At 64.2% G+C, this 83,346-nt stretch carries 67 protein-coding genes; 33 read left to right on the top strand and 34 right to left on the bottom strand.

Annotation, left to right across the window (positions count from 1 at the left end; all coding sequences use genetic code 11):
- Positions 1-130: 130 nt before the first annotated feature.
- The 4 genes from IT350_18945 to IT350_18960 all read right to left on the bottom strand — a co-directional run bounded on the left by IT350_18945 (position 131) and on the right by IT350_18960 (position 6,689).
- Positions 131-2,362, bottom strand: a complete 2,232-nt coding sequence (locus tag IT350_18945) for an LPS-assembly protein LptD (protein MCC6160136.1) — start codon at positions 2,360-2,362, stop codon at positions 131-133.
- A complete protein-coding gene (locus tag IT350_18950) occupies positions 2,359-3,636 on the bottom strand; it encodes a bifunctional folylpolyglutamate synthase/dihydrofolate synthase (GenBank protein MCC6160137.1) in 1,278 nt (425 codons plus the stop codon). The genes IT350_18945 and IT350_18950 overlap by 4 nt, the downstream gene beginning before the upstream one ends.
- A 412-nt stretch (positions 3,637-4,048) precedes the next feature.
- A complete protein-coding gene (locus tag IT350_18955; protein MCC6160138.1) occupies positions 4,049-4,834 on the bottom strand; it encodes an NYN domain-containing protein in 786 nt (261 codons plus the stop codon).
- A gap of 43 nt (positions 4,835-4,877) precedes the next feature.
- On the bottom strand, positions 4,878-6,689 hold the full coding sequence (locus IT350_18960) for an acyl-CoA dehydrogenase (GenBank protein MCC6160139.1): 1,812 nt from the start codon (positions 6,687-6,689) through the stop codon (positions 4,878-4,880).
- Positions 6,690-6,983: 294 nt separating this feature from the next.
- Between IT350_18960 and IT350_18965 the strand changes: the two genes are divergently transcribed.
- Positions 6,984-7,685, top strand: coding sequence for an Ig-like domain-containing protein (locus IT350_18965; protein MCC6160140.1), 702 nt, complete (start codon positions 6,984-6,986; stop codon positions 7,683-7,685).
- Between the two features lie 97 nt (positions 7,686-7,782).
- Entirely contained in the window at positions 7,783-8,565 is a 783-nt protein-coding gene (locus IT350_18970; protein MCC6160141.1) for an ion transporter, read from the top strand.
- A 27-nt stretch (positions 8,566-8,592) separates the two neighbouring features.
- On the opposite strand, the gene IT350_18975 is transcribed toward IT350_18970, so the two are convergent.
- Positions 8,593-9,618, bottom strand: coding sequence for a hypothetical protein (locus tag IT350_18975; protein ID MCC6160142.1), 1,026 nt, complete (start codon positions 9,616-9,618; stop codon positions 8,593-8,595).
- Between the two features lie 105 nt (positions 9,619-9,723).
- Here IT350_18975 and IT350_18980 point away from each other — a divergent pair, with 105 nt between their 5' ends.
- The 10 genes from IT350_18980 to IT350_19025 all read left to right on the top strand — a co-directional run bounded on the left by IT350_18980 (position 9,724) and on the right by IT350_19025 (position 19,894).
- Entirely contained in the window at positions 9,724-11,088 is a 1,365-nt protein-coding gene (locus IT350_18980) for a TolC family protein (protein ID MCC6160143.1), read from the top strand.
- Between the two features lie 79 nt (positions 11,089-11,167).
- Positions 11,168-12,067: a decarboxylating 6-phosphogluconate dehydrogenase gene (gene gnd, locus IT350_18985; protein MCC6160144.1), complete on the top strand. Its 900-nt coding sequence runs from the start codon at positions 11,168-11,170 to the stop codon at positions 12,065-12,067.
- Positions 12,068-12,077: 10 nt separating this feature from the next.
- A complete protein-coding gene (gene zwf, locus IT350_18990) occupies positions 12,078-13,622 on the top strand; it encodes a glucose-6-phosphate dehydrogenase (GenBank protein MCC6160145.1) in 1,545 nt (514 codons plus the stop codon).
- Positions 13,607-14,356: a 6-phosphogluconolactonase gene (gene pgl, locus IT350_18995; protein ID MCC6160146.1), complete on the top strand. Its 750-nt coding sequence runs from the start codon at positions 13,607-13,609 to the stop codon at positions 14,354-14,356. Before zwf ends, pgl begins: the two co-directional genes overlap by 16 nt.
- 143 nt (positions 14,357-14,499) lie before the next feature.
- Positions 14,500-15,408: a hypothetical protein gene (locus IT350_19000; GenBank protein MCC6160147.1), complete on the top strand. Its 909-nt coding sequence runs from the start codon at positions 14,500-14,502 to the stop codon at positions 15,406-15,408.
- A gap of 55 nt (positions 15,409-15,463) precedes the next feature.
- Positions 15,464-16,489 (top strand): DUF2804 domain-containing protein, encoded by a 1,026-nt coding sequence (locus tag IT350_19005; GenBank protein MCC6160148.1) that lies wholly within the window; start codon positions 15,464-15,466, stop codon positions 16,487-16,489.
- Positions 16,490-16,838: 349 nt separating this feature from the next.
- Positions 16,839-17,549: a hypothetical protein gene (locus IT350_19010; protein MCC6160149.1), complete on the top strand. Its 711-nt coding sequence runs from the start codon at positions 16,839-16,841 to the stop codon at positions 17,547-17,549.
- A 299-nt stretch (positions 17,550-17,848) separates the two neighbouring features.
- A complete protein-coding gene (locus IT350_19015; GenBank protein MCC6160150.1) occupies positions 17,849-18,517 on the top strand; it encodes a TIGR00266 family protein in 669 nt (222 codons plus the stop codon).
- Positions 18,518-18,529: 12 nt separating this feature from the next.
- On the top strand, positions 18,530-19,213 hold the full coding sequence (locus IT350_19020) for a TIGR00266 family protein (GenBank protein MCC6160151.1): 684 nt from the start codon (positions 18,530-18,532) through the stop codon (positions 19,211-19,213).
- 9 nt (positions 19,214-19,222) lie between these two features.
- Positions 19,223-19,894 carry a TIGR00266 family protein gene (locus tag IT350_19025; protein MCC6160152.1) on the top strand — a complete coding sequence of 224 codons (672 nt, stop codon included), beginning with the start codon at positions 19,223-19,225 and terminating at the stop codon, positions 19,892-19,894.
- Positions 19,895-20,260: 366 nt separating this feature from the next.
- Here IT350_19025 and IT350_19030 read toward each other — a convergent pair whose 3' ends face one another.
- Positions 20,261-21,484, bottom strand: a complete 1,224-nt coding sequence (locus IT350_19030) for a TerC/Alx family metal homeostasis membrane protein (protein MCC6160153.1) — start codon at positions 21,482-21,484, stop codon at positions 20,261-20,263.
- Between the two features lie 248 nt (positions 21,485-21,732).
- On the opposite strand from IT350_19030, the gene IT350_19035 reads away from it, so the two are divergent.
- Complete coding sequence (locus IT350_19035) at positions 21,733-22,008, top strand: NifU family protein (protein ID MCC6160154.1); 276 nt, start codon at positions 21,733-21,735, stop codon at positions 22,006-22,008.
- Between the two features lie 19 nt (positions 22,009-22,027).
- On the opposite strand, the gene IT350_19040 is transcribed toward IT350_19035, so the two are convergent.
- Positions 22,028-24,202 carry a glycoside hydrolase family 31 protein gene (locus IT350_19040; GenBank protein MCC6160155.1) on the bottom strand — a complete coding sequence of 725 codons (2,175 nt, stop codon included), beginning with the start codon at positions 24,200-24,202 and terminating at the stop codon, positions 22,028-22,030.
- 119 nt (positions 24,203-24,321) lie between these two features.
- On the opposite strand from IT350_19040, the gene IT350_19045 reads away from it, so the two are divergent.
- The 3 genes from IT350_19045 to IT350_19055 all read left to right on the top strand — a co-directional run bounded on the left by IT350_19045 (position 24,322) and on the right by IT350_19055 (position 27,804).
- The gene (locus tag IT350_19045; GenBank protein ID MCC6160156.1) at positions 24,322-25,230 is read left to right on the top strand and encodes a PIG-L family deacetylase; all 909 of its coding nucleotides are present in this window, start codon (positions 24,322-24,324) and stop codon (positions 25,228-25,230) included.
- A gap of 107 nt (positions 25,231-25,337) precedes the next feature.
- On the top strand, positions 25,338-25,652 hold the full coding sequence (locus IT350_19050) for a septum formation initiator family protein (GenBank protein ID MCC6160157.1): 315 nt from the start codon (positions 25,338-25,340) through the stop codon (positions 25,650-25,652).
- Positions 25,653-25,671: 19 nt separating this feature from the next.
- The gene (locus IT350_19055; GenBank protein ID MCC6160158.1) at positions 25,672-27,804 is read left to right on the top strand and encodes a diguanylate cyclase; all 2,133 of its coding nucleotides are present in this window, start codon (positions 25,672-25,674) and stop codon (positions 27,802-27,804) included.
- A 1-nt stretch (position 27,805) separates the two neighbouring features.
- Here the strand turns inward: IT350_19055 and IT350_19060 are convergent, their stop codons facing one another.
- From IT350_19060 to IT350_19070, 3 genes are read right to left on the bottom strand one after another with little or no spacing between them, the layout of a single operon-like run.
- Complete coding sequence (locus IT350_19060) at positions 27,806-29,170, bottom strand: FAD-binding protein (GenBank protein ID MCC6160159.1); 1,365 nt, start codon at positions 29,168-29,170, stop codon at positions 27,806-27,808.
- Entirely contained in the window at positions 29,160-29,930 is a 771-nt protein-coding gene (locus tag IT350_19065; protein MCC6160160.1) for an alpha/beta fold hydrolase, read from the bottom strand. The genes IT350_19060 and IT350_19065 overlap by 11 nt, the downstream gene beginning before the upstream one ends.
- Complete coding sequence (locus IT350_19070; protein ID MCC6160161.1) at positions 29,927-31,765, bottom strand: beta-galactosidase; 1,839 nt, start codon at positions 31,763-31,765, stop codon at positions 29,927-29,929. The genes IT350_19065 and IT350_19070 overlap by 4 nt, the downstream gene beginning before the upstream one ends.
- Before the next feature lie 106 nt (positions 31,766-31,871).
- On the opposite strand from IT350_19070, the gene lgt reads away from it, so the two are divergent.
- Positions 31,872-32,948 carry a prolipoprotein diacylglyceryl transferase gene (gene lgt, locus IT350_19075; protein ID MCC6160162.1) on the top strand — a complete coding sequence of 359 codons (1,077 nt, stop codon included), beginning with the start codon at positions 31,872-31,874 and terminating at the stop codon, positions 32,946-32,948.
- Here lgt and IT350_19080 read toward each other — a convergent pair.
- From IT350_19080 to IT350_19090, 3 genes are read right to left on the bottom strand one after another with little or no spacing between them, the layout of a single operon-like run.
- Entirely contained in the window at positions 32,938-33,765 is an 828-nt protein-coding gene (locus IT350_19080; GenBank protein ID MCC6160163.1) for a thermonuclease family protein, read from the bottom strand. The genes lgt and IT350_19080 overlap by 11 nt on opposite strands.
- A 16-nt stretch (positions 33,766-33,781) precedes the next feature.
- Positions 33,782-36,466, bottom strand: coding sequence for a DNA polymerase I (polA, locus tag IT350_19085; protein MCC6160164.1), 2,685 nt, complete (start codon positions 36,464-36,466; stop codon positions 33,782-33,784).
- Between the two features lie 25 nt (positions 36,467-36,491).
- A complete protein-coding gene (locus tag IT350_19090; protein ID MCC6160165.1) occupies positions 36,492-37,922 on the bottom strand; it encodes a HAMP domain-containing histidine kinase in 1,431 nt (476 codons plus the stop codon).
- Positions 37,923-38,191: 269 nt separating this feature from the next.
- On the opposite strand from IT350_19090, the gene IT350_19095 reads away from it, so the two are divergent.
- The 4 genes from IT350_19095 (at position 38,192) to IT350_19110 (ending at position 40,853) form a co-directional block, all read left to right on the top strand.
- Positions 38,192-39,433 carry a DegT/DnrJ/EryC1/StrS family aminotransferase gene (locus IT350_19095; GenBank protein MCC6160166.1) on the top strand — a complete coding sequence of 414 codons (1,242 nt, stop codon included), beginning with the start codon at positions 38,192-38,194 and terminating at the stop codon, positions 39,431-39,433.
- Between the two features lie 99 nt (positions 39,434-39,532).
- On the top strand, positions 39,533-40,321 hold the full coding sequence (locus IT350_19100) for a GTP cyclohydrolase I FolE2 (protein MCC6160167.1): 789 nt from the start codon (positions 39,533-39,535) through the stop codon (positions 40,319-40,321).
- 53 nt (positions 40,322-40,374) lie between these two features.
- Positions 40,375-40,602, top strand: a complete 228-nt coding sequence (locus tag IT350_19105) for a hypothetical protein (protein ID MCC6160168.1) — start codon at positions 40,375-40,377, stop codon at positions 40,600-40,602.
- Positions 40,599-40,853, top strand: coding sequence for a type II toxin-antitoxin system RelE/ParE family toxin (locus tag IT350_19110; protein ID MCC6160169.1), 255 nt, complete (start codon positions 40,599-40,601; stop codon positions 40,851-40,853). The genes IT350_19105 and IT350_19110 overlap by 4 nt, the downstream gene beginning before the upstream one ends.
- A gap of 28 nt (positions 40,854-40,881) precedes the next feature.
- Here the strand turns inward: IT350_19110 and IT350_19115 are convergent, their stop codons facing one another.
- The 5 genes from IT350_19115 to IT350_19135 all read right to left on the bottom strand — a co-directional run bounded on the left by IT350_19115 (position 40,882) and on the right by IT350_19135 (position 48,935).
- Complete coding sequence (locus IT350_19115) at positions 40,882-44,040, bottom strand: response regulator (protein MCC6160170.1); 3,159 nt, start codon at positions 44,038-44,040, stop codon at positions 40,882-40,884.
- Positions 44,041-44,332: 292 nt separating this feature from the next.
- Positions 44,333-45,043 carry a cytidylate kinase-like family protein gene (locus IT350_19120; protein MCC6160171.1) on the bottom strand — a complete coding sequence of 237 codons (711 nt, stop codon included), beginning with the start codon at positions 45,041-45,043 and terminating at the stop codon, positions 44,333-44,335.
- A 157-nt stretch (positions 45,044-45,200) separates the two neighbouring features.
- The gene (locus IT350_19125) at positions 45,201-45,920 is read right to left on the bottom strand and encodes a redoxin domain-containing protein (protein ID MCC6160172.1); all 720 of its coding nucleotides are present in this window, start codon (positions 45,918-45,920) and stop codon (positions 45,201-45,203) included.
- Between the two features lie 130 nt (positions 45,921-46,050).
- Positions 46,051-47,109: a zinc ABC transporter substrate-binding protein gene (locus tag IT350_19130; GenBank protein MCC6160173.1), complete on the bottom strand. Its 1,059-nt coding sequence runs from the start codon at positions 47,107-47,109 to the stop codon at positions 46,051-46,053.
- 68 nt (positions 47,110-47,177) lie between these two features.
- Positions 47,178-48,935 carry a hypothetical protein gene (locus tag IT350_19135; protein ID MCC6160174.1) on the bottom strand — a complete coding sequence of 586 codons (1,758 nt, stop codon included), beginning with the start codon at positions 48,933-48,935 and terminating at the stop codon, positions 47,178-47,180.
- Positions 48,936-49,086: 151 nt separating this feature from the next.
- On the opposite strand from IT350_19135, the gene IT350_19140 reads away from it, so the two are divergent.
- Positions 49,087-50,463 carry a DUF805 domain-containing protein gene (locus IT350_19140; GenBank protein ID MCC6160175.1) on the top strand — a complete coding sequence of 459 codons (1,377 nt, stop codon included), beginning with the start codon at positions 49,087-49,089 and terminating at the stop codon, positions 50,461-50,463.
- A 3-nt stretch (positions 50,464-50,466) separates the two neighbouring features.
- On the opposite strand, the gene IT350_19145 is transcribed toward IT350_19140, so the two are convergent.
- From IT350_19145 to IT350_19175, 7 genes are all read right to left on the bottom strand, one after another.
- The gene (locus tag IT350_19145) at positions 50,467-51,306 is read right to left on the bottom strand and encodes a hypothetical protein (protein MCC6160176.1); all 840 of its coding nucleotides are present in this window, start codon (positions 51,304-51,306) and stop codon (positions 50,467-50,469) included.
- Between the two features lie 46 nt (positions 51,307-51,352).
- On the bottom strand, positions 51,353-51,976 hold the full coding sequence (locus IT350_19150; GenBank protein ID MCC6160177.1) for a TPM domain-containing protein: 624 nt from the start codon (positions 51,974-51,976) through the stop codon (positions 51,353-51,355).
- Positions 51,976-52,680, bottom strand: coding sequence for a YgcG family protein (locus IT350_19155; protein ID MCC6160178.1), 705 nt, complete (start codon positions 52,678-52,680; stop codon positions 51,976-51,978). The genes IT350_19150 and IT350_19155 overlap by 1 nt, the downstream gene beginning before the upstream one ends.
- A gap of 55 nt (positions 52,681-52,735) precedes the next feature.
- The gene (locus IT350_19160) at positions 52,736-53,323 is read right to left on the bottom strand and encodes a LemA family protein (GenBank protein ID MCC6160179.1); all 588 of its coding nucleotides are present in this window, start codon (positions 53,321-53,323) and stop codon (positions 52,736-52,738) included.
- A 103-nt stretch (positions 53,324-53,426) separates the two neighbouring features.
- A complete protein-coding gene (locus IT350_19165; protein ID MCC6160180.1) occupies positions 53,427-54,389 on the bottom strand; it encodes a hypothetical protein in 963 nt (320 codons plus the stop codon).
- A complete protein-coding gene (locus tag IT350_19170) occupies positions 54,386-55,135 on the bottom strand; it encodes a glycosyltransferase family 2 protein (GenBank protein ID MCC6160181.1) in 750 nt (249 codons plus the stop codon). The genes IT350_19165 and IT350_19170 overlap by 4 nt, the downstream gene beginning before the upstream one ends.
- A complete protein-coding gene (locus IT350_19175) occupies positions 55,132-56,457 on the bottom strand; it encodes a hypothetical protein (GenBank protein MCC6160182.1) in 1,326 nt (441 codons plus the stop codon). Before IT350_19175 ends, IT350_19170 begins: the two co-directional genes overlap by 4 nt.
- Positions 56,458-56,557: 100 nt before the next feature.
- On the opposite strand from IT350_19175, the gene IT350_19180 reads away from it, so the two are divergent.
- Positions 56,558-58,078: a hypothetical protein gene (locus tag IT350_19180; protein ID MCC6160183.1), complete on the top strand. Its 1,521-nt coding sequence runs from the start codon at positions 56,558-56,560 to the stop codon at positions 58,076-58,078.
- A 134-nt stretch (positions 58,079-58,212) separates the two neighbouring features.
- Here IT350_19180 and IT350_19185 read toward each other — a convergent pair whose 3' ends face one another.
- A complete protein-coding gene (locus IT350_19185; protein ID MCC6160184.1) occupies positions 58,213-58,629 on the bottom strand; it encodes a hypothetical protein in 417 nt (138 codons plus the stop codon).
- Positions 58,630-59,131: 502 nt separating this feature from the next.
- Here IT350_19185 and gltB point away from each other — a divergent pair.
- Genes gltB through IT350_19200 form a run of 3 tightly spaced genes read left to right on the top strand, consistent with a single transcriptional unit; the run spans position 59,132 to position 66,122 of the window.
- On the top strand, positions 59,132-63,721 hold the full coding sequence (gltB, locus tag IT350_19190) for a glutamate synthase large subunit (GenBank protein MCC6160185.1): 4,590 nt from the start codon (positions 59,132-59,134) through the stop codon (positions 63,719-63,721).
- Between the two features lie 24 nt (positions 63,722-63,745).
- Positions 63,746-65,086, top strand: a complete 1,341-nt coding sequence (locus IT350_19195; GenBank protein ID MCC6160186.1) for an NAD(P)-dependent oxidoreductase — start codon at positions 63,746-63,748, stop codon at positions 65,084-65,086.
- A gap of 10 nt (positions 65,087-65,096) precedes the next feature.
- Positions 65,097-66,122, top strand: a complete 1,026-nt coding sequence (locus IT350_19200) for an alpha/beta hydrolase (protein ID MCC6160187.1) — start codon at positions 65,097-65,099, stop codon at positions 66,120-66,122.
- Here IT350_19200 and IT350_19205 read toward each other — a convergent pair.
- The 7 genes from IT350_19205 to IT350_19235 form a co-directional block, all read right to left on the bottom strand.
- On the bottom strand, positions 66,074-67,846 hold the full coding sequence (locus tag IT350_19205) for a hypothetical protein (protein ID MCC6160188.1): 1,773 nt from the start codon (positions 67,844-67,846) through the stop codon (positions 66,074-66,076). The genes IT350_19200 and IT350_19205 overlap by 49 nt on opposite strands.
- A gap of 180 nt (positions 67,847-68,026) precedes the next feature.
- Positions 68,027-69,289, bottom strand: a complete 1,263-nt coding sequence (locus tag IT350_19210; protein MCC6160189.1) for an argininosuccinate synthase — start codon at positions 69,287-69,289, stop codon at positions 68,027-68,029.
- Positions 69,282-69,731, bottom strand: coding sequence for an arginine repressor (locus tag IT350_19215; protein ID MCC6160190.1), 450 nt, complete (start codon positions 69,729-69,731; stop codon positions 69,282-69,284). The genes IT350_19210 and IT350_19215 overlap by 8 nt, the downstream gene beginning before the upstream one ends.
- Positions 69,728-70,795: a M20/M25/M40 family metallo-hydrolase gene (locus tag IT350_19220; protein ID MCC6160191.1), complete on the bottom strand. Its 1,068-nt coding sequence runs from the start codon at positions 70,793-70,795 to the stop codon at positions 69,728-69,730. The genes IT350_19215 and IT350_19220 overlap by 4 nt, the downstream gene beginning before the upstream one ends.
- Before the next feature lie 2 nt (positions 70,796-70,797).
- A complete protein-coding gene (gene argB, locus IT350_19225) occupies positions 70,798-71,724 on the bottom strand; it encodes an acetylglutamate kinase (protein ID MCC6160192.1) in 927 nt (308 codons plus the stop codon).
- 23 nt (positions 71,725-71,747) lie between these two features.
- On the bottom strand, positions 71,748-72,776 hold the full coding sequence (gene argC / locus IT350_19230; GenBank protein MCC6160193.1) for an N-acetyl-gamma-glutamyl-phosphate reductase: 1,029 nt from the start codon (positions 72,774-72,776) through the stop codon (positions 71,748-71,750).
- The gene (locus tag IT350_19235; protein MCC6160194.1) at positions 72,773-73,837 is read right to left on the bottom strand and encodes a hypothetical protein; all 1,065 of its coding nucleotides are present in this window, start codon (positions 73,835-73,837) and stop codon (positions 72,773-72,775) included. Before IT350_19235 ends, argC begins: the two co-directional genes overlap by 4 nt.
- A gap of 300 nt (positions 73,838-74,137) precedes the next feature.
- Here IT350_19235 and pdhA point away from each other — a divergent pair, with 300 nt between their 5' ends.
- The 7 genes from pdhA to IT350_19270 all read left to right on the top strand — a co-directional run bounded on the left by pdhA (position 74,138) and on the right by IT350_19270 (position 82,757).
- Positions 74,138-75,232 (top strand): pyruvate dehydrogenase (acetyl-transferring) E1 component subunit alpha, encoded by a 1,095-nt coding sequence (gene pdhA, locus IT350_19240; protein ID MCC6160195.1) that lies wholly within the window; start codon positions 74,138-74,140, stop codon positions 75,230-75,232.
- Positions 75,225-76,205: an alpha-ketoacid dehydrogenase subunit beta gene (locus tag IT350_19245; protein ID MCC6160196.1), complete on the top strand. Its 981-nt coding sequence runs from the start codon at positions 75,225-75,227 to the stop codon at positions 76,203-76,205. The genes pdhA and IT350_19245 overlap by 8 nt, the downstream gene beginning before the upstream one ends.
- Before the next feature lie 11 nt (positions 76,206-76,216).
- A complete protein-coding gene (locus tag IT350_19250; protein ID MCC6160197.1) occupies positions 76,217-77,518 on the top strand; it encodes a 2-oxo acid dehydrogenase subunit E2 in 1,302 nt (433 codons plus the stop codon).
- Between the two features lie 166 nt (positions 77,519-77,684).
- Positions 77,685-78,788 carry a hypothetical protein gene (locus IT350_19255; GenBank protein MCC6160198.1) on the top strand — a complete coding sequence of 368 codons (1,104 nt, stop codon included), beginning with the start codon at positions 77,685-77,687 and terminating at the stop codon, positions 78,786-78,788.
- Positions 78,772-79,767 (top strand): MoxR family ATPase, encoded by a 996-nt coding sequence (locus IT350_19260; GenBank protein MCC6160199.1) that lies wholly within the window; start codon positions 78,772-78,774, stop codon positions 79,765-79,767. The genes IT350_19255 and IT350_19260 overlap by 17 nt, the downstream gene beginning before the upstream one ends.
- A gap of 12 nt (positions 79,768-79,779) precedes the next feature.
- Positions 79,780-80,664, top strand: a complete 885-nt coding sequence (locus tag IT350_19265; protein MCC6160200.1) for a DUF58 domain-containing protein — start codon at positions 79,780-79,782, stop codon at positions 80,662-80,664.
- Positions 80,665-80,774: 110 nt separating this feature from the next.
- Positions 80,775-82,757 carry a hypothetical protein gene (locus IT350_19270; protein MCC6160201.1) on the top strand — a complete coding sequence of 661 codons (1,983 nt, stop codon included), beginning with the start codon at positions 80,775-80,777 and terminating at the stop codon, positions 82,755-82,757.
- A gap of 233 nt (positions 82,758-82,990) precedes the next feature.
- Here the strand turns inward: IT350_19270 and IT350_19275 are convergent.
- Positions 82,991-83,346, bottom strand: a 356-nt coding sequence (locus tag IT350_19275) for a hypothetical protein (GenBank protein MCC6160202.1), incomplete at its 5' end; no start/stop codon positions are given.

Raw genomic sequence — 83,346 nt, forward strand, 5'->3', positions numbered from 1 at the left:
GTCGAGATCAAGGGCACGCGGGATGGGGAGGACGTGGGCGGCGCGGGGTTCGTGGAGCTGTCGGGTTACGCGGGGCGGCCGGCGTTCTGGTGGCTTTTTCCCGACATGTGGGACTGAAACCGGCGCCTCGTCAGAACGCCGTGCCCGCCTGAACGAGACCGGTCATGTCGAGCGTGATGCGGTACACGTCTTCCGGTTCGGGGATCTCGCGTTTTTCGAGCTGCAAGCCGAGGCTCCAACAGTTTTGCAGGCTGTTGAACTGAATGCCATAGATGCGCTCGATGAACGTGTCGTCGAGAAAACTGTAGCGGCCCAGATACGAAAACGTCAGGAAGTCGAGCAGCGTGTATCGGCCGATCGCCGAAAGGTAGTCGATGTTCACGAACTGCAGGTTGAATTCCTCGTCGTCCTCGAGCTGATAGCGGTACTCGACGCCGATCGTGTCGTCGTTGACCGAACCCAGCGCGCCCAGCACATTGAAATTCGAAACACGATCCGAATACGTGTCGTAGTCGAGGCGCGAACGCACCACGACTTTGTTCAGCCACATGCCGAAGGTGGCCGTCGATTCCAGATCGCCGCGGATCGGCCCGAAGGGCTCGCGGTCCTCGTTCTCCGGCATCGTCTCGCGCTGCGATTCGTAAATGTCGAAACTCTGCGAGATGCGCAGGTCCGCGAGTTTGACCGTCATACGGTTCTTGCCGCGCCACGGCAGAACGCGCAGCCACGCGCGGTTGGCGAGGTAGTACGTGACGGAGTTTTCGCGGGAGATGCGGTCCTCTCCATCGATGATCGGCAGCTCGTCCTGTTCCGCGGGCGGCGTGTAAGCGTACTCAACGCCCGGCTCGAGCGTATGCTTGAATCCCTTGAGGATCGGCCGGACGATCGGCCAGACGCGCTCCGTCCGGGTGAACAGGTGCGCGCGCGCGGTGTAGAGGTGCCGCGCCTCGTAGCGCTCCTCGCGCGGTCGGTCGGGCAGTTCGTAAAACGTCTCGCGCCACTCGACGGACGGCGTGAGAAACGCGTACCGGTCGAAGCTGATCGGCACGAAGACCTCGGGAAGAACGTCCAGGCGTTTCGCGGCGGTGCCGTACCAAAACGAGCGCGTCAGATCCGCCTCGGTCTCGATCTCGCGCTCCGCGGGCAGCACCTTCGGACGATAGAAGTTCGTGAGCAGCGTGCCCGCGCGAAATCCGACCGGCAGCGGACCGATACGCCGCGAGAGAGCGTCGAATCCGACCTCGGGCAGTTTCTGCCACGTGTAGCTGTTGTCCTCGTTGTCGAGGCTGTCGAAGTACTCGAAATTCAGGTTCGCGCTGTAGTTCTGCCACAGGTTGTTGAAGATCGTGTTGCTGCGCAGGAAGCGGTCGTAGCGCGCGGTGATGTCGGTCGGGAAGTCGATCACGTAGTCCTTGTCCGAGACGAGGTTCGTGTTGTTGCGCAGGTAGAGCCGCCGGGCCACGTTCTGGTTGTGCTCGTACGCGATCGCCCATCGGTCGTCGCCGTACTTCTGGTCGTCGATGAAATCGAGATCGAACTGCCCCTGGGTTGAGCGCGAGAGCGCGTAACGGTACTCGAAGCCCTCCTTGACGCCGCGTTTTTCGTAAACGTCCGTGTAGAACGTCGCATCCATGTTGTCGCTGATCGCCCAGAAAAACGGCACGCCGAAGTGGTAGCCGTCGTCGCTCGACCATCCGAAGCGCGGCGACAAAAATCCCGTCTGCCGCGTGATCTTCGCCGGCACGACACCGAATGGCACGTAGGCCACCGGAAGCCCCGCGGTATAGACGCGCCCGCGCCGCACCAGCGCGTAGCCGTCGAGCGTCACGTCGATCTGGTCGGCCTCGATGAACCAGTCGGCCTCGTCATTGCCGCAGTCGCAGGTCGAATACCACCCGTTCGTGATGAGAAAGTGGTTGGGGCCGACCTTCTCGATCTTCTCGCCGCGCAGGTAGTAGTTCACCTCCCCCACGCGGGCCACGAGATCGCCCTGAACGATCACGCCGCGCTGCGTGTTGAAGTTGATGTGAATCGTCGGCGAGCGGATCTCACCCTCGCGGTTGCCGAGCGACACGTCGCCGTCGGCCGACAGCGACATTTCCTTCATGTCCACCAGCAGCCGCTCGGCGCGCAGAAACATCTCGCCCTGCCGCAACTCGACGCGTCCTTCGGCGCGGTACGCGTCGCGATCGGCGTCGTAGGTGACCTTGTCGGCCGTCAGAACGACGGGCTCTTCGCTTCCGAGAAATCGGTCGAGATAGGGAGTTTGGGCCCGGCCCCGGGTCGCCCCGACCGTCAGAAGGATCGCGACGAGAACCGGTACGGTCGCGGCGTGCGCCGCGCCCGTCGGGCGGCGGCTCATGCGTCGGGTCCGAGGACCGCCTCTCGTATGGCGCCCACGAGGTAGAGCGACCCGGTGACGACGACTGTTCCGGTCTTTCCGGCCAGCCGGCGAGCCAGTCCGAGGGCTTCCAGGGGATCGGGCACCGCGTGAATCCTCGTGAATTTGTCCTTGGCGAGCCCCGCAAGTTCGGTGGCGTCCATCGAACGGTCGTTGGGCACGTTCGTCACCACGATCGTGTCGGAACACGGGGCGACCACGTCGAGAAATCCGTTGATGTCCTTGTCCGACATGATCGCGACCACCGGAATGATCGGGGTGGCGACGCGCAGGCGCTTGAGCGTATCGACCAGCGCCGCGCCGGCGGACGGGTTGTGCGCGCCGTCGAGGATCACGCGCGGGTTGCGGGCGATCGTCTCGAATCGGCCGGGCCACTTGACCTTGCCCAGACCGCGACGGATGGCGTCGGCCGAAATCCGGAAACCGCAGTCGCGAAGTTCAAGACTCGACACGGCGGCGAGCGCCGCGTTGCGGATCTGGTGGCGGCCCGGCAGCGGCGAACGCAGTCCCCAAAGCCCCGTGCCGTACCACGACAGGTCAAAGGTCCGTCCGTCGGGATGGATCTTCGCAATGTCCTCGATGATCGTCAGCGGAGCCCCGACGCGGCCGGCCACGCGACGCAGCGACTCGAGCACCTCGCCCGGGCCATCGAGCGCGATGCCGGGCACGCCTTCGCGGAAGATTCCGGCTTTTTCGCGGGCGATCTCTTCGAGCGATTTGCCCAGATGCTGGTCGTGATCGTGGTCGATCTGCGTGACGACCGACAGTACGGGTTCGATCACGTTCGTGGCGTCGAGGCGGCCGCCCATGCCGACTTCCATCACCACGACCTCGCAGTTGTTCTCGGCGAAGTGCAGGCACGCAAGAGCGGTCGCAAACTCGAAGAACGTCACCGGCATGCCCTGCGCGCTGTCGCCGCCGGATTGGATCGTCTCGAGTTCGCGCCAGATGCGGTCCGAATGCCGGAGCAGGTCCTTTTGCGGAATCTCCGCGCCGTTCACGCGGATGCGTTCGGTGAAACGAATCAGGTGCGGCGAGGTGAACGTGCCGACCCGGTGCTCGCTCTCCTGCAGGATCGCGGAGAGGCTGGCCGTGACAATGCCCTTGCCATTGGTGCCGGCCACGAGAACCGTCTCGAAATTCTCCTGCGGGTTCCCCAGGCGGGAAAGCAGGCGACGGATATTCGAAAGGCCTAGCTTGACGCCGAAGAGCTGCAGATCATAGATCCGGCGCATGGCCTCGTTATATGCAGCGGATTTCCGTCCCACGGTGCGTCCTCTCAATCCTCAAATCAGGCAAATGGCATTCCCGATCGCGCCGTTCGATGCCGAAAGACACGACCCCCGTCCGGCGACCAAATGCGCTGCGCCGGCTGTTAAAGACCGCGAGATCGCCCCCGAGGTTCCAAGGGCGGCCGCGGACGGCCTCGCTCTCGTTGATTCGATCCGCCGTCAGCCAATCCCCCGAGGACTCTTGCGAGTCCTCGGAAATCCCCCGGATTGGCCGCGGAAATATACGGTAGGCCAGCGAATTATTCAAGAAAAATTTTCATGTTTTCGGGGCGTTCCGCGTCTCCGGGGGGCGAAACGTGGAAACGTAATTTCCATTACGCAGTTAAAAGGGCGAATGGACCCGCGAATCCGACGGTCAACCCTTCGCCGCAGCCGCCTTCCGGGCTTTATCGTCGCCGTAGCCGGTCACCACGTAAGTGCCGCTTCGGGCGTCTTTCGTGATGTTGATGAGGTGGTCCTTCGCCGCGTCTTCCAGAAGCTCCGAAAACGACCCGAAACCGTGGTAACTCTCGGAAAACTGGGGGCGTTTTCGTTTCATCGTCTGCTTGACGAGACTCGCCCACAGGATTTCCTTGTCCTCTCGCAGCAGCGCCTCGATCGCCTCGAGCAGAAGCTCATAAGCCTCGCGGCGCGTGCTGGGGACTTGCCGTTCGATCGTGGGGACGTGTTTCGTCCGCTCCAGGTCCTCGTAATAAATGAACTCGTCGCAGTTGCGCACGAGCAGCTCGCTCGTCGAGTCCTTGAGCCCCATCCCGATGACGTGCTTGCCGTTCTCCTTCAGCTTCGAGATCAGCGGCGAGAAGTCGGAATCGCCCGACAGGATGACGAACGTGTCAATGTGCTCCTTCGAATAGCTCAGATCCATCGCGTCCACGACCATACGGATATCCGCCGAGTTCTTCCCGGTCATGGCCCGTTTCGGGATCTCGACCAGTTCGATCGCGCGCTCGTGCAGTTCCCGTTTGTAGTCGGCGTAACGTGCCCAGTCGGCGTACGACTTCTTGACGATGATCTTGCCTTTTTCGACGAGCCGGTCGAGCACGAGCGAGATCTCGAAACGCTTTTTGATGTCCTTGATGCCCAGCGCGATATTCTCGAAGTCGATGAATACCGCGATCGTGTGGTCGGGTGTTGTCGTCAATTCCTCTCTCCCGCGTCCCGTTTGGGCGCGCGCCTCGCGCCGGTTAGAAAATGTCGTCCATCGCGGCGTGGTGGTCCGCCTCGATCGCCCGTGCCCGGGCGTGCGTCTCGACGAGAACCTGCGTCGCGAAAAATCCCGCGACCGCGGTCTTGCCTGTCAGATAGCGTCCGTGTTCGTCGGCGCGCGCCTGGGGCGTCATCGCCGCGAGTCGGTCCTGCGCGATCTTCGCCTGATTCACGAGCAGATGCGCGACGCACACCTGCCCCATCATGAACAGCACGTCGCCCGCGTGCAACAACGGTCTGTATCCCCGCTCCGCCTCCGTCCGGCCGAGCGATTCCACCGTGGAGACGAGCGCCCGGCGCGCATCTTCGACGAGACGGGCAAATTCGCCGAGGGTTTCGTGCGTCGCCAGCGAGCTCATGTCGGACTGGATGCGTTCCATGTATCCCGCGAAGATCTTTCCGCCCGCGAGCGGCACCTTGCGCGTCACGAAGTCGTTGGCCTGAATCGCGTTGGTGCCTTCGTAGATCGAGGCGATCTTGGCGTCGCGGCAGTGCTGTTCGGCGTCGTATTCCGACGTGTAGCCGTATCCGCCGAGGCACTGGATCGCTTCGACGGTGCACGCGAATCCGCGATCCGATCCGTAGGCTTTGCAGACCGGCGTGAGCAGCTCGACGAAACCGCCGTACAGGACGCGCTCGGCGTCGCTCATCGCGGCATACGACATGTCGGTGAAGTACGAAGACGTGAGCAGCAGGGCGCGCAGACCTTCGACGTGCGCGCGCTGCCACATCAGGCTGCGGCGGACATCGGGGTGCTCGATGATCGGCACGTTCGGCGCGTCCTTGTCCTTGAGCCGCGCCCAGTTGGGGCTTTGCACGCGCTCCTTCGTGTAGTCGAGCGCGTACAGGTACGCCGCCGACGCGAGCGACAAACCCTGCGTTCCGACCGCGATGCGCTCCTCGTTCATCATGCGGAACATGTAAACGAGTCCCTTGTTCTCCTCGCCCACGAGGATGCCCTCGCATGATCCGTTGTCGCCGAACGTGAGCTGGCTGGTGGCGCTCGCCTTGATGCCCATCTTGTGCTCGATGCGCGTGCAATGGACATCGTTGTGCGCGCCCATCGAGCCGTCGCCGTTCACGCGGAACTTGGGAACGACGAACAGGCTGATGCCCCGCGTCCCGGACGGCGCCCCCGGGGTCTTGGCGAGCACGAGGTGGATGATGTTTTCCGTCAGGTCGTGATCGCCCATCGTGATGAAGATCTTTTCGCCGGTGATGTGGTACCGGTCCTTCGTGCCTTCGATCTTCACCGCGGTCGAGCGGATCGAACCGAGCGCAGATCCCGCGCCGGGCTCGGTCAGGCACATCGTGGCACCCCACTGGCCCGAGTAAATCTTTTCGAGGAACAGCGCGCGCGACTCGTCCGAACCGTGATGCTCGATGACGCCGGCGGCCGCGGACGAGAGCCCCCCGGTGAGCCACAGGGCCGTATTGGCCGAGAAGAACAGGTCGTCCACGGCGACCTTGAGCGTGATCGGCAGCGCCTGCCCGCCCCACGCCGTTCCGCCGACCAGTCCGCACCAACCGCCTTCGGAGATCTTTCGCCACGCCTCGACGCACCCCGGCGGCATCGTCACCGCGCCGTCGGCATGGCGCGCGCCGACCTCGTCGCCGATCTTGTTGATCGGCGCGAGAACCCCGGCGGCGAACTTGTCGGCCTCGGCGAGGATCATCTTCGCCAGATCGGCGGAAAAGTCGGCGTAGCGGTCCGTGGCGGTGAGACTCGCGAGATCGAGCTGCTCGAACAGGACGAATTCGACATCACGCAGGTAGGTGCGAAACGGCATCGGGCTTCTCCCCAAAGATTCGCCGGCCCGGCGAAAACCATCACATGATACGCGCGATACCGCGCGAAGGCGGCACACTCAAACACGAAAAGCCGCCACGATTCAAGGCCAGGGCGGACCGCCGGAACCCTCCCCGTGGGCTTGGACGGGGGAATCGCCGGACCCCGGGGCCGAGTGGGCGCACGTCAGTCGGGTTTTGCTTTTTCTCCGCGATTCGGTTAGCGTGCGTGTGATTTCCGCGAATAGTTGTTTGACGGACCGTCCAGTCGAATCCAACCGCACAGGAGGAGAGCGATGAGAGTCATGAAGTACGTCGTTTTGGCGATTTTGGCCGCCGCGTTGCTGGTGGGCTGCGGAGCGAAACCCGCGAGCATCGATGTCGAGCCCGGTTCGGTGACGCTCAAGTCGGCCGGGGCGACGCACACCCTGACGGCAACCGTGAAGGACGCGAAGGGGCAGGCGATCGAGAAGCACGAGCCGATCGTGTGGTCCAGTTCGGACGCCGAGGTGGCCGAAGTCAGTGCGACCGGCGTGGTGAAGGCGAAGTCGTCGGGCAAGGCGGATGTGACCGCCGCGGCCGGCGAGGTGACCGCCACGATCAACGTGACCGTTCGCATCATCGCCGAGGTCGACGTGCACCCCGGCAAGGCAATCCTCGAAGTGGGCGATTCCAAGAACTTCGACGCGACGGTGAAAGACGACAAGGGCAAGGTCATCACCGGCGAAAAGGTGAAGTGGTCGATCGGCGACGGTTCCGTCGCGTCGGTCAACGACAGCGGCGTCGTCAAGGGCAAGTCCAAGGGTGACACCACCGTTCGCGCGTCGGTCGAATCCGTTTCGGGCAAGGCCGAAGTGACCGTGAAGGACAAGGACGCCAAGACGATCGAGCTGAAGGATGACGTCAAGGACAAGAAGCTCGACAAGGGCGGCAAGGACAAGAAAGAGCTCAAGCCGAAGCTGAAGGAAGGCGCCGGCGACAAGAAGCTCAAGAAGTAACTCGTCCGCGAATCGAACTTGAAACGGGAGGGCCTCCGGCTCTCCCGTTTTTTTGTACGCTGACCGAAGATGGCTCGACTCATCGCGGAGGTTTCGCATGGGCAACCGAACGCGCGTGTGGGAAATTGTCGAAGTGTCCGGTGAGCGCGACAGCACGGCGCGAATCTTCGACGCGGCGATTCTGTCGCTCATCCTCCTGAATATCACCGCCGTGATTCTTGAAACCGTCGAGTCCGTTTACAGCGTTTCCCCGCGCTTTTTTCGGATCTTTGAGTGGGTTTCCGTTCTCGCTTTTACGATCGAGTATCTCGCCCGGCTTTGGTCTTGTACGGCAGATCCCCGATTCGCGACCCCTGTCACCGGTCGATTGCGTTTCATGTTTCGCCCCATGATGATCGTGGATCTGGTCGCGATCGTCCCGTTTTTCCTGGCGTCGTACGGCTACCTGCGCGTCGTTCGCGTGTTTCGCCTGCTTCGGCTTTTCCGAATTCTCAAAGTCGCCCGCTATTCGCTTGCGGTCCGAACAATGGGACGCGTTGTCCGGGCCAAACGGGAAGAATTGCTCGTCGCAGTATTCGTTTTGACCATGCTGCTCGTTGTGGCGGCTGCGTTGATCTACACAACGGAGCACGAAGCTCAACCCATTGCTTTTTCCAGCATTCCCGACGCCATGTGGTGGGCGGTCGCAACGCTCACGACGATCGGGTATGGAGACGTTCGGCCAGTGACGGCTGCCGGGAAGCTGATCGCCTCGTTCGTCGCCATTATGGGGATCGCCCTCTTTGCACTTCCCGCCGGGATCCTTGCTTCTGGATTCATGGAAGAGATGGCCTCAAAGAAGACCGTCATCTGTCCGCATTGCGGGAAAGAACATTCATGAGTCGAACCTCGGATCCGGCAACAAAGCCTATTTCGGCAAGACGATCGCTTCACGCAGTCGCTCGACCTCGGCGGTGAATTCACTCGCCCATTGAACCTCGCGCGACGCAAGGGCGGCCGGGTCGATGTCGCCGTAGCTGCGCGCGAGCAACCACGGCAGCCGTCGCGAGGCGGTTTCGAGCGCCGTGAACAAGCGTTCGAGCGCGCTCGAATCGACGGCGGAAATGTCGAGCAACGATGTTCCCAGAAGTCCCGATGGATCGTTGTCGCGAAGTTCCCGGCGTTGCTCACGCACGAGCATTCCGTCGGCCAGGGCGATGAGACGTTCGTGCAGTTCGACCCGCGTCCGAAGCCGTCCGTCCTCGCGTCTCACGCGGATCGCGGCGACCTCGACGATGAACGCGTAATCCACATCGAAATTGCGGCGGACCCGAAGAAGGTCGAGGGTGTGGCAAACCGTCGCCGTGTCGTTTCCCCGGGGTGTCGGGGTGAAAAGCGTCCGCGAATCGGGTTCGACACGCCTGGGTAAACCCTTGCGCGCGACGACCGGTCGCGTCGGTTCGTCGAGGTAACGCAGCCCGCTCAGCGACTCCATCTCGTGCCACGGCTTCTCGATCCGGTCCTGCTCGGCCAGGCAGTCGGCCAGATCTCGCTCCGCGAGATACTCGCCGCCCGGTGCGGATGCGTGCAGGCGCAACTTGGGTTCGAGTGCGCGCCAGCCCTCCAGCACGTTGCGCGCCAGTTGCAATTCGAACGCGTGCGGCCAGCGGATGGGAACGGATTCGCCCTCGACGTTGTCTTCCACCCCGTTGGTATCGACACGCTCATGGGTGACACTGTCGGGAAGCAGAACCATGATGACGCTGCGTTCGGCTTCGCGAAAAGCCAGCAGGTGCCGCTCGGTGTCGAACTCCACGATGGTGACGCAGCCGGTGAGCCCAATCACGCACCCGACCGCGAGGACGAGGCACGACGCGAAACCAGCGAGTCGCGACGAATGGCACGCGGCGCTGGGGGATCGCGAGTTCGTCCCATGAAATGCGATATCGGGCATATTCTCCCCGCGGGGCGGACCCCGCTCGACGTTGCCTCCCGCCGGAGCTTGTGACATTTTAGCCTGCGCCGGGCGCAGGTCCACACGTCTTTCCCCGAGGTCGCCATGACACGGAAAAAACTTTTCGGCATCGTCGTTCTTGCCGCACTGTTCGCCCTTTCCTCTCCGGTCGCCGCCGAGATGCTCACCCTGGAAAGCGCTGTCTCGATCGCGCTTGAAAATAACCGCTCGCTCGCCGCCGCGGGTCTGGAGGCGCAGGGGGCGGGCTATGGTCAGGCGAAGAGCATCAGCGGCTATCTGCCGAAAGTCTACTTCAATTCGTCGGTCACACGGATGGACCCCGACACCTTCGACCGAATGGAGCAGTCCGACGAACGGCAGCGTCAGTTCTTCGAGTCGATGGGCATCGACACGTCGCAGATGGAGCCGAGCGTCTTTGAGACGACTTATCAATCCTCGGTTCAGGTGCGTCAGCCGATCTTCAACGGCGGTAAGGAGATTGTCGGGATCCAGTCGGCGACCGTGCAGAAACGCCAGAAACGTTTCGCCGAGGAGGACGTGCACGCGTCGACCGCCAACGACGTGAAGAAGGCGTTTTTCGAGGCGCAGAAGGCCGCCGCGCTCGAGCGCACGCAGCAGGAAGCGGTGGCCCTCGCCCAGGAAACGCTCAAGCTCACCAAGGCGCGTTTCGAGGTGGGACAGGTGAGCCGCGCCGAGGTGCTGCGTTGGGAGAGTCAGGCGGCCTCCGCCGAGGGAGGGCTGATTCAGGCCAAAAACGGGGTGCGTCTCGCGCGACTGAACCTGAATGGGGTGATGGGCGTGGAACTCGACCGCGCTTGGGAGTATCCGGAAATCGTGATGGAACTCGACGCCGCGTCTCTGGCAAAGGGTCAGGAGATCGGCGCGATGCCGCCGGCAAAATCCGAGGACATCGCGGCGCACCCCAGCATGAAAAACGTCGATGCGTCGCTGGACCTGTCGAAGACCGCACGCAACTACGAGGTGACGAACGTCCTGCCGAACCTGAACTTCATCTACAACTACGCGTGGGAGGACAACGACACGCTCGAACTCGACGGCGACGACGGCTGGACGGCGACGGTCGCGCTCGAACTCCCGCTCTTCCAGAGCCTCGGCGGCGCGTTCGGCATCGCGCAGGCGCATAGGAACCTGCTGGCGGCCCAAAAACGGCAGGACGACGCACGGCGCGGATTCATCCAGCGCATGAACGCGGCGCAGCTCAACATGGCGTCGGCGATTCAGCGTGTTGAAGCCGCGCGAAAGAATCTGAGCTTCGCCGAGGAGACGTACAAGATTGTGCAGTCGCGGCTCGAACTCGGCGCGGCGTCGAATATCGACCTGCTCGACGCGCAGGCCAACTACATCAGCGCCAAAAGCGGTTTGGTGGATGCCGTGGCCGATTTCCGCATCGCCGAATCGGAGTGGGATTACCTGACGGCCCCGCAATGACCTTCCGCGTGCCGTCCGTCATGGGCACCGGATCGGGACTGGTCTAGAATCGATCCGTCATCGAAATCGCGAGGTGCGCGTGGACGTCGGATTTATCGGTCTCGGCAAGATGGGCCTCAACATGGTGCGTCGCCTTCGGCGGGACGAGCACCGCATCGTCGCGTTCGATCGCAGCGCGGAGGCGACGCACGCCGCGACCGAGGCCGGCGCGACCGCCGCGTCATCGGTCGCCGACGTGGTTACGAAACTCGACGCGCCGCGCGCGGTGTGGCTCATGCTCCCCGCGGGCGAGATCACGCAGGCGGTCATCGACGAGGTCTCGACGCACCTCGCACCCGGCGACATCCTGATCGACGGCGGCAACACGCGCTTTCACGACACGATCGCCCGTTACGAGGCGGCGAAAACGCGCGGCATCCGTTTCGTGGACGTCGGCACCAGCGGAGGCATCTGGGGGCTGCGCGAGGGTTACTGCCTCATGGTCGGCGGCGATCGCGACGCCTTCGACCACATCGAACCGCTCCTGCGCACGCTCGCGCCGCCCGAGGGCTGTTTGTATTGCGGCGCCGCGGGCGCGGGGCACTACGTGAAGATGGTGCACAACGGCATCGAATACGGGATGCTGCAGGCCTACGCCGAGGGCTTCGAGATTCTCGAGGCGTCACGATACGATCTCGATCTTCGCGCGGTTTCGGCGCTGTGGAATCGCGGCAGCGTGGTGCGTTCGTGGCTGCTGGAGATGTGCGAACGCGCGTTCGAGAGTGACCCGCATCTCGAGGCGATCGGCGATCACGTCGCCGACTCGGGCGAAGGGCGATGGACCGTGCAGGAGGCGATGGATCTCGACGTTCCCGCGCCGGTCATCACGCTCTCGCTGCTCGCGCGGTTCCGGTCACGGCAGGACGAATCCTTCGGCGCGAAGGTGATCGCCGCGTTGCGCAACGAATTCGGCGGTCACGCCACCCGAAAGAAAGCATGAGGACGGACGCATGAGCGCGAACCTCGGCCGTGTGTACAGCGTCCCCTCGCCGACGGGCCAAGGCACCGTCAGCGCGCGCCCCGTCGTTTTCGTCATCCTCGGCGGTACGGGCGATCTGGCGCGGCGCAAGCTCGTCCCCGCGATCTTCGAGATCGTGCGTCAGGGGCTGATCCCGCAGCCGGTTCACATCGTCGGCGCGGCGGGGTCGGATCTCACGCACGAGGAGTTTCGCGGTCGCGTGGCCGAGGCCGTGCGCGAGTTCGCGCGCGTCAAACCCGGGTCCGACGCGGAACTCGTCGAGTTCCTCTCCCACGTATTCTATCAATCTGTGAAGTTTCAGGACGCCGGGTCATTTCGTGAACTGAAGTTGCTGCTCGACGAACTCGAACGGGGCGGCGCGTCGCCGCACCGCATTTTCTACCTGGCCACGCCGCCGAGCGCATACGGCCCCATCGTTCAAAATCTTCAGGCCGTCGGTCTGGCCGACCGGCGGGACGATCTCTGGCCGCGCGTGGTGATCGAAAAACCGTTCGGCCGCGATCTGCCGTCGGCGCTCGAACTCAATCAGGTCGTCCTGTCGGTCTTCGACGAACATCAGGTCTACCGAATCGACCACTATCTCGGGAAAGAGACCGTTCAGAACATCATGGTGTTTCGCTTTGCGAACGGCATCTTTGAGCCGACGTGGAATCGGCGATACATCGATCACGTGCAGATCACCGTCGCCGAGGAAATCGGCATCGGTTCGCGCGGACGGTATTACGAAGAAGCCGGCGTGATCCGCGACATGGTGCAGAACCACATGCTCCAGATCCTGTCGATGATCGCGATGGAGCCGCCCACCTCGTTCCACGCCGACAGCATCCGCGACGAGCGCGTCAAGGTGCTCAAGTGCATCCGGCCCATCCCCGTCTCCGCGATCAACGAGCACGTCGTTCGCGCGCAGTACGGGTCGGGCCTCGCGAAGGGCTCGAAGGTGTGGGCCTATCGCGAGGAAGACAACGTCGCGGCCGAATCGATGACCGAAACCTACATCGCCATCAAGCTGTTCATCGAAAACTGGCGCTGGGCGGGCGTGCCGTTCTACCTGCGTTCGGGAAAGTATTTGCCCAAGCGCGTCACCGAGGTCGCAATTCAGTACCGCGGCGTGCCGCATATGCTGTTTCGCGATGTGTTGACCGACCCGCTGGAGCCCAGCGCGCTCATCCTGCGCATCCAACCCGACGAGGGCATCAGCCTCACGTTTTCGACCAAGCATCCCGGCATGTTGATGGACATCCGAAACCAGGCGATGGACTTCAATTACTACGAGGCGTATGGCGACAAGGCTCCCGACGCGTACGAGCGGTTGCTGCTCGACGTGGTCGTCGGAGACGGCACGCTCTTTCCGCGCACCGACGCGGTGGTGGCGTCCTGGAAATTCGTGGACCAGATCGTCGAGGGTTGGCGCGCGAGCCGCGTGCGCAACCTCCCGCAGTACGAACCCGGCTCGTGGGGACCGGTCGAGGCCGTCGAAATGATGGCGGCGGATCAACGCAAATGGCGTCGCCCGTAGAACTCGTGATCGGCGGACGATCGGCGCGCGTGTTCGAATCGTCCACCGTTCTCTCCGAGGCCGCCGCGAGGAGAATCGTCGACGTCGCGCGTGCGTGCGTCTCCGCGCGCGGACGATTCTGGTGGGCGCTCGCGGGGGGAACCACGCCGCGCGCGGTTTACGAGCGTCTCGCGCAGCCGCCCTTCGTATCCGACATGCCGTGGGCGGGCACCTTTGTGTTCTTCGGCGATGAGCGCGCCGTGCCCCTCGATCATCCCGACAGCAACTTCCGCATGGCGCGCGAGGCGATGCTCAGCCACGTTCCGATCCCCGCGGAGAACGTGTTTTCGGTCGTCAATCCGCACTTCGATGCCGACCGCGCGGCGGCGGATTACGAAGCGCGGATTCGCGCGGCGTGGGGCGATCGCGACGTTCCGGTCTTCGACCTCGTCCTCCTCGGGATTGGCGAGGACGGGCACACGGCGTCGTTGTTTCCGGAAACTGAGGCACTTTTGGAAACTCAACGACTCGTCATTCAGGGGCGAAAAGGAAACTCTCCGAGAGTTACATTTACATTTCCTCTCATCAACCAAGCGGCTCGGGTTTGGTTTTTCGTGACCGGCGAGTCGAAAGCCCCCGTAATCACGAGAATTTTTGCCGAAGAGCCGCCTGAACTGCCGGCGGCACGCGTTCGACCGACCTCCGGGGAGTGCCTTTGGTGGCTCGACCACGCCGCCGCCTCGACCATCAAATAACCTTACGTTCCGTTAGGGCAACATCTTTTTTCGATTGTGATCCGCAACCCGTTGCGACACGCGATTTCCTTGTCCCAAAATACGCCCCGTCAGCGTCTCATCGCCCCTTTCCGGCCGGATTTCTTTCAAGAACGGAGCGCACGGTGACCCGAAAATCAAGCCGAAAGTCACGTGAATCGACAGGGCAGCTTCGTCTTCCGTTCCCGGGCGAGACGACGAATGTCGCGCCGGGAAAACGAGGGCGCGCCGCCGCGCCGCGCAAGACTCCGACTCCGCGTGTCGCCGAAATGCTCGAGCCCGCGTCGAGCGATGCGCCCGATCTGGATCGCTTCTTTCGCCGCATCCTCGGTCGTCCCGTGACGATGACTTACACGCGCAACCGCCGCCAGCTCATTTCATTCCGCGACGAACGCGGGGGAACGCGCCGCGTACGCATCTCGGACGTCTTCGAAAAGGCCGGCCCCGACGTCTGGCGCGAGATCGCGTTCTGGATGCTCGACACGCATGCGCACAAAATGTTTTCGCCGGGCAGCCCCAGCAAGCGCTACCTCGATCGCGCCGAGGTGATTCGCACGTTGCAGGCGAGGCGACCGCGCCACACCGAACCGCCCGTCAAGGGCGCGTTCATCGACCTCCGGAAGATTTTCGACGATCTGAACTCGCGGTATTTCGACGATCGGTGCAACAGCCGCATCGGCTGGAAACGCGTCGCGGCGCGAAAGGGCACGCGCAGCGTCCAGCTCGGCACCTTTCACGCCGACGACAACACCATCCTGATTCATCCCGTGCTCGATACGAATCAGATCCCGCGCTACGTCGTCGAGGACACGGTCTATCACGAGATGGTGCACTGGAAGTTGCGCGGCCGGCACGACGCCGCGGGACGCCGCGAGATCCACTCACCCGCGTTCCACGAAGAGATGCGGCGATACCCCAAGCATATCGAGGCCGAGGTGTGGGTCGCCGAAAACATCCGCATGCTCATCCGCGCCAAGAATCGCATGATCGAGGAGCGGCGCAAGGCTCGACGAGCTCGCGAACAATCGCGATGATGGGCCGGGCCCTGCGCCCATGCTCATCTTCCGTACTCATCCAATGGGGTTCGCGATGTTCGGTCCTGCTCCCGAGCGCCTGATCGGCGACGACGGCGTTCCGTCCTTCGGCGTTTTCGGCGAAGCCATCCGCCACATCAATCTGAACGACTTCGATTACCGCCGCGTCGCGCCGTTTCCGTTCTCGCTCACGCCCGCGAGCGCGCGAATCGCCGTCAAGCGCTGGCAGTACCTCGGCGTTATCACGGACGACATCGCCGCCGGCCTCGCCGTGGCGGATGTCGGTTACGCGGCGAACGCCTTCGCCTACGTCGCCCTGCGCGGCGAGGCAAAGGTCCGAGAGTTCAGCTTTCTCGATCCCGCCGGCCGATGCAGCCGGTATTCGGCGTCGTCGGTCGAGGGCGTCACCGAGTACCTGCGTGGCAACGTCGAGATCCGGCTCGACAACCGCCTCGTCGACGGGCCGCGAAAGGCGGTACTGCGCGTACCGGGAGTGGAGCTCGACGCCGAGTTCGACGAGCGCGCCATCACACCGCTGTGCGCGGTGACGCAAAACGGCCTGCGGGGATTCAACTACTGCCACAAGGCCGCGGCGCTGCCTGTCTCAGGGCGGCTGCGCGTCGATGGGCGCGAGTTCGACCTGGGCGAGCGACGTGCGCTGGGCGTGATCGACTGGACCGCCGGCTGCGCGGCGCACTACACCTTTTGGAACTGGGCGTGTGGCTCGGGTTACCTGCCCGACGGACGTACGGTCGGCTGCAACTTCGTCTCCGGCATCAACGAGCGGGGTTTCACCGAAAACGTCTTCTGGGTCGGCGGAAAACCCGTCAAGGTCGATACCATGTTTTTCCAGTACGACCCCGCCGACGTGCTCAAGCCCTGGCGCATCACCAGCTCCGACGCCAGGGTCGACCTCGAGTTCATCCCCGAAAACGAGCGCGCCGAAAACCTGAACCTCGGCGTGATGATGTCGCGCTTCCACCAGCCATTCGGCGAGTTCCGGGGGACGTTCGTCATCGACGGCGCGAAGGCGCCCGTCACGATGCGCGGCTACGTGGAAGAGCACGAGGCGAAATGGTAGGGGCGCGATTCATCACGCCCCGCGCCCGAAATTTCAGGGCGTGATTCGTCACGCCTTGCGACGCACGCGCCGATCAGTCCTGCGACCACTCGCCCAGCGAATACGTGAACGCAATGACGGCGCCGAAGAGGCCGGCCACCACGGGCCGGCAGAGGATCCCTCAGGTGGAACCGGCTGCCTGCGCGAGAAAACTGACGCCGACGCCGATGGCGGCGCCGACAAGGACCTTCAGGGCGATCTTGAACACGACGGGACTCCGAACGAGGATGGCCGACCACTTGTCGGCTTGCACGCAGCCGCTATGCTGCGTCGGGACACGCAAATCATCTTAGGGAAGAAGGAGGCCGTCGTGAAGCGCGCAGCCGTGGCATTGGTCATGATCCTCGGGTGTTTTCTCGCTTCGAACGCCCTCGCGCAGGAAACCGCGCCGACATCGACCTCGGCCTTGCCCCCCTGGTGCGTGCTGGCGGTCCGCCCCGCGATGGGCGGCGGTGCGGGCTCCATGACGACCGAGTGGGACGTTTACGACGGCACGTTCAATTTCGAGGAGGCGGTGGAGATCGCTGGCGTGAGCCACGCCGCGCTCATCCCCGAGGTGTTCTTCATGCCGACCGCCGGGCGCGGTTTCACCATTTCCGCATCGTTGCCCTTCGGCGGAGGCAGCGGCACGGCGACCAGCGACAACATCTTTCTCGATTACGATTTCGCGTACCGTTTCGCCTTCCTCAACCTCGGCCTCGGTTACCAGTTCTATTTCGGCGCCGAGAAGCGGGCGAATCTGGCTCTCATGTCGCACCTGGGTTTCGGGCGAACGCAGTTCACCGTCGACTTCCCCGGCGACACGGCGACGTCGAAAGCCCTCGGCGGAGGCGACTTCGACATCTCGGTCGGCTCTTGGTATCGCTTTCGAAGCGGATTCACGCTTGGCGGATCGCTCGACTATTGGGTGATCACCTTCAGCGGCGACGCCGGCGACGAGGGCCCGATCGCGACCACCGTGAGCAACGGCGGCATGGGCGGCGTGCGCCTCAATGCTCTGATCGGCTACGGATTCGAATAGGACGCGATCCTTGCGATCGCATGGCCGCCGGCGAACCGTGGGGCTACGAGATCGGCCGCAAGGTTGCCGCGAAAATGCAGCAGGAAGGATACGAAATCGAATAGGTTCGGCGTTCGCGACGACAACTCCCGCGAGCCGCGGTCGCATCGTACCGAGTGCGCCGACTTCCGTCGCCCAGCCCCCTTTTTCGTTGACCCGCGCCGAAGCCGCGTGATAGACAACGGGCGGGTTCCCGAAATTTTCCAATCATCCGTTTCCAAGTTCGCCGGCGTTCGCGCCGCGCAAAGGAGGTCTTCGCCGTGAAACACGAAGTGCGTCACGGACCGTCCTTCTCGAGCCTGTTTCTGACGCTCGAAGGGGGGGAGCAGGTCCGCACCGAGGCCGGGGCCATGGTGGGGATGTCGCCGAATTTCGACATTTCCACGAAGGCCTACGGCGGATTCTTCAAGGCGCTGATCCGCCGGCTGCTGGGCGGAGAAAGCGTATTCCAGAACACGTACACCGCGAAGGATGCGGGCAGCGAACTCATCCTCTCCCCCACGGTGCCCGGCGAGATCCTGCACCGCAAGATCGAGAAGGGCAAATCGTTCGTGATGCAGGGCTCGGCGTTTCTCGCGAGTTCGCCGTCGGTGGAACTCAAGACGAAATACGGCGGCGTGTCGTCGATGATGTCGGGCGAGGGGCTCTTCCTGCTCGAAATCAAGGGCGAAGGCGACCTGTGGTACAACAGCTACGGCAAGATCATCGAGATCGACGTGCAGGGCGGCTACGTGGTCGATACGGGCCACATCGTCGCGTTCGAGGACACACTGAAATTCAAGGTCAAGCGCGTGGGCGGGCTCAAGTCCACGCTGCTGTCGGGTGAGGGCTTCGTCGCCGAATTCTCCGGCAACGGCAAGCTCTACATCCAAAGTCGAACCGTCTCCTCGCTCATCGGCTGGCTCACGCCGATGCTGCCGATGCGATAAGGGAGGGCGATCATGAATATCGAAATCCTGTCCCGCCCCTCTTACGCCATGGCGAAGGTCGAACTCGCCGCGGGCGAGTGCGTGCGCAGCGAGGGCGGCGCGATGGTGTCCATGAGCCCGGGCCTTACGGTCACCACCGACACGTTCTCCAAGGGCGGCGCGGGCGGCCTGCTCCAGGCGGCCAAGCGGCTGCTCGCCGGAGAGAGCGTGTTCATCAACAAGTTCACGGCGAACCAAGCCGGTCACGTGTGCTTCGCGCCCACGCTGGTCGGCGACATCGAGCACCTGAAACTCGATGGCACGAAAAACATGATCGTGCAGTCTTCGAGCTTCCTCGCCTGCTCGGACGGGATGACCATGGACACGCAGTTCGGCGGCATGAAGGGCTTCTTCTCCGGCGAATCGGTGTTCTGGATCAAGTTCGGCGGCACGGGGAGCCTGCTCATCAACAGCTTCGGCGGCATCTTTCACAAGGACATCGACGGCACGTTCATCTGCGACACCGGCCACATCGCGGCGTACGAAGACACGTTGCAATTCAAGGTCCGCAAGGTCGGCGGCTGGAAGGCCACGCTGCTGTCGGGAGAAGGTCTCGTCTGCGAGTTCACCGGCAAGGGCCGGCTTTACATGCAGACGCACAACGCACCGGCGTTCGGGCAGTTCATCGGCCCGAAACTGCCGCCGCGCAAGCAGTGAGGTGAGACCATGAAATACGAAATTGTCGGCAAGCCCGATTTCTCCATCGTGCGTCTGGCGCTCGACGCGAACGAAAAGGCGACGGCGGAAACCGGCGCGATGGTCGCGATGAGCACGAACATGAAGATCGAGACCAAGTCGAAGGGCGGCCTGCTCGGCGGCCTGAAGCGCATGGTCGGCGGCGAGAGCTTCTTCACCAACGACTACCACCCCGAAGGCGGGCCCGGCTCGATCGAGTTCGCACCGTCGGCGCCGGGCGATGTGGACGTGTTGGAGCTGAAGGGCAACGCCTGGTTCGTGCAGCGGGGCGCGTACCTGTGCCACACCGGCGACATCACGACCGAGACGAAGTTCGGCGGCATGCAGAGCTTCTTCTCCGGTGAGGGCCTGTTCATGCTGCGCGTATCGGGCACGGGTCATGTGTTCTTCAATAGCTATGGCGGCTTGCAAAAGGTGTCCGTGAACGGCGAGTACATCGTCGACACCACGCACATCGTCGCCTTCCCCGAGGGCATGACATACAACGTCGAGGCGGTCGGCGGACTCAAGGCCACGTTCCTGTCCGGCGAGGGCCTCGTCTGCCGCTACCGGGGCACGGGCGATCTGTACATCCAGACGCGCTCCGCGCCACCCTTCGCGTCGTGGCTCAATCCGTTCCGCAGGGTGGAATCGAAGAAGTAGTTCCGCACCCGGCATACGAAAAACCGAAAAGCCCGGCCGAAATGTCGGGCTTTTTCTATCCCCGAATTCCCCTCGATGCCCCCGTGGATTTGCGCGGCGGAATCAGAAATCTGAGGCAGGTCGCGGAAATTCGTGGCGAAAAACTCGTGGTGTTATTCACGTGTTGCGTTGCCGCGTCGGAAAATTCACCACTTAGGCGGGGTTGAGCCCTTGGCACAGGGATTGCTTTTGAATCCCCACGCAGTTGCCCCGAAACCAACCCGTTTTGCGGCAGGGCAAATCTCCTCTCGCGGTACCGGCTTTGCCCCTCCGGTATCGCCTTTTTTTTCTGCAAAATGACGTACCGAACGGATGGTGAATGCGCGATCACTTCACCGAGGACTTGGCCTTCTCGGACAGCGCGGCGACGTGGCGGCGGATGTGGCGGGTCACCACGGCGGCCCAGGTGAACTCGGTCGCGAGGACGGCGAATCCGCCCGCGAGTGCGAACAGGCCGGGGCCGGGCAACACGAGCATGGCGAGCCCCACGAGGATCAGCGTGCCGCCGGAGGCCGCGATCCAGATCTTGCGCAGGGTCTTTTCGGTGAGGCGATCGCCGAGGGGAATTCGCGCGCCGGTTTCGGTGCGCCGGGGCGATTCTTCCAGATAGGACGCGATGACGGAGAACACGATGCCGATGGTCAGCGCCGCGCCGATCACGCCCATCGAGATCGCCGTGGAAATGTGCACGAGGTGCGAGAGCAGCATCTTCACGCCGATGAACCCCAGCACGAAGACGAGGCTCGCCTTGAGGTAGCGGAACTTGTTCATCACCGCCGCGAGCGCGAAATACAGCGAACGCAGTCCCAGAATCGCGAACACGTTGGAGGTGAAGACGAGGAAAGGGTCGTGCGTGACGGCGATGACCGCGGGGATGGAATCGACGGCGAAGACGACGTCGGTGCTCTCGACGACGACCAGCGCGAGCAGCAGCGGCGTGGCGGCGAGCCGTCCGTTTTCGCGTACAAAAAACCTGTGCCCCTCGAACCGCGTGACGACGGGAAACCAGCGACGCACGAGACGCAGCAGGGGATTTTTTTCGGGATCGACCTCTTCGTCGCCCGATGTCGCCATCTTGATCGCCGTGAGGACGAGAATGCCGCCGAAGACGTAGATCATCCACGTGAATTTTTGGATGAGGACGACGCCCGCGCCGATCATCACGCCGCGCAGTACGAGAGCGCCCACAATGCCCCAAAAGAGGACGCGGTGCTGGTATTTCAGGGGAATCGCGAAGTACGAGAAGATCAGGGCCATGACGAAGATGTTGTCGAGCGACAGCGATTTTTCGACGACGTAGGCCGTGAAAAAGAGCATGGCGGCCTGCGGGCCGTCCGACGGGTAGCGCGGATCGAGACCGAGTCCCATCCAGTGGTGCTTGTAGAAGAAGCAGAGAACGGCGTTGAAGACAAGGGCGAGGCTGATCCAAAAAATCGTCCAGCCGAACGCCTCGCGGATGCCGATCTCGTGGTCCTTGCGGTTGAAGACGCCCAGATCGAGCGCGAGCAGCAAGAAGACCAGAGCGAGAAATCCGACCCACAGCGCCAGCATCGGCGTCACTTCCCCCTGCGCACCAACGGCGCGCCCGATGCCGCGGAGCGGCGATCGGGTCCGCGCATCTTGCACGGGCGTGTCGGAAAATCAATGCGCGCGAGGGTGTGAGCGGACACGTGTAAAGGGGGCCAGGTGGTCGCGCGCGCGGCGCATACGCCGACGTTCGCCTCGGCCGATTCGTTTGACACGCAATCCCCGGCGGGCGTACCTTGGCGGTCGGACTTCTCCGTGCATGGAGCGTCGCCATGGCGTCCATTGACGACACCCGCAATGACCGGATCCGCGCCCTGTTTTCCGATCGCATCAATCCCGCGCTCGCCGACCACGGCGGCTGGGCGGAGTTCGTGGATCTGCGCGGCGACCAACTCGTCATTCGTCTCGGCGGCGGCTGTCAGGGCTGCGGTATGTCCACCGTAACGGTCAAGCAGGGCATTCTCGAACTCGTCCGCAAGCACTTCCCCGAAGTCGTCCAGATTGTTGACGACACCGACCACGCCGCGGGTGAGAATCCCTATTACTAAAGCAGCGCGCGGATCGTCGTCACCACGTCTCGCCAAAGATCGTCGCCCCCTTGCGCACGTAGAGCGGAATCCGATCGAGTGGCGCGTCGGCCGCGACCGTCGTCGGCCCCGTGACCTCGTCACGTGACCAGTAGTCGACGAATTCGCCCGCCGGAATGTACACGTCGCGCCCGCGCGCTCCCGACTCCCAAACCGGCGCGACGAGCAGATCCGGGCCGAGCATGTATTCGTCCCACATGCGCTTCACGGTTGGATCATCCGGGTGATCGAAGACGAGGGGACGCGCGATGGGCCGGCCGGTTTCGCCGGCGATCTCGGCCTGTGCGCGCAGGTAATCGACGAGGTCGTGATGGAGCGTCGTGTACGTCCGGTAGATGTCGATGAGTTCCTCGTCGTACGCGGGATCCGTCGGCATATCCCACGGCGCGTGCGCGCCCTGTCCGCCGATCTCCATGAGCGGCGTGAACGCCGAGAACTGAAGCCACCGCGCGAAGACCTCGCGGTCGCGGAATTCCTGATAACCACCGGTGTCCGAGCCCCAGACCGGATAGCCCATAAACGCCGCATGCAGCATCGAGAGGATGGCGCTGCGTAGGCCGAGGTCGGTCCGGCGACCGTTGACGTTGCCGCGCGTGTCGCCGCCCCACAGGATCACGTATTGCTGGCTGCCCGCCCAGCCGGCGCGCGCTTTACTCACGAAGTCGTCGCCCCACGCCTCCTGCATGGCTTCGAAGTAGCATCGCTGATAGAGCACCGGATAGTGGTTGCGGACTTCCTCGCCGCCGCGCCCGTCGAAGTAGATTTCGCCCGGCAGGCTGGGCTGCGTCTCGTCGCCCCGGTCGAGCTTCCAGCCGTGAATCGAGTTGTCCGTCACCCAGGCGACGAGCTTGTCCTTCCACCATTCGCACGCGTCCGGATTCGTGAAGTCGATGTGGTCGGGACTGCCCGGCGCGAGATACCCCAGCGCCTGAGCCTCGGCCCCGTTCTGCCCGGGTTCGTCGCCGATCGCCCACGGCGCGCCCCAGATGATGAGGTGCATGTCCCGATCCTCGAACGACCGGACCATGTCGGCCGCGTTCGGGAATCGATCGGGGTCCCACGAAAACTCGGCGAAGCCCTGCTCGCCGGGGGTGTAGGGGCGGTCGATCATGTAATTCCCGAACGGGAATTCCAGCGCTTCGTACTGGTTGATGTCCTCGGCCACTTCGCCGTTGATCGTGCGTCCGTCGAGATCGCCCGTGACCCTTTCGTGCTCGTCGCGCCAGCGCCAGTGGCGAAACGCCCAGTCGGGAGGCACCAACGGCCGGCCTGTGAGCGCCGTGTAGGCGTCGAGGATGTCGTCGTGCGACGGACCGAAAAAAATGCGAAACGTCTGCACGGGCGAGCGATCACCGCGCGCGCGGAAATGAAAACGCAGGCGGTCCGGCGCGGTCGCCCCGAAGTCGAACTCGCCGTAGAACGTCGTATCGACATAGAGACCGTAACCGGCGCTGCTGTGGAAAAACGGCGTATACACGCCGATGGTGCCCTGTACGATCATCGAATGCCACTGGCCGCGGCGATCGAGCGAACCCAAATTCGTGGGATTGCGTTCGCTGGTCCAAGCGTCCCAGGAGATGCGCTCGACTGCGCCGTAGATCGCTTCGTCATCGGCCAGCGCGAGATCCTGTCCCACCGACAAGTTGCCCGGCGCGGGGTCGATAAACGTCTCGACCCGCAACTCGCGTGCGGCGTCGAATGCGAAACGGATCTTCGCTTCCGTCCCTTCGGTGGTTCGGTAACGCATGCTCACCGCCCCCGCCTCGTGCGCGGAGCCGATGTACGAGTAAAGGCCATGGCGCGTTTCGCCGCGAAAGTAGAAGAACGACTCGCCCGATCCGAATCCGAGCGTCTGCGTGACGAGTGCCTTGTCGGCGACGGATTCCAGTCGCCATCCAAACGGGCGCGGGTGGATCGTCATGCGCAGCGCGTCGCTCTCCAGAACGATGTTTTGGTAAAAGTCCGTGTCGTCATCCGCGTCGTCGTCGGTTGCGTCGTCATCGACGTCGTCATCGGCGTCGTCGTCACCGAGATCGCCGTTGTCTTCATCCGCGTTGTTGCCCGAATCGTTGTCGTCCGAGTCGCAGCCGCAAGCGGGCAAGAGGGCTACCGCGAGCAGCGTCGCGAACACCGCGATCGTAAAATGGCAGTTCATGACATCCTCCGGACCTCGGACCGATTCTATCGACGATCCGCGCCGTGTCTATCCGCTTTACCACGCGCGCGGCGACGCATATAAAGACTCGTGTTCGTGCCGCGAAGTGGGGAATCCAGATGAAACGAATTGCTTGCGCCGTCGCCACGATGACGACGATCGTCGTTGCGATCGGCTGTTCCGCAAAATACGTCCGCACCGCCGCGCCCGGCGATTCGCTCGACGAGTGGCTCGACGCGCCGCGCCGCATCATGTGGGTGGCCGCGCACCCCGACGACGAGGGGTTCGCGGGGCCGATCCTCGCCAAGGCGGGGCGCAAAAGCGGCGGGGCCGTGCATTTCGTCGTGCTGACCGACGCGGCGGGCGGCGAGTGCTGCATCCCCGGCGGGTGCGTACCCGATCTGGCCACGGTGCGTGCGACCGAAATCGCGGCGTCGGCCCGGCTCTACGGCGCGACGCTCAAACACGCCCCGTATTGGAACGCGCCGCTACCCGGCAGCTCGTTTCCTCCGCGCCACGAAATCGCCAAGCGATGGATGAGCCAGGGCGATCCCACGTTGCTGATCGCGAAGGAGATCCGCGAGTTCCGGCCCGACGCGATCCTGACGCTCTCCCCGGGGCGCGGCGGCACGGGCCACCCCGAGCATCAGCTTTCGGCGCGGTTCGCGCTGGCCGCCGCGCGACTGGCGGCGACCGACACCAAGGAACTGCCCGGCGCACCGCACCGCGTGGAGCGCGTGTACTGGGTGCTCTCGAAGTTGTGGCTGGCCGAGGCGCTGGGCTCAGCCGATCCCGAGGAGCCGACCGAGATTTTCGACATCCATCAACCGTGCTTTCAGGGTCGTTCGTGTGTGGATGTCGCCGCGCAGATCACGCGAGTTCACCAATCGCAGGCGAACGACATGAAGGGCATGCGTTTGCTCTTCAAGCAGCTCGACGAACTGCCGCTGCGTCGAGTGAATCCCGAGGCGGAACTGCTCGATCCCATGGAACCCGTGGGGAAGGGCGGCATGAACACGAATCCATGACCGCGCCGGCGCGAATCCCCGAGCCGGAATTTCGGGAAAAACTTCGAAAAACGCTTGTATGTCATGGATTTCACGGGTAATATTTTGTTCGCCTCATGGAGAACCGGATGGAGCCCAAGGAGTGGACACGCGAGAGAACCGTCCTGTGCGTGATGGTTCTCCTGTTTGTTCTGAGCCTGGTCTATCTGACGTTCTCCGACTCCGGCCTCATCCGGGTCTGGCGCCTCGGAAGCCAAGTCACCGCGCTGAACGACGAAATCACACAGTTGCATTCCGAAAACAACGAACTCGCCCGCGAGATCGAGCAGCTCCGCGGCGATGACGCGCGGATCACGCGGGAGATTCGCGAGCGGCTCGGCATGGTGGAACCTGGGGAGACGGTGTTCGTGTTCGACGCGCACATAAAACCGTCGCAGCGCTGACGCGGCCCGGTTCGCCGAGGTGAGACGAATCGCCGGTCATCACGGTTACCTGATCGCCTTTGTCGCCCTCGTCCTGATCGTCCTGCGACAATTCGATTCCTCGCGGTTTGCGGGCGATGAGCCTTGGTGGAACTGGCGCCTGTGGGCCCTCGTCGGATTTCTCGCGTATCTCCTCGTGCGATTGATTTGGGCCGCGCGTCCGCGATCGTCCGGCGCGCGCGGCGCAAACCGCCACGATTTCGACCTCGCCCTGCTGATCCTCGCGGCCACGAATCTCGTTATCCAGCTTCCCGGCGATGCGTATCGCCCGCTGTTCTATCCGCTCAATTACCTGATCCTGTGCCTGTTCGTCATCGCGTGGGGCCCCGGGCTCTCGGTGGCATACGCCGTGTTGCTGGGCTCGCTGGAGTTCGTGCAGATGATGGCGCAGCACCGCGGCGCGATGTTCATGCCGGGCAATCCCGTCTCGGCCGACATCATCGATATCTGGCTCACGATCGCGAGTCACCTCGCCATGTCGCTTACGTTCGTCGGAGTCGTCGGCGTCTTCCTGCTCGGCGAACGCCGCCAGCGCGAGCGTGCCATCGCGAAGCTCGACCGGCTGACAACGGACGTGGACGACCTCGCGCCGCACGGAGACGACGAGCTGCCCGCCGTGCTCACGGACGAAGTCACCCGCGGCGGCGCGCAGTACACGCGCGAGTTCGACTCCGAGCTCGCCGACCTGATGGAGATCGGTCGCGTGGGGTTGCGGGCCGATGCGTGCGTGACGATTTTCCTGAACCGCGATGAGGCGTTCGCACGGGTGCGCGCCATGTCAGGCGATCCCGCGGAGATGGACATGGAGGCGCTCATCCCCTCGGACAGCGCGTTGCTCTCGCTCGTGTTGCGCAAGGCGGAACCGATCGTCGTCGGACGATTCGATCCGCGCCGCGTGCCGCTCGAGTACCGACGCAAACGGGCGGGCGTGCGTTCGCTCATCGCCGTTCCGCTGATGTTCGATGGGCGGGCACTCGGCGTCGTGGTCGCCGACAGCGCCCGCGTGCAGGCGTTCGACGCCACGGACCTCGAGGTGCTCGGCCACGTCTCGTCGCGCGTGGTCGACGCGTTCCGCGCGGCGCGATCCATGGCCGGCATTTCGCGCGAGCGCAGCGAGTACGCGACGTTCTACGCGCTGGCGAAAAAGTTCACCGACACGCTCACCGTGGACGACGTGCTCGCGACGACGCTGGAGGCGGGACGCGCGATCCTGCCCTTCGACGGAGCGCTCGTGGCGATGCCCGTCGCATCGTCGTCGATGTGGAGCGTGACGGCGGTCGATCAGCTCCCCTCGAAATGGATTGGGCTCGAATTCAGCGAATCGGACGCCCAGGCGATTCGAATGGCGCGAGATCGCAAGATCCTCGCGGTGCGCAACGCCACGCAGGTGTCATCGACGATCCTCTTCGCGGAATTGCGTTTGATGCGCTACCAGAGCGTGCTTGCATTGCCGCTCGAATATCGCGGTCGCGTCGAGGGCACCGTATCGTTTTTCTGGGAACGGCCGAACGCGTTCAACGACTACACGGTGCGTCTGTTCGAGTCGTTGATGATCCTGACGGCGGTGGCGGTCAACGACGCCCGCCTCTACGAGCAGATGGAGCAGCTCGCCACCACCGACAGCCTGACCGAACTGACGAACCGTCGCGCATTCAACACCGCGCTCACGGGAGAGATCGCGCGCCATGAACGCACGCGCGCGGGACTGTCGCTCATCCTGCTCGACATCGACCACTTCAAGCGCGTCAACGACACGTACGGCCACCCGGCCGGCGACGAGGTGTTGCGCGCGGTGGCAGCGGCGATCCGGGGCGAGATTCGCAACGTGGACACGGCCGCGCGGTGGGGCGGAGAGGAATTCGCGATCGTTCTGCCGAGCACGACGCCGCCGGGTGCGCGCAAGTTTGCCGAACGCCTGCGCAAAAAGATCGCGGGGCTCGATGTGCCGGTCGAGGGAGGGCGACGAATCCGCGTGACGATCAGCCTCGGCATCGCGGGCATTCCGCAGGATGCCGAAAATCTCGGCGGGCTCGTCGAAGCCGCGGATGCGGCGCTGTATCACTCCAAGGAGTCCGGTCGCGACCGCGTCACGTGGGCGTCCGAAATCGGCTGATTCACCAGATCTTGCCGGGGTTCATCAGTCCGTCGGGGTCGAGCGCCTGCTTGATCGCGCGGTGCGCGGCGAGGCTTTGGGGCGACAGCTCACGCGCGATGAACGGTCGCTTGGCGATTCCCACGCCGTGCTCGCCCGACATGGTTCCGCCCAGCCGCAGCGTGAGATCGAACAGGTCCGATCGGAACGCGGCCACGCGTTCCTGGATGCAGGGCTCGGTCGGGTCGTAGAGAATGTTCACATGCAGGTTGCCGTCGCCCGCGTGGCCGTAGCTGACATGGCGCAGACCGCGCGGCGCGGCGAGCTCGCGCACGCCGGCGAGCACATCCACGAGCCGCGACAATGGCACCGTGATGTCCTCGGACATCTTTTTCGGAGCGGCGTCGCGCAGCGCGTCGCTCAACGCGCGGCGCGCGTCCCAGAGCGCCCTCGATTCCGCCTCGTCGCGCGCCGTGGTCACCGTCGCGCCGCCCTCGCGCATGAGCGCGCCGATCTCCGCGATGTCCCGCATGACGTCGTTCGTGCGTCCGTCCACCTCGATGAGCAGATAGGGTCCGTCGAAGTCCGACAGGTGCCCCGCCGTGCGAGCCGCACCGACGCACTCGGCGTCCACGAGTTCGATGGCGCTGGGAATCACCGAGCCCGCCAGGATCGCCTGCACGCCGCGCGCGCACGACGGCAGATCGGCGAATGACGCGATGAGCGTGCGGCGCGTCTCGGGTCGGCGCGCGAGACGAACGGTGATCTCGGTGATGATGCCGAGCGTGCCTTCTGAGCCAACGAACAGGTGCGTGAGGTCGTAGCCGACGACGCCCTTGCGCGTGCGGTGGCCGGTGCGCAGCACGCGCCCGTCGGCCAGCACGGCGGAAAGCGCCGGCACCCAGTCGCCCGTCACGCCGTACTTCACCGCGCGCAGCCCGCCCGCGTTGGTCGCCACGTTGCCGCCGATGGTGCATCGATCGGCGGACGCCGGGTCGGGCGGATAGAAGAGGCCGGTGCGCTCCACCTCGGCCTGAAAGACTTCCGTCACGATTCCCGGTTCGACGCGGGCGATCATGTCGCCCGGATGGATTTCGAGAACGCGGTTCATTCGCGTCAGATCGACGGCGACGCACCGCGACTCGGGCACCGCGCCGCCCACCGTCCCGGTCCCCGCGCCGCGCGGTACAACGGGGACGTGATGCTCGCGGCACAGACGCACCAGTCGGACGACCTCGTCCTCACCCTGCGGGCACACGACGGCCAGGGGCGGCACGCCCTCGACCTTGTTGTCGCGCGCGTAGGGATCGAGCGCACCCGCGTCGCGGATCACGCGATCCGGCACGAAATGCGTTTCGAGTGCTTGAAGGAAGGAATCAGGCGGCATCGAGAAATTCGGCGAGACGCGCGGCGAGTTCGGCCGTTCGCTCCACCATCAACATGTGGCCCGCGCCTTCGAACCGGTGGTGGATCGCGCCGGGCACCGCCAGGGCGAGCGCAAGGTTGCGTCGCTCGTCGGTGAGCAGGTCCGCCGATCCGAAATTTACGGCCAGGGGCGGCACGAGCGAAGCGATGCGATCCTTGATGTCGTAGTCGGCGCACGCGCGGAAGTCGCCGAGGGCGACCTGCGGATCGCACGCCATGAAGCCGGCCATCATTGCCTCCATCTCGGCAGGATCGGAGACGGACGCGAAACCGATGTCGCGCAGGAATGACATCGCGAGCGAGAAGTCGGACTCGAAGGCCTCGATCATCTGCCGGTTGAAGGCGAGCCGGTAACCGCTGCCGACAACGGCGACACGGCGCACGAGGTGCGGCGCATCGAGCGCGAGCGTGAGCACGATCGCGCCGCCCATGGAGTGACCGACAAGGTCGGAGGGGCGGCCGCACACGTCTTCGAGAAATTTGCGGAAGTCCGAGGCGTAGTCCTCGACGAGGCTGCGCCCCGGCCCCGGCGCGTCGCCGTGCCCCGGCAGATCGACGAGGTGCAGCGGTCGGTCGGGCCAGCGCTTCGCGAGTTCGCGCGTGAGGCTGAGCCATGTCGTCTTGTTGCCGCCCGCACCGTGGACAAAGACGACCGGCGTACCGGTGCCGTGCTCGTTCCGCGTGCGGAATGCGATACGGCTGCGTTCGTGAATCGACGTCATGCGCGCGGCCCCGGAAAGATGTAAACGCGACGTCCGTAGCCGTCGATGGAATCGACGATGACCTCATCCTCGGCGACCAGGCCGCGATTCTCGAAACGCACCTCGACGCGCGTTCCGGCCTTCAGCCCCTTCACCCACATCCGTGCATGGGATACCGGGTCGGGCGAGGTGTTGACGACGATGAGCGCCGTCTGACCGTCGGCGCGGCGACGCAGCGTGGTGTGCAGTTCCGGCTTCCACACGCGCGATTCGCCGCGCTCGCCCATGATGTCCACGATGCGCGCGGGCGGCACGAGAAAGCTTTCGATGCCGTTTTTCGGGTTCGTAATCTCGGTGGCGAATTGGCTCATGCCTTTCCACGGACCGGGCATGTCGGTCGCGTCGAGATAGCGCCCCTCATTGTCCATGAAAAAGATAACACCCTGCGCGCCGTGGGCGAGCGACAGCCAACCCTGCACCGCCGTTTGCTCCGCCGAAAGCTGGCGACCCGACTGACGCACGTGCTCGCCGTCGTGCGCCTCCACCACCGCCCAGAGCGCCTTCGACTCGCCGAGCTGGCGGCGCATGTCGTCCACGCGGTCGGCGATCTCGGTCACGGATCGCGGCGGCGACGCGCCGAGCGGGTAGACGTCGAAGGCGGCCACGTCCATGGCGTCGCGGTAGATTTCGTACACGCGCGGTTTCCAGCCCTGAAAGAGCAGCAGCACGGGCGTGTCGGGGTCGTTCCTGCGGATCACCTCGGTCATCTGCAGGACGAATTCCGGGGGCGCGCCCCACGTGGGGTCGTCGTGATCGGCTTCGTCCTTGGGATACCAGACGAGGTTTGCGGGCGTGCCCTTGTGGAACTTCACGATCTCGCCCAGCGCGCGCAGCATGTTCTCCTCGCCGCCGTACTGCGACTCGATCCAGTACGAGCGCGAGTCGGTGAAAAACTGCGCGGAACAGGTGACGCCCGCGTCGGCGCACGCGTCGTTCCAGTCGCCGAACCCGAAACGCACGCGGTCGGTGAAGCGCTCGTCGGCATACACCTCCCACTTGCGACGCCAATTGAATTCCCACGATTGCAGGTTCACGTGATTCGCGCCCGCGCCCTTGAATTCCTTCCACGTCGTCTTGCGCGCGCCCTTGATCATGCCCCCCACCGCGTAAATGGGTTTCGCGCCGGCGCGGTAGCTTTGCGTTCGACCGAGATCCGCGAACTTCGACGGCGTCGTCGTCGGCCAGAACCCCGCGACGGCGGCCTCGGGCGCGAACTCGGCGTCCGACACGCGCACCCGGTCCACCGCCAGATCGCCCATGAGGTCGCCGTAGTCCTGATTCGAAATGCGAAACTCGTAGTATCCGCCGATCGTGGAAATGTCCGACGCGCGGGCCTTTCCCGTCCACGTCTTCCACTGGTGGTCGTTCGCTCCGCCGAGCTTGCCCAAGGGCACCCAGTCGGCCTTGCCGCGAGCCCAAATCGTCACCGGATCGAGCAGGTTGTCCTTGAAACGGATCGCGAGATGAATGGTATTCGCGCCATCGAGGGTCTTCGAGCGGATGAATCCGAAGTGGCGATGCTTGAGCACGCGCGACGAGATCGCCACGTCCGCGTCCTTGCCGCGCGGCTTCGTGACCCACCAGAATTTGTCGGCCGTCTCGTATCGAATGAACGTCTTGGGGTCGTGATTGCCCCACCACCAGTAGTTCACCGGCTGAGGCGGAATCCAGACCGGATTTTCGGCCTTGAAGTCGTCCGGCGTGCCGAAATCGAACGTGTGCTCCGCGGCGTGCGCGGGCGTGCCGAGCGCGAATGCGGCGATGAGAAACGCGGCGATCGTCAGGGTTTTACGCATGGCGGCATGATACGCGTTTGCCCGCGAGGGGCAATGTGCATCGGCAAACCTTGCGCACCGGGGGAGCATCGCTTATACGGTTCGCGGGCGGACGAAAGGAGTCCTCGTGCATCGCGTGCTGTTCGAACTGCGTGACAACGTCGCCGCACTTATCGCGGGCGTCGTGCTGTCCGCGTTCTGGATTCTCTATCTTCGTCGGCGCACGTTCGAAAATCGCCGCGAACTCGCGATTTCGTGCGTCGGCCTCGCGATCTCGTCCGTGCTCGTGGGGTGGGCGATCTATATGTTCGCCCATTACAAGAAGGTCTTCGTTCAGGACCCCGCGTTCCATTTCAATCTGGAGCACGCCCTGACGTTCTTCCGAGGCGGGTACAGCTCCTATCCGATCCGCAGCTACAGCGTCGCCATGGCGTCGGCGTTTGCCATCAACATCGCACTCCTCAATCGCCGCGCCCCCGCCGAGAACATCCAGGCGCAAACGGCCATGAACGCGGCGATCGCCACCATCATCGGCACGCTCGCGGGTGGGCGCATTCTGTTCGTGGTCACGCAGTGGGCCGACTACGCCGACCAGCCGTGGAGATTGCTCGCGTTCTGGGAAGGCGGCCTTGTCTTCTACGGTGGCTTCATCGGCAGTTTCGTGTGCGTGATGTTCTACATGTGGGTCATCCGGCGCGAAAGGTTTCTGCCGCTGGGAGATCTGTTTTCGACCTACGCGGGCTTCGGCCTGGCCATTCACCGTTCGTTCGGATGCTTTATGAACGGGTGCTGTTACGGCCACCCCACGACCATGCCGTGGGGCGTGCGGTTTCCCATCGATCACCCCGGTACGAAGTTTTTCGGCGCCGAGGCGTACCTGCATCCGACGCAGCTCTACGAGACGCTCAACGGACTCATGTTGTTCGCGGTGTTGATGTGGTTCCGGCCGCGTCGAAAGTACTACGGCCAAAGCACTGCTCTGTTGCTCATGATCTACGCGGTCAACCGCTACATCATCGAGCTGTTCCGCGGCGACCTGCTGCGGGGTTCGGTCGGCGAGTTCTCGACGAGCCAGTTCATCAGCGTCTGGATGTTCGCCGCGGGCGCGGCGCTGATGGCTTACGCGTATATCGCCAAACGCCCCGTTTGGCGTCCCGGCGCCTCCGAAACGCACGAACGGGCGGGCTCGGCGGTCACGGCCTGAGTGCCGCGCGGCAATCCGCGACCGGTCTCCACTGCGCGGCGGCGTCGATCGTCATCACCGGTCCGTGATCGTTCTCGATGCGTCCGAACACCGCGACCGATCGACCGACGAGATCGTCTCCCGAAGGTTTCACGCCCGCGCCCGAGGCGATCCGCAGCCGCAATTCCGACTTCGCGCCGAGTCCGATCGCGATCGTTCCCGCCTGTCGCTCGATCGTCCTGACGGGACCGCAGACGAAGCCCTGGTAACCGCCAAGGTCCGCCGCGTCTTCGGCCCGAATCGCGATGTCGGGAGCGAGTCTCCAGATGCCGCGGCGCGCGTCGAACGCCTCGACCGCCGCACCGAAATACGCCGCCAGCACGTCGGGCGACATGCACGCGCGATCGACGAACACACGGCCGAGCCCCATGCGGACGAGATCGAGAGCGAGGTCGCGCTCGCCGTCGAAGGGCGTACCCAGTGCTCGGCCGTAGTCGTCCTTTCCGCGTTTGGCGCAGGTCTCGATCCGCACGTCCTTTCCGGTGGTGAGCCGCGCGTTTTCGCGTTTCGCCGCCGCCCAGTAGGGGTCTTTTCGCTCCGGTGTATCCACACCCACGTAACGAACGCGCGCCCCGCCGGCGAGCTTGATGGTGTCGCCGTCCACGGCCTCCACCACGCGCACGAGTCCCGTGGGCGGCACGATAAATTCGCCCGTGCTCTTGCCGAGGATGTCGAAGGGAAGCGGGATATCGAGCGCGCGGGCGATCACATAGATCGCCGCGAACAGCGCGCCGACGAGCGCGCCGCCCCATCGCCACGTTGGCCTTCGTTTCGCCACGACGCTCCGTCCGTTTTCAGTGAGCCTCGGCCCAGTTGTTTCCGTGACTCGTCTCCACCCTGAGCGGTGCATCGAGCTTCACGACGTTTTCCATCTCCTCGCGGACGATCGTTGCGGCCTCGTCCACGAAGTGCGCATCGACCTCGAACACGAGCTCGTCGTGCACCTGAAGGATCATCGTCATCGGCGCGGCCTCGCGCGCGACGCGGGCGCGCAGGCGGACCATCGCCACTTTGATGATGTCCGCGGCGGAACCCTGAATCGGCGTGTTGACCGCGAGGCGTTCGCCGAAACTCTGAACCTGCCGGTTGCTCGCCACCAGTTCCGGTACGCGGCGGCGGCGGCCCATCATCGTGGTCACGAACCCCTTTTCGCGCGCGTCGGCAATGGTGCGTTCGATAAACGTCTTCACGCCGGCGAATCGCCCGAAGTAGGCGTCGATGAATTCCTGCGCGCGCTTGGTGCCGATCTCCAGATCTCGCCCCAGTCGAAACGCGCTCATGCCGTACACGATGCCGAAGTTGACGGCCTTGGCTTGTCGGCGCATCTCGGGGGTGACGGAGCCCAATTCGACTCCGAACACCTGCGCGGCGGTGCTGCGGTGGATATCGCCGCCGGAGGCGAAGGCGTCCAGCATCGCCGCGTCGCCCGACAGGTGCGCAAGGATGCGCAGCTCCACCTGCGAGTAGTCCGCCGAAAGAAGCACGCGGCCTTCGGGCGCGACGAACCCCTCGCGAATGCGCCGCCCCTGTTTCGTTCGGATCGGGATGTTTTGCAGATTGGGATCGGACGACGAGAGCCGCCCCGTCGCGGCCACGGCCTGATTGAAGCTCGTGTGGACGCGTCCCGTGCGGGGGTTGATCATCGACGGCAGCGCGTCGATATACGTGCTCTTGAGCTTGTGGAACGCCCGGTATTCGAGCAGCAGCTTGGGAACGACATGCTTGTCGGCGAGCGACTCGAGCACGGTGACGTCGGTCGAGTAGCCCGTCTTCGTCTTCTTTCCCGACGGGAGACCGAGCTTCTCGAACAGAATCTCCCCAACCTGTTTCGGGCTGTTGAGGTTGAAGGGACCGCCCGCGGCCTGGTGGATCTCGGCCTCCAGTCGGACGAGTTCGCCGTCGGCTTCTTTCGAAAGTCCGCGAAAGAACACGGGATCGATCAGCACGCCCGCCATCTCCATGTCGACGAGCACGTCGATGAGCGGCATCTCCATCTCGCGCAGGAGCCGGTCGAATCCCTCGCGTTCGATCAGCGGCGCGAGCAGCCGGTAGAGTTCCCATGTCACGTGTGCGTCTTCGGCGGCGTAATCGCGCGCCATGTCGAGCGGCACCTCGGCAAAACCCTTCTGATCCTTGCCGCTGCCGGTGACGTCCTTGAACTTGATCGTGCGGTGGCCGAGGTATTTCGACGCGAGCACGTCCATGCCGTGGCTGTCGGCCTCGGGCTCCAGCAGGTAGCTCGCCACCATCGTGTCGAAGTCCACGCCACGCAGATCAACCCCCGCGCGGCGAAACACGATCTGGTCGTACTTGATGTTTTGGCCGACCTTGCGCACGGATGCGTCGGTGAGCAACGGACGCAGCGCGTCGAGCGCCTCGGCGAGCGAAATCTGCGCCGGCACGCCGAGGTAATGGTGCGCGACGGGCAGATAGAACGCCTCGCGGCCGTCGCAGCAAAACGACATGCCGACGATATCGGCCCGCGTGGGGTGCTCGCTCGTGGTTTCGGTGTCGAGCGCGAACTCCCCCGCCGCGCGCATTTTGCCGATCATCTCATTAAGTGTTTCGCGATCCGTCACGAGACGGTAGCCGTCGCGCGAGAGTTGCCCGCTCGATTCGACCTGCGCGGGAACGGCCTGAAGGTCGGACAGCAGCCGCGACATTTCGAGGCGTCCGAGAAACTCGCCGAGCTTTTCGCGGTCGGTGGGCGTCAGACGCAGCTCGTCGAAACCCATCCCGAGATCGAGCCCGCGCTCGATGGTCACGAGGCGTCGGGCGAGGCGCGCCGCTTCGACATTCTCCATCACCTTCTCGGCGAGCTTGCCCTTGATCTTGGCCGCGTTTTCGAGCACTGCGTCGAACGAACCGAATTCATCGAGCAGTTTGACGGCGGTCTTCTCACCGACGCCGGGAATGCCCGGCACGTTATCCGACGTGTCGCCCGCCAGCGCGAGCACCTCGACCACGCGCTCGGGCCCGCCGCCGAATCGCTCCTTCAGGTCGTCGGGTCCCGTCCACACATCCTTCATCGGGTCGTACATGCGCACGCGCTCGGCCAGGAGCTGGCACAAATCCTTGTCCGACGAGACGATCACCACCTCGAACCCGCTCTCGGCGCCGCGGTCGGCGAGTGTGCCGATGACGTCATCCGCCTCGAAGCCGGCCCGCTCGATTCGCGGCCAACCGAAAGCGTCGACGAGCTCGCGGATCAGGCCGAACTGCGGCACGAGGTCGTCGGGCGGCGCGTCGCGATTCGCCTTGTAGTCGGGATAAATCTCGTGGCGAAACGTCGGCTCCTTGGTGTCGAAGACGACCGCGACGTGCGTCGGCGCATGGTCGCGCAGCAGTTTCATCATCATCGTCGCGAATCCGAATACCGCGTTCGTCGGCACGCCCGTGGACGTGCTCAGTCGTCGCACGCCGTAGAACGCGCGGAAGATGAAACCGGATCCGTCGATCAGGAACAGGCGCTGGGACATTTGGGCTCCGGGGCGCGGCGCGCCGTTACACGGCCATCGGGAAGGTGACGGTGAACGCGGTGCGTCGGCCGGGATTCGACTCGACGGAGATGTGACCCTTGTGCCGATCCACGATGTTCGCGACGACGTAGAGCCCGAGGCCGAGTTGGTCGCTCCGGTTCTTCGTCGTGAAGAACGGGTCGAAGATCTTCGCCGTCTCGTCTTCGTTGAGCCCCTCGCCGTTGTCGGTCACGACGAGATTCACGCCGGCGTTACGGATCTGCGTTTCCACCGTGACCGCGCCGTTGCGTTCGGGGCATGCGTCGGCGGCGTTGGCGACGAGATTGACGATGATTTGTTCGATCTGCGAGGGCACGCCGAGGATGCGCGGTTCGGCCGGGTCGTAGCTCGCGACGAATTTGACGTTGCGTTTCTTCATCTCGTACGCCATCAACCCGACGACACGCGAAACCATCGTGTTCAGGTCCACCTCGACGAATCGCTGTTCGGGGTGCGGACGAACGGCGTCCTCGACATTCTGGAGCAGCGCTTTCATACGCGACGCGTTGGCCAGAACTTTTTTGAGCGTCTCTTTGAGTTTCGCCTCCGCGGGCAACGACTTGGAGAGCAGTAGGATTTCGATTTCCGAGATCACCATGGTCAGCGGCGAACGCAGTTCATGAAGATTGCCGGCCGCGAGCCGCGCGACCACGAGCACCTTTTCCATTTTCAGGAGATCGCCGCGCGCGGACTGCGCCGCCTCTTCGCTCGCTTTCAGGCGGTCCACGAGCGTCGACAGGTCGTGGAAGCTCGCGAGCAGGGCCTGATTCGCGTCCGAAAGCTGGTTCCGGCGACGCTCGATCGTGAGGTGCAGCCGCTGAACCTGTTCATAGAGATACATGAGCAGCAGGATCGTGAAGAGCGAAAAAAAGCCGACGACGGCGAGAGTGGTCGAAATGTACGCCGAATTGAACAGGTCCTCGGCCGAGGTGTCGCGCGCGGAGAACGCGATCGCGCGGGGAATGATCTCGGTGAGAAGCAGCCCTTCGAGCAGGGCGTAGACCGCTGTCGCACCGAGGCTGACTGTCAGGACGTACGACACCTGGCCGACGAAGACCGCACCCATGATGAGCATGAGGTACAGAACGGTCATCGGGCTCGCGGTGCCGCCGGTCCGCCAGACGAGCGCCGAGATCGCGAGGATCTCGAGCGTGTTGACGAATCCCATCCAGCGAAGGGGCCGGGTTTCCGTGCGCAGTCGACGGAGCGAATAGATGTAGCCCGCGAATGCGAGCGCGAAACCGGCGTGGAACAGGGGATCGGAACCCGCCGCCCAGCCGGGATTGCTCGGAAGCGTCACGCACAGCCAAACGAAAATGGCGATGCCGATCCGGACGGCGATCGACAGAATCAGAACCTGCCGCGTGCGATATTCCCGGGAGAATTGTTCGGCGTTGTCCAGCTCGGTGACGTTCACGAAGCCCTTTCCGCCCGTTCGTTCAGGAGTTCGGCGGAGCAAACGCTCCTTGGCCTGCGATGGGACGAAAGTTCCGGGATCTGGCGATGACCGAGGGGTAGAATACCGGGTTTGGCCGAAGGTTCAAGAGCCGGTCGCCGGGAGAGATGGTCCCCGGCGTTGCCGGACGGAATTCCTTGCCTTCCCGGTCGACTTTGATGTAGATTTCGGCCCGATTTGAAGACCCGTTCAAATCGTTTTCCGGGTCGGTCCCGAAAAAGGAGTGCGCGATGAGCAACCTGGCGATCCGCGGAGGAACCCCGCTACGCAATGATCCGTGGCCCACGTGGCCTCCCTACACCGAACGTGAGCGCGAGTTCCTGAATCTGGTGCTCGATTCCCGGAACTGGGGCGGATACCCTTCACCGAACTTTCAGGCCCGTCACTTCGCCGAGGAATACGCGAAGTACGCCGGCGCGAAATACGGCATTTGCGCGGCCAACGGAACCGTGACGCTGGAAATCGCGTTGCGCGCGCTGGGCATTGCGGCGGGCGACGAGGTCATCGTGCCCGCCACGTCGTGGGTGGCGACCGCCGCGTGCGCCGTATACCTCAACGCCGTGCCCGTTTTCGTCGACATCAAGCCGATGAACTTCACGATCGACTGCGACCTGATCGAGGCCGCGATCACGCCGAAGACCCGGGCGATCATCGCGGTGCACCTGGGCTCGACCATCGCCGACCTCGACCGGCTGACCGAGATCGCCAAGAAGCACGGACTCGCGCTCATCGAGGACTGTGCCCACATGCACGGCGGCGAGTGGCGCGGGCGCGGCGTCGGCTCCATCGGCGACCTGGGCAGCTTCAGCTTCCAGTCGAGCAAGCTCATGACCGCGGGGGAGGGCGGTTTGATCCTCACGTCCGATCCCGTGCTCGAGCAAAAATGCCAGAGCCTCGTGAACTGCGGACGCAAGGAGCCGGGCTACGATGAATTCGACGGGCGGCTCTTCGGATGGAACTATCGCATCAGCGAGTTCCAGGCCGCGGTGCTGCGCGCGCAGCTCGAAGCCTTGCCCGAACGCACCAAGCTGCGTGCGGAAAACGGCGCATACCTGACCGAACAGCTTCGCAAGATCCCGGGCATCGGCGTGATCGAGCGCGATCCGCGCATCACCACGCAGGCGCACTACCAGTTCATCTTCACCTATGACAAGAACGAATTCGCCGGCGTGCACCGCGACAAGTTCATCGAGGCGTGCGAGGCCGAGGGCCTGCACCTCGACGGCGCGTTCTACAAACCGATGTATGCGAATTCGCTGTTCGCCGCGAAGACGGGCGAGTGGCCGATGCTGCGCGAGCGCTACGGCGACGGCATCACGAAGGAATCGGCGAACACGCCCGTGGCATGGGAATTCGCGCTGGAAACCGGCGTGTGGATGCACTATCCCAAACTGATGGGCACGAAAAAGGATGTGGACGACATCGTCGCGATCATCCGCAAGGTGCGCGAAAACGCGACCGAGTTGCGGTAGATCACTCGTCAGGAAGAGCGAATCGACTCAGAATCGGGGCGGTCTTCGGACCGCCCCGCGTATTTCCGGCGCGGACGCCCCGACGACACGGATATTCCCATGACGCAGCTCGCCGATATTCAGAATTCCCGCGACGAACGCGCCCTGCCGATCAACAAAGTCGGCGTGAAGGGGCTTCGCTATCCCATCGTGGTGCGCGACAAGGCCCACGGACGCCAGCACACGGTCGGCACCTTTCGCATGGCCGTCAATCTCCCCGGGCACTTCAAGGGCACGCACATGTCGCGCTTCGTCGAGGTGCTCGAGCGCCATCAATCGAGCATCTCGCTGCGCGAGTTTCGCGCGATGTGCGCCGAGATCAAACAGGCGCTCACCGCGACCGAGGCGCATGTAGCCGTGGAGTTTCCGTACTTCGTGGAAAAGACGGCGCCGCGCTCCGGTGCGCCGGGGCTGGTGAGTTATGCCTGCTCGATCGAGGCGAGCCTGAACCACGAATTCGACATGGTGCTCGGCATCGTGATCCCCGTGCAGACGCTGTGCCCGTGCAGCAAGGAACTGGCGAAGGTGTCGGCCCACACGCAGCGCGGCGAAATCACCGTACGGGTTCGTTTCCGCGAGTTCGTGTGGATCGAGGATCTGATCGCGCTGATGGAAGAGTGTGCATCGAGCCCGATCTGGTCGGTGCTGGAGCCGGAAGACGCCGACTTCGTCACGCGCCACGCGTTCGAGCATCCGGCCTTCGTCGAGGACGTGGTCCGCGAAGCGGCGCTGCGTCTGCGCGCGCACCCGGCGATCACGTGGTTTTCGGTCGAGGCCGAAAACTTCGAGAGCATCCACAACCACAGCGCGTACGCGAATATCGAGATGGCGGACGAAGGAATTGGGTGATCCTTGATGACGAGGCTGCCAAGTCGTACGATGGCCCGAGTGCTGGAGGCCATATGAACGCCGCGCGGGAAACCGCTTTGAAAGACATTCGAAACCGCGTGTTCTCGCTCGACGAAGACGGGCTTTGGGATCTCGTCGTTTCGCTGTTCCCGGACGCGGCCGAGGAAACGCGCGAAGACATCTACGATGCCCTGCTTTCCGCGGCCCGAAAGGAAAACCTCGCCCGGAGCGCGGACGACGTCTTCGCTGAGGAGGACCGACGCCGGGGAATCACTCGGTGAGTTATCGAGTCAGCTTTCATCCGTCCGCACAAAAAGAGCTCTCCCGCCTTCCGAACGACATTTTCGAACGAGTGCGTACGAAGATTCTGGCCCTGTCGGAAAATCCACGGCCGGACAACTCGCGAAAACTGGTCGGAAGCCGGGACTGGCGCATCCGTGTGGGGACGTGGCGAGTCGTTTACCGCATCGACGACGACGCGCGAGAGATCACCATCACCGTGATCGGACATCGACGCGAGGTGTATCGATAGGCAGTTCGCCGACCGTTTTTAGCCCGAGTTATCGGTCCAGCACCGTGCGAAGCGTCCGCAGCAGTTCCATCAGCTTGTAGGGTTTGGGCACGAAGGCCGAGGCGCCGCGGCGTAGATAATCGTCGCGGTCGATCAGATCGGCGTGGCCGGTGGAGATCACCACTTTCGCGTTCGGCGACTTGGAGCGGATGATGTCGAGCGCCTCGCCGCCGGACATGCGCGGCATGGTGAGGTCGAGGATGACCCCGCCGATGCGCGCGCGATGCTCGATAAACGCCTCGACACCTTTGCGCCCGTCCTCGGCGACGATCACGGTGTAGCCCGCCTGCTGGAGCGTCTCGCGCAAAATGTCGCGGATCACCGCCTCGTCGTCCACCACGAGAATCGTCTCGGTGCCGCGCGGCAGATCGACCGCGATCCCCGGCGTCGCTTCGACGGACCGCGACTCGGCCGCGGCGGGCAGGTAGATGCGAAACTCGGTGCCCGAACCGAGACGGCTGTCGAAGTCGATCCATCCCTCGTGCTGCTTGACGATGCCGAAGACGGTCGCGAGACCGAGGCCGGTACCACGCCCGGCCTCCTTGGTCGTGAAGAACGGCTCGAACAGCCGCTGCTTCGTCTCCTCGCTCATCCCCGCGCCGTTATCCGCGACGCGCAGCAGGACGTAAGCGCCGGGCTTCGCCTCGGGACGTGACGCGACTTGCGCGTCGTCGATGTCCCAGTTCGAAAGCGAGATCGAAATCGTGTACCGCTCGCGCAGCGCCGTCGCCACGCGGCCGTCGAGCACGTCCGTCAGGGCGTCGCGGGCGTTGATGCACAGGTTCATCAGCACCTGCTGCACCTGCCCGGCGTCGGCGTTCACGCGGCGCAGGTCTTCGGGAACCTGCGCGTCGATATGGATACGCCGGTCAAAGGTTTCACTGAGCACCTTGCGCGTCTCATGGACGATCGTCCCCAGGTCGAGGACCTTGCGTTCGAGTTTCTCCTTGCGTGAAAACGCGAGCAGTTTCTTGACGAGATCCGCCGCGCGCGCTGCCGCGGCCTTGGCGTTGTTCAGGTATTCGCGCCCGGCATCGCCGACATACAGCGACGCGAGTTCCTGATTGCCCATCACGCCGGTCAGGAGATTGTTGAAGTCGTGGGCAATGCCGCCGGCCAGCGTACCGATCGACTCCATCTTCGACGCGTGCAGGAGCTGCCGTTGCAGGTTTTCGCGTTCCTGCTCCGCGGTCACCTGCGCGGTCACGTCGCGAATCGCACTGTGCACCTTTGTCACGCCGTCTTCGGCCTGCCGTACGCCCTGCTCGCGCAAATGCACCGTGCGTCCTTCGCGCGTCTGGAATCGGTAGGTCCATTCGACATCGCCCGGGGGACCGTCGAAGGGTCTTCCGCCGGGCTGCGTGAAGACGTGGCGGTCTTCGAGGGGGATGCGCTCGAGCCACCGCTCGATGCCGTTCGTCATCTCCTCGGCGGAGTACCCCAGAATCTGCTCGCAGCGCCCGCACAGGAACTGCGTGGAGGGATGCGCGCCCAGCGCCCGCGTGACGATGATGTCCGAGGTGCGTCCGGCGACGAGCGCGAAACGCTCCTCCGATTCGGTGAGCGCCTGCGCCGCGGCGCGCCGCTCGGACAGGTCCTGAACCAGCAGCACGTAGCCCGCGCGGCGTCCGTCCGCGCCCGTGAACACGCTGACGGTGGTCCGCGCGTGGATCGCGACTCCGTCGGCGCGCAGGTGTGTCAATTCGCCGGTATGGCGACCGGCGCGAAGGACCTCGTCACGAAACGGGATCAGATCGGGCGCGGCGCCCTCGTCCAGAAACTCACGCACGCCCTTGCCGGCGAGCGCTGCCGCGTCGTCGCTGCCGTGGATACGCGCGAACGCGGGATTTGCGAAGACGATTGTTCCTTCGAGGTCGGCGACCGCGATGCCCTCGCCGACCTGCGCGATCACGCGGCCCATCCACTCGAGCCGCGCGGCGGCGTCTTTTTGTTCGGTGATGTCGCGCCCGACCGCGTGGATCGCCAGCACCGAACCGTCGGGATCGGTGATCGGACGGTACGCGAACGAGTACCAGCCGAATCCGCCGACTTTGTCCTTGAGGCGCATTTCGATCTGCGAATCACCGCCGCGCGCCGCGCGCGACGCCGCCGCGCGCGCCCGCCCCAGGTCCGCGGGGTGCAGCAGCAGCGTGAAGTGGCTGCCGATCAGCTCGCGCGGTGAGTATCCGCTCGCGCGCAGAAACGCGTCGTTGACCTCGATGACCACGCCCTCGACGTCGAGCATGAAGATGATGTCGATCGCGTTTTCGATCAGGTCGCGATATTTGCGCTCGCTCTGCGACAGTTCGCGCGATCGGTCGGCGAGCAGTTCCTCGATGCGGATCAGCGAGCGTTCGCGCCGCGTCTTCTCGCACAGCGCGATCAGATAATCGATCTCGAAGGGCTCGCGCACGAACGCGTCCGCGCCATGGCGCGTCACGCGCACGGCGAGCGACTCCGCGGGCGACTCGGCGACGACGATGACCGTCGAGCGCTCTTCCGCGGCCTTCAGCTCGGCGACCAACTCCTCGACGATGCCGTCGGGCAGCGGATGGCCCAGGACGACGAGTTCCGGGCGATGGCTCTCGCGAAGCACGCGCGCCCGTTCAGCACCCGCGGCCTCGGCGACCTCGTAACCCGAGCGGCGCATGGCGTCGGCGACCATACGGCGCAGCGCGTCGTTCGCGTTGACCACCAGCGCGCGCACGGGCTTTTGCGGGATCTCGCCGGCCAGGAGTTTATCGACCGAGCGACGCAGTTCGTCGGGCGGGTAAGGCACCGGCAGGAAGTGGTTCGCGCCGTTGTCGCGCGTCACCTGTTCGGTGTCGCTCCCCGCGAACGTGGCGGACTGAACGAGAATCGGGACCCGGTTGAATCGCGGGAAATGGCTACTGCGCAACAGGCGGCACAGCTTCCAGCCGTCGATGCGCGGCATGTAGAGGTCGGTGACGACGAGATCGAGATCGGGTCCCTCGACGGCGCGGAGAATCGCCTCCTCGCCGTCGGACGCAACGACAACCTCGTGACCCATCTCGCGAATGGTGCGCGCGGTGAGATCGAGCTGAAAAGGATCGTCGTTGACGACCAAAATACGTCGGGTTTCACCCGCACCGGGCATCTGGTCGTCAGAACGCAAGGGGTGGACCATACCCACTCCGCGTGCCCAGATTTCGCCCCCGGCTCGGCCCGCCGAACCGGCGAGTCGCAAGCTGTCCTAAACGCACGAGGGCGCGAATCCATCCATGATTAAACCGGATTATGAAGGAAGCAGCTCTAAATGTCAAATATCCTTGAGGAATTTCCAGGCGAGGCTTCGGGAAGATGGACTTGCGGAAACGCCCTCACCCCCCATCCCCTCTCCCGTCATGACGGGAGAGGGGTGGCGAGCGAAGCGAACCGGGGTGAGGGTTCTCTCGCACGACGGACGGCGGCGACTTCCCTCAGTGCGCGGCCGGTCGGTTGGCCATCATTCGGTTCTGCGAGTCCACAAACGATCGAACGACGTCCACGGCGCCGTCGATGCCCAGGGAACCGGTGTTGAGAACGAGATCGTACTGCGTGGGATCATCGATGGCCGCGCTGAAGTTTTGCAGGATGAACGCCCGCTGGTTGCTCTCGGAACGCACGAGCCGTCGTTCGGCTTCCGCCTCAGGGACGTGGTAGTAGTTCGCCACGCTTTCGATGCGCATCTCGCGCGGGCAGACCACCCGCACGCGCACGCAGGGGTCGCGCGGCAGGATGAAGTTCGCGCCGCGCCCGACGATGACCGCGTGGCCGTGCCGCCCGATCGTGGCGATGACCCGGAGCAGGTGCTGCTGGTACTGGTCGGGCCACAGATGCTGGCGGCTGACCAGGCCAGTGATCCAGTGCGAGAGCAGGCTCTGCTCCTTTTCGTCGAGCGTCTCGACGATGGCCGTGCTCATGTTCACGCTTTGCGCCACGCGGCTGATGAGATCTCGGTCGAACAGATCCCACCCCAGCGTCGCGGCCAGACGCTCGGCCACCAGACGGCCTCCGCTGCCCGGCTCCCGCGACAGCGTGACCACGCTCTTCCCCGCGCCGCCGCCGCTGCCGCGGCCGCGACCCTCGATGCGCCAACGTCGGACCTGGTCCTCGACGAGCTTCTGCACGGAACGCGATGTGCTCTGCATGACATGCCTCCGTCCGTCGTCCCAATTGGGCTCATCGTGATGACTCAAAGAACGCCGATGGGGCGATTATAACACGATGGCGGAGAAGGGAAGGAAAAAATGACCACGCCCAAGTCGTGTCGTACGGCGTGGGCGTTGAGGAAGATCCGGGTTGCGCTCAACCGTTGTCGTCGAGCCAGTCGAGGATTTCCTGGAAGTCCGGGACCTGCGAGGCGGGGTAGGACTTGATCCAGACGAGGACACCGGTCGGGTCGATGAGAATATTGCCCCGCACGTCGGTGCCGGTCGCGGAATTGTAGAACCCAAACATGTCGGCGACCGCGCCCTTGGGGTCGATGTCGGCGAGCAGCAGGACGTTTTCCAGCTCGCAGTTCCCGGCCCAGTCGACCTGCGTCGCGTGGGTGTCCGCCGAGGTGCCGAAGGGCATGGTGTTGCGGCTCCAGAAGTCCGCCGCATAGTCGTCGAGCGATTTCATTTGAAGCGAGCACACGGCGGTGTTCGCCTTGGGATTGGTCGATAGCAGCACGTACTGGCCGAGGTAGTCGGACAGCGTCACGGTGCTGCCGTCGTGTGCGAGCAGCGACCAATCGGGCACGTCATCGCCCACTTCGAGGGGATAGTCGGCGTCGTCGTCGCCCGTGTCGTCGTCGGATGCGTCGTCGTCCGCGGCATCGTCGTCTCCGTCGTCATCATCCGCCGCGTCGTCGTCGCCATCGTCGTCGTCTGAATCATCGTCGCCGCTCGTATCCGTGGACGACGATCCGCCGCTGTCGCCGTCGACGGTCCCGTCATCGTCGTCGTCGCCCCCACACGCGCCGAAGCTCATCGCGAATGCCGCGCACAGGAAAAATCCCAAGAACCTCGATCGTCTCGTCATGGCCATCGACCACACTCCCGCCATCCGGCGACATACAATGTTCGTAACCATGCAGGGAGACCGCCCGAAAATCCATGACGCCCGTCGGGTTTTCCGGGAATTCCGTGAGGGATGATCCCGGGAACCGAAATCAATCGCCCTCGGAAAACGCCGAAAAGTATTCGGGCGCGGATTCGCCCATCATCACGTCGTAGATCAGCTTGAAGTTCAGCTTGAAGGCGCTGACGTAGTCCCCGCCCAGTCGCCCCGGCCGCTCCAGATTGTCGGTATAGAGCATGCCGGGAACGTGGACGTGGTGGCCGTGACGCTCGTTCGCGAGCGCGACGATCCGCTCGATGAGCAGGTTCTTCTCGTTCGCGCACGACGCTTCCTTGAACGCGGCGGGCACCTTGTCCTTCGCGAGGGCGTCGGCAATGGCGATGAGCTGCGCGTCGTCCACCGTCATCTCGGTCTGAAGGCTCATCGGCGCGAGGGTGCGGAAACCGTAATCTCGCGCGAAGTATTTGAGCGCGTCGTGAACGGTTACGATCACGCGCTTCGATTCCGGGATCCGCGCGGCCGCGGCTTTCGTCTGCGTGTCGAGTTCGCGAAGCTGGGTGATGTAGGCGTCGGCGTTCGCCCGAAACGTCTCCTCCTGCTGCGGCCACATGCGAATGAGCGTGTCGCGCACCTTTTCGACGCACAGGATGTAGTTGGGAACGCTCCACCAGATGTGCGAATCCGGCGGCGCATCGGGTGCGCGAACCAGCGACAAGTCCGGAATCTCGGCGAGCAGCAGGCCGCGCCGCCCGGCGAAGTCGATCGTCTCGCGCATGCGCGTCTCGAAACGCAACCCCACGGCGACAGTGAGCTGCGCGTCGCGCACGGCGATCGTGTCCTCGGCGCGCGGTCGGTAAGCGTGGGGATCGTCGCGGTGGCGAACCAGCGTCTGCACGCGGACCCAGTCACCGGCGAGACGCGTGACGAGGTCCGCGACAAGGGCCGTGCTGCACACGACGAGGGGCTTCGTCAGATCCTCGCCGGGCCGCTTGAGTTCCATGAACGGTTTGGCTTTCTGCGTCGCGGCGTCCTCGGGCCTGACCGTGGTGACGCCGACCTCGACGTCTTTGCAGCCGGCCGCCAGGAGCGCGAATGCCAGCAGGATGAGCGAAAGGCGGAGACGAAAACGGATTTCACGTCGAATCGGCATGAGCGACATTCAAACAGAATCCCGGGCGTGTGAAAAGCGACACCGCATGATTCGCCCGAGGCGCCGTCTCACTTGCCGACCATGCCGATCGCCTCGCCATCCTTGAAGTGATGAACGGCGAAACCGCGCGTCATCATCATCTCCAGAATCTTCGCACGCGGCAGCGTCGAGTAGAACGCAAAGAACCCGTGCCCGATCTGCGCGACGTAAAAATCGCGGCTGCCGGGCCTGCGGTAGCGGTCGATGTCCTGCCGGCTCAGGAAAAAGCCCATGCTGTCGAGTGGAATAAACGCCACGCCCCGTTTTTTCAGGTACGCCCACGGGGCCTGCTTTTCGTGCGCCACGAGCCCGCTGCCCGGTTGCGGCGAGCGCGCGACGGTCGCGTCCGTCAGGCCGAAAATGTCCACGGTCGTCAGGCCGGTGACGTACGGAATGATGCCGACCGGTCCGAGGGCGATCACGTCGTCGCGCCGCACGAGCCCCGCGTCCATGGCGACGCGAAGCTGTTTCGCCTGCGCGAGTTGGGAGTTCTGCCCGTAACGCAGGTTCTCGATGCGGATTCCCGCGAGGTGCGCGGCGACCGGCGCGTAGGTGCGGTTGAAGAGGTCGAACCAATGCGCGAAGGGCGGGATGCGCGCGATCGTGCCGAACTGCATCTCGCCCAGGTATGGAGTAACCGGTTTCGCGCCCGGTCGAAACGGCCTCGAGAGTTTTTGCGGGATGAGCCCGGAGACGAGCGCCACGGCCACGGCGAGCGCGATCGCGACCGAGCGACCGTTTTTCACCTGGCCTTCGACCACCGAGCAACTGTCGGCAACGAGCAGCGCGACAATGGGCAGGATCGGGTGGAGCAAACGGTACTCGAAGTGATCGCCACCCACCGCCGCAATGTAGAACGCATATGCCGTGACACTTCCCCACGCGAAGAGGACGTTCGCGCGACGACCCGCGTCGCCCGGGCGGATGATTCCGGCGAGCGCGATCGGCAACACGAAAAACGCGGCATGCTCGATCAGGAACGTGGCGAGATACGGCAGGCCGGTGTCGAACCGCGCGCCGGGCACCTTTGCGTAGAAGGTGTTGGGAAGCCACGCGCCGTAAACGTGGTGCCGCCACAACAGGTGCGCGATCACGGGCGCGGCAAAAAGCGCGACGCCGATCGCGAGGCGGCCGGGACGCATTGGACGGGAACGGCCCGCGCTTCGATCGCGCAACGCGAGGCCCGCCTCGGCCGCGAGGGTCATCGCGAAAAACAGCGCGCCTTCGAGCCGCGTCAGCGTGGCCGCCGCGAAAAACAGGCCCGACCAGGGGAACCAACCCGGTTCGTGTCGTTCTTCCAGACGCCTTGCCCAGCCGATGGTGACCAGAAACGTGAAGAGTGCGGTTTCGAGGCCGCCGGAACTCCACGCGACGAAGGTGCGATTGACGGCCAGCAACGCCGGTGCGATCAGCGCGTGCGCCCACGGGCGATCGGGGAACCAGCGGCGCCACGCGCGAAAGATCGTGACGAGCGTGAGCGCGGAACACGTCCAGCCCAAGGCGAACGCGGCGGTCTCCGGCCGGATCCCGACGCCCATCGCAACGCGCAACCACGCCAGCCACAAAAAGCCCGTGTAGCCTTCGACCGCTTCGCCCGCGTTGAAGACGGGGCCGAGCCCATCCACCCAGTTTTTCGCATAGCGAAAGTAGATGTACGCGTCGTCGACGAGGAACGGATAGGTGCTCGCATGCGCGACGCACGCCGCCATGACGAGGCCGAGCCCGAGCGCCGCCGTCCGCGCGGACGGGTCACGGGCCGGAGAGATGTGGTTTTGGCCGACGGACATTGGGACTCGATGGTGCGCGCATCATATCAGACGAGCGCCGCGCGGGAACGCATCGCAAAACGATTTCGCCCGAAAAGCGACGCGGACCGACAATTGTCATAACGGTCACCGCCCGGTTTTCGGCACAGGAAGAGATCCATCGGGAGGCCGCGTGACGGGGTTCATCGATCTGTGGCGTGTTTCGGGGCGGGTGAACCGCAGGACGTTCGCGATCGTCGGCGTCGTCGCGATGGCGCTCAAATACAACATCGATCGTATCGTCGCGGCGGTGTTCGAACGGCCGTGGGACCCGCTCCAGTACTGGTTCCCCGGGCTCGGCGCGACCGTGCTGCAATTGCGTCCCGAGGACGGCGCGTTTGCGGGCGCGATGTTGGCCACGGCGATCCCGTTCATCTGGCTCGGCACCGCGCTCACCGCGAAACGTCTGCGCGACATCGGCTGGCCGGTGTGGCTCGTGCCGGTCTTTTTCGTGCCCTTCGTCAACCTGCTGTTTTTCGTCGCCCTGTGCGTTGCGCCGTCGGCCGCGACGAAGACGGACGCCGATCGTCCGCGCTGGCTGCGGTGGCTGCCCGAGAGCGACCTCGGGTCCGCGCTGATGGGCGCGGCCGTCGCGCCGATGGCGCTGTTGCCGGTCGGAGCACTCGGGATCTACGGACTGCGACAGTACGGCTGGGGGCTTTTCGTCGGCATCCCCTTCGCGCAGGGGCTTTTCGCTGTGTTGCTCGCGTCGGTGCGCCGCTCGCGCGGCCTCGGCGAGTGCATCGCCATTGCGGGCGGTTCGGCGCTGGTGACCGGTGCGATCATCTTCTTCGCGGCGTGGGAAGGCATCCTGTGTATCGCCATGGCCTCGCCCATCGCGGTCACGCTCGCCGTGCTCGGCGGGCTCGTCGGTTGGGGCATGGTTTGTGCGGGTTCGGCGGGCAGCCAATCCGCGGCCGGGGCCGCGCTCGCGATTTTCGTGGCGCTCCCCGCGCTGATGGGCGCGGAATATCAGGCCGGGTCGCGTCCCGTCGTGCTGCCGGTCCACACGGCGATCGACATCGAAGCACCGCCCGAGGTCGTTTGGCGTCACGTCATCGCGTTCGCCGAGTTGCCGCCGGCCACCGAAACGGTCTTTCGTCTCGGTATCGCGTATCCAACCCGCGCACGCATCGAGGGCACGGGCGTGGGCGCGGTGCGCCACTGCGAGTTTTCCACGGGGGCGTTCGTCGAGCCGATCACCGTGTGGGACGAGCCGCGGCGGCTGGAGTTCGACGTCGTCGCGCAGCCGAGGCCGATGGACGAGTGGTCGTGGAGAGACCACGTCGACGCTCCGCACCTGGACGATTTTTTGGTGAGCGAACGCGGGCGGTTCTTGCTCACGCCGATTCCCGGCGGGACGCGTCTCACCGGGACGACGTGGTATCGGCACAACATCTGGCCCGAAGCGTATTGGCGGCTGTGGTCGGACGGCATCATCCATGCGATCCACCGGCGCGTGCTGGGGCACATCAGGAATTTGGCTCTGGCGGAAGAGCCGGCTTCGTGAACGTCACGGCGTTTTCTTCAGGCCGCCCGCGATCGCAAAAACGTAGTCCGTATCGTAGCACCGTACGTACAGGGTTTCGTCCTTGAGAATCAGATACTCGGGGCCCGACTTGACCGGGACGCGCGCGCGCACCTTTCCCGAGAGGCGATCGAGGACAAACACATAGTCCGGCTCCGCGGTGAACCCGTATCCGCTGATGATCGCGTCGCCGACGATCACGAAATTCGTCGCATTGGCGACGAGCGCCGCGGACCGCCAAAGCACCTTGCCGTCCGACAGGTCGATCGCGCTGACATAGGCGTTGAATCCGCCGGAACTCGACGCGTAGGTGCGGTGGAAGTTCGACACGTACAGAACGTCGTCGGTCGCGACGGCCCAGCGAATCCCCATCCCGACATACGGCGCGTCGCCCGGTTTGATCTTCGGCGGTTTGGTCCACGCGTGTGCGTCGACGATGGTCTTCGCGACGCCTGTCGTTGCGTCCGCGACGACAACGAATCGACCCCCGTCCACATCGCCGTAAATCATGCTCATTCCGCCGGGACCGGCGTACGCCTCAATCAGGGTGTACCCTCGAAAGGTCCTCGCGGCGGATCCGATTTGCGCGATCGGATGAGACGGCGTTTTACGGTACGGCGAGAGGGCGAGGTCGTTTCTTACAAACCACTCGTCCACGTCCGTGATGTCGTTCTTCGACGAGGAAATCGCTTTCAGGGTTTTGCCGGCGGGCGCGGACCGCGGCGGCGGCGGAAAGTTGGCGATTTTCAGGACGATCTCTTTGGGATCATCCGCCGCACCCACGTTGGCGATCAAAATGAGTCCGAATGCCAGGGCGAGCGCCACGCAACAACTTCGATGACGTCCCGACAAGAGTGCCTCCGAAAAGCGGCTAACGACTGCGAGGCGCGTCGGGCAATTCGTTGGTGTCGTCTTCGCGTCGCGGAAAGTCTTTCGCGAGCAGCTCGCCGCAGCGCGCGATCGCGCGAGTGAGACCGTCGGCGAGAGAACCGGCGCGTACCCCGGCGAGCACGAGCGCGACGACCTCGTCCCACGTTCCGTCGGGCACCTTGGCGTGAATGCCCTCGTCGGCGAGGACCTCGACGCGGCGCTCCAGCAGCGAAACGAAGATCAGGATGCCGGTTCGGTCGCGGGTGCGCGACACCCCGTTCTCGACGAACGCCTGAAGCGCGCGTTGGTGCACCTCGGTTTGGATCACACCCCGACCGACGAGCCGGACGCGAAGGGCTGGGAACAGGCGAGCGATGACGAGGCCCGCGAGGAAACCCGCCGTCACGAGAGCGACCGCGGCGGTCCAGCCGGTTTCCACGTTGACGATCGCCGCCGCGGCGATCGCCGAGAACAAACCGACGAGGCCCGCGACGAGATCGGCGTGGGGATAGTCGTCCGACGCGTCCACGATCACCGGCACGATTTCGCCCGACGTGTGCGATTCGGCCTCGGCCACCGCGCGAGCGATTTTATCCCGATCGGATTCGGACAAACGCGTGCCCATCACCAACTCCCCGACGCGCCGCCGCCGCCGAAACCGCCGCCGCCGCCGCGGAACCCGCCGCCGCCGCCGCGCGATCCGCCGCGCCCGCCGCCCATCATGCTGGAGGCCATCATGAACCACAGCATGGAACGGCCCCACGGCGTGGAGATGAGGACGATGAAGATGATCGCCGCGACGATGGACGAAAAAACGGATTGTTTCTTCTCGGCGCGGCGATAAGGATTGTCCGACCCCGCGGGCGCAGTATACTCGCCCTTCGTCGCGCGCATCATCGCGTCGAGGCCGCCGGAGATGCCGCCGTACCAGTTGCCGTCGCGAAACGCGGGCACGATGACGTTGCGGATGATCTGGGACGACTCGGCGTCGGTGAGCGCGCCCTCGAGGCCGTAGCCGACCTCGATGCGCACCTTTCGGTCTTTCGGCGCGACGATGAGGATCGCGCCATTGTCCTTGTCGGCCTGGCCGATCTTCCATGCGTCGCCGACGCGGATGCCGAAGGCGGCGATGTCCTCGCCGTCGAGCGAAGGCACGGTGAGCAACGCGATCTGTGTCGTGGTTTGCCGTTCGAAATCGGCGAGGGCCTGTTCGATCCGATCACGCTGCGATCCGTCGAGAATCCCCGCCGTGTCATTCACGCGCCCGGTGAGTTTCGGCACGGGAACGAGCGCGAGTGCCATACCCGCCAAAGCGAGCACGGCGACCATTGCGAAGGCGAAATGAATGCGGCGCTTCACGTTCGTTCGCCCCGGCAGGGTTGGATCAGAACTGGACCTTTGGCGCGGTCTGCGCGGCTTCGCTCGTAACCGCGAAATTCTCTTTCGTCTTCATGCCGATCACTTTGGCCGTGATCGCGCTCGGGAACTGGCGCACCTTCACGTTGAACGTCTTCACCGCCTCGATGTAGCGGTTGCGCGCCACGGTGATGCGGTTTTCGGTGCCTTCGAGCTGTGCCTGCAGGTCGCGGAAGTTTTCGTTCGCCTTGAGGTCGGGGTAGGCTTCGGCCACGACCATCAGGCGCGAGAGTGCGCCGCCCAGTTCCGACTGCGCCGACTGGAACTGCGTGAAGAGCTGCGGGTTCGAGAGCATCTCGGGCGTGACCTTGATCTGACCGACCTTGGCGCGCGCCTCGGTTACCGCCGTTAGAGTTTCGCTTTCGTGCGCGGCATAGCCCTTCACGACGTTGACGAGGTTCGGAATGAGGTCGAACCGGCGCTGATACTGGTTTTGCACCTCGCTCCACGCGGCCGTCGTTTCCTCGTCCAGGCTTTGCAGGGCGTTGTATCCGCAGCCGGGTAGGGCGACGAGCAGCAGCGCGGCGGCGACAAAAGTCCAACGAATTCGCGACATGGCGATTCCCCCATCGCCGCCGTGCGTGGCGGCTGGGCACAATTTAACCACGAACCGGCAGAGCGCAAGCAGAATCGACGATCCCGATTATGCACGGGTCCCGTCAGAACCGCCGCGCGAAATACAGCTCCCCGCCCCGGCTCTCGAATCCCGCGCGTTCGAGAATGCGAAACATGCCGGGCGCTTCGATCCGAACGCGCCCGGTCAGCAGTCGAACGCGGCTCTGAAGCGTCTTCACGACGGCCCGTTCGAGAAATCTCCCGTACCCGGCGGACTGAAGCGCGGGATCGATGAAGGTGTTGCGCTCGAACGTGTAGGAGAGCGCCGTGACGCCTTCGGGAGCAAAAAAAAACTTGCTCGCGTTGTGGCCGATGGGCACGCCTTTGCGTAGCAGCGTCAGGTTCACATCGGCGAAATCCGTCGTGCAGCAGTTGCGCGTGAGCTCGCCGACGTACACGCGGCGGCGATCGAGCGGGAGTTCGTCGAGGGTTTGCAGCCAGTGCGTGTCGTGCAGACGGTTCGCCGCTTCAACGAGGATCGGCACGTGATCGGGTGTCGTCGGCAGGACCTCGAGTTCGCCGTCGCGAAATCCGGTCGCGGAGGCATCGACGCGCGCCGTATCGCACACCATCTTGGCGCACGCCCAAACCACACGCCAGCCGGACTCCTGCAGCGCCGTGATCGCGCTCTTCGCCCGGGCGTCCACGATCGCCGCGCCCCATTCGATGCGCGCGATCGCCATCGACTCTGTGACCGCCGTCGCGAGGTTCCGCGCGGTCTGAATGTCATCCGCGAGCAGCACTCCGATGCGCCCGTGGCGCAGACCGAAGTACGCATGGTCCCACGCGGATTCCTTCCACGTCGCCACGCCGAAAACAGTCGCACCGTCCTTCAGCGCCATCAGTTCACCATCGGCGGCGTCATGCGTCATTGCGTTTTCGAGCAAACGTGCGTGGTCCTCGCGCGTCCACTCGCGGTGCCAATCCGTTGCGTAATGGGGTCGCTCACGCACGAAGGGACTGAGCACGGACGCGACATCGGACGCGGCGATCGCTGCGGGTTTCATGGCGTTGTCTCCGAGATCACGATTTCGCGGACGGTGAATCGCGTGGGGTGCCGGTGCGAAGGACGTACTCCGAAGCGCAAGGCGATGACCGCGCAGACCATCTGGAGAAAAGCACGACCGAGCGCGGCCGGCGAAAATCGCGACACGCCGTATCGCCGGCGAGTGAAATCGATCGCGACCTCGGCGAGATTGCCTTCGCACAACGTGCGCAAAAAGTGTCCGTGCGAGACGTCGCTGAATGCGCGCAGCGCGAATTCCCGCCGCCAAACCTTGAGCAGGCAGTGCACATCGTGGATTCGCAATCCGCCCAGCAGCCGCGCAAATGCGTTGATCGCGCGCGACGGCGCCATGCGCCACCAGGGATCGCTCCGCCCGACGCGCCGCGCGCACACGGCGTCGATGCCGTCGGTGGCGTACGCGATCAACCGATCGATGGCCGCCGGATCGTGTTCGATGTTGATTTCGGTCGTGGCGACGAGCTGCGTCGTCGCGTGCTCGAAGCCCGCCCGCAGGGCCGTGTGCAGTCCGTGGTTGGCGGCGAGGCGCACCACCTGGGAGTCGGCTCGCTCGCGCACCCAGCCCGCGAGATGGTCGAATGTCCCGTCATCGCTGCCGTCGTCGACGAAAAGCACGAACGCCCGCCCGCTCCGGCCCGAGCGCCAATCGTCGATTTCACAGAGCGCGTCGTCGAGGGCATGCGCGCCGTTGAACACCGGAATCACGAGCGTGATATCCGGGTCAGTCATCGCGTTTCGCGCAAGTCGTGATACCGCTGCGCCTTGCGCTTGCCGGGCACGTTCGCGCGCGCGGCGATCTCCCCCGGCTGCGCGAGGTGCACCTCGGGTGTGAACTGCAACCGGTCGCGAAACGCTCGGATCACGGCCTCGGTCGCGTCGCGTCCGTCGCCGCGCGGGGCAATCACGACGCGCACATTCGTGCGATGCCATTCGTCGTGGAAGACCTCGAACAGGTAGTCGGCGACCTCGGGTGTGGCGAGCAGCAGATTCTCGATGGCGGGCGGATAGAGGCTGACGCCGCCTTTGATCTTCAGCATTTGGTCCGCGCGCCCAAGGATCGGCCCGAAGCGGTCTGATGTCCTGCCGCACGGGCACGGCGCGCGCATCAGAAACGTGATGTCGTCGATGGCGTAGCGAATGAGCGGCAAACCGCGATAGGCGAGCGTGGTGACGACGAATCGACCGACCGCGCCGTCCGGCATCGGCGCACCGGAATCGACATCGAGCACCTCGAAGACGTGATCGGAGGCGTGCGTGTGATAGCCGGTGTGCGCCGCGCACGCCGCGCCCGAAAACCCGAGCTCGGTGTTGCCGTAAACGACGCGTATCTCACGACCGGGCCAGAGGTCTTGAATGCGGCGCCCCATCTCGTTGTACGTCAGGTCCGGCGCAAGGATGTTCTCGTTGACGATCAGGAGTTTGCGCACGGGCAACCTGGCCATTCGACCGAGATCGTGTGCCACCTCGCCGAGCCGGATCGCGAAGCTCGCCGTCGCGAAGACTCCCGTCGCGCCGAGCGCGACCATCGTCTCGATCTGCTCGTGTGTGTCGCCGGGCCCGAAGCGCAGCGTCCCGGCGCCCGCTGCCTGAAACGCAAGCCAGAAATTCAGCCCCGCGATCCACATCTTCGCGCCGAGCGGCATGGTCATCTGAAAAAGGTCGCCCGTTTCGACCCCCGCGACACGCAGCAGGTCGGCGCTGCGCGCGGCGAGGCGGTCGAGATCGCCCGCGCAATAACGAAACACCACCGGCGCGCCGGTGGTCCCGCTGGTGGTGAACACCTCGCGGACCTCACCCGGCGGCACCGTGTTCAGCTCATCCCCGTGTTCGCGCAGGTCGGTTTTGGTGATGAGCGGCAGGCGTTCGAAATCGTCCCAGGTGCGCAGGTCGCCGGGTTCGAATCCGGCCTCGGTCCAGCGGCGGCGGTAGAGCGGGGCGGCGTTCCACGCGAACTCGATCTGCGCGCGGATGCGTGCAAACCGGTAACGATCAACCGTTTCGAAATCCCATTCGAGGGCGTCGTGCGGAACCCCGGAATCCGTAAAAGCCATGGCGCGCTCGGTTTGGACTGGAATCAAAGCTTAGATTCACTAGGATGCCAAGACAAGCGAAACACATCCGATCCCCGTCACCCGGCACGGAGATGCCGCGTTGTCGCAGGAACTCGAGACCAAAACCCGTCGCGCCGGTCGACTCTTCGCGCTCGAGTCCGCGCTGTTGATCGCGTATGCGCTGGCGACGGCGGTCTTTGGGCACATGTACGACGGCCTGAAGCCGTCGCCGGCCTGGGGGTGGTTCTGGCTCGGCTACGGGGTTCAGTGCGCGGTTCGGTGGGCGGTCGTTTCGCGTTGGTGGGATCGAACTCGTCCGGGAGCCCGGCTGATATTCACGTTGCTCTTCGCCACCGCCTCCATCGTCGCTGGCGCACAGGCACTCTGGCATGTCTTTCCCGGTTATTTCATCTCTCTCGCAATTTTATGGGAATTTGTCGTCGTTTGGACGGTTGTTCAGATCGGAATACTTGCGGCGATGCTCGTGGCCATCCGACGCAAACGGCGTGCCTGGGTCGATCTGCGCATCGCGCTCGTTGCACTGGCCTTCATCGATGCCGCCATTTGGCCGGCCACCATGGCGACGCTTTGGCGACCGCCCGATCCGGTCGAGTGCGCCGCTTGCGCCGTGCCCGGTGAGGTCGAGCGCATGTCGCCGGTCGCCACGGCAGCCGACCTGTCTTATCCCTTCGCGATTTTGCCGATCCCCGATCGAAACCTCGTCGCGGCGACGTTCAAAATGGCGGGCAATCTTCTGCTGCGTCCGTGGAACAAGCCCGACGCCAATCGACTGTATCTCTTTGATGTGTCCAATCCCGATGCCGTGCGAACGCGCATGATCGCCATGGACGGCGACATGCTGCCGCAGAACATGGCTTACGTGAAAAGCACCGATGAACTGCTCGTCGCGCATACCGGATCGGGCAAGCACGCGGTCGAATCGGTTCGCTTGCGCGATTTCGAGGGCGCTTATCGTTCGAGGCGCGTGCCGCTCGACTACGAACCGCACAGCCTCGTGGTGGACCCCGACGAGCAGTGGTTCTCGGTTGTCGGCATGGACGCGGTGGGTCGACTCGCGCTGTGGAGCCTGCGCGACTTCGGCCGATTCGGCGAGCGCGACGTGCGAGTCGGCGCCGCGAATATCGTCGGTGTATGGCAGTCGCCCGGTTCGGCGCGGTCCTATTGGGCGGGGATCCCGTTCCGGCTCATCGAGTACGACCTCGCGACGGGCAGCGTCCGCACCACGGGCGTGCCGTTCGCGCTCGGGTATCTCGAGGCCGACGCTCGGCGTCTCTACAGCACCGACGTGGCCTTTCGCGGGCTCTACGTCGTCGATCTATCGACGTTCACGATGGAGCGACGCGTGCCGCTGCCGTTCACGCCCCGGGCTCTTGCGCTCATGCCGGGGACGGGCCTGATCGCCCTCGGCGACTGGATGAACGGCGACGTGTGGTTCTACCGGCTCGCCACCTGGGAACCCGTGGGCACGCCGATCCGCGTGGGACCCTACCTGCGCGCGCTGGCGTGGGACGCGGCTAGCGGAGAGTTATGGGCCGGGTCGAAGTGCGGGGTTTTTCGCATCCGCGCGGAGCGAATCCGGCAAATCGTCGGCGGCCCCTGAGATGGTGTTACGCGTTTCCGCCCCCAAAAGCGGGCCCCGAAGGTTTGCACCTTCGGGGTGGTGGGGCGGCTTCGGGCAGGAGGCGTCGGTGAGGACGCCCTTTAATGGGTTGGGCAGTAACCCATTGGAGGCAATCAGGGGTTCGCGTGCGCGGCGAGCATCTTGAAGATGTCGTTGGCCGACCGCGCATAGCCGAGGGATGCTTTGAATTCCTCGTTCATGAAGCATTCCCACGCCTTGTCGAGGACGTTGTTCGCGTTCTGGAACCACTCGTAGGAGGTCAGAACGGTTCCGTTGAACTTGATTCGTTCGTCGCCGTAGTACTCCGCCGGCGACCACGTGCCGTTGACGTAGGTGTCCGAGAACATCGACGCCGTACGCTTCTGCACCAAGCTCACGCGGTCGAGCACCGCTTCGGCGAGGTTCATGAGCTGCGTGACGCTCACGGCGGGGACGGTGACGTCGTTGACTCGCGGCGGATCGGCGCTCGCGAAGGTAGGGGTCAGAATGGCGACGGTCAGGGCCACGACACTCAGCGCTTTCTTCAACATCGGCGGTTCCTCCCTGGATCCCATTTCAGCTTCTCAACAGCACCAGTTCGCTTCGACGTCCGTATCCCTTCGCAACCGCCGTGCCAAAACGCGAGGATCTGAAGAGCTTCATTTTATTTCAATAAATTCAGATAGTTATGCAGTGATTCGGCAGCCGCTGGCCGCGCCGAGGTGGGCGATGGCCTTGGCGCCTCCGGTAAATTCGTAAAGTCGGATTACGCCACGTCAACCCACGTCGAGGTCGAAAATGGTCGCGTTGAGGCGCATTCCAGGCGACGGGGACGCATTTTTGACCCACATTGTCGTCACGCACCGCGTCATGCTATAAATCGCGACTCATCGGGTGGCGTGAAACGCGCGAATGGCGCACGGAGCTTCTCCGGGCGGCCGCTCGAACCGAATCAGCTTCATCCGGCCCGGTTTCGGCGTCCGCGCGGCGACGACGTGGTGGCGTATTATCCGGTCGGCACCGCTCCCGCGTTCAGCCGCGGGGGAGTGGAAAATGGGTGCGAATTTGAACGAGAACCGACAAGCGAGCGAAATTCGGGAGTTGATCGACCGCTGGATATTCCCCACGGGCCGCGACCACGATGCGTGCGGCGTGGGGGCCGTTTCGGTCGGTCGGACGCCGCAGGGACGCAAGGCGATCGATCTCGCGCTCAAGGCCGTGTGCAATTTCGAGCACCGCGGCGCGTGCATGCCCGACGGAACGGGCGACGGCACCGGCTTTCTGATCGATATCCCCAAGCCGTTTTTCGCGCGCGCCCTCGCCGAGGCGACTCCCGGCGCCGACAGTTCGGTCCTCGACGGCACCGGCTGGGGTGTGGCGACGCTCTTCATCACGCCGTCGTTGTCCGACGAAACGGCCCGGGAAATTTGCGAGAAAGCGCTGGCGTCGATGGGCATCACCATCGCGCTCTGGCGGCATGTTCCCCTCGATCCCTCGGGGCTCGGCACGCTCGCGGCGAGCGCCACGCCGAAAATGCGGCACGTGCTCATGCGCTGGACGCCCTGCGCGAGCGACGAACAGACGCTGCGACTGATGTTCAAGGCGCAACGACGCTTGGAAGACAGCATCCGCGCCGCGGATCTGCCGATCTACATCGTTTCGTTTTCCGACCGCGTGCTGGTGTACAAGGCGATGGCGGCGGGCGCGCAGTTCACGCGGCTCTTCCCGGACCTCGTCGCGCCCGATTTCGAAGTCGGCACGGTGGTTTTCCACCGGCGATTCGCGACCAACACCTCGCCGAACTGGAATATGTGCCAGCCGTTCCGCCTGCTGTGCCACAACGGCGAGATCAACACGATCCAGGGCAACCGGCAGGCCGTGCGCACGTGGGAGCGGTACGTCGCCGCGAGCGGTCGGTTCGAGGACGACTGGCCGGCGAATTCGCTGATCCCGAACCAGAGCGATAGCGCGGACCTCGACGGCGCGGTGCAGGCATATCATGCCGAGGGCCGCACCTTGGCCTACGTGCTCGCGATCCTGATGCCGAAATCCTGGGAGAACTCGTCACGCAACTTCGCGCCGGAGATGCGCGCGTTCTTCGAGTTTCACAAGCGCGCCATGGGCTCGATGGGCGCCTGGGAAGGTCCCGCGGCGATTCTCGCTTACGACGGTCGGCAGCTCATCGCCTCGCTCGATCGCATGGGGCTTCGCCCGCTACGCGTGAGCCAGAGCATCGACGGCACCTTTATGGCGGCGTCGGAGCACGGCATCTTCGAGCACAACCCCGAGCAGATCGTTTTTCGGCAGCAGCTCACGCCGGGCGATCTCGTGCGTTTCGACCTCGACACGCAGCGCATCGTTCACTCGGCGGACGTGTACTACGAGATCCTGCGCGAAACCGCGCCCATGCTCAAAACCACGTTCCGCGACATCAATTCGCGCCAGATTCACGCGCCGACCAGTTACGGCATCGACGACACGATCTCGCATCCCGATCTCTTTCATTTCCGGGGCCGCCTCGGCGCGTACCTGCGCGCGTGGGGTTGGGATTCGAAAATGCGCCAGGAGAGCACCGATCATCTGATCGACCTGGGCAAGGAAGAGATCTACTCGATGGGATACGACCGGGCGATGCCCGCCCTGTCGGTCGACGGCCCGACCATTTACCAGTTCTTCCAGCAGCGCTTCGCGCTCGTCACCAACCCGCCGATCGACCCCTACCGCGAGGGGCGCGACATGGCGCTGGTGACCTACCTCGGGCGCATGCCGGACGTGCCGCCGCGCACGAGCCCCGACGCGGTGAATCTGCGCCTCAAGTCACCGATCCTCACCATGCGCACGATCTCCGAAATCGCCGGATCGGAGCATATGCCGGCTCGCGTTGTTCGGATGACGTTTGCCGCGGGCGGCACCGGCGCGGACATGCGCGCGGCGCTCGACGACGTGATCGAGAAGTCGCTGTCCGCGGCGCGCGAAGGCGTGCAGGTGCTGGTTCTTTCCGACCGCGGATGCTTCTCCGAGAACCAGTGGCCCGTGCCCGCACCGCTGGCCGTCTGTTCGGTCAACGATGCGCTGATCGAGCACGGCCTGCGCCCGCTGACGAGCATCGTGGTGCAGTCCGGCGAGGTCAGCGAGGCGCACGACGTGGCGGTACTGATCGCGCTGGGCGCGACGGCGGTGCATCCGCACGCCCTGTTCCGCTACGCCATGGAACGCAGCCGCATCAAGGGCCGTCAGATCGGCACCGGCATGAAGAACGCCACCGAGGGTCTCGAAGAGGGCCTTCGCAAGATCATGTCCAAGATGGGCATCTGCACGATTCAGGGCTACCGCGGCTCGATGCTCTTCGAGGCCGTCGGCCTTGGTCCCGACGTGAAGAAATACCTGCCGGGCATTCCGTCGCGCGTGGGCGGCGTGGATTTCGACGCGCTCGCGGACGATGTCGCCCATCGCGTGCGTCACGCGGCGGCGATCGACGAACTGCCCGAGTTCGATTTCGACGAGCGCAGCTACAACGACCCCATGCGCATCGCGCTGTGGGAGGTCGCGCGCAGCGGCGGCGAGCTGGAGTGGAAGAAGTACTCGCTTCAGACCGAGAGCCGCCGACCGTGCACGATTCGCGACCTCGTGCGGATCGAACCGCCCGAGGGCGTCGAGCCCAAGGAGCCGCTGCCCGCGCAGGCCATCATGCGCGACTGCGCATTCGGCGGCGGCATGTCGCACGGAGCGCTGACTGCGGCGGCGCACGGCGCGATCGCGCAGGCGGCCAACGAGATCGGCATGATGACCAACAGCGGCGAGGGCGGCGAGGACCGGCGGCGCAACCGCACGGGCGAACTCGCGCACATGCGCAGCCGAATCCGCCAGGTCGCGACCGGTCGATTCGGCGTCGATGCCGAATACCTCGTCAACGCCGACGAAATCCAGGTCAAAATGGCGCAGGGCGCCAAGCCCGGCGAGGGCGGCCAGCTCATGTCGGCCAAGGTCACCGACGAGATCGCCCGGCTGCGTTACTGCCGCCCGGGCATCGACCTCATCAGTCCGCCGCCGCACCACGACATCTACTCGATCGAGGACCTCAAGCAGCTCATCTACGATCTGCGCGCGGTGAACCCGCAGGCGAGGATCTCCGTGAAGCTGTGCGCGGTCACCGGCATCGGAACCATCGCCGCGGGCGTGGTCAAGGCGGGCGCCGACATCATCGAGATCGACGGCGTCGAGGGCAGCACCGGCGCGTCGCCGCGCTCGTCGTTGCAGCACACGGGATTGCCCACGGAACTCGGACTGCGCGAGGTGCATCTCGCCCTCACGGAGCTCGGCCTGCGCGACGGCGTGAAGCTGCGCGCCGGCGGCGGCGTCAAGACCGAGCACGACGCGGTCAAGTACATGCTGATGGGAGCGGACCAGTTCGTTCTCGCGACGACGCTGATGATCGCGCAGGGCTGCATCCACTGTAACTGCTGCCACCTCGGCACCTGCCCCACCTACATCGCCGGAATGAAAAACACGCGCGCGGTGTGGCCCGGGTCGCATGCGCACGTCAAGAATTTCCTGCTGGCCTTCGGTCAGGGCGTGGCGGAACTCGTCGCGAAGCTCGGCTTCTCGCACCCCGAGGAACTCGTCGGGCGCGTCGACCTGCTGCGCCGCCGCGAGCTTTCCGAAATCGCGCGCAACCTGAAGGACGCATACGGCTTCGAGCCCGACCGATTCCTGCGGCGCGCCGAGTTGATGGATCCGTCGATTGTACTGACGGATGTGAAGGTTCACGCGCCGGACGTCCGAGCCGCGAGCCGCACGTCCATCGACAATCTTGACCACTCGGTCCGGTTGCTGATGGAGGCGGACGACGAGCTGCGAACGGCGATCGACGACGGTCGGCCGCTCCAACGCCGATACAAGGTGCACAGCAGCAGCTCGGTCGATTTCGGCGTCGGCGTGGCGGGGCGGCTCGCGAGAAAATGGGGCCGCGACGGCTGGCCGACCGCCGGGACGATTCATCTGCACACCACCGGCACCGGCGGGCAGAGCTACGGAGCGTTCTGTGTGAAGGGCATGGACCTGCGCCACACGGGTTCGTGCAACGACCACGTCGGTAAGGGCATGAGCGGGGGCCGCGTCGTCATCGCCCAGCCGGAGAATTTCTCGGGTAAGACGTGGCAGACGACGATTGTCGGCAACACGGTCGCGTTCGGCGCGACGGGCGGCAAGCTGTTCATCCAGGGCCGCGCGGGACAGCGCCTCGGCGTGCGCAACTCCGGCGCGACCATCGTCTGCGAGGGCGCGGGTCAATACGCTTGCGAATACATGACCGCCGGGACCGTCGTGCTGCTCGGACCCATGGGCGACCACATCGGCGCGGGCATGACCGACGGCGTGGCGTACCTCTATGATCCCGACGGCACGCAGGACGTGCGTTTCATGATCGACGAGCGCAGCGTCGCCATTTCGACGCCCAGCGAGGACGAACTCTACGAGGTGCTCGCCGCGCTGCTCGACGAATACCACGAGGCGACGGGTTCGGCCCGGGCGATCGAGGCGAGGCAGAACCTGTATCAGTTCACGAAGATCACTCCGCTCGCGGCCGTGTACGAGGAAATGAAGAAGAAATTCGCCGTCGATCTCGGCAAGACGATCGCGGGATAAGGCCAGGACAAGATGACGAAGGTGATGAAACGGGATGAGGCGACCGCGACCGACTGGACGCCGCGGATCGCCCCCGACCAGATTCGGCGAAATTTCACCGAGATCAAGCCGCCGCTGGCGGATCTGGAGGCGCTCGTCGAGGCGCAGCGGTGCCTGTATTGCGAATACGATGTGCCGTGCATGCGCGGATGCCCGACGAAGATCGACATCCCGGGCTTCATCCGCCAGATCGGGGAGAACGACCCCGAGAGCGCCGCGCGCACGATTCTCGCGTCCAATGTTTTCGGCGCGGTGTGCGCGCGCGTGTGCCCGGTCGAAAAGCTGTGCGAGAGCCTGTGCATCTGCAACACGCTGCATAACAAGCCGATCTCCATCGGCAAGCTCCAGCGCTTCGCGACCGACAAACTGATGGCGTCGGGCCACTTGCCGTTCCGGCGCGGCGAACCGACGGGAAGGCGCATCGCGATCGTCGGCGCGGGGCCCGCGGGTGTGGCGGCGGCGTTCGAGCTGTCGCGCTTCGGCCACGATGTGGTGATCTTCGAAAAAGAGCGCGAGCCCGGCGGCCTCGACCGCTACGGAATCGCTGAATACAAGATCGACGCCAATTTCGTGCGACGCGAGATGGACTATCTGCTGAAACTCGGCGGATTCGAGATCAAGACGGGCCGCGCGCCGGTCGATCCGTCGAAGCTCAAAAAGCTGCTCGCCGACTATGACGCGGTGCTGATCGCCGTCGGCCTCGGCCCGACCAAGGGACTCGGTGTTCCCGGAGAGGATCTGCATGGCGTCGTGGACGCGCTCTCGTTCATCCGCCGCATCAAGACGCAGTCGCTCGACTCCGTGCCGGTCGGCCGTCGCGTGATCGTCATCGGCGCGGGCAACACGGCCATCGACGCGGCGACGCAGGCGAAGCGGCTGGGCGCGGAGTCGGTGACGGTCGTGTATCGTCGGGGCCGCGAGCACGCCAAGTGCACCGATCACGAGTACGAGATCTCGCTCGCCGACGGCTGCGAGTGGATCTTTCACGCCGCGCCGGTCGATATTCTCGGCGACGCGAACGGTCACGTGAAGAGTGCGCGGTTCCGCAAGGACGGCGAGGTCTTCGAGTTGCCCTGCGACCATTTTATCAAGGCGATCGGGCAGGAGCCGTTCTCGTGGATCCAGGAGGTGCCCGGCCTCGAACTCGAACCCAACCGGACCATCAAAGTCGATCCCATCACGTGGATGACCAGCGTTCCGGGGCTGTTCGCCGCGGGCGACTGCGTGAAACAGGCGAAAGAGGTCGTCAACGCCGTGTACGAGGGCAAGCGCGCCGCGCAGGCCATCGACGGGTGGATGGCGTTCGACGCCGCCAAGCGCTTCTAGGACGATCCACGTGGAATTCGACGCCTATCACCCCTCGAACGGCGACGGCTGGCGGCTCTATGTCCGCCGCGCGACCAACCCGGCGCGCTTCAATCCCGATCTCCGCCCGCTCGCCATCGTGCCCGGCTACGGCATGAATTCGTACATTTTCGGGTGGCATCCGCGCGGCGAGTCGATGATCGACTATCTCACCGACGCCGGTTTCGAAGTCTGGACGATGAACTTCCGCTGCCAGGACGAGACCGTGAACGAGGGCGGCGGGCGGCGCTACGGCTTTGCCGACATCGTGCTGCGTGACCTGCCCGCGGCGGTCGCGTGCATCATGGAGCACACGCGCTCGCGCCGGGACCGGCTCGACATCATCGGCTGTTCCCTCGGCGGCACGTATCTCTACGCCTATCTCGTCCTGCGGCCGGACAATCCGCTGGGAAACGTCGTGGCGATGGGCGCGCCGCTGCGCTGGGATCACGTGCATCCCATATTTCGGGTGCTCTTCGCCAAACCGAAGATCCTCGGACTCGTCGCCCTTCGCGGAACGCGTAAGCTCGCGCGTTGCGCCCTGCCGATCGCGGCGAAGATTCCGGGGTTTCTGCACATCTACCTGCATCCAAAAGCCGTCGATCTGTCGAAGCCCGAGATGCTGGTGAAGACGGTCGAGGATCCGAATCCGCAACTGAACGAGGAAATCGCGCGCTGGATGCTCGCGGCGGATCTCGTCATCGACGGTGTGAACATCAGCGAGGGCATGGCGGCGGTGACGAATCCGCTCTACCTGATGCTCGCGTGTGCCGACGGAATCGTGCCCGAGGCGACGGCGATGTCGGCGGCACGTCTCGCGGCGTCGAAGGTGAATGACGTCATCACGGTCGGCGACGCAAGTTACCCGATGGCGCACGCCGACATGTTCATCTCCGACGAGGCGCACCAGCGCGTCTTCGTTCCGCTCGCCGAATGGCTGCTCGCGCACCAGGACGGCGCGCGGGCGGATCAGACCGTCGCCGTTCCCGCGTCATCGCGCCGGGGGCGCCGCGCCTGACGTTTCGCGGGCGGCGGCTCGACCGGCCACGCCAGTCGGAAGCCTTCGCCGGTGACGATCTCGCGCGATACGACGGGCACCTCACCCTTCGGCGGCAGCACCACCTTCATCGGGCAACCACGCACGATGTCGCGGTCGATGTCGATGCCGGGCATGACCTCCACAAGCATCATCCCACGCTTCGTCAGCCGGAAAACGCCGACGTTCGTCACGTAGTGGACCGTCTTGCCCAGGCGCAGCGCCTCGGACCCGTTGAACGTGATCTGCGAGACGGCGTCCCGGAACTTCGGTTCGCCGCGTTTCGCGATCCGCACCCTGCCGTCTTCAACGCGCAGGTCGCCGTGCGCCATCCACGATCCGACGAACAGGATGTTGCGCGCGGCCGCCACAAGATCGGGCAGTCCGCCGGGGCCGACGTAGTTGATCATCTTCGGCCCGCGCTTCGAGACGTTGACGTTGCCGTGCGAGTCGGCCTCGAGCACGCCGAGCATTGTGATGTCGAGGTGGTCGTAGGCCATGTGAAAGATCTGCGCCGACGTGATGATCCTTTGCGGGCGCACCGCGGAGCCGAAGAAGATTCCCGGCGCGGGCAGGCCGCCGAGCACGCCGGTCTCGGTGAAAAACGTCACCTCGTCCTGCAGGCCGCCCTCGTAAATCAGCCGGCAGACCTCCTCGGGCAGGCCGGTGCCGATGTTGATGAGCGCGCCGCGCCGCGCGAGGCGCATGAACACCGATGAGGCGAGCCGGGCCGTGGCCAATTCGATCGGCGTGCGCACCGGTGCGATCTTGAGGATGTCGTTGGCGAACTTCAGCTTTTCCACGACGTGGTGGACGTCGGTTTCGTCGCGATGCTCCACGGTGAAACCGGGCCAGTACCGGCGCTGGGCGATCGATCCCGTCTGCTCGCTGCGCGAGTTGACGACGATGTAGTCCACCTTGTCCGCGGGAATGAAAATCTCGGCCTCGTTTTTCGGGATGATGTCCGCGACGCTGGCGATCACGAGGCCGCCGTCGGCGCGAGTCGCGAGCGCGCTTTCGTACGCCTCGGTCATCGTCGACGCGTGACGCTTGTAGATGTTGCCCTCGGCGTCGGCGTAGGGCGCGACAAAGAGCGCCACGTCGAATCGGGGAAACGTGAAGCGCATTTTGTCGCCCGCGCGCTCGATGAGCGACATCGTTTGCGGCGCGCCGCCGACGTAGGAGCCGTTCCCCACCGTCGGATCGAGAAACGTGCCGAGCGCGGTGTCGTGTTCGATCGACTTCTCGCCCCGCGACTTGGCTTCGAGCAGGAACGTCTCCATCCCCTGCGCCATCGTGTGCAGTTCGATGCGGCCTTCGTCGGCCGCCGTCAGCAACGCCCGTGCGGTTTCCAGGTGGCCCGCGACGAAGCGTGAGAGGAGCCCTGGGGCATTCAGTTCCTCGATGGTGCCCGGTACGCGGCCTCGACCGCCCTGCGCGCCGACGACGATCCACGTCAGGTTCTTCGGGTGCGCGCTGGTCGCGAAGAGTTCCTTGATGGCCCAGAAAAAGATCGAGCAGCGGGCGTTTGCCGCCATGCCCGACGAGAAGATGGTCGCGCCGTCGGGGATCAACTCGGCGGCCCGGCGGGCGGTGATGAATTTGGGGTGGACGATCGGGGGCTTTTCGTCGATGTCGCGGATGTCCCAGGTGGCGCGCCAGCGCGCGATGTGCAGCAACAGTTCGGCTTTTTCCAGCAGATTCATGGCGGTGCCCAAGGAATGAGGATGAGAAATGCGGGCGGGAACGTCCGTCGGTGCGCCCGAGCGGCGCACCGACATGGCTTTAGCGCCGATCGCGTCGATTTTCAAGAAAAATCGACATGAACGTCGAATCGAAAGCTACGCGGACCCGCTTCGGCGCGATCCGCGTCCGTGACGCGAAACCTAGTCGCGCTTGAACTTGGAGTAGTTGGGCGCGCGGTAGCCGACGAGATCCTCGTGACCCGAGTGCTCGATCATGCTGCGGATCCTGATCGGCAGGCCGAACAGCTCGATGAACCCCTCCGCGTCGCGCTGGTCGTACACGTCGGCGTGGCCGAAGGTCGCGAAGTCCTCACGGTAGAGCGAATAGGGGCTCTTGCGCCCTCGCACGAGCACGTTGCCCTTGTAGAGCGTGAGCCGAACGGATCCCGTCACGTTGTGCTGCGTGGACGCGACGAAGGCGTCGAGCGCCTCGCGTAGCGGCGTGAAATACAGACCGTTGTAGACGATCTCCGCGTACTTGGGCGCGAGCGAGTTCTTGAAATGCATCGTCGCCGCGTCGAGCACCAGCGATTCGAGTTCGTGGTGCGCGGCATAGAGGATCGTTCCGCCCGGCGTTTCGTACACGCCGCGGCTTTTCATGCCGACGAGGCGGTTTTCCACGATGTCCACGCGACCGATGCCGTGCTTTCCGCCGAGCTCGTTGAGCCGTTCCAGCAACACGACGGGATTCAATTCCTCGCCGTTCATGCCGACCGGCGAGCCGGAACGGAACTCGATCGTGATCGTCTCGCCTTCGGCGGGTGCGTCAAAAGCGCTCTTTGTGAGCTGGTAGATCTTCTCCGGCGCTTCGCTCCAGGGGTCCTCGAGCTCGCCGCCTTCGCTCGACATGTGCCAGATGTTGCGGTCGTGGCTGTAGATCTTCTCCGCACTCGCGGTGACCGGGATTTTTCGTTCGGCGGCGTAGCGCAGCGCGTCCTCGCGGCTGCGGATATCCCACTCGCGCCACGGCGCGATGATGCGCACGTAGGGGTTGAACGCGCGGAACGTCAGCTCGAAACGCACCTGGTCGTTGCCCTTGCCGGTGCACCCGTGCGAAACGGCGTCCGCGCCTTCTTCTTCGACGATGTCCATCATCCGTTTGGCGATCAGCGGCCGGGCGATCGAGGTGCCGAGCAGATAACGCCGCTCGTACACCGCGCCCGCCTGCATCATCGGGAAGACATATTCGCGTAGAAACTCCTCGCGCAAATCGGCGATGACGATGCGGTCCGCGCCGGTCGCGAGCGCCTTTTCTTCCAGCCCGTCGAGTTCGAGTCCCTGGCCGATGTCCGCGGCGAAGGCCACCACGCGGCAGCCGTAGTTTTCCTTGAGCCACGGGATGATGATGCTCGTGTCCAGACCGCCGGAATACGCCAAAACGCACGTCTTCACCGATTCACTCATCGCTCGCCTTGTCCTTTCGTGAATTCACGCCGGCAAAAAGTCGTGCCAGCACCAGATTTCGAGCCTGTCGGTCGCGGCAGGCCACCATCAGCGTGTCGTCTCCCGCGACCGTTCCCACCACCTCGGGCCAGCCCACGCTGTCGATCCGCACGCCGAGCAACGATGCCTGCCCCGGCGGCAGTTTGACCACGGCGATCGCGTCCGCCGGTTCCGCCGAGAGAATCTCGATCGGCGTTTCCGACAGAAATCCGCGCTCGGTGGGAATCGCATAACGCCCGCCGATTTTGACGAGGCCCAGGTGCGCGATGTCGCGCGAGACGGAGCTTTGCGTCGCCTCGATCCCCGCGCGCTGGAGTAGATCGACGAGTTCCTGCTGGGTCGCCACCGCGCGCTGCGCGATGATGCGGCGAATCGCGTGGCGGCGTCGCTGCGTCGAGTTCATGACGCTGCCCGCGCCGGGGCGAAGTACGACTTCGCGAGTTTCGTGTAAATCTTCGCAGCCTTTCGCACCTGCGCAATCGCGACGTGCTCGTCGGACCGGTGCGAGATGTGTGTATCGCCCGCGCCGATTTTAACCGCGGGAACATCGCCCAGAAACGCCCAATCGCTCGCGCCCGCGCCCACGCTGGTCTCGCCTCCCGTCGCGCGCAGCGCGAGGTCCAGCAGCCGGTGACCGGCGGGGGTGCGTACGGACGGCCAGTCGGTGCCGATCTGGCTGACGCGGCAGTGCTTGCACGCATCCTGAATTCGTCGCTTGATCTCGTCGTGCGTGTAGGTGGGGACGGTTCGCACGTCGAGCATCGCGGTCGCCGAGGGCGGCACGACGTTGTCGGCCACGCCCGCCGCGAGACGCGTCGGCGTGATCCGCACCCCGCCGAGATCGGGATCGACCTTCGGAAATTCCAGTTCGCACACGCGCGCCAGATCGCGTGCCAGCAGCAGGGCCGAGGACGGTTCGCGCCCATGTGCCGCGTGGACCTGTTCGGACATCGCGCGAAGTTCCAGAACCAGCAGCCCGCGCTGCGCGACGCCGACGTTGCACATCGTCGGCTCGCCGACCACCGCGGCGCCGATCGGCCCGAGACGGGGAATGGCCGCGATGGCCGAGGGCACGTCGCCTTCTTCGTTCGACGACAGGTACAGCAGAGCGTGGCCGTGGAATTTCGGATCGGCGGCGAGTTCGGCGAACGCGGCGCACATTGCGGCTGCGGAGCCCTTGGCGTCGGTCGCTCCCCGGCCGTAGAGCTTGCCGCCGCGTACCTGAGCGCCGAAGGGATCGACCGTCCAGCCTTCGCCGGGTGGGACCGTGTCGAGATGCGAGATGAACAGCAGCGCCGGACCGTCGCGACCGATGCGCGCCGTCACACCGTCCGTGCCGTTTTGCGCTCGCACGCCGAAACCGCGAAGCCAGCCCGTCGCGGCGCGCTGCACTTGCCGCGTGTCGCCGGTGATACTAGGGCGACGCACGAGTTCCGCGAGGAGTTCGACCGGGTCGGCGAGGGCCATCGTCAGATTTCCTGTTCGTACTGGTCGCGCTCGGGCCGCCCGACGATCATCGTTCCGCACCCTTCCGGCGTGAACAGTTCGGTGAGCAGGCTGTCCTCGGCGAGACCGTGAATGATGTGCGTGCGCTTGACGCCGTTCGTCGCCGCCCGAACGCAAGCGCGGACCTTGGGTCCCATGCCGCCGTCGATCGCGCCTTGCGCCGTCATCGTCGCGATGTCTTCAGGCGTGGCGAAGGGAACGAGCGTCTTCGGATCGGTCTTGTCGCGCAGTAGGCCGATCGTGTCCGTCAGGTACACGAGCTTCTTCGCCTGAAGCGCGACGGCGATCTCCGACGCCATCGTGTCGGCGTTGACGTTGAGCACGTTGCCCTCGGCGTCGGCCGCGAGGCTCGCCACGACGGGAACGATTTCCGCGTCGCACAAAACACATAGCGACTTGGGGTCGATCTGCTCGGCCCGCACGTCACCCACACAGCCATAATCGACGATGTCGGTGGAGCCGTCATCGAGACGCACCTCCATCGGCGCGCGTCGCGAGGTGACGACCAGATTCGCGTCGAGACCGGAAAGTCCCACGGCCATGACCTTGTTCGCACGCAGGGCGGAGAGCACGTTGAGGTTGAGCAGGCCGCCGTACACCATCTTGACGACCTCGAGGGTCGCCTCGTCGGTGACGCGCCGCCCGGCGATCATTTGCGGTTCCATGCCGAGCCGTCGCTGGTAGTCGCTCGCCTGGGGTCCGCCGCCGTGGACGACGATCACGCGGATCGAAAGCTGCTGCAAAAACGCGATCTGGTGCGCGAACGACGATAGCGCGGCGGCGTCGCCGAGAATGCGCCCGCCGATTTTCACGACGAAGGTTTCTCCGCGATACTTGCGGATGTAGGGCATGGCGGTTTTCAGCGATTCGATCAGCGTGTGCTCGGCCATCTTCGGCGATTCTCCTTCGTCAATCAGTATGGAAACACGCCCGGCGCGTTGAGCCCCGTGGTTTCGGGCAGGCCGAGTGCGATGTTCATGTTGTGCAGCGCCTGTCCCGCCGCGCCTTTCATCAAATTGTCGATCACGCAGGTGACGAGCGTCTCGTCGCCACGTTGTTCCACGGACACGTACGCAAAATTCGTCCCCGCGACGGCGGCGACGTGCGGCGGTTCGTCCATCACGCGCACGAACGGCTCGCCCGAGTATCGATCGCGATACAGCGCTCCAATATCGCGCCCGCTCAGATCGGACGAGGTTACGTGAACCGCGGCGTGGATACCGCGCACGAAGGGACCCGAGTGCGCGATCATCCGCACGCCAAGGTTGCGACCGGCGACCTCGCCGACGAGCCGGTTGATCTCGGCCTCGTGCTGGTGCGCGAGCGGTTTGTAGACGAACACGTTGGACGCGCGAAACGGGTGGTGCGTCGTCGGTTTGGGCGTCTGGCCCGCGCCGCTCGATCCCGTGATCGCGAAAACCGCCGTGCGCTCGGGAAGCAATCCCGTCGCGACGAGCGGAAGAATCGCAAGCTGCGTCGCCGTCGCCATGCAGCCGGGATTCGCGACGCGCGTGGCTGATTTCAGCGCGTCGCGACGCGCCTCGGGCAGGCCGTACACGAAGCTCGTGCACAGGTCGAAACACGGATGCTCGCCGTAGTGCTTTTGATACTCCGCAACGTCGGTGAGCCGAAAGTCCGCTCCAAGATCGACGACGAGTCGCGGGCGGGTTTCGAGAATCGACGGCATCACGCGCGAGCTTTCCCCGTGGCCGAGCGCGAGAAAAACCACGTCGGCTTCCCGCGCGACGACCTCGGGTGCGTCGCCCGTGAACACGCGCTCGCGATCGAAGGCGAAGGCGGGATGCACCTCGCCCCAGCGCTTGCCGGGATGCGTGCGCGAGACGGCGCGGACCTCGCCGACCTCGGGATGCGTCGCGAGGAGACGGAGCAGTTCGCCGCCGACGTAGCCGGCCGCGCCGATGACAGCGACACGAAGGGTCACGCCGCGCCCCGCTTTTCCACGATGCACCGGTGCACGACCTCGACAAGCCCTTCGGCGTCGTGTCGCGCGTTGTGCGCCGGGATGCCCAGATGCGTCGCGATGAAATCGCGGCCCACGCCGCTGTCGGTGACGGGTCCGGCCATGACGGTGATGGGCAAATGGAAGCGCTCCTTGAACAGTTGCCAAGCGCCCCATGCCGCGACCTGATCCGGCGCGCACACGACGAACGCCGTCCCGGCGGCGGCAAGCTCCGCGTCGCCGAGAATGTCGGCCACGCCGTACTCGCCGAGGATCCCGTCGCCGAGTTCCGCGACGATCACGTCCGCACCCTGCGGCGCGAGATGATTGAACAGGCCCTTCGCCACTTCGGTCGCCACCGCGTCGTGCGTGGTCGCCACGCCCGCGTCGTTGAACGTGACCGCGATGAACGCGCCTGCGTCGATCATGCCCAGCGTGTCGCGTCGCAGCGAAACGCCGGTCAGCTTGGTCGCGGCGACGCGCAGCCCGCGCCGCGCGAGGCGGCGGACGATCTCGATCGCCGCCACGGTTTTGCCCGCGTTCATGCTCGTGCCGGCCACGTACACGACCGGGGGGATCGGTCCGAGGCGAGAGGCGCCGGGAATCGCACCCGACCGGATATGCGCGGGCTCGCCGACCCGGTCGCCCGCGTGGGGGATGCTCTGCACCGCGCCGATGACCTCGACGTCGAAGGGCGGGCCGAGCTCGGGCACCGACGCGGTGCACCGCCCGATGATGCCGCCCATGTTGAGCAGTTGCAGCGTGTCGCCCGCGCGAATTTCCGGGGGGACGTCGCCCGCATAACCTTTGAGCGCGCGGCGGCGGCCCAGCACGCCGGCGACCACGTCGCCGAGACGCACGTCGATCAGGCGGCCCGACACATCCTCGATCTGGTTGTACGTGACCTTGTCGGTCAGCACGCGCACGGCGAGCACGTAGCCTTCCTCGGCCACGATTCGCGGGCCGACGAGCACCTCGCGCGCGAGTTTCGCATTGCGCGTCGAACTCGCGATGCGATCGAGTTTCAAGCGGATGATGGTCATGTGCCCGCGGTTCCTCCCAGGCGGTCGCGAAAACCGGGCCGTGAATAATTATGCAACCTATGCACGTTCAAAGAGGGCGGATCATAAGGAGATTTTTCTGCCCGTCAATAGGCGCCTTTCGGTCGGCGAGAGGTTCGATCGGCGCGACGCGCGACGCGCCGCGCCCGACTGGGAGACGTGACGTTCCATACGAATCGAAGAGCCGTCAACCTTGACTTTTCGAGCCCCGCTGTAAACCATCGGCGCTCACAAACAGCGCACCCCCAACGGTATCGAATTTTTTCGAGCACGAGGTGACCCATGCCGCTCAAAGAGATTGAGCGCTTTTCCGTGTCGTATTTGCAGGTGCTCGACGAACACGGAAAACTCGACGCGAAACTCGACCCGAAAATCCCGAAGGACACCCTCGTTCGCCTCTATCACGCGATGGTGATGTCGCGCGAAACCGATCAGCGGATGCTCAAACTCCAGCGGCAGGGGCGAATCGGCACCTTTCCGCCGTCGACCGGGCAGGAAGCGCCGACGAGCGCCGCGGCGGCGGCCATGGGGCCAAAAGACTGGTTTGTGGGATGCTTTCGCGATCTGGGCGCGCGATGGCTGTTCGGAGAATCGATCGCTCGGTTCTTGCTCTACCACGCGGGCTGGGAGGAAGGAAATATCACGCCGGGAGTCGATCGCTGCCTGCCCATGTCGGTGCCGATCGCCTCGCAGATTCCGCACGCCGTCGGCGTCGCCTACGCCATGCAATATCGCGGCGACCGGGCCGCCGTCGTCACGCACTTCGGCGACGGCGCGACGTCGGAGGGCGACTTTCACGAGGCGATGAATTTCGCGGCGGTCTGGAAATCGCCCGTAGTCTTCATCTGCCAAAACAACCAGTGGGCGATCTCGATTCCGCGCTCGGCGCAGACGGCGTCGGCCACCATCGCGCAAAAAGCCATTGCCTATCAGATGCCCGGCATTCAGGTGGACGGCAACGACGCGCTTGCCATGTTCCGCGCGGTGCGCGAGGCGCTGGAGCGCGCATACGCCGGTGAGGGTCCCACGCTGATCGAGGCGGTCACCTACCGCCTGATGATGCACACCACCGCCGACGATCCGAAGAAGTACCGTTCAGAAGAAGAAGTGGCGCGCTGGTGGAAGCGCGATCCCATCCCGCGCCTGCGCAAATACATGGAGTCGCGCCAGGTCTGGACGGAGAAGCAGGAGGACGCGCTGCTCGCTTCGGTGCGCGCCGAGATCGAAGCGGCGGTGAAAGAGTTCGAGGCCATGTCGGGTTTCAAACCCGATCTGCCCTTCGACCACGTCTTCGGTGCGCCGCACGCCGAGATCGAAAAGCAGCGGGCCGAGTTCCTCGCCGTTCTCCCGATGCAGGAGGAACAGGCCCATGGCTAAACTGACGATGGTGCAGGGCATCAACCTCGCGCTGCATCAGGAAATGGAGCGCGACGGCGACGTGCTCGTCATGGGCGAGGACGTGGGAATGGATGAGGGCGTGTTCCGCGTGACGGCGGGACTGCTCGCGAAATACGGTTCGAAGCGCGTCATCGACACGCCGCTTGCCGAGGGCGCGATCATCGGAACGGCGATCGGCATGGCGCTCGCGGGGTTGCGTCCCGTGTGCGAGATGCAGTTCTCGGGTTTCTCGTACCTCATGGTGGCGCAGCTCGAGGGCCACGCGTCGCGCTACCGGCAACGGACGCAGGACCGCTGGACGTGCCCGCTCGTCGTGCGCATGCCGTACGGCGCGGGGGTGCGTGCGCTGGAGCATCACTCCGAGAGCCGCGAGCACCTCTACTCCACCATCCCGGGCGTTAAAGTGATTCTGCCGTCGGGTCCGCGCAACGCCCGCGCGCTGCTCGCCGCCGCGATTCGCGATCCCGACCCGGTCGTCTTCATGGAGCCCAAGCGCTCGTATCGCGCCTTTCGCGAAGAAGTCCCCGACGAGCCGGAGACGATGGAGATCGGCAAGTCGCAACTCGTGGAAGAGGGCGACGACGTCACGGTGGTGACCTGGGGTGCGATGATGCGCCCGACCCTCGAAGGCATCGAGCTGCTGCGCAAGTCGCGCGGGCTCAAAGTCGATCTGATCGACCTGCTCACGATGACGCCGATGGACAGCGACACCATCGTGGCGTCGGTGAAGAAGACCGGGCGGTGCGTCGTCGTGCAGGAAGCGCCGAAGTCGGTGAGCATCTCGTCCGAGATCGTCGCGCGCATCAACGACGAAGCGCTGATGTATCTCGAAGCGCCGGTGAAACGCGTGACGACGTGGGACACGTGCACGCCGTATTTCGGGCGCGAAATGATGTATCTGCCGAGCCCGCCGCGCATCGCGGCGGCCATCGAAGAAACCTTGGCATTCTGACGGGGTATTTCGTGTTCGAGTTCAAATTGCCGGATCTGGGCGAGGGCGTTCACGAGGGCGAGGTGCTGAAGTGGTTCGTGAAACCCGGCGACACCATCGCCGAGGACGCGCCGCTCATCGAGGTCGAGACCGACAAGGCGGCCGTCACGATTCCCTCGCCGCGCGGCGGGCGCGTCGTGTCGATCCACGGCGAGGTCGGCCAGGTCATCCACACCGGCGACGTGATCTGCGTGATCGACGACGCCGGCGCGAAGCCATTCGCGAAAAAGCCCGCCGAGTCGAAGCCGCCCGAGACGGCCAAGGTTGTCGAGCCCGCGAAGGCGGCGACGCCCGCGCCCGTCGCGGCGAAATCCGCCGAGCCCGGTCGCCCCGTTCCCGCCGCGCCCGCGACGCGCAAGCTCGCCCGCGAACTCGGCGTGGATATCCGCCTCGTCGCGCCCTCGGGACCGGCGGGACGCGTGACGTCCGAGGACGTGCGCGCGTTCGCGTCCGGGTCGGTGTCGGCGCGACCGGTCGCAGCGGCCGATGAATCGGTCCCCGCGTTCGTCCCCGGCGCGGCGGCGGTGCCCTTCGTCGTCGTCGAACCGCTGCCCGACTTCTCGGTTTTTGGACCCGTGGAGAAGGAACAACTGCGTTCCGTGCGACGCAAGATCGCCGTGCGCATGGCGACCTCGATGACGATCGTCCCGCACGTCGCGCACATCGACGACGCCGACGTGACCGAGCTCGACGCCGCGCGCCTGCGTCTGCGCGAGACGATGAAGGACAAACCTGAGGGCCGCATCACGCTCCTTTCGTTCGTCGCCAAGGCGGTGATTTCCGCCCTGCGCGCGTTCCCGGGGTTCAACGCGAGCCTTGATCCCGTTCGCCAGGAGATCGTATACAAGCGCTATTACAACCTCGGCATCGCGTGCGATTCGCCCAAGGGCCTCGTGGTGCCCGTCGTGCGCGACGCGGATCGGAAAAGCATCGCCGAGATCGCCGCGTCGATCGCCGACGTCGCCGCGCGCGCCCGCGCCGAAAAACTCGCCGCGCAGGACTTTCAGGGCGGCACCTTCACGATCACCAACATCGGTCCCATCGGCGGGCGACTCGCCACGCCGGTCATCAACTACCCCGAGGTCGCCATCCTCGCCATGTTCCGCGTCGAGGAGCGCCCCGTGGTGCGCGACGGCCAAATCGTGATCCGCAAGATGCTGCCGCTCGTGCTCGGTTTCGACCACCGAGTGGTGGACGGCGCCGACGCCGCGCGCTTCGTCAACCACGTCATCGCGCGCCTGCAGGACCCGATCCGCCTGCTCGTCGAGGCGTGACGGACGCGGCGCAATCCGGCGCGAACGGAATGCGAATTTGCGGAAACCGGATATGCGCGCCGCTGTCCAACGCCCGCGCGTCCTTGACCGCCGCAAAAGGCGGATGATATGACGCGAGTCCCGATTCCGTCATGAGAAACTTCTGGTAACCGGACGGTTTGAGCGCATGAAGATCCCCTCGCGCGGCCGACTCGCCATGGTGCTGTTCGTTGCGGTCATCGCATTTGCGTTCACCGCCGCGCCGGCGTTCGCGCAGCCGGCGGACACGCCGGACGTTCCGACCGAGCCCACGCCCGTGCCGACGGTCTCGCCGTCGAAAGAGGCCACGATCGACGCCGCGAAGGCGGCGGGCATCGTCCCCCTCGCGCCGCCCGCCTCCGCCGATGCGCCGGGCGTCACGCCCGCTCCGCCCGGACCCAAGCTCGACCCGCTTCCCGTCGTGGCGAACGGCAAGATCGACCGCCCGTCCTGCTCCGTCGGCCAGCGCGTGACGTACGAAATCGCCCTGTCCTGGATCTCAGCGCCGGGCCGCGTGGTGCGGGTCGCGCCCTTCGACGCGCCGCAAACCGCCGGGCTCGACGTCATCCAACAGCATCAACGCACCGCCAAATCCATCGTCGGCGACGAGATCCACGCGTCGATCACCACCTTCATCGACTACCGCTGCGCGTCGGCGGGCGAGTTCAAGATCGGTCCCGTCACGGTGGCGTACGACGACGGCAGCGGCCAGAATCTCTCCACCGTCGCCCCGGCGGTGACCGTGAATATCCGGCCCACGCTGCTCGGCCTCGTGCGTTCGAGCGCGTACACCAAATACGGCTTCTTCGCGGCGGGCCTCGCCGTGTTTTGGATCATCGTACTGCTCGTGCGTCGCGCGCGCCGTCGCCGCCGCGCCGAGCCGCAAGCCGCCGAGCCCGCGCCCGAGCACGATGCGTCGTGGGCGTCGCTGGAAAACGAGGCCCGCGAACCGACCGCCGAATTTTACGAGCGGCTGGAAGAACGCCTGTGGACGGATCTCTTCGCGCCCGATCCCGTTCCGTCCGGCAGCGCGGCGGTGCGTTTCGCCGAGCTTTCCGCCGGCGGCGTGTCGCGACCCGTACTGGATCTCGTGCGTGAAGCTCTGACCTACTGCCAACGCGGCCGTCAGCCGAATTCCGGCCTCGGCCAGGGCGACGCGATCGAAGCCCTGCGCGTGACGCAAAACGCGCTTCGTGCGCGCCGTGAATTGGAAACCGAAACTTCGAGGAACTCCGATGCAACTGCCCGCTGACATTCAGGCTCTCACCGAGGACGTCAAACAGGCGTCCGCCACCGTCGACCGGCTCACCGCGGAAGTCTCCAAGGTCATCGTCGGCCAGCGCTACATGGTCGAGCGCGTGCTGATCGGCATCCTGTGCGGCGAGCACATCCTGCTCGAAGGCGTGCCCGGCCTCGCCAAGACCCTCGCGGTCAACACCTTCGCCCGCGCGATCAGCGGCACCTTCGCGCGCGTGCAGTTCACGCCCGATCTGCTGCCCGCGGATCTCGTCGGTACGATGATCTACGATCAGAAATCCGGCGACTTCAAGGCGAAAAAAGGCCCGCTCTTCGCCAACCTCGTCCTCGCCGACGAAATCAACCGCGCCCCCGCCAAGGTGCAGTCGGCGCTGCTCGAAGCCATGCAGGAGCACCAGGTCACCCTCGGCGACACCACCTACAAGCTGCCCGAGCCCTTCCTCGTCTTCGCAACGCAAAACCCCATCGAGCAGCAGGGCACCTATCCGCTGCCCGAGGCGCAGGTCGACCGCTTCATGCTCAAGCTCAAAGTCGGCTACCCGACGCGCAACGAGGAACGCGAGATCATCAGCCGCCACAGCGCGGGCCACGCGCCGACTCCGAACGAAGTCGTCACGCCCGAAGAGATCCTCGCGCTGCGCGAACTGGTGCGTCGCATCTATGTGGACGAGCGCATCACGAGCTACATCCTCGATCTGGTCTTCGCCACGCGCGATCCCAAGTCGATGGGCCTCGATCACCTGGAACCGCTGATCCAGCTCGGCGCGAGCCCGCGCGCGAGCCTCTACCTCACCATCGCGGCGCGCGCGTTCGCGTTCCTCAACCACCGCGCGTTCGTCATCGCCGACGACGTGCACACCATCGCGCCCGACGTGCTGCGCCACCGCATCATCGGCACCTACGAGGCCGAGGCCGAGGGATTGTCGAGTGACGACATCGTGGCCCGCGTGCTGGAAAAGGTGAAAAAGCCCTAAAGGACGAACACCATGCTGCCGCGCGAACTGCTCAAAAAAATCCGGCGCATCGAAATCCTGACGCGCCGCCGCGTGGACGAGACCTTCGCGGGCCAGTACCACTCGGTGTTCAAGGGCCGCGGCATGGAGTTCGCCGAGGTGCGCGAATACGCGATCGGCGACGACGTGCGCGCCATCGACTGGAACGTCACCGCGCGCATGGGCCGGCCCTTCCTCAAACTCTTCGAGGAAGAGCGCGAACTCACCGTCATGGTCGTCGCCGACATCTCCGCGTCGATGGATACGGGCAGCGGCACGGAAACCAAACGCGAAACGGCGGCGACACTCGCGGCGATCCTCGCCATGTCCGCGGTACGCAATCAGGACAAGGTGGGCGCGCTGCTGTTCGGCGGCGACGCGCATTCGTACGTGCCACCGGGCAAGGGCCAGCGCCACGCCATCCGCATCGTGCGCGACATTCTGTATGAGCAGCCGAAAAAATCGGGCACCGATATCGAGGCGGCGATGGCGCTGCTCGGCCGCCTGCAAAAAAAACGCGCCGTGGTTTTCGTCATCACCGACCTGTTGGGCATGAGCGAGCCGGGCCGCGCATTTCAAATCGCCGCGCGCCGCCACGATCTCGTCGTGCTGCACATCGAGGACCCCCGCGAACGCACGCTCGCGGGCTCGGGCCTCATCCCGCTCACCGACGCCGAAACGGGTGAGCAAACGTGGATCGATCTGCGTGACGCGGCCACGCGCGCGCGCTGGACCGAGACCGCCGCCGTGCGCGAAACCACTCGCCGCAAATCCCTCTTGCGCATCGGCGTGGACCGTGTGAAAATCGACGCCGGTTCCGACGTTTCCAAACCGCTGCTGCGCTTCTTCCGGGAACGGGCGCTGAGGTTGGGGGCGTGAGCTGTGGCCTCCGCGAGGTATAATAACAACGGGGAGTATCAATTAATCACTTCGTAAAAATGGGAGTTCTACGACGCGTAGTGCCTATAAGAGGCAAGCGTATTGTAATTTTGGATATCGAGACGACGCCAAAATCTGAGGACGCCTATATCTATGACCTGCGTGAGGGCCAAGCTTCGCAAGCGATCAAAGAATACTGTGACCAGAAAATCGTATTTTTTATTCACGACGAAGAAAAATATATCAAAGGCCTATACTGCGAGATCAACTCCGCAATAAATGAGAGTATGAATTTATTTGACAAAAAGTTAGGCATCTCTCCTTGGGCCGAGGCATTTGCTCAGGGTTTCAAATGGATGGCTAAAGTTCTTGATGAAGTTAAACCCGATTATTTCTTGCGCGAAGACGCTAATTTCCTGAGATCAAATCAGAATTTATCGTACAAAAAAAAGCGGACCATTTACAGAAATGCTATCCTAAAATGGACTCCAGAGGTGATGCCAGAAAACATTTTCTCTGAGGTATTGGCTCTCAGTAGAAATTTGCCAGATTTTCAAATAGACAACTTTCTACGCGAGACTCATTGGATGCCACTAATCAATATTGTAAAAAATTACGATGTAACGTTGCACATCCTGAAGAACAGTTACTTGTTGCATTCTATTGGTAAAATTCTAAATGACTTAATAAGTATTAACAATTCCAGAACGCGACTCGCCGTGTTGGACGAAAACATTCAGCTCGACGAAAAAGAAGATAAGCAGTTAATTGAAATCTGGACGGCAGGAAATTTCGATGCATCAAAAGCCGGGTCATCAATGGAGCAAATAGAAAGCATGGAAAAGGGAATTTTGAACCAGATGCGTTCTGCACGCCAAGCAGAAAAATTTATGATCAATTTTTACCGCAGTCTTGGTTACCGAGTCGAGGATATATCAGTTACCCAAGTTCAGTCGCGTACGTCTTCCTGGAAAACGCATGACATATTACTCATGCCCGGTGACAAATTCGAAAGGTTCGATTCAATAGAAATGGTCGACGTCAAGAACTCGCGTTCAGCTGCCAATCGTCGAGATATTTATACCCGACACTGTCTATCGAAAAAGAAAGGTGCAATTGGCTATAGCGAGCGTGTCAAAATTGCTGGCGTCTTCTCCCCGTATATTAAAGATTATGAAAATATTGACGAAGTCAGTGGAGAAAAATTATATTATATCGGCGAGACAAGTCTTTTGGAAATTACAAGAATGCAGCGTGAATTTCAGCAAGGCAACGAGTCCCAGCTTGAAATAGTTTCTTGCGACAACGATAGGTCTATATATATTCCACCATGGTTGTTTGACAATTCAAAAAGGTTAAGGAAAATCGAAAGATATGCTGAGAATGAAAAGGCAAGTCGCGACAAAATGAAAAATATTCAATTGAGAGATGGCGGTGATTTGGTCTGGGCGATATCGTTGATGCGTCATGACGAATTGGTCGACAGTAAAGCAGGCGAGTCACGCTCTTTTGAGGCAGAAACATATAGTCATCTATTTATTCGGCTTAAGAAGGAAATTACAATTGGCAGGATATATTTTTCGATTTTATCGCATTTCGTGGCCAATATGTGTAAATTCAGCGACGCGAAATTTAGTCCGGCTCAGTATAGAAAATATGTGTTTATTCCAAAAAAAGTAAATTATCGTTCGTGCGACGTCCAGAAGCCGGGCGACTGGCACATTGGTGTTCCTCTTGGAGTTTGCGAGCCTCTCGATTTAAATATTATTGACACTCTAATAGACTCGCTGGAAAAAATATGGCGAAATCGGGACAAGTATAATTTGCTTTCTTGTAAAAAATTTCGATTGTCGGGAGAGGGTTATTTGTCGGCGGAAAGGGACGGCCGACGGATCACTCTACTTGCACACTGCGGCGGACGTGACTACAAAAAAAACCGCGCTGTGTGCGGAAAGTATCCCCTCGTAATTGGGAAAAACTCTCTTTGCGAACTATGTGGTAAGTTGATTTGCAACGAAAAAGGCTGTCAATATTGTTCATCAAAGTGTGACCGGTATAGAAAGATCGAAAAACAGTTAGTGGCCTCTGGGTAGAATATTAAATGTTTGAAAAGTACGGGATATCAAGACTTTGAAGTGTTCGCGCAGCACGGAATTCCGTCATTCCGACCAAAGCGAGCGTAGAGAGCGTCGTGGAGAAATTGCTTCCGATTCGAAACGGAAAGGGACCCCTCGGCTCCGCTCGGGGTGACAAGCTAGCCGGGGCGACGCCGCCACAAGCCGAGCTGGCGCTCGGCGTTCCCAAAAACCAAAAACCAACAACCGCCTCAGCCCTTCCACCCCGCCGCCATCAAATTGAACCCGCACTTGCGTCGAAACCAAATCGGTTCCGGCAATAAGCGACGGAGCGCCGACGCGGCGGCGCGAAGGATCCACCAATTCGGCCAGATCGCGAGCGTGGACCAGGGGCTGATGCCATCGTGTTCGACGTTCGTCAGGCCGATCTCGGCGAGTTCCCCCGCGAGTTCGGCGGAACTAAACCTGTGCCACGGAACCTCGTTTTCGCTGGCGTAGCCGGGGTAGCGCGTGAGCTGCCACCAGCCGTGCAGCGGATGCCGGCCGTTGGGAACGAACAGCACCAGACGCCCGCCGGGTTTGAGCACGCGGACCATTTCGCGCATGA

The organism is Deltaproteobacteria bacterium, assembly GCA_020845895.1.
Lineage (GTDB): Bacteria > Lernaellota > Lernaellaia > JACKCT01 > JACKCT01 > JADLEX01.

Excerpts from the sequence above, each read along its gene's own strand:
- IT350_19160 (MCC6160179.1), bottom strand. The coding sequence starts at position 53,323 with ATGTCGCGAATTCGTTGGACTTTTGTCGCCGCCGCGCTGCTGCTCGTC.
- IT350_19135 (MCC6160174.1), bottom strand. The coding sequence starts at position 48,935 with ATGTCCGTCGGCCAAAACCACATCTCTCCGGCCCGTGACCCGTCCGCG.
- IT350_19130 (MCC6160173.1), bottom strand. The coding sequence starts at position 47,109 with ATGCCGATTCGACGTGAAATCCGTTTTCGTCTCCGCCTTTCGCTCATC.
- IT350_19260 (MCC6160199.1), top strand. The coding sequence starts at position 78,772 with ATGCAACTGCCCGCTGACATTCAGGCTCTCACCGAGGACGTCAAACAG.
- IT350_19005 (MCC6160148.1), top strand. The coding sequence starts at position 15,464 with ATGTTCGGTCCTGCTCCCGAGCGCCTGATCGGCGACGACGGCGTTCCG.
- IT350_19205 (MCC6160188.1), bottom strand. The coding sequence starts at position 67,846 with ATGAATCTGCTGGAAAAAGCCGAACTGTTGCTGCACATCGCGCGCTGG.
- IT350_19040 (MCC6160155.1), bottom strand. The coding sequence starts at position 24,202 with ATGAACTGCCATTTTACGATCGCGGTGTTCGCGACGCTGCTCGCGGTA.
- IT350_19215 (MCC6160190.1), bottom strand. The coding sequence starts at position 69,731 with ATGAACTCGACGCAGCGACGCCGCCACGCGATTCGCCGCATCATCGCG.
- IT350_19025 (MCC6160152.1), top strand. The coding sequence starts at position 19,223 with ATGAAATACGAAATTGTCGGCAAGCCCGATTTCTCCATCGTGCGTCTG.
- IT350_19050 (MCC6160157.1), top strand. The coding sequence starts at position 25,338 with ATGGAGCCCAAGGAGTGGACACGCGAGAGAACCGTCCTGTGCGTGATG.
- IT350_19105 (MCC6160168.1), top strand. The coding sequence starts at position 40,375 with ATGAACGCCGCGCGGGAAACCGCTTTGAAAGACATTCGAAACCGCGTG.
- IT350_19255 (MCC6160198.1), top strand. The coding sequence starts at position 77,685 with ATGAAGATCCCCTCGCGCGGCCGACTCGCCATGGTGCTGTTCGTTGCG.
- IT350_19165 (MCC6160180.1), bottom strand. The coding sequence starts at position 54,389 with ATGAAACCCGCAGCGATCGCCGCGTCCGATGTCGCGTCCGTGCTCAGT.
- IT350_19185 (MCC6160184.1), bottom strand. The coding sequence starts at position 58,629 with ATGTTGAAGAAAGCGCTGAGTGTCGTGGCCCTGACCGTCGCCATTCTG.
- IT350_19265 (MCC6160200.1), top strand. The coding sequence starts at position 79,780 with ATGCTGCCGCGCGAACTGCTCAAAAAAATCCGGCGCATCGAAATCCTG.
- IT350_19045 (MCC6160156.1), top strand. The coding sequence starts at position 24,322 with ATGAAACGAATTGCTTGCGCCGTCGCCACGATGACGACGATCGTCGTT.
- IT350_19175 (MCC6160182.1), bottom strand. The coding sequence starts at position 56,457 with ATGGCTTTTACGGATTCCGGGGTTCCGCACGACGCCCTCGAATGGGAT.
- IT350_18950 (MCC6160137.1), bottom strand. The coding sequence starts at position 3,636 with ATGCGCCGGATCTATGATCTGCAGCTCTTCGGCGTCAAGCTAGGCCTT.
- IT350_19100 (MCC6160167.1), top strand. The coding sequence starts at position 39,533 with ATGACGCAGCTCGCCGATATTCAGAATTCCCGCGACGAACGCGCCCTG.
- zwf (MCC6160145.1), top strand. The coding sequence starts at position 12,078 with ATGAGCGCGAACCTCGGCCGTGTGTACAGCGTCCCCTCGCCGACGGGC.
- IT350_18975 (MCC6160142.1), bottom strand. The coding sequence starts at position 9,618 with ATGCCCGATATCGCATTTCATGGGACGAACTCGCGATCCCCCAGCGCC.
- gltB (MCC6160185.1), top strand. The coding sequence starts at position 59,132 with ATGGGTGCGAATTTGAACGAGAACCGACAAGCGAGCGAAATTCGGGAG.
- pdhA (MCC6160195.1), top strand. The coding sequence starts at position 74,138 with ATGCCGCTCAAAGAGATTGAGCGCTTTTCCGTGTCGTATTTGCAGGTG.
- IT350_19065 (MCC6160160.1), bottom strand. The coding sequence starts at position 29,930 with ATGACGTCGATTCACGAACGCAGCCGTATCGCATTCCGCACGCGGAAC.
- IT350_18965 (MCC6160140.1), top strand. The coding sequence starts at position 6,984 with ATGAGAGTCATGAAGTACGTCGTTTTGGCGATTTTGGCCGCCGCGTTG.
- IT350_19060 (MCC6160159.1), bottom strand. The coding sequence starts at position 29,170 with ATGCCGCCTGATTCCTTCCTTCAAGCACTCGAAACGCATTTCGTGCCG.
- IT350_19170 (MCC6160181.1), bottom strand. The coding sequence starts at position 55,135 with ATGACTGACCCGGATATCACGCTCGTGATTCCGGTGTTCAACGGCGCG.
- IT350_18980 (MCC6160143.1), top strand. The coding sequence starts at position 9,724 with ATGACACGGAAAAAACTTTTCGGCATCGTCGTTCTTGCCGCACTGTTC.
- IT350_19035 (MCC6160154.1), top strand. The coding sequence starts at position 21,733 with ATGGCGTCCATTGACGACACCCGCAATGACCGGATCCGCGCCCTGTTT.
- IT350_19070 (MCC6160161.1), bottom strand. The coding sequence starts at position 31,765 with ATGCGTAAAACCCTGACGATCGCCGCGTTTCTCATCGCCGCATTCGCG.
- IT350_19195 (MCC6160186.1), top strand. The coding sequence starts at position 63,746 with ATGAAACGGGATGAGGCGACCGCGACCGACTGGACGCCGCGGATCGCC.
- IT350_19095 (MCC6160166.1), top strand. The coding sequence starts at position 38,192 with ATGAGCAACCTGGCGATCCGCGGAGGAACCCCGCTACGCAATGATCCG.
- IT350_18960 (MCC6160139.1), bottom strand. The coding sequence starts at position 6,689 with ATGCCGTTTCGCACCTACCTGCGTGATGTCGAATTCGTCCTGTTCGAG.
- IT350_19020 (MCC6160151.1), top strand. The coding sequence starts at position 18,530 with ATGAATATCGAAATCCTGTCCCGCCCCTCTTACGCCATGGCGAAGGTC.
- IT350_19155 (MCC6160178.1), bottom strand. The coding sequence starts at position 52,680 with ATGGTCGCCGTGCTCGCTTTGGCGGGTATGGCACTCGCGCTCGTTCCC.
- IT350_19125 (MCC6160172.1), bottom strand. The coding sequence starts at position 45,920 with ATGACGAGACGATCGAGGTTCTTGGGATTTTTCCTGTGCGCGGCATTC.
- IT350_19220 (MCC6160191.1), bottom strand. The coding sequence starts at position 70,795 with ATGGCCCTCGCCGACCCGGTCGAACTCCTCGCGGAACTCGTGCGTCGC.
- IT350_19150 (MCC6160177.1), bottom strand. The coding sequence starts at position 51,976 with ATGGGCACGCGTTTGTCCGAATCCGATCGGGATAAAATCGCTCGCGCG.
- IT350_19030 (MCC6160153.1), bottom strand. The coding sequence starts at position 21,484 with ATGCTGGCGCTGTGGGTCGGATTTCTCGCTCTGGTCTTCTTGCTGCTC.
- IT350_18970 (MCC6160141.1), top strand. The coding sequence starts at position 7,783 with ATGGGCAACCGAACGCGCGTGTGGGAAATTGTCGAAGTGTCCGGTGAG.
- polA (MCC6160164.1), bottom strand. The coding sequence starts at position 36,466 with ATGTCCCAGCGCCTGTTCCTGATCGACGGATCCGGTTTCATCTTCCGC.
- IT350_19120 (MCC6160171.1), bottom strand. The coding sequence starts at position 45,043 with ATGCAGAGCACATCGCGTTCCGTGCAGAAGCTCGTCGAGGACCAGGTC.
- argB (MCC6160192.1), bottom strand. The coding sequence starts at position 71,724 with ATGGCCGAGCACACGCTGATCGAATCGCTGAAAACCGCCATGCCCTAC.
- IT350_19115 (MCC6160170.1), bottom strand. The coding sequence starts at position 44,040 with ATGGTCCACCCCTTGCGTTCTGACGACCAGATGCCCGGTGCGGGTGAA.
- IT350_19235 (MCC6160194.1), bottom strand. The coding sequence starts at position 73,837 with ATGACCATCATCCGCTTGAAACTCGATCGCATCGCGAGTTCGACGCGC.
- IT350_18945 (MCC6160136.1), bottom strand. The coding sequence starts at position 2,362 with ATGAGCCGCCGCCCGACGGGCGCGGCGCACGCCGCGACCGTACCGGTT.
- IT350_19245 (MCC6160196.1), top strand. The coding sequence starts at position 75,225 with ATGGCTAAACTGACGATGGTGCAGGGCATCAACCTCGCGCTGCATCAG.
- pgl (MCC6160146.1), top strand. The coding sequence starts at position 13,607 with ATGGCGTCGCCCGTAGAACTCGTGATCGGCGGACGATCGGCGCGCGTG.
- IT350_19210 (MCC6160189.1), bottom strand. The coding sequence starts at position 69,289 with ATGAGTGAATCGGTGAAGACGTGCGTTTTGGCGTATTCCGGCGGTCTG.